Source organism: Pelagicoccus sp. SDUM812005, assembly GCF_031127875.1.
Taxonomy (GTDB): domain Bacteria; phylum Verrucomicrobiota; class Verrucomicrobiia; order Opitutales; family Opitutaceae; genus Pelagicoccus.
In genome coordinates this window covers 57,672-173,014 of the sequence record NZ_JARXIA010000013.1, presented here as the reverse complement: position 1 = coordinate 173,014, position 115,343 = coordinate 57,672, and the positions used below count along the sequence as shown (strand labels likewise).

Below are 115,343 nucleotides of genomic sequence, written 5' to 3'. Positions count from 1 at the left end.
TTTGATCCAATTGCATCGCTGAAATATTCGTAGGCGAAGCCGACGAATTCAATGGCGTGGCCTGGATTGAAAATGTCTTGCTCGGCTACGTCCCGAATCGTACCTGAATCGCTGGTGTGCCTTTGGATTATATGTTCGATAAAACGTTCTCCGAATTGCGCTTCGTCGTGCATGCCTAATCGCTTCAGCAGCGCCGCGGTTCCGAGCATTATCATTCGTGGGGCGTAATCGTCCTTTTGCGTTTCTATAACAGAAGGGGCGAGGCGTTGTTGTTCGTTCAGGATGAAGCGGTTTTGTTCTATGGACTCAACCAGCTTTCGTAGCGCTGTGCGGTATTTGATTGTAGCCTTTGAATCATAGAGCTGCGAGGCACTGAGAAGACCTTTTAGTATGAAGATATCGGAGTAGGTGTAGAGACCGCTGTCTAGGGCCTGCGATTGAGCTCTATCGTCTGCGTTGCGATAAACCGGAACAAGATTTCGATCGTAGCTAAAGTAACCGTGTCCGTACCGGTCGTAGAGAGGTGCCAGTGAATGATACAGCTCTTTCGCTCGCCTCGAAAGTCGCGCGGAAAAGCTTGGCTCTTCCCGTTCGAAAAAGGATGCATGAGCGAGCAGAGCCTCCAGTCCTCTGCCTTGAATCCAGCCGTAGAGCACCTCTGGCCCCCGCCAATAGTCCTTTCTGCCGTAGTTCTCTAGAGTGATGCTGTTCAGTTTGCTATCGAGAAATCCTCCGTGTAGAGAAGGCCGGGCTAGAAGCCATTCAAGGGAGCGTTTGTTCGCCCGAAGGTAGCGCTCCCTAGCCTGGGATAGGAATCCGCGCTCGTTCACTTTGAAACTCCGATCTGCTTAGATAGTGAGTGGGCGAGTGAAACGAGCCGTTCGGCCGAACCGGGCGCGAAGGTAGCGGGCATGCCGTAGTAGCGGTGGGCCTCGTTCACTTCGTATCCACCGTACTGATACTCAGGTCTTGGCGGGATGTATCCAGGGCATCCGTTGCAAAAGCAGAGGACGAAGGCGGAGTGGGTGCCTAGGCCGCTGCGGATATCCAACGCAGTCTCAGCGAAGATCTCGCCAGGGAGGGCGACTATGGGAATGCCTCCCCAATTGAGGACCGTAACCTGGGCTTTCCAAGGGGACAGTGGAAGCTGGGCAGCGATTTCGGTCCATTTGACCCAACTCTGCAGCAAGGCTCTTCGAGATGGAAATGCAGCCGATTCAGCTGCCCATTTCTCCGCCAGCTGTTGGAGCGGAGCTAGCTCCCTTCGTTCCAGCTCAAGATCGACGCTTCCAGCTGCGCAGCTCACGTTTGCGTTTGGCGTTCGCTCAAGCTTCGCAGCTAGGGCGCTGGCGGCCACGAGGGCGCCGACGCGCTCGGCTTCTTCGAAGGTGCGCCTTGCGGAGGGACCAACCTCGAACGAGTCGCTTGCTCGATGGCCTGTATTCGTATCGCCGGCGCAGCCTGGTAGAAACAATCCAATCGCTCCCGGGTAGGCTGCTTCCAGTTTCTGTCGCACGAACCCTGGGTAATCGGCTGTCCAAAGCGTATTGTCAGCACCTAAGGCCACAGGGTGGCATGCGTAGGATGCGATGAAGGCGAGCCAGTTCCCGTTTTCAGCCTTTATTCCCAGCACGGGTAGGTTGGGGTCGACCCGCCCCTTGGCATGCCTGCGGTTTTGCGCGACCTCAGGATCTGTCCCCAGACCGCTGTATAGCTGGGCAGGTCGGCGGCTTTCAATCGCCGTTTCGATCGCTTCGACGCAAGCGTCCTCCAGCCTCGAGAGATAGCGAACGTCGCATTTGTCGCCAAGGCGACCTGGCATCGTGACGGGCCCGCCATGCGTGTGTAGCGAAGAGACGACGACCTTATCGTCCTGCAGGGAGCAGCGTTCTCTTATTCTACGGCAACTGACCTCGTGGAGTCCAATGACATCCGCGCAGACGATTGCAGTGTCACCTACAGCGACCGCTCGTACTGTCAAAGGATCGTGCATGCCGGTCGCTGCTGCGGTGCGGGCGGCAAAGCCGGACATCGCAAATCCTTCGGAAGGCGTCACGTCAACCAGAGCGACTCCCGCTAGGATTGTTGGACGGCAGGGCTCTGGCACGAGGATCTTCAGGTGGGATGTTCGCTCAAGGATGCCCTAGAGTCCGCGAACGCGGTTTCGGAACTTGTCAATGAAGCGGGCGTTTGCTGCGTCGCCTCCCGGGGCGTTTGCGCTTCGCCATACGGGTGGCGTTATGCCGCGGTCCACGAGTTTGGCGATCGTACGCAAGGCGAGACAGTTCATGGCAAATCCGTTTGCGAAGGTGGAGATAGCTCCCACGGGCTCGTCGAACCCCGGGATCTGCACGACGGCGTCTCCAATGGGTACTTTGCAGTCGACCGCGATATCGACTAGCTCGAAAATATTGTGGCCGCTCGGATGACGAGCAGGATGATCCGGAGCGGTGCCCTCTGCGTGCGCTCTCGAGCTTACTCCGATTAGGAAGACGCCGCGCCGTTTGGCTTCCAAGGCCGCGTCGATCAGGGCGGAATTGATTCCGTATGCGTTCACGAGGATGAGCAAGTCTCCTTCTTTCAGGCCCTGATCCTCGATCACGATCTTGCCGTAGCCGGGCGTGCGTTCGATCGCCATGGAGCGAAGCGCTCCGTTCGAGATCAAGGTTCCTTCATCGAGGATTGCCGATACGTGCATCAGACCGCCTGCCCGGAAGAACACTTCCTGGGCGGATAGGTTAGAGTGGCCTCCGGGGCCGTAGATGTAGACGAGACGATCCTTCTCGATTTGATCGGCCATGCGTGCTGCTGCCGCGTCGAGAGAGGCAGCCTCGGTGGCCTGGATGTCCTGCGTTATTTTCTGGATGCGCTCGGCGAAGGAAGAGCAAAGCGCAGCGGCGTCGATTTTAGACATAGGGAAGCGGAGCTTGTGTTGGTGTTTAGGAAAGGAGATGCTCAGATCGCGGCGGTTGCATGTTCAGGGAGCAGCGCGACGCCACGGTGTCCTTCGTGTAGGAGGGAGCTTGAGAGCGCCGTTAGAGCGTGAACGGATTGAGAAGGATCGGTTAGGAGCGGAACGGCGCTCGATTCTAGCGTGCTGGTCGCTCACTACGGCTCATACTCCACCGCTGTGACCTGCGTTCGAGAAGTATCTGCTTTTACGGAAAACCACGGTCTGTCTCCAGAGCGGATCATTGGGCTGGCGGGCGATAGAAGGATGAGCCCTTCTCGGGGTAGATACGGCAATTTGATTGGTCTAGATCTCTCAAGTCACTTCGCGAGGGCCTGCTGCTGACTGTACGGTGATTTAGAAATCGGGCGGCAAAGAGTCGATGGTCGTTAGGGGTGTCGTTGTATAATGGATACGTTGAAGCGACGGTCGTGCTGGCGGTTGACGGCTTCGACGAAAGTGAGCTGGTCGGTCTAGAAGCCTTTGGTCGGCTTTGAAATCGGGGCAGTGCCTTCACTGATGACCAACGACCTAGGCCTGCTGGGGCCGGTTGTATGGAGCGGTGTTTTCAGCTAGGGAACGCTTTGGTACACGTTCCTTAGTGTTGGGGTCGATGTAGGGTAGACCTTTGGCTTTGCGCGCTGAGATGAGTGTTGCTCCCAGCTGATTGAGGTCGTCGATCGCATCGAGCTTTTCGGAAAGAGGCTTTCATCAGATTCGCGTATTCGAACCGCGAAGCAGTTTGTCGGCAATGGTGAACTGGTAGAAGGCGGATGTGAGGACTGTGGCGGACGGGCGTAAAGCCCGGCCCTACATTCTAGAAGCCGAGGATCTGGATCTTGGCTTTGGCGGCCTTTTCCAGGATCTTTGGTCGTGTCGCTTTGCTCGGTACCTTTTCGACCATGATGACGTCGCCGGCTTTGAGGACGGCGGTGCCGATGTTGTGCTCGGCCATGATCTCTAAGGTGCGTAGTCCGAAAACGGGTACGTCGAAGCGGTAGTCTAAATCGTAATCTCAACCGGAGTCGGAACACCTATCTGGTTAGTGATCGGGATGTATAAGTCTATTTCCTCATTCGGAGTTGAGATCGAAACGAGGAATGAGTATCGGCAACGACTCTCTCCCTTTTGGAGCCACTGTCTTTGTGCCCACCATCCTTTTATTGGATACACAGCGAGAATGTTAGAATTAGCCAAGTCCTGTGGTGTACCCTTCCAGATGTCGGAATGGATCGATCCCTTGTGTCGATATGTGCTCCCAAGAGTCCAGTAATCTCCAGCTCCGCCCCGATCTACTTCAATGTCCGAGTCGGATTCTGTCGCTTCACTGATGCGTCGTTTGAAATTAGTTTCTGATTCTCCGGGTTTCTTTATTCCGAATCTCAATCCATGAGACGGGTATTTGTATCTGTCTCTCCACCCCACTTCTCCAGGACCAGGCTCGATGAAGTATGACAAGGTGACTCTCATGGAAACCTCAGTTTCTGGTGGTAGATTTAGGAGCGTTTCCTTCGGCCACGGCAACGAATATAGATGCCAGTCTTTGGTTTTGTATCCAGTGCTGCCAGGTTGGTAGGGTTGCAACGTAGCTTCAGATATTAGTGTGAGTGAATTTGAAGCGCTGTGAAGGGCCTTATTGAGATTGGGAATGCCCCAGCCGCAGATTCTTGCGAGATAAGCTATGTCGCCTTTCGATGGGGCCTCGGGATTGCGAAGGAATTGTTGCTTTAGTGCAGACGTCCATTCCGCAGAGTGGACAATAATTGCTCTGATGGTTTCAGGCCATAGCTCTGGGTATCGCGATTGTATTTGTGCGGCGAACCATGTTGCTTTTGCACAGGCCGCACTCGTCATGGAGAATCCTTCAAAGAGCCGTTCGCTAATTCTGTGATGAGTGGACAATAGGCAGAGCTCATCGCAATAATCTACGACTTCGCCATTCCCCACTGCTAGGTTGCCCCCCTCAAAAACAATATCGGGTTTTATAGGCCAAATCTTCTCCCATTCCGTCGAGCACGACGAGTGAGGCGATAGGCCACCTTGTGGAGCGAGAGGCGTGTGGTTACGATAGTCTTCGTGCTTGATCACGACCAAGTCTGTGTAAGCTCCAACGGTTAATGCGTTCCAAGCTTGGGCAGGGTCTTGTATCGACTCCAAAACCTGCTCGGTTGGATATTTATCAGGCGTGTACCCCAAGGGGGTGTTTCCCGCGCTGATGACAAAGAGCTTTTCCAATCCGTCGTCCGCTCCAAACGCTGATTGATCGATGAAGCCTGACCAGGAACTCGGTCTTCCCCGATCCCTATCATCAGTTGCCGTAACTGCTAGGCAGAAGATTCGTTTGCGGTCTTCCGCCTGAATTGTCGCCAGACTGATAGCTTGGCTAGTCACATGACCATAAAGTCGTTTTGGGTTCGAACCTCGCGGAGGCAGTATCTTTACGGACTCAAGAAGATGCGAAATCTGAATTTCACTTCCTGCCTCCAAGGCTGCCTTGAGATCGCCAAATCCAGCAAGACCTGCCATAAGAGTTCCGTGCCCATCGTGATCATGTGAGCCCCAATCTGAATCGTATGCCTGGCAATCTTCGTTTGACAGGAGTGGCTCAATTAGTGGGTGCCCGTTGTTTACTCCCGTATCCAAAATACAAATAGAAATTTTGGAGGCCTCATCGACCTTCATTCTATCGCGTAAATTCTGAGCCCATTCGACTTGTTCAGAGGGCTCAAGTTGTAACCAAAACGCTGCAGTCTCTTTGGCGAGCCGGTACTCTGCTACAAAAGCAGAGCTTTGATAGAGTACCTCTAATTGGTTGCGAGAAGCTTTGCCGACGAAGACACGTCTTTCAGGAAAAGTTACTTGGCCTTGGAGTAGCTCGATGCCGAGCTCGCGGCAGATAGCCTCGAAATTTTCCTGTGCTTCGTCCGAATCTAGATTAATCCAAATTTCAACGAACTCTGGCTCATCGCTAGGCATCGGAGCAGAGTCCGTCCAAAATGAGTCGAGCAATGCGGCCTTTATGTCTCCTATGCTATTGACCAGTGGGCCGTTTTTAGGGGCTCCGCTAGACGTATTGCTCACAAGGTATGCGTCCAACTTGTTTGAAAGCACGCGTCGTTTATCATTTGATACATAAACGGTTGCATAAGTTCTTTCAACTGTGTCGTCGCTTTCTTGCTTCTTTCGGACATTTACGACGCGAATCTTTTTCGACGCCATGTCTTCAAGGCTCTGATACACAAGTTCCGTGCCGGGCTCACTAACGAATTCCAAGTAGACGCCATCTCTCGTTACTTGGCCAACTGCTGTTTGCTTTCCAGCATTGGCCCAAGCCTCGTCAAACTTTCTGCGAATTTTCTGTCCGTGTTGTACGCGTCTCTCCTGAGTGGGAGCCGGAATGATTACGCGCTTTGTGTAGGTGAGTGAAGTTCGGAAATTCTCGTTGAGTTGGATGTGTGGGTAACGTTCTCCGGCCATTCGGGATTTATTTCAGGTAGGCGTGTTGCCTTTCATGTAAGAAGTTAAGGAGGGATTCACTTTCGACGGTTTCGTTTCCGGCTAAAATGGCGTTCTTGATGGCGTCGCGAGCAGCGCTCGCGATCTCTGCCTGACTTAGTCCTTCTGCTGCTATGGCGGCTTTTGCGAAGGGGAACCGCGGAGCCTTGAAGTTCGCGAGCAAGTTCTTTAGCAGTTTCTGGCGCTCAGCCTTGTCGGGTAGACCGTATCGAAGAATGTCGTCGAATCTCCGGAAGAGAGCACGGTCTAGCAGGTTCTGATTGTTGGTGGCCGCAACGATTATGTTATCTGAGTGGTCTGCATCGATGAATTGGAGAAAGGCGTTCAGTACCCGCCGCATTTCGCCTACGTCATTGTCTCGTCCGCGGTCGCCGCCGATGGCGTCAAATTCGTCAAAAAGGAAGACTCCCTTTGAGCTTTCAATGACGTCGAAGATTTGACGGAGCTTTGCGGAAGTTTCGCCCATGAATTTCGTCACGAGCCGATCCACTTGGATTGTACGCAGCGGCAGGTTGAGTTCTGAAGCAAGGATTCTAGCAGTCAGGGTCTTTCCTGTACCAGGAGGGCCGGAGAGCAAGACCTTGCGGCGATGATCTAGGCCGTGATTCTTAAGAGCTTCTCGCTGGCGGTATTCACTGAGAATGCGCTCAATGCGCTCGCGTTGGTCTTCTTCAAGAACGAGTGACGCAAGACGCTCCTTGGGCTCTTCCGAAAGGATTAGCCCCTCTAGCTCGTTTGGAAAACGAACTAGAGCTTGCTTGCGGGTCTGCCGCGATTTGTCGACGAGACTTTTGATTTCGTGCGCTAGTGAAGAGTGTCCTTGCCTCGCTTCGTGAGCGGCGAGCTGGAGTGCGACTGTGTAGAATCGTTCCCCATCTTCCTCGAGATGGGAACTGATCAATGATTTGATCTGCTCAGCGGTCGCCATAAGTGAGAAGTGTGGTGGTTTGTAGAAGAACTGCAATCCTCCAGTATCGTCCTACTCGACTAGGGCGTAAAGTCCGCTCCCTACATTTTAAAAGCCGATGATCTGGATCTTGGCTTTGGCGGCCTTTTCCAGGATCTTTTCCTTTTCGACCATGATGACGTCGCCGGCTTTGAGGACGGCGGTGCCGATGTGGTGCTCCGCCATGATCTCTAAGGTGCGTAGTCCGAAAACGGGGACGTCGAAGCGGTAGTCCTGCTGGCGCTTGACGGTTTTGACGAAGATGAGCTGGTCGGTCTTGAAGCTTCCAGCTCGCTTTAGCATGGGGTCGGTGCCTTCGAAGGCTTCGACCGCTAGGACCGTTCCTTTGCGCACGACGACGCCTTGGCCGACATCGAGGCGGGCCATCTCTTGGGCGATCTCGATGCCGTGCTGAATGTAGGTGTCCTCAATTTTCTCGTACGCCTTGGTCATGTGGCCGAGGTCGGCCATCTGGTCGTCTAGGAAGCTGCGGGCGTCGAGGGCGGTTTGGCCGTTGGCGGCGAGCTCGTTGGCGATGGCGCCGAAGATGGTGTGGGCGTTCTTGCGCTTGAGCTTCATGAGAAGCGCGGCGGCCTTGAGGTCGGGCTTGAGGTCGCGAAAGAGCTTGCCGGGCTTAACTTGGCCGGCGGCGATGGTGTAGCGGCAGTCGAACTTGCGCAGGGCTTTGAGCCAGGCTCCGACTTTGCCGACATTGATGACGGCTCGCTTATCCTCGGGGAAGAGGTCGATTGTTTCGGGGGCGGCTTCGCCGTCGAAGGCGATGAGCCGCATGTCGATGCCAGCGGCGAGGGCTTTCTCCGCGATCAGACGGGGATAGACGCCCCGCCCGGCGATAAGGCCGACGGGGGCGGTGCGGTCGAAGTCTGTTGGGAGGTATTTGGACATGGTGTTTCGCCCACGAAGAGCACTAAGGTGCACGAATAGAATAGGTTGTGTTTATCGCGACCAAGGTCGCTCCTACTTTTTTTCTTCGTGAATCTTCGTGTACTTTGTGGGCAGATTTCTAGTTGGCGACGATGTTTAGGATGCGGCCGGGGACGTAGATGACTTTGCGGATGGTCTTGCCTTCTAGGTGGGCTGCTACCTTGGGATCTTGTTTGGCGATCTCTAGGACTTCGTCTTGTGTTGCCGTTTTGGATACGGTGGCTTGTCCACGGGTTTTGCCCATGACTTGGAAGGCTATGTTGACCTCGTCGCTGACGAGCTTCTTTTCGTCAAACTCGGGCCAGGGACCGAAGCCGACGGAGTTTTTCTCGCCGAGGCGGGACCAAAGCTCCTCGCCGATGTGCGGAGCCATAGGCGCGATCATTTGCACGAAGGCCTTGGCGGTGGCGAGGGAGACGGTCTCTTGGCTTTGCAGGTGGTTGATGAGGATCATCAACTGGGAGATGGCGGTGTTGAAGCTGAGGGCGTCGAGGTCCTCGGAAACCTTCTTGATGGTTTCGTGGAGGAGTTTTTCGGTTTCCTTGCTGTCCTGGTGGCCGTCCTTGATTTTCGGATTCAGCTCGCCGTCCTTGCCGACGATCTCGCGCCAGACTTTGTTGAGGAAGCGGCTGATGCCGCCGATGCCCTTGGAGTTCCAGGGCTTCCGGGCTTCCAGCGGGCCGAGGAACATGAGGTACATGCGCATGGTGTCGGCGCCGTATTCGTTTACTACGGACACGGGATCGACGCCGTTGCCGGCTGACTTGGAAATCTTCTTGCCGTCTTCGCCGAGCAGCATGCCTTGGTGGAAGAGCTTGCGGAACGGCTCCTTGTTTTTCACGACGCCAGCATCGTAGAGCACTTTGTGCCAGAAGCGGGCGTAGAGGAGGTGGAGTACGGCGTGCTCGGCGCCGCCGACGTACATGTCGGGAGTTTCCCAATACTCGAGGGCTTCGGGCGAGGCGAGGGCTTCCTCGTTGTGGGGATCCATGTAGCGCAGGTAGTACCAGCAGGAGCCGGCCCATTGCGGCATGGTGTTGGTCTCGCGGGAAGCGCGGACCCATTCTTCGCCTTCGGGCTTTTCGCCGGAAGCGGGCACGAAGGCGCCGGTGGCGTAGTTGTACCAGATCTCCATCCAGTCGTCGGCTTTCTTGAGCGGGCTTTCGCCGGTGCCGGCGGGCTCGTAGGATTCGACGTAGGGGAGCTCGAGCGGAAGAGCGGATGGCGGTACTGGCAAAGCGAATACAGTGCCGGTCTCGTCGGTGTAGGTGACGGGTTGGTCGGGGAGCCAATCGGCGAGCACGCCGCTAGCGACTGCTTTGACGTAGTCTTCTTCGGATACCCATGCGATGGGGAAGGGCTCGCCCCAGTAGCGTTGGCGGGAGAAGAGCCAGTCGCGCAGCTTGTACTGGGTGGACTCTTCGCCGGTCTTTTCGGCTTTGAGCTTGGCGGTGATCTTTTCCTTGGCTTCTTGCCAGGGGAGGCCGTCGAATTTGCCGGAGTTGACGAGGACGCCGTCGCCGGTGTAAGGGAGGACGTCTTCGTCGCTGCCTTTGATGACTTGGGTGATGGGCAAGTTGAATTGCTGGGCGAACTCGAAGTCGCGGGTGTCGTGGGCGGGCACGGCCATGATGGCGCCGGTGCCGTAGGAGATGAGCACGTAGTCGGCGACCCAGACGGGGATCTTGTCTCCAGTTATTGGATGCACGGCGTAGGAGCCGGTGAAGACGCCGGACTTTTCCTTGGCGAGGTCGGTGCGTTCGAGGTCGGACTTGGCGGCGGCTGCGGTGACGTAGGCGGCGACTTCGTCCTTTTTCTCGGCGACGGTGAGCTTGTCGAGCAGCGGGTGCTCGGGAGAGACCACCATGTAAGTGACGCCCATGAGGGTGTCGGGGCGGGTGGTGTAGATTTCGAGGGACTCGTCGAGGCCTTCGAGAGCGAAGCGGGCGGTGGCGCCGGTGGACTTGCCGATCCACTCCTGCTGCATCTTTTTGGTGGATGCGGGCCAGTCGACGAGGTCGAGGTCTTCGATGAGGCGGTCGGCGTACTCGGTGATCTTGAGCACGACTTGCCGGAGGTTGCGGCGCACGACGGGGTGGTTGCCGCGCTCGGATTTGCCGTCGATGACTTCTTCGTTGGCGAGTACAGTTTTAAGTTCGTCGCACCACCAGACGGGGCGCATGTCGACGTAGGCGAGGCCGCGCTTGAAGAGTTGGAGGAAGATCCACTGGGTCCAGCGGTAGTACTTGGGATCGGTGGTGTCGACTTCGCGGTCGTAGTCGAAGGAGAAGCCGATGGTCTTGAGCTGCTTGCGGAAGTGGCCGATGCGCTCGACGGAAGTGGTGCGCGGGTGCTTGCCGGTCTTGATGGCGTACTGCTCGGTGGCGAGGCCGAAGGCGTCCCAGCCGATGGGGTGGAGCACGTTCTTGCCCTGGGCGCGCTTGTAGCGGGCGAGGATGTCGGAGCCGGTGTAGCCGAGCGGGTGGCCGATGTGGAGGCCGGCGCCGGACGGGTAGGGGAACATGTCCAGGACGAAGTACTTCTCCTTGTCGGACTCGTTGGAGGCCGCGAAGGTTTTGTTCTCTTCCCAGTATTGCTGCCAGGTCGATTCGATTTCGCTGAAGTTATAGTCGGCTGATTTTGTGGACATGGTTGAAAGTTGTTTTTGGGCCCGCTGGGTTCGCAGCTGGGCTCGGTTGGTTTTGAAATGGTTTGGACGAAGGTCTTGGGAAGCTTTTCGGCTGTGCTTGCCGTCGGAAAAAGAGGAGGGATGTTGGGGAAAAGGGGGGTGGCGTCAAGGTCGGGGGCGGCGGAGGGGCGGCGCAATATGTTCATCAACGTTGATGAGGAAAGCGCGCAGCTTTGGGCGGGGAGGTTTTGGGGTGGGGGCGAGCATCTTTTTGCGAGCGAGGGGCGGGCGTATGGCTCCGTTGGCTACAGCTCTTGGGCGGCTTGGCGGGCGATTTGGCGTTGCAGCCAGTCGATGGTTTCGCGGCCGGTGCGGCGGGCGTCGGGGCTGAATTGGCGGGTGGTTTGGCGGAGGGTGAATTGGGTGGCTTGGTAGCCGGAGGGAGATTCGGAGAGGGTGAGGCTGAGGGCGATGGCGGCGTGTCCGGCCGCTCCGTTGGTTTTGATGCGGAGGGGGAGGTTGCCTTTTTGGTAGGTAGTGATGGCGCCGGTGAGGACGAGGGCGGGTTGGGTGGGAACGGAGCGTAGCACTTGGTGGAATTCTCCTTTGCGGATGAGCTCGGAGGCGATTTGGTCGGCTAGGATGCGGCCGTGGCTGGGGTCTGGGCTTTTGAAGTCGAGCACCACTATGGTGTCGTGCTCGGCTCGGTCGACGAAGGGATTCCATTCGCGGGTGCTGCTGCAGGCCGCGAGGAGAAGGAGCGACGAGACTATGAATTTGTGGAGGGGATTCATGTTCAGGGGGCATCTGAAAACGAAAATGCCGCTTGGCGCAAAGCCAAGCGGCACGAGAATTCGGTCAGTTGGGGAGGTTGCCTAGTTGGAGGGCAGAGGTCCTAGGTTGATGAATTGGGTTTCGCCGCTGCTGTCTTCAACGCCGTCATTGTCGGTGACGATGATGGCGTCGCCGTTGGCGAGAACGGCGAGACCTTCGACTTTCTCTATGACCATACCGTTGGGAGCTTCGAGGTTGGGGAGTATGTCGAGGACGAGGCTCTTTGAGATGGTTTCGAGACTGTCGGACATGGAGTCGTCCTTGAAGGCGAGGCCAGCGGTTGAGAACTGGTAGATCTTCTTGATCGCTGCGTCGACGTTGGCTTGGTTGTCGCGTTCGAGGGCGAGGAAGGTGGTGTCGTCGAGGGCCACGATTTCGGAGAGGCCTACCCATCCGCCGGCTGCGGATTCGGGAGCGTCGAGCGGATAGAGAGCGAAGGTCCACTCTCCGGTGGCAGTGTCGTAACGGCCGATGCGTGGCTCGGCGTCGCCTGCCCATTTGCGTTGGATGGCAACGTAGAGGATTTCGTTGTCGCCGGATCCGGTGACAGCTACGCCTTCGTAGCCGAAGCGGACTTGCTTGGCATTGACGGAGTCGGGAAGGCTGACGACTTCTTCGATGGTTCCGTCTTCGGCGACCTTGAAGAGCCAATTGAGGGATTCGATCGGGTTGCTCTCGTCGCCGATGGAGCCGGCTCCCTCGGATGCCAGCCAGAATCCGCCATTGGCGCGGCGAGCGAGACCTTCTGGGTCTAGGTTGACGGTGCCGTCCTCGTTGATGAGGTCGTCGACGTTGAGTTGGAAGAGATCGAGCCCGGCCGCTTCGATGGCGTCGTGGTAAGGATTGCCGGGAGTGGTTGCGGCGAGGATGGCGTTTTCGATAGCGATCTTGAAAACATCGTTGGTGTCTTTGAGTACGATTTCGGCGTCGATAAGAGCGGGGGAATCGGATGTATCCACGCTAAAGATACGGCTTTTCTTGTAGTAGCTATCGTAGACGGTCCACGCTTGGCCAGCGTCGCTGGGATCGGCTGCGAGCGCGGAAAGGGCTGCCCAGGGGATGGGGGTTCCGTCGGGGCCGTCCTCAGATGCGATGGTCGGATAGTTGGGTTCCTTCGCGTTGCGCTTGTAGAGGGTGATGGTGGCTCGGAACTTATCGTCTCGACTGTCCTCCTCGGACGCGGTGACGAATAGGTTGCGGTTGGGGATGGCAAGGAGGCCTTCTGGGCCCATGCCGCCGGCGAGCACTTGGAGGAATTCCGGTTCGTTAGAGTTCTTTGGTAGTTTATAGACGGATACGATGCTGGAGCGTTCGGAACCGATGAAGATAAGCTGGTCGTCGCCGTATTTGGCTACGGTTACTCCTTCCGGTTCGTTACCCTTGTTTTCGGATCGGCTTTCGGGGTAATGGCCGACCATGGCCGTAATGTGGTCGTCCATGCTGCCCGAGGTGAAGAGCACCTTTCCGTTCTTGCGGTAGATGGTGAAACCTCGGCTACCACCGTCGAGGTCGCCTTCGTCTGCGGTGACGAAGCGCTTGTTGTCGATCCAAGCGACCGCATCTGCCTCGCGTGGAAGGTTTGTTAGGGAGCTGTTTAGCTCTATGAGGTCGTTTTCGTTGGTGTCGACTTGAGCGAGGTCAACGGTGCCGGCCGAAAAGTCGTTGACGATCCTGCCGTTTCGGAGGTTTACGATAACGATGTGGTTGTTTTCCTGGAGGGTGACGACGGCGAGGTTGTTCTCGTTGATGTCGACAAACTCCGGCTCTGGATCTTCGGGGAAAAGCGTTGGGATGCCTTCGAGATTGACCGATCGGACATTCCAGTTACTTGGCTTGCCGACGAGGTCGACGATGGCGAGGAAACCGGCTGGGGCTTGCGGTGGAGCACCGTCGCCGAGGTCTTCGTCGCGCTCGTTTTCGATAGCGATAGCGGTGTAGCGTTCGTCGGGGCTGATCGCGATGGCGTCGGGCTGTCCGCCGAGCTCGAGGCTGGCGACGATCTTTTGCTTTGCGATGTTAACGACTACGAGTTGGCCGCTTGTGTTCACATAGTCTTCACTGGTGTTGATGCAAACGAGGGCGTACTTGCCGAGAACTTTGACTGAGGTGGGTTCGCCCTCGAGTTCGACGGTCCCGAGTGGTACGGGGTTGTGGGCGTCGGAGATGTCGACGAAACCGATCGCTTCGAGCGCTGCGTCGGTATAGACGAGAGTCTTGCCGTTTTTCGTAGCGGCGATGATTTCGGATACGGTTTCGTTATCGATGTCCGAGTTGAGGAAAACCGGGAAGCTGGCGATACGGGTGAAGTAGTCTTTTTTCTTTTTGCCGGGCTGGCTGGGTTGGTCCGGGTTTTCGCCCTGTCCGGGGGTGTCGCCGCCGTTTCCGTTCCCTTGATCCGGGTCGGTTGGTGGAAAGGGCGATTTGGGAGAGAGGAATAGAAGCAGAGCAATTGCTGCAAGCAGGAGCGCGGCTCCGAATTTAAAGGCGGCGCCGAGTCCGAAGGCGCTGCCAGAATTTGCGTTGGATTTGAAGATCATGGTAAGGTCAACTTAGGATTTAAGGGATGCGGCGAGAGAGGACGTCGCATCTAGGTTATCCAGTGTTCACTCTGGTTTGAGCGCTTCAATTCGGTGATTGTTAATTTCTGCTGCCGCACGTTACAGAATCGCGACTCCTCGTATCAATAATTTGGTTACGAAGGATTAGGCGTAGGGGCATACCCGCGGATTTCATTTAAAAAGCGCGCTGAGTTCATCAAGGCTTCATTTAGGCGCTTCAAGGTGGAGGGGTGTTGAATGAGGTGAAATGTCTGTCCCGCGTGCTTTTGGCGGGGAATCCGGAGCTTATTTATCGCTTGTTGCGCGGGCAGGGATGGAGGCTGTGGAGTGGCTTGTCGTTGATCGTGCTATTGGGAGCGGGCGTTTACGGGGCGACGATCGGACTGTGGCGCAATCCGCTGCAGGCGCTGTTCGCTGGGGCCAAGTTTCCGGCGGTGGTGTTTTTGACCTGTCTGGGAAATGCGGCTCTAAACGGGATCCTTGCGCAGCTGTACGCGAGCGGCTTGAGTTTTCGCCAGACGACCTTGGCAATTCTGATGAGCTTTTCGGTGGCTTCTTTAGTTTTGCTGGCGATGTCTCCCTTGACCTTGTTTTTGATGTGGAACACGCCTCCGTTGGACTCGGGTGGAGCTCGGACGGGACACAGCGTGACCTTGTTGTCACACGTCGGGATTATCGTTTTTGCAGGTTGGTGCGGCACGTGGCGTTTGTATCGATTGCTTAACTACGTGTCTCCCTCCCGAAGCAATGCGCGCTCGACGTTGGTCGCTTGGCTAGCGGGCAACCTCCTGCTTGGCAGCCAGGTTTCTTGGATTTTACGTCCGTTTATCGGAAACCCGAATCTGCCCGTCGAATTTCTACGGGATAACCCATTTTACGGCGGGTTTTACCAGCAGGTCTGGAAGTCGCTAGTGCAGCTAATTTTCTGAAGTGTATTCAAATTTTATGACAAACGATAATATGGAAAATGAAAACGACGAAGTCTTGGGCGCTGCGAAGGCGATGGCGCCGGGAAGGGACCCGTATTGGGAGGAACCGTTGCAGGGGAGCGGCTTGCTGGTGTCGCTGGAGTCCTTGCTGAAGCGCCCTGGCAGGTTGCTGCATGCGGTGCGTGGGGAGGGGACGAAGGGAGTGGTGGCGCCCTTGTGCGTGGTAGCGGGTGTTTGTCTCGCGCTGTACGGCGCGGTGGTGGGCGGGCTGTCGGGAGGCGAGCAGTTGTGGCAAGCTCCGGCCAAGGTGGTGTTGGGTACGCTTTTCAGCGCTTTGATCTGCTTGCCGAGCTTGTACGTGTTTTTGTGCTTGGGCGGGGTAGACGCTCGGTTTCGGGAAGTGGTGGGATCGATGGTAGCGATGGTGGCTTTGTCGGCGGTGATGCTGATTGGGCTGGCCCCGGTGGCCTGGGTGTTTTCGCAATCGACGGATTCGGTGGCTTTGGTGAGCGTGATGCACCTTGGGTTTTGGGCGATCGCGACTGCGATGGGGGCGCGGTTGTTGGGGCGTTTTCTGGGGAGGCCCGGCTCTCAGGCTCGTCTGAAGGGTTGGATGGCGATCTATCTGTTGGTGTGCGTGCAGATGATGACCTCGCTGCGTCCGATCGTGGGCAGGGCGGATACGGTTCTGCCTACGGAGAAGCGTTTCTTCCTGCAGCATTTCATCGAGGTGCTGGACGGCGGCGAGGCGAGCGGGACTGGCGAATCGAGAAGGGGCGGAAGGTCGTGAGGATGGGGTACGAAAAAGCCCTGCTCGTGGGGAGCAGGGCGGAAGTTGGTTGGGCTGCGCGATGGTGGGGCTTGCCCTTTCGCCAAGGCTTTGGCGGAGGCGCATGCAGCCGCGCTGTGGAAGCCTAGAGTTCGCGGATACGGACGTTGCGGTACCAGACCTTGTCGGCGTGGTCCTGCAGGTGTACGGGGCCGGTCCAGGTGCCGAAGCCTTCGTGCTTGGCGTATTTGCTGGCGGCGAAGGCTTTGTCCCACTCCTTGCTGCCGATCTTGACGTCGAGGATTTTCTTTCCGTTGAGCCAATGCTGGATGTGATTGCCTTTGGCGACGATGCGGCCGGAATTCCATTCGCCGACTGGGTTTATGGGCTTGTCGTCGGGCGCGGCGAAGAGGTCGTAGAGGGAGGCGGCTCGGTGGCTGGGGAGCTTGCCGTCCTTGTGCTTTTGGTCGTCGAGGATTTGGTACTCGAGGCCGAGGCTGCCGCGTACGCGGTACTTGACCCCGCTGTTGCCGGCTTCGGAGATCTTCCATTCGAATCGGAGGTCGAAGTCGTCGTAGCTTTTGCGGGAGTTGATGTTGCCTGGCTTGACGCCGTCGCGGAAGACGATGCCGTTCTTGATGCTCCATCCGTCGCCGATGGGGCCGCCGTTGGCGTTGGTCCAGGCGGAGAAGTCTCCTTTTTCGAAGAGGTCGGTGAAGCCGTCGTTTGCGGGGGAGAGTTCCTTGACCTTGATGTTGCGGAAATGGACTTCGCCTTCCTTGCCGGAGTGGACTTGCAGGCCGAAGAAGCCTTGGAAGTAGGTGTCGGTGTCGTAGTTGGCGGCGGGGATGCCGTTGACCCAAGTCTTCATGTTCTTGCCGATGGCTTGGATGGTGATGCGGTTCCACTCGCCTTCCTTGAGGGCGGAGCGGACTTCCTTATGGGCGTCGAGCCAGAGCGGATAGAGCCAGCCGCCTGCGGCTTCGCCGTAGATCCCGCCGGACCAGCCGCGATCGTTTTTTAGCCCTTCCATCTCGGCTTGGGGGCCGTAGACGCGGCCGTTTTCGCCTTCCTTGGTGCGGCCGCGGAAGATGACGCCGCTGTTGCTGTCGACGACCCACTTGAGTTCGGCGGTGAAGATGAAGTCGGTATAGTCGTCGCGGACGGTGCTGAGGAAGGTATTGGGGGAGCCGGGCACGCAGGTGCCGACGATGGTGTCGCCCTTGGGCTCGAAGGTGCAGGTGCCGCCGCGGGAGACCCAGCCGTCGAGGTTCTTGCCGTTGTAGAGGTCGACGAAGCCTTTCTTGAGGTTGGGTTCCTTCTCGGTGTTGATGAGGGCGTCTTCGGGCGCGACCTTGAGGGTCTGCTTCTCGTAGCGGGCGATGTATTGCTGCTGGCTTTCGGAGATCTGGCCCGCGGTCGCGAGCGAGATGAGGGAAAGGGCGGTGGTAAGGATGAGGGCTTTTTTCATTCGTGAGTGTATGGCGGGGTGCTGGTTTGGTGTTTAGAGACGGTAGTATTGTTCCCAGCCTTTTCGTGGGGCGGGGTCGAGCAGCGCGTTGGCGAGCTTGTTGTTGGTGATCCTCTTGTCGGTCCGGCTGAACTTGAGGGTGCCGCCGAGTCGCTGGGCGATGCAGCCGAGGTTGAAGACTTGGGTGAGCGGCCCGCTGACGCTGAAGGGGGAGCGGGATTGCTCCTCGCCTTTGCAGGCGCGGAGGAAGTTGAGGTAGTGGTTGGAGTTCTTCTGCGGGAAGCGCGGGAGATGGCGGCGCATGTCCATGTACTTCTCGTAGGGGAGGATCTTGAGGTAGTCCTCGTGGGAGCCGCCTTGGAAGACGAGGTCCTTGGAGTAGATGATCTTGCCCGGTTTCTTGATTTCGACGGGGGCGCGGGAGGTCTTGCCGGTGGCAGGGTCCTTCTCCAGCTTGCCGTACTCCGCTTCGACTTCGGGGATGTTTTCGGTGCCGTCGTACCAGGTAATGTCGCACTTGGGCATGTCGCCCCGTTTGGGGAAGGCGAACTTGATGGTGGAGGCTTGGGGGAAGACGAATTCGTTGGCTCCTTCGCGTTTGACGGCGCTGATCTTTTGCGGGAGGCCGAGGTGGAGGAATTCGTGGCAGGTATCGAGGATGTGGGGACCCCAGTCGCCGAAGGCGCCGCTTCCGTAGTCGAACCAGCTGCGCCATTCGGCGGGGTGCAGCTTGTCGCTGAAGGGGTGCTCGGGGGCGTAGTCCATCCAGAGGTCCCAGTCCATGCCGGCGGGCACGGGGTGTTGGGGGTAGGCGGTGACGTCCTGGCCCCAGCCGTGCCAGCGGCGCTTGTTGTTCATGTGGGCGGTGATGCGGGTGACGTCCTTGATGAAGCCCGCCTCGGTCCAGGCTTTGAACTGGAAGTAGTTGGCGCCGGAGTGGCCTTGGTTGCCCATTTGGGTGACTACTCCGCTGCGTTGGGCGAGGTCCATGAGGCGCTCGACTTGGCCGAAGGTGTGGGCGAGCGGCTTCTCCACGTAGACGTGCTTGCCGAGCGACATGGCCAGCATGGTGATGCTGAAGTGGGAGTGGTCGGGGGTGGAGATGAGGACGGCGTCGATCTGGTCGGCCATCTCGTCGAAGAGCTTGCGGAAGTCGCTGAACTTCCGGGCCTTGGGGAAGTTTTTCTGGATTTCGGCGGTGTGCTCGCCCTGGAGGTCGACGTCGCAGAGGGCCACGATCTCGCAGATCTCGTTTTGGGCGATGTTGTTGATGTTGGCCTTGCCCCGGTTGCCGATGCCGATGCAGGCCAGCCTGACTTTTTCGTTGGGGGTGCCGGCTCCCCACAGCATGCGGGAGGGGAGGAAGGCGAAGGCGCCGAAGGCGGCGGAAGCTTTTAGGAAGTTGCGACGCGATACGTCCGCAGGGGGGGCTGCTGGGGTGGGTTTCATGTTTTGGACCTTGGGCGCTTTGGCGCTTGAAATCAATAGTTTATTAACTAAACAAACTAATTATAAGAACGAATGCAGGCGAAGTACGACAGAGGTGATATCAGACGGCTCAACGCGGTGAGCGCCCTAAAGCAGCTGCGCGAGAGCGGCCCTCTGTCCCGGGCCCAGATTGCGGATCGGCTGGGGCTGACGCGGGCCACGGTGTCGGCGATCGTGGCGGATCTCATCGCTGCGTCGCTGGTGAGCGAGAGCGAGTTCGAGGAAGGCGGAGTGGGGCGACGCGGCATGTTGCTGGACTTGAATCCGTCCTGCGGCTCCATGGTCGCGGTGGAGCTGGACATTGACCGGGTGCAAGTGGTGCTGGCCAACCTTGGCATGGAATTTCTGTGGCGCGGGGAGGCGAGCCTTTCGGCGCCGGTTACCGCGGAGGAGGGCTTGCAGCGGGCGGGAGAGCTGGTGGAGCAGGCTTTGGGGCGCGGAGCGGAGCTGGGCTTGCCATGCTTTGGGATTGGGGTGGCGTGGGCTGGCTTGGTGAAGCGGGCAACGGGCGAGTTGGCCTACGGTCCGATTTCCGGATGGCAGAGCGTGCCGATCAAGGAGGACTGGGAGGCTCGTTTCGGGACGCCGGTCTACGTGGAGAACGAGGCCCATGCGGGGGCGATCGCTGCCCACCATTTGGGCGAGCCGCGTGGAGTGCGGGACTTGATCTATCTCAGCTTGGGGGTGGGCTTGAGCGCCGGCGTGTTCGTGGACGGAGGCCTGCTGCGCGGCAGCGAGGGCTATGCGGGGCAGGTGGGGCACACGCCTTTTGTGGCGGAAGGGCATCGCTGCGGCTGCGGTCGCCAGGGGTGTTGGGTGACGGAGATCGGCGCTTCCGGCGTGCTGCGCAAGTTGCGTGCGGAAGGGGTGGAGCTGCCGGAGGATGCGGATGCGAACCTGGATTGGGTTCCGGGCGTTTGCGAGCTAGGCCGGGCGCAGGATCCGCGGGTTCTGCGGGCCCTTGCGGAAGAGGGGCGGCAGATTGGCGAGGGGTTGGCCCAATTGATACAGGTTTTCAACCCGTCTCGGGTGGTGATCGGCGGGCATCTGCGCGATTTGTTGGCGCTGTGCGAGGCGGAGGTGCAGGCGACTCTCGAGGAGAAGGTTTTGTATCCGATGGGCAAGGACCTGAGCGTGGTGGTAAGCGCGTCGCCGGAGGACCAGCTCTTGGGCTGTCTGGCGACGGTGTTCGAGGCAGTGATGCAAAATCCGCTGCTGGTCTCGGCGAGCTAGCGGGATTCTCGCCGTAGCGCGATTGGAGCGAGAAGCTAGCTGGAGGGCTGGAGGGGCGTCGCCAGCGATTCTCAGGGCCGGCGGGCGGCTTTGGCCAAGGCGAGGGCGCCTTCCTTGGCAAGCTGAGCGGCGGCGGGGTCCCTGAAGGTATGGGCGCGAATGATGGCTCCCTCGGCAAGGAGGTAGATCTGAGTGGCTAGCGATTTGGGATCGTCGGTGGGAAGCTTGCGGGCGAGGGATTCGAGTTGGTCGATCAGGATCTGCTTTTGTTGGCGGACGGCTTGGTTGACCGGAGAGGCTTGGTCGGGGTATTCGGCGATGGCGCGAATGAAGGCGCAGCCGTTGAAGTCCGGGGTCTTGAACCAGCCTTCGTAGGCGTCGAAGAGGGCGGAGAGCTGATCGAGCGGGTCGTCGCTGGCGGCGGAAAGAGTGGCCTCGCGGGCGGAGAGAATTTCGTCAGCGCGGCGCTGGAGGGCGGCGACGATGAGTTCATCCTTGGACTTGAAGTGATTGTACAGGGTCATCTTGGCCACGCCCGCTTCGGCCAGGATGGTATCGATGCCGACTGCGTGGTAGCCGCTCAGGTAGAAGAGCCGAAAGGCGGTTTCGAGCAGGAGGTCTCGTTTGGGTGACTTGCGGCTGCGCGCGGCGGAGGTGCTGGACATGGGGATGCAGGCTGGAGCGAAAGCGGCTGGAAATCAAGATTAGACAGGTCTGTCTATTTTTAGTTGACTTAAGGTAGACAGACCTGTCTATTTAGCGAATCTAACCTGATGAAAGGAACTATGAAAACTGCGATTGTAATTCTAACTGATCCGAAGAGCGCCGCCCAGGAGGCCTTGACCCGCATGCTCAATGCCTTGGGCATGGCGAGCGAGTGCAAGCAGGCGGGAGACGAGCTGGAGATCGTGTTCGCTGGGACGGGAACGCGTTGGCCGGCGGAGCTGAGCCAGCTGGGGCACCCTGGGAACCCTTGGTACGAAGCGTTGAGGGAGCATGTGGTGGGAGCGTCGCGTGGCTGCGCGGTCCGCAACGGGGCGACGGAAGGCTTGGAGAAGGCGGGAGTACCGTTGCTCGGAGACAATCCGCTCGAAGGAACGCCGGGAATTCTAAGTATCCGGCGTTACTATGCGGAGGGTTGGAACGTGGCCCTCTTCTGAAGCGGGTAGGGAGACGTTTTCCAATGAGGGACGAGTACCTGAGGATTTTGCAGACGCCTGCGGTGGCGCGGGTCCAGCGGGCTGCCTATGGCCGCGCGGGTAGCGTGTCCGGAGCTTCGTCTCTCCCGCGAGCTTTAGGGGTTGAAGAGCGGGCCTACATCGAGGCCCGCGACAGCTTCTATATGGCAAGCTTGAGCGAAAGCGGCTGGCCCTACCTGCAGCACCGCGGCGGGCCGGCCGGTTTCCTGAAAGTCATAGACGAACGGCGGTTGGCGTTTTTGGACCAGGAGGGAAACCGGCAGCTGATCAGCGCGGGAAACGTGGCGACGGACGATCGGGTGTCGCTTTTTTTGATGGATTACCGGGCCCGGGAGCGGTTGAAGCTGCTCTGTCGGGCGCGCTGCGTGGAGCTCGCCGATGAGCCGGAGGTGGCGAGCCTTTTTTCGGATGCGGAGCGTTTGCGGGCGAGGCGGCTTTTTGTATTGGAGGTGGTCGGATTCGACTGGAATTGCCCGAAGTTCATAACGCAGCGGTTTACGCGAGCGGAGGTGGAGGAGGCTTTGGGGGCGTTGCGAAGCCGTATCGAGGAACTGGAGACGGAGTTGGAGGGCCGCGGCGAGTAGGTCGGGGATGCTTGACCGGTGAACCCGGGCTTGAGGAAGGCCGCCCCAGACTTTTCCAGAATGCGTGCAGGTTGGGTGGTCAGACCAGTGAGGCGAGTGGTCAGACCAATGGTAGTGGTGGTCAGACCACTGGGGTTCGGCTGAGGCTTGGAGGGGGGTGAGGGGATGATGTGTTGGTTGGGCGAAGGGGAGGGGGACTCGGTTTTTTTTGGGGGGAGGCTTGGTGCGGAGCTCGGGGGCTGAGTGGCTTGCTTTTCTATTGTTGGATTGCCTTGGAGTACAGGGGATTGCAACGATGTCGATAGTTGGAATGCTAACTTCGCCAACCCTCCCGCATGCTTCCCTCCGATCCAAATTCCCCGCAACTGATTCCGAGCTGGATCTTCGAGCAGGACTTTCTCGTCTTCCTTTCGTTTTTCGGGTGGATGCTGGTCGGATTGCTGGCGCTTTCGAAGCCCTTGTCGAAAAATGGCGGGGTGCGGCTGCCGTGGCTGTGGATCGGGTTCTACGCCTTTTCGCAAGCGGTGTCGGATTTCTTGCGCACGCTGTCGTTTTCGGACGAGTTTTTCCGGACCTTCAACTTGGAGGTGGGCTTCGAGATGCTGGGTTACGGCTTGCTGGTGGAGACGGCGATCCGCTACGCGAAGAAGGACGAGGAGCGTAACTTTTTTCCGTACTCGGCCCTCGGCGGCTTGTTTTTGGGTCTTTCGATCGAGATCGGGGATTTGCTCTACACCTTGATCGTGTCGCTGCTGGTGTCGGCGGGGGCAGTGGTTTGGGCGTGTCGCGTTTTTGCGCGGGCGGCCAAGGAGGAGAAGCGTCGTGAGCTGTACGCGATCGTAGCGGGGCTGATCCTGCTGTTCCCAACTTGGTTGTTGGCTCCGGGACGTTTGGACGTGGCCCTTCCGGTCAGCACCGTGGCGTATGAAGATTTTCCCTACTACGGCTTCGACTTGCTGTTGTTGAGAATCGTGGCGGGGTGGACGATCTTGGCAGGCTTTTGGTACTACCGCTTGCAGCGTCGCATCGAAGACGTGGTTCCGCAGATCGGCAACCAATTGAGGCTGTGGGGGCATCGCGTGCTGCCGGTGGCCTTGGCGGTGGTCGTGGGAGCGAGCTTTTTGGTTACGAGCTGGAACGGGCAGCGGATGAAGGACCGCATGGCTCAGGACTACCTTTCGCGCGTGCAGACGGCGGCGGTGCCGATGGACGTGGCGGAGATCGGCACCTTTGAGGAGATCTTGGCCGATGGACGTCGCCTCGACGGCGCCGTTGCGGGGCAATTGCTGGGGATCAAGCGGGTGGGCTCGGATGTGCGCAGCGTCTATCTTTGGAGCGGCGGGGGAACGGGGATTCGCACGGCGGCTTTCGAGACGGAGCAGAGTGAGCAGCCGTTTCTGGCGAAGTCTCACTTGGATTTGGCGGGGCTGGATGGATACGAGTCGGGCGAGGCCTTTCTAGCGGGACCCTTCGCGGCCGGAGGAGAGTCCTTGCTGCACTTGAGCGCGCCGCTTCGGGATCGGGCCACGGGCGAGATCGCATATTGGCTGGGGATCGACGTTTCCGGCGCCTCCTGGTTTCGCAATGTATCCCTTTCGCGCTTACAGACGATCATCATCGCGGGATTGATCATGGCTTTGGTGATCTTCTTCCTGTATTACCAGATCGAGCACGAGAGCGAGGCCGACTTGATCCTTGCGAAGGAGAGGGCGGAAGCGGGCGATCGGGCGAAGAGCGAGTTCCTGGCGGTGATCAGCCATGAAATTCGTACGCCGCTGCAGAGCGTGCTGGGGTATAGCGACCTGTTGAAGGGGACGCGCTTGGACGAGAAGCAGCGAGCTTGTCTGGATACGATCCAGTCGGAGGGGAAGATCTTGCTGCGGATCGTGCAGGACATCTTGGACTTCAGCAACCTGCGCAAGGCGAACTTCCAGCTCGAGTACGGACCGGTACGGCTGCGTCGCTTGATCGAGGAAACGTTTCGCACGATCAGGCCGATGGCGGATCGCAAGGGCTTGAAGGCGCATTTGGAGATAGCGGACGAAGTGCCGGAGCTGGTGCAGGCCGATGGGGTCAGGCTGCGGCAAGTGCTGCTGAACTTGTTTGGTAATTCCGTGAAGTACACGGAAGAGGGGGAGGTCTTCCTGAAGGCGTTCGTGGATGCGAAGTCGGCTGAGGACGCGCTTCCGTTGAAGTTTGAGATTTTGGATACAGGGGTGGGAATCAAGGAGGCGGACCTGGTCCGCTTGTTCGAACCGTTTATCCAGCTGGAGCATTCCAGCAAGTTTCCTCGAGAAGGCGCCGGGTTGGGCTTGGCGATCGTGAACCGAATCGTGGAGTTGATGGGCGGCCGCATCGATGTGCAGAGCGAAGTGGGCAAGTGGTCTTGCTTTACCGCGTCGTTCGATTTCGAAGCCTTGCAGCTCGAGGATACGGAGGATGCGATCGCTTCGCCAAGCGAGTTGGAAGCGGAGGAGGAGGTTCCGATGGGGCAGCTTTACCCGCTTAAGATCCTAGTGGTGGATGACAATCCAATGGTGCGGCGCCTGATTTTGCAGTACTTGGAAGCGCTGGGCTACGAGGCGGACGAGTTCGATGGCGGGCAGGCCGCGGCGGATCACGGGCTTGAGTACGATCTATTGATCATGGACTTGCGCATGCCGGTGGTGGACGGGCCGACGGCGGCGAGCATGATACGCGAAAAGGGCGATGCGGCGGAGCGGCCGTGGATCATCGCCGTGTCCGCGTCCCTGCAGGAGGACGAAGTCAAGCGAGCTCGCGACGCGGGCGTGAACGATTTCTTGGGCAAGCCCTTCTACGCGGGGCAGTTGGGGGAGAAGATCGAGGCAATTTCCTGGATCGAGGAAAAGCGGGTGGATCCCGCTACCTTGAAGCGCGAGGTGAAGACGCCAGAGCCGGAGCCCGAGCATGTGCCGCTCTTCATTGGGCCGGCAATCGAGGAGGAGGCGGAAGAGGACAAGGTCGAAAGCGAAGTCGCAGCGAAGCCCGCGGTGCCGCAAACGGTTTTTGGTGGGATCGACAGCTATCCGGCGGAGGCGGTGAAGGCCGCGATCGCGGAAGTGTATTCGAAACACCGCGACATGGAAGCGAGCTTCGAGAAGCAGGATTGGTTCATGGTGAAGGAGGATGCCCACTACTTAGCCAACACGGCCATGGCGTTGGGAATCGACCAATTGTATTTAGATTCCAAGGACGTGGAAAACGCGGCCTTGGCTAAAGATGGCGATAAGGTGGAGAAGGGCTTGCGGGAGTTGAAACTCAACTTCGAGGCTTGGGAGAGCGAGGAGTGAGGGGCGAGGTGAGCTCAGCGACGGAAGTGGTGCTCCGCTACAACGCTGCGTGTTCGCGGGACTTTTTTCGCGGGAAGTAGATACAAGAAAGCCGCAGAGCCCTGAGCTGCTGCGGCTTTGGGAATTTGAGGGAGGTGGCGATTACTTATTGAGTCGCTTGCGGAGGCCGACGAGGGACGCGATGCCTACCAACGTTAGAAGCGCTGTGCTGCCTGAATCCGGTACGCCTTGAGTATCGCGATATCCGTGTATTTGGAATTCTCCTACGGAATAGTAATTGTCTCCGCCAGTTGCTTGTATGGCTAGGTATTGGGCGTTCACGGAGGAGAAGTCTATCCCGGCGACATATTCTGGATGAGTGCTGTCGCTGCTCATCGTGTCCATTCCCCATCCTGTTTCGCCATGGCCAGAAAGGATAGTGGTAAGTGATAGCCAGTTTATGTTGTCCGCGGAATAGGTAATGGCGTAGTTGTCGTTGTTATCGACCGATACGAGGATGTCGGTGACGGTGTACAGGGCGCCAAGGTCTACCGTGAGCTTTACGGCCGTACCAGTCCAATAGACGTTAGTACTGGCGGTCCAAGCGGTACCTTCGCTGGGAATCACACCATCCGAGATGAGTCCGATTGAATTGTTATAGGAACCGGTTCCGTTAGCTGAAACAGGGTTAATCACCACTGCTTGGGAGAGGCTGGCGAATCCAATTGCGGCGACGAGCGTCAATAGTGTCTTTTTCATGTGCGTCAGTATTTGTTTAAAGGTTTTGCGAACCTTTAGCACATGGTTTGCCGGATTTGGGATTTGAGCGTATAGGTTTTGTAAGTTGTTTCCTATCAGGATCTAAAAACGCAATGAGTAATTGCGTTCATAAGCAAAAATCTACCGTGATCTGTAAAGGATTTGAACGGGTTTACACCTAGCGCGAATCGTTTCGCCTTCGCTCGTCGGGAATCTTGTCTCGCATCAGTTCACGCTCCTTTGGGGCGGAAGGCTTTCATGGTGGTTTGGTTGGTTTCGAGGCGGGCTCCGCCGATGAGGTCGATGCAATAGGGGATGGCGGGGAAGACGGCTTCGAGGTTCTCGCGGATGGCTTTGGGCTTGCCGGGGAGGTTGACGATGAGGCTTTTTCCGCGGGTGCCGGCGGTTTGGCGGGAGAGGATGGCGGTAGGCACGTACTTGAGCGAGGCGGAGCGCATGAGTTCGCCGAAGCCGGGAAACATGCGTTCGCAGACGGCTTCCGTGGCTTCGGGGGTGATATCGCGAGGAGCGGGCCCCGTGCCGCCGGTAGTGACGATTAGACTACAGCCGTCTTCGTCGGCGAATTTTTTCAGGGTGGCTTCGATTTGGTCCTGCTCGTCCGGCACGACAGCGTAGGAAACCTCGAATTCGGTGGTGAGCCATTCTTTGAGGAGCTCTAGGCAGGCTTTGCCTGGGATGTCTTCGTAGATGCCTTGGGAGGCTCGGTCCGAGATGTTGATGACGCCGATACGTGCGGTGGAAGATTGTGACATGGTCTAATGGTCGCCCGCAGGTTACGCGGGTGGGCAAATGGTGGTTAGTCTCGTTTGAGTCGGAAGCGACGCTTAATGTTGTCCTCGCAGGCGAGTAGTGAGGGAGTCAATACAAGCGTGAGGATGGTTGCGAAGGCGAGTCCGAAGGCGACGGAGGTGGCGAGTTGGGACCACCATTGGGTGGATGGGGCTCCGATGGCTACGTGTGGCGTGAAAAAGTCGAGGTTGATGCCGAAGACCATAGGGATGAGGCCGAGGATGGTGGTGACGGTGGTGAGCAGCACGGGCCGGAGGCGTTGGGCGGCGGTGAGTAGAGCGGCGTCGTAGGACCCCATGTTTTTTCGGTGCGTATTGAAGGTATCGATGAGAACGATGTTATTGTTCACTACGATACCGGCGAGAGCGATGACGCCGATGCCGTTCATGACGATGCCGAACGGTTGGTCCATGACCAGCAGGCCGATGAAGACGCCGAAGGTGGAGAAGAGCACGGCAGTGAGGATGAGTCCGCTTTGGTAGATGCTATTGAATTGGGTGACTAGGATCACGGCGATGGCGAATACTGCGACGAGGAAGGCTTTGCCTAGGAAGGCTTCGGCTTCCCTTTGCTCTTCGTCTTCGCCGCGGTAGTCCACTTTGACCTGGTTGAAGTCGATGCCGGACTCCGGAAGCCATTGGCGTAGTTGCTCGAATATGACGGTGGGTTGGACGCCTTCCTTGACTTCTGCGGCTACGCTGTAGACGCGACGTTGTTCGACGCGGTTGATGGATTGGACGCGAGGGGCGGCCTTTTGTGTTATGAAGTTGGATACGGGTGCGAGGCCGGCCTCGGTGACTATCTTTAGTTCGTTGAGCTGGTCGAGGTTTCGTTCGTCGAAGGGGTAGCGGGCTCGGATTTCGACTTCGTCATCGGCGTCGAGCGGTCGGTATTCGCCGATTTCCACGCCGTTGGTGAGCATCTGGATTTCGTTTCCGATGAGGGTGATGTCGGCGCCGTAGCGAGCGGCTTCGGTGCGGTCCACTTCGACGACCCATTCGAATCCTTCTACGCCGCGGGTGTCGGTGATGTCGATGAGCCCTTCGGTCGACTCGAATTTCTTCACGACGATTTCGGTAGCCTTGTTGAGGGCGTCGGGGAAGGCGGAGCTGATTTGGAGCTGGACGGGTTTGCCGACCGGAGGCCCGGCGTCCGGCTTTGCGAATTCGATGTGGATTCCGGCGAGGTCGGCGGTGCGTTCGCGTATGGTGTCGAAGATTTGGTTGGCGGAGGGGCGGCTTTCCCAGTGGGTGAACTCGAATTGGATGATTCCGATGGCGTCCTCGGGGACGTTTTGGGCGCGGAGCTCGGGGTCGGCCCGGGAGTAGAGGAACTTGATTCCATCGATGTCGTGGATGCGGCTTTCCACTTGGCGGACTAGCTTGTCGGCTTCGTCGACGGAGAGATTGCCTCTTGCCCGGATGTTCATGCTGGCGAATTCCGGTTCGACGTCGGGGAAGAACTCGATGCCGTGGCCGAACTTCGCGTAGGTGGCGATGACGCCGACGAAGAGGACGATGAGGGCGAGAAGCTGGAGGACGGGGTGGCGAATGACTTTGTTGAGGAAACGAGCGTAGGCTCCGGTGAAGCCCTTTATTTTCGTGAGGTCGGCGTGCTTTCTACCGTCGAGGGCTTCGAGGGCGTCGTTGTCGGCGTTGTTGGCCTTGCCGAAGATGCCGCCGAGGGCGGGCACGAAGATGAGGGCCATGAAGAGGGAGGCGGTGAGGGTGGCGATCAGGGTGATCGGCAGGTACTTCATGAACTCTCCGGTGATGCCGGGCCAGAAGAGCAGGGGAGCGAAGGCGGCGAGGGTGGTGAGGGTGGAAGCGATGATGGGCAGGGCCATGCGTTTGGAGGCTTCCGCGTAGGCGGGGCCTTTGGGCATGCCTTCGGCCATCTTGCGGTCGGCGAACTCGGTAACGACGATGGCTCCGTCGACCAGCATGCCGACAGCCATGATAAGGGAGAAGAGCACGACGATGTTTACGGTGAAGCCGATGGCGTAGAGGAAGAGCACGCCGGCGAGGAAGGAGCCGGGGATGGCGATGCCGACGAGCAGGGCGGAGCGCACGCCCATGGCGATGATGACCACGATCATCACGAGCAGGATGGCGCTGATGACGTTGTTTTGCAGGTCGAGCAGCATGTCGCGGATGCCGGTGGACTTGTCTTGGGAGTAGGTGACGGAGAGGTTTTCAGGCCAGAGGGGGCGGGTGCTTTCGACGAGCTCCTTGACGGCGGCGATGGTGTCGAGGACGTTTTCGCCGGCCCGCTTGGAGACCTCGATGCCGATGGAGGGCTCGCCGTTTAGGCGGGCGTAGGCGGAGCGGTCCTTGAAGGTGCGGCGCACGGTGGCGACGTCGGCGAGGCGGATGACCTTGTCGCCGTCCCGCTTGACGGGGATGTCCATGACTTCCTGGGCGGTCTTGAAGAGGCCGGGGACTTTGACGGCGAAACGGCCTTCGCCTTTGTCCATGTTGCCGGCGGCGACGATCTTGTTGTTGCGGGAGATGAAGGTGATGATCTCGCCTTGGGAAAGGTTGTAGGAGCGCAGGACGGTGGGGTCGATGATGACTTCGACGACCTCTTCGCGGTCTCCGATGACGCGGGCTTCGAGGACTTGGCCGATGCTTTCGATTTCGTCGCCGAGGTCCTTGGCTATTTTGGTGAGGGCGCGTTCGGGGACGTCGCCGGAGAGGGTGATGACGATGACGGGAAACTGGGAGAAGTTGATCTCGTGTACGGTGGGCTCCTCGGCGGCTTGGGGGAGCTCGGCGCTGGCGAGGTCGACTTTTTCGCGTACGTCGGCGAGGGCGGTGTCGGGGTCGAAGCCGGCGTCGAACTCGAGGGTGACGGAAGCGGAGTTTTGGGAGGCGGTGGCGGTCATCTCCTTGACGCCTTCTACGCTGGATAGCTCCTGCTCCATGGGGCGCACCAGGAGGCGCTCGGCGTCTTCCGGGGAGATGCCTTCCATGTACATGGAGACGTAGATGGTCGGGATGGTGATGTCCGGGTCCGACTCCTTGGGGATCTGGATGTAGGCGAAGAGGCCGGCGGCGAGGATGAAGAAGAGCGCGAGGTTGACGGTGCGCTTGCGGCTGAGGATGAGTTCGATCACGTTCGAGCGGTGATTGGGGGCTGGGACCTAGGAGTGGGTAGCTAGGCGGTTGGAAGGGATGGGTTGGATAGCAGAGCGGGAGGCCGCTACTGGATGCTGCTTTCGGGCACGGCGTTCACGGTGGCTCCGGGGACGACGAATCCTTGGCCGACGGTGATGAGGGTTACCTTTTCGGGCAGGCCGCTGACCCAGACGCCGTCGGGGGCGGTGCCGACGATTTGGGTTTTGTGGAAGCTGACGACGTTCTCGTCGTCGACGGTCTTGAGTCCGAGTTCGCCTTGGGTGTCGGCGCTGAGGAAGAGGATGGCGGGGGTGACCTTATGGGCCATTTGGGTGGCGGTGGTGGCCACGATGTCGGCAGTCATGCCTGCTTCGAGCGATAGGTCCGGATTGGCGAATTCGAGCTCGACGGTGTAGGTGCGCACGGCGGAGTTGGCGGCTTTGGAAAGGTAGCGGATGCGCCCGTCGAGGGTGCGGTCGCCGATCTTGGCTACGGCGGGGGATCCGGCGTGAATCTTTTGAATCTCCTTTTCGGTGGCTTCGGCGGTGACGATCATGGGATCGAGGGCGAGGAAGTGGGCCATGGGGTCGCCGACGGCGACGAATTCCCCCGCTTCGACGAGGCGTTCGTTGAAGATGCCGTCGTAGGGGGCGGCAACGACGGTGTTTTCCAGGGCGATGCGGATGGCGGCGAGGTCGCTTTTGGCGTTGGCGAGGGCGGCGGCCGCTTCGGCGAGCCGGGTCTCGGACTGGTAGCCGCTGGAGCGGAGCTTTTGGGCCGCGTCGAATTCCAGCTCCCGCTGCTTGAGGACGGCCTGGGCGGCCTCGAGTTGCTCGGGAAGGTTCTTGGGGTCGATGCGGATGAGCGGGTCGCCGGCTTTGACGGGGGCGCCGCGCTGGGCCACGATTTCGAGGATCTGGCCGCCGATTTCCGCTTTAAGGGTGCTTTCTCGGGAGGGGAGGGTTTTGCCGCGGAGGGTGATCTTGGCGGCGAAGGCTTCGGCTACGGACTCGCGGACGCGAACGCTGGGGAGCGGCTCCTCGGCGGTTTGCTCCGCTTGGGCGGCTTTCGCTTTTTCCTCGGCCTCTCCGTTGGCGCTGATGGATCCGAACACCATCCAGGCGGTCAGAATTACTACGATGAGGGTCGCGATGGTGAGGTTGGTTTTCATCCAGGTAGGTCGTTCGATGCGAATTTCGATGCAGGCGTTTCGATAGCGTGAGCCCCATGATACGCGCAGTTGATTCGAATGGTTACGGAAATTGACTGCAGTATTTGGGGGCTCAACTTTCTTTTTGCGAGATTGACAGTCTAACCCGCTGCAAGTGGGGTTCTCTTCAGAAAAGTTGGCTTACCAATCTGGGGGGCTAGTGAACACTAATGAAAGAGCACGATTTTACGGAAGTTGTTAGCCTCATCGTCAAAGAGGATCCGCGTTACGCGAAGAATGGTTACCTCTTTTTGCAGAAGGCCTTGAACTTCACCATCGACCGGGAGCGCAAGCGCCAGGGCAAGGTGGTCACCAAGACTGCGAAGCGGCACGTCTCGGGCCAGGAGTTGCTCGACGGGATTCGCGAGTATGCGCTCGATCAATACGGGCCGATGACCTACTACATCCTCACTTCCTGGGGGATTGAGAAGTGCGAGGATTTCGGGGAGATGGTTTTCAACCTGATCGAGTACGGCGTTTTCAGCAAGAACGAGAACGACGCTCGCGAGGACTTCGCCGCGACCTATACTTTCAAGGAAGCCTTCGAGCAGCCGTTCAAGCCGAAGAAGCGGTTCCTGAAGCGCCCGAGCTACCGCTCGATCGAGTCGCTGTAGGTCGGATGGGAGACGCGGGCGAAGGAAAGGGCTCCGAGGTTTTTGGCTCGCTGGCTTTGCGTGGTAGCGAAGCTCCGGCCGGGCCCAGGTTTGGCTTCCCGAAATGCCGCAGCTCGCTAGTTAGTTTGCAAATGGGTAGGGCGAGCAAGCCGTACCTCCAGTTTTTATCGATATGATTGATTCACCGAATAATCGCTCGCTGGACGCGAGTCAGGCCATGATCGCTCCGCTGATGAAGGAGCCCGTCGACCGCTACGTGCTGGACAACGGGCTGACCGTTTTGCTGAAGCCGGATCGTTCCTCGCCGGTTTGCTCGGTGCAGGTTTGGGTGAAGACGGGCAGCATGCACGAGGACCGTCACCTCGGGTCGGGCATTTCCCATTTCGTGGAGCACATGTTGTTCAAGGGCACCGACAAGCGTCCCGGCAAGGAGATCGCCCGCGTGGTGCACGAATCCGGCGGCTATATCAATGCGTACACGACCTTCGACCGTACGGTTTACTACATCGACATGCCCGCCGAGAACGCTGCGGTGGCCTTGGATGTTTTGAGCGATTCGGTTTTCGCATCCGTCTTTCCGGCGGAGGAAGTCGACAAGGAGCGGGAGGTCATCAATCGCGAGATCGCGATGGGCGAGGACGATCCCGACAGCAAGGTCATGCACTCCCTTTTCGAGACGGCCTTCAACAAGCATCCCTATCGTTATCCGATTATTGGATACAAGGACGTCTTCAACCGGATCACCCGGGACGATCTGGTAGGCTACTATCAGGAACGCTACGTGCCGAATAACGCGGTTTTGGTGGTGGCGGGAGACTTTTCCGTTTCGGACATGCGAGTCGCAGTGGAAAAGCATTTTGGCGAGTACCAGCGCCGCTCGCTGGCTCCGGTTTTTCTTCCGGACGAGCCCTTGCAGCTTTCGGCGCGCCGCCAGGACCTGTACGAAGACGTGCAAATCTCTCGGGTGGCGATGGGCTTCCAGGTGCCCGGCTTGACGCATGCGGACACGCCGGCTCTCGATGCTCTGGCGCTTGCCTTGGGCAGTGGGGACAGCGCCTTGCTTTACCAGCGCCTTCGCGAGGAGACGCAGCTGGTTCATCACGTGGACGTGTCCAATTGGACTCCGGGCAACGTGGGCGTGTTCTATGTTTCGATGTTGTGCGATGCCGACAAGCTGGAGCCCGCGCTTGCGGAGATGCGATCCTATCTGGAGTCTTTGCAGGAGTCGGATTTTCCGGAGAAGATCGTGGAGAAGGTGCGTCGCCAGCTATTGGTGAACGAGGTGAATTCCCGCAAGACTGCTTCCGGCCAAGCGTCCCGCCTCGGCACGGCGGAAGTGGTGGTCGGCGACATCGGCTACGCTCGCAATTACCTGAAGCGGATTTCCGAGGTGACGAGTTCAGATTTGAAGCGTGTGCTTGATACGTGGATACGTTGGGATCGCCTGACTACGGTGACCTTGAATCCGAAGGAGGAACTCGGCAAGGGCGAGGCTGCGGCCGATCAGGAAAAGGCCTCGCTCGATTTCGAGGAAACGGTGTTGCCCAACGGCTGCAAGATTTTGCTGCGCGAGAACAATCGTCTTCCGAACTTGCATTTCCGGGTGGCGCTGCAGGCCGGTTCCTTGTTCGAGCCGGAGGGCAAGCAAGGTTTGACCGCTTTGCTGTCGACGATGATGACCAAGGACACGGAGAAGCGTAGCGCTTTGGAGGTCGCGGAAGCGATCGAAGGCGTCGGAGGCAGCTTCTACGAATTCTCTGGAAACAACAGTTTGGGCTTTGCCTTGGAAGTATTGCCGAGCGATACGGACTTGGCGATCGACCTGCTGGAGGAAGCTTTGCTGCGGCCCGTGTTCAAGGAAGAGGTTTTCGAGCTCGAGAAGGAGTCGCACCTAGCTGGGATTAAGGAACATCTCGACGATATCGTGACGGCCGGCCGGCGTACCCTCCGCAAGAAGTTCTTCGGTTCGCATCCTTTCGGAATTAGCGGTAGTGGAGATTTGGAGACGGTGGAGTCGATCACTTTAGATGACGTCAAGGCCTTCTGGAAGCGCATGGTCGTGGGCGGAAACCTGACGATTGGCGTATCCGGCCAGTTCGAGGCTGCTGCCTTGAAGGCGAAGCTGCAGACGCTCTTCGAAAAGTTCGAGCCGTCGGAATTGCAGCAGCGGGACGTTTCCTTCGACAATCCGGCCGAGCCGGGCGTGCACCGCGAAAAGATGGAGCGCCAGCAGGCGATCGTCTTTCACGCCTATCCTTCGCCAGGATTGAAGGGGGAGGATTATTTCGTGTCCGAAGTCGCGGACGAGCTGTTCTCCGGCATGTCGAGCGAGCTGTTCGACCGGGTGCGCGAGAAGTTGAGCTTGGCTTACTTCGTTCGCTCTTCCCGTATCGTCGGGCTCGATACCTCGATGTTCTACTTCTACGCGGGCACTTCTCCGGAGAGATTCGAAGAGGTGATCGTCGAGCTGGATCGGGAGACGCGTCGCGTGATGGACGGAGTGGCGGAAGATGAGCTTGCCCGTTGCAAGAAGCGACTGAAGGCCGCCAAGCGGATGAGCATGCAGACCAATTCCAGTTGCGCCAGCCAAGCGGTGCTGGATGCGACCTATGGCTTGCCGGCGAATGGTTGGCGGACTTACGACCAGTCGATCGATGCGGTATCCGTAGATTCGCTACGGGCCTTCGCTAAGAAGTATTTTTCGGAAGCGAATCGGGTGGAGTTGGTAATCGGTCCGGTCGAGTAGCGGGCTTTCCGTTTTTTCCTGGCGCCGAGATTAGTTGTCTCGGCGCCGCGGATTCCTTATTGCACGACAGCTTCGCTCGGGGCGACAGGCGGTTGGGCGGCATTGGCGTAGGCGGCAGGATCGTCGACCTTGGTTTGCCAGGAGGCGACGCCGTTCTTGAGTTCGCTCGCTTTGACTTCGAGAGTGGGGAAGACGCTTTCGCCGAATACGTTGATCACGTCGTAGGCGAAGCTTGGGTCGTCGCCGGTCATGTCGAAGCTAAGCAACCCGAAGTTCATAGTAGTCGCGTAGGGCTCGTGGATGTTGATGGTGGAAGCTTCCTGTTCGTCGTAGGTGGCGACTGGGTCTTGGGCGAGAGGGCTGCTGACGAGCTCGTAGAAGTCGTATCCACCTTTCTGGGACATGGGGATGGCTTTGACCTCTGCTTGGTCGTTGTCGCCGGAGACGAGAATGACGCCGGGGATGTCGTTGGTGGTGATATGGCTGAGCAAGGCGTCGCGTTCGTGCGAGAAAGCGGTCCAGGTGGAGTCGTTGTTCTCCTTGATATCGGTCCAGCTGCTCGAGCTGAGCAGAACCTTGAAGGGGGCGGCGCTGGCGTCGAGTTCCGCTTTGAGCCATTCGACTTGGGCGTTTCCTAGCAGAGTTGATTTTTCCTGGGTGTCGCGGAAGCTGTAGGTGTCGAGGACGAAGAAGTCTACTCCGCCGTAGTTGTATTTGAAATACGACCCAGGATTTTCTTGGGTGCCGTAGCTGGGGTTGGCCCAGTAGCGCTGGAAGACGTCGAAGGACTTGGCGGTGTCTTGCTTAGGGCCGTCCCAGGTGGCCATTTGCGGGATGGAGCGCAGGAGGGGCTGAAGGAAGGGGATGTTGCGTTGCTTGCGGTACTGCTCGGCTTGGAAGGCTGGCGGGAGGCCTTCCGCGGATTCGTTGTCGCCCAACCAGAAGAAGGCATGGGGACGGGCGTTTTGAACCTGCAGCCAAATGGCTTGCATGCCGTCGATCTCGCTTTTGGCGCCGGCCCCGAAGGCGATGGTGAACTGGACTTCCATGTCGGAGGGCGGGGCGGTTAGCAGCGGGTAGCCTTCCTGCTCGCGAACGGCGTCGAGCGGTTCGCCGTCCACGAGCACTTGGTAGTAGTAGAAGGAGCCAGCTTCGAGCCCGTCGATAGTCGCTCGAACGCAGTAGTCGTTTTCGGCTAGGGCACGCACGGGTGGGGTTTCGCGGGCGTCGGTGAAGCGAGGACTCTCGGAGTACAGGATGGAAAGGTTGGCTTCTCCGGCCACGCGGGCCCAGATCTGGGCGGAGCTCTGGTCGACGTGGCCGAGCATGGGGCCTTGCATGAGCTTTGGCGCGGCGGTGGCGGAGAGAGCGGTCAGGGCGGCGCAGCTGGCGAGGAGGGCGAGGCGGATGGACGGGATGCGCATGTGTGTGTTGGGGAGTTGATGTTAGCCGGCTGTTTGTAAAACTGCCGTAAATTTAAAAACAGTGTTAAATCCGCGGCCTGAATTGGGAAGCTCCAAAGCGATCGGGGGGCAATGAACGGAGGCTGGGGGATTGGCTTAGGGTCGGCTCGCGTTGGGGCGCAATTTTGGGGTGACGAAACGTTCGTCGCTATTGCTTTGCGTGGCCGGTATTGTAGTGTCGAGCTATGGAACGTACCTTTGATAAAGACTTGCTTGAGCGGCAGTTGGACCGTGTTGCCGACGCGAACCTCTTCCTCAGGACCATTGGCGAGATCGATCTTCTCAACGACGACGATCCCAAGCGGGTGGCGCTCGGGAAGTGTAACGTCGGGTACGAGCTTTATTTCGCGACGCAGTTGACCCGTTGGGTTCTGGACTTGGCTCCGGCAGCTTCGGAGGCCTTGATGCTGGCGGCCCGCGGGCAGCACATTTGCCGGTGGATGATTCCTCGCGAGGACTATCCCCGCGATCGGGCCGGCTACTTGGCCTGGCGGGCGGACTTGAAGAAGTTCCACGCCCACAAGATGATGAACGTCTTGCAGATGATGGGCTACGACGAGGCCATGCAGGCTCGGGTGGCGGATCTCAACTTGAAGAAGGGGATCAAGAAGGATCCCGAGTGCCAAACCTTGGAGGACGCGCTTTGCCTGGTTTTCTTGGAGAAGCAGTTTGCCGATTTCAGCGAGAAGACGGACGAGGAGAAGATGGTCGGCATCCTGCAGAAGAGCTGGGCCAAGATGAGCGAGGCCGGCCGCGAGGCAGCCCTGTCCCTCGAGCTCAACGAGCCGTGCCGGAAACTCGTGGAAAAGGCCCTGGCGAGCTAGCGGATCCGGTGCAGTGGTTTCCGATTGCGTACGCTAAATCTCAAATGAATTAAGTTCTGGAGCATTTCAATTATTTGCGCTCTGGTGTGGGCTCGAACTGAGTTTCTGTAACCTACCCTCGAATACAAATGATTGAAACGCTTTCTCTTGATGGAACTTGGACGCTTGCGGGGCCCAAGAAGATTAACATCCCAGCGGTGGTGCCCGGCTGCGTGCATGCGGACTTGCATCGGGAGAAGCTGATTCCGGACCCGTACTTTCGCGACAACGAGAAGCTTGTCCAGTGGGTGGGCGAGGAGAGCTGGACCTACTCTCGCCGTTTCGAGGCGAGCGAGAGCTTGCTGGAGCGGGATCGCGTGTTGTTGCGATTCGACGGCTTGGACACCTTGGCCAAGATTACGCTCAATGGTAAGGTGTTGGCGGAGACGAACAACATGTTCCGCGAGTGGGAGTTCGACGTGAAAGACCTGCTGAAAGCGGGCGAGAACAAGATCTCAATCGTATTTTCCTCGGCCTTGGCCTACGGGCTGGCGAAGCAGAAGGAGCGTTTTCTTTGGCAAACCGGTATCGACCACCATCGCCTGGAAGGCGGCCAATGGGTTCGCAAGGAACAGTCGAACTTCGGCTGGGACTGGGGTCCTATGATCGTGACGATGGGGATCTGGCGCTCGGTGCGTATCGAAGCTTTCGATACGGCGGAGATCTCGGACTTGCTGGTGAAGCAGAGCTTAGGCAAGGGCTTCAAGCGAGCGGAGCTGGAAGTGGAGGCGTCGGTGTCGTCGGTGAGTCGGGTGCGGTTGAGCGCTTTCGTGACAGTCTCCTTGGACGGAGCGGTGGTGGCTAGCGGCGAAGCGCCGGTAGCTCGCGGCAAAGCCAGGACAACGCTGAAGGTGGATTTTCCGGAGCTTTGGTGGCCGAACGGTTTGGGCGAACAGCCATTGTACGTGGTGGCGGTTTCGCTGCTGGATAGCGAAGGGGAAGTCATCAGCCAGACCAGCAAGCGGATCGGCATTCGGGAATTGAAGCTGGTGCGGGAAAAGGATCAGTGGGGCGAGTCCTTCTGTTTCGAAGCGAATGGGAACCGGTTCTTTGCGAAAGGCGCGAATTGGATTCCTTCGGACCAGTTCGACGTTTGGGGAACCGATGAGCGCAATCGCGATTTGCTGAAGTCCTCGGTGGAGGCGAACATGAACATGATTCGCGTGTGGGGTGGCGGCAAGTACGAGCGCGACGACTTCTACGATGCTTGCGACGAATTGGGGATCTGCATTTGGCAAGACTTCATGTTTGCCTGCGCGGCGTATCCAGGATTCGACGACGAGTGGGTTGATAACGTCAAGGTCGAGATCGAGCAGCAGGTTAAGCGTATCCGCCATCACGCTTGTTTGGCGATCTGGTGTGGCAATAACGAGATGGAGCATATCCCGCCGATCCTTGGCGACGAGCCGGGGCAGATGCCATGGGATGAGTATATCGAGCTCTTCGACAAGGTGATCGGAAGGATAGTGAAGAAGAACGATCCCCAGCGCGACTATTGGCCATCGAGCGAGCACTCGCCGGTGGGGGATCGGAAGTTCTCCCAGAATCCAGATTGTGGAGACGCTCACTTGTGGAAGGTATGGCATGGGCGCGAGCCCTTCGAGTGGTATCGAACGGCGTACCACCGTTTCTGCAGCGAGTTCGGCTTTCAGAGCTTCCCGGAGCCCAGCACGATCGAAACGTATACGAACAAGGAAGAGCGCAATGTGACGTCTTACGTGATGGAGCAGCACCAGCGGAGTCCGATCGGAAACAGCGCTATCATCGACTACATGTTGAGTTGGTTCCGGCTTCCGGTGGGCTTCGACAATACGATTTGGCTGACGCAGATCCTTCAAGGTCTGGCGATCAAGTACGCGGTGGAGCACTGGCGCATGAACAAGCCTCGTTGCATGGGGGCCTTGTATTGGCAGCTTAATGACTGCTGGCAGGTGGCCAGTTGGTCGTCGCTCGATTTCTTCGGCAAGTGGAAGGCCTTGCACTATGCGGCTCGCGATTTCTACAATCCGCTCTTGGTTTGCGGTGTCGAGGATTTGGATACGGACACGGTAGCCATCCATGTCGTGAACGATTTGCTGGAAGCGAAGCGATTGACGATCGGCTGGACGGTGGTGGACGTGGAAGGCAAGGAGCTGGAATCCGATTCCAAGTCGATCCGCTCTGGAGCGAATTCGACGGGCGTCTTCAAGACCTTGAAGCTCAAGAAGCTCGTAGCCCAGCACGGCCAGCGGGGCTTGTTGATAAAGCTTTCGCTGAAGGACGGTCGCACGGTGGTGAGCGATAACCTGGTGACCTTTGCCCGGCCGAAGCACTTGAGCTTGGGAGATCCGCAGCTGTCGGTGAAGGTGAAGGCGGCGGCTCGCGGTTCCTTCGATGTCACGGTGACGGCGAAAAAGCCGGCGCTTTGGACGTGGTTGGAGCTGAAGGGGATCGATGCCCGGTATAGCGACAACTTCGTGCATTTGCTGGCGGGCGAGTCGCAGACGATTCGGGTGACGCCGCAGATCAAGACCACGGCGATCGCGGTAAAGGCGGCGTTGAGAGCGCGGTCGGTTTACGATACGTATCAGGAACTTTAGTACGAGGAAGGGCGGCCGCGGAGGTCGCCCTTTTTTTGGGGCATCACGAGTGTGCGGCATGCTGCGTTTACCTCGCTCTACGCTGGACTATACGGTGCCGCGGCGTTGTTCGAGTTGGGCGCGGATTTCTTTCATCTTTTCGGCGGTGAGGGGGAAGCGGGCGATAAAGACGAGGGAGGTGATCAGGCCGGCGATGGGTACGGCGGCTAGGAGGAAGCGTATCCAGAAAAGGGCTCTTTCGGGCTGGTCGCCACCGAGCTCGGCGTCGAAGCCGGTGCTTTCGAGGGCGAGGCCGGTGATGAAGGTGCCGAGGATCATGCCGATTTTCATGATGTAGCTGCCGCAGGCGGAGAAGGCGCCTTCGCGGCGGACTCCGTTTTCGAGTTCGTCGTAGTCGATGACGTCGGCCCCGATGGATCCGTACATCATCCAGAAGCCGGCTTGGGTGAGGGCGATGAAGCCGGTGGCCAGCACTTGCAGCATCTTGATCTCGGGCGTGTAGAGCCACCAGGTGGCGAGGAAGACGGCGATGCCGAAGAATTGGATGACGAGGATGACGCGTTTCTTGTCGAACTTGGAGGCGAGCACTCCCCAGATCATAGGTCCGATGAAGCCGAAGAGCATGCCGACGATGCCCATCTTGAGGTTGAAGAGGTTGCCTTCGGTGCGGTTGCCGCCGCTGACGAAGTAGACGGTGGTGTAGAAGCCGAGGGTGCCGACCATGCTGAGGCCGAGGGAGTAGGCGAGCCCCATGGAGAGCTGCACGCGGAAGGGGCGACAGCGCAGGGCTCCCCAGATGGAGGCCACGATCTTGGTCTTGGCTTGGCGCTTGTTGACGGTTTCGTAGTAGCGTTCCTTGAGGCCGAAGAAGAGGATGAGGCCGATGCCGATCATGGCGGCTCCGAGCAGGGTGGCGTAGACGCGGGCGGAGAGCACGATGTTGATCTCTTCGGTGCCGTCCCCGGTTTTCAGGCCGAAGGGCGTCTCGAGGGCGGCCCAGGCTGCGGCGAAGTCGAGGGTGAGCAGGTTGCCGAGGAGGTCGCCGGTCCAGGTGGAGGCGGTGCCGAGCAGTTGGCCGACGATTTGCGGAGCGTCGGAGGCGGTAGCGTTTTCCCAATTGAGGGCGGTGACGAAGGCGCCAGCTCCGAAGGAGGCGACTTCCATGACCTTTTGGATGCTGCCTTTGTACTTGAATATGGAATTTCGTTCGGAGTAGTCGGGGGAGAGCTCGGCCCCGAGGCTGTTGTAGGGCATGTTGAAGCAGCTCACGAAGGTCATGAAGACGATGGAGGTGAGGAGCATCCACCAGAAGTAATCCGTGTCGCTGGCTCCGACTTCGACCATGAAGAGCACGGGGAGGAAGAGGCCGCTGAGGATGGAGCCGACCAGGATGAAGGGGCGGCGGCGGCCGAAGCGGGTGCGGGTATTGTCGGACCACCAGCCGAAGACGGGGTCGGTGATGGCGTCCCAGAGCAGGCGCAGGCTGAGCGCGGTGCTGATGAGGGAGGGGGACATGCCGAGGTACTGGTTGAAGAAGAGCCAGACGAAGGAAACGTAGAACCAGTTTCCCCACATGTCGTTCCCGGATCCGAGTCCGTAGATGATCTTGGTGCGAGTGGAGACGGGGGCGGAATTCGCGGAAGAATCGTGAGCCTGGGACATGGGTTGGAAGGGTGGCAGGTGGCGTGAAGGGGTAGTGGGATACCGGCAACGGGGGGCAGGGGAGTCAAATGCGAAAGGCGCTTGGCAGGCAGAGAGTTAGGGGAGCGGAGATGGGGATTGCGGGATCTGAGAATGCCATCCGGAATTTGAGAAAATTGGGCATGAAAAAGCCTCCCTTCCGCGAGGAAGGGAGGCTGTGGAAATGCTTTTTTGCGGGCTCCGCTTAGATGTGAGCTTCGATCTTGGCCTTGAGGTCGTCCTTGCCGATCATGCCGACGATGGTTTCGACCTGCTCGCCACCCTTGAAGAGGATGAGGGTAGGGATGGCGCGGACGTTGAACTTTGCGGCGATGGCGTTGTTTTCGTCTACGTTGACCTTGGTGATGGCGGCTTTGCCGTCGAGTTCGCCAGCGATCTCTTCGAGGAGAGGAGCGATAGCCTTGCAAGGGCCGCACCAAGGCGCCCAGAAATCCACGAGGACCGGTCCGCTTGCGGTGGATATTGCTTCGTCGAAGCTTTGTTCGTTCAGGTTGATAATGTCTGCCATGATTAGTGCGTGTTAAAGTAGATGAGAGCGGCGAATGCAAGAGAAGCCGTCGCGCAGATGAAGCTAAGAGCGAATTCGAGCGGGCCGACGCGGCTGTTTTTGCGTCGAGCGTACTCTTCGAGGAGCGTCAACGAATTCCCCTGCGAGTCGGTTGCAAGCACGATTTGATCTGGGTCCTCGGCTCCGGCTTTGAGCACCTCCTTGCCGTTCCCGTCCTCGATGGAGAGGGAGCTGTCGGCCTTGGGGCCGGATGGCGTGGGTTTCAGCGGGTGAATGACGAGTTGGGTTGTCGTTTTCGCGCGAGCGGGAGGCGGAATGGGCGCTTAGTCCGCGGGTCGATTTTTTTCGATGAGTTCGGCGAGGTGCTGCTTCTCGATGGATTCGAGCTGCTTGCCGGCCTTTTTCATGTCTTCGAAGGTTTTGACTACCGTCTCGGTCATGCGCTCGTGGGTTTCCTGGGATCCGCCGACGATGGAGAATTTTTCGGCCTGGGTGATCCGCTTGTGTCCGTCCTGGTTGTCCAGGCCGATACCGATCAGGTGTGATTGCTTGTTCGCTAGGCTTTCGTCTCGCACGCCGTTTAGGTTGGGCTAAGGGATGGGCTGTTCAAGCTCGTTTTCTTCTTCGAAGGAGAGGCTTTCGCCGCCTTCGAGTCCGGTGACGACGAAATCGCAGAAGGCTTCGTTTTGCTCGACCTTGAGGCGGCGCAAGCGGGTGAGCTCCAGGATGGCGATGAAAGTGGTGACGAGGGTACGCAGCCCGATATGGCCGTCGAAGAGGGAGGAAAAGTTGAAGACGGGCTCGGTGCGGATCTTTTTGATGAGCATTTCCATCTGGTCGACCACGGTGACGGAGTCGTCCTGGATTTCGCCGACGACCAGCTTTTCGGTGAGGCGGCGCAGGACGATGTTGTAGGAATTCCAGATGGAGATCTTGTCTTCGGGCTTGAGGGGGCGCTGGGGCGTCTCGGCCTTGTTGACGGAGTTGTAGTCGCGCTCCTTGAGGAGGGCGGCCCGGTCGGAGAGCTTGTCGAGGGAGTCGGCGGCTTCCTTGAACTTCTTGTATTCGAGGAGCTGGTGGACGAGTTCCCAGCGGGGGTCGATGTCGCCGTCCTCGTCTTCCTCGTCGTCGGAGACGCTGCGCTTTTGCTTGGGCAGCAGGAGGCGGCTCTTGATTTCCATGAGGGTGGCGGCCATGACGAAGAAGTCGCCGGCGACTTCGAGGCTGAACTCTTTCATGGCGTTGAGGACGGCGAGGTACTGGTCGAGCACCAGCTCGATGGGGATATCGTAGATGTCGATCTCATGCTTGCGTATGAGAAAGAGCAGAAGGTCCATGGGACCTTCAAATACGGATAGCTTTATTCTGGGATCGTTCTCCTCTGCCACGGGGTGAATTCACGTGTGGGCGAGGGCGGCTGGCAAGCGCGAAGTTGGCCATCCGGCGAGGGGTGGGGCGAAGGGGAGATCTCGTTTCGAAGCCAGCGGGTTTCTGCGCGCAAATTAACTATAACGTTGGTCTCGTTTTGCGTAACGGGGGACGTAAGGGGGGTGGGGAGGTGGTCTTGCGGCTAGTTGGTCTTGCGGAAGGTGGCGACGTAGAGGCCGTCGCCGTTGTGGTCTTCGGGATAGACGGTGATGCCGCGGCCTTTGTCCTCGTAGCCGAAGCGGGGGGAGAGGGGCTGGTGGCGGAAGTCTGGGTAGTCGGCGAGGAATTTTTCCTGGACGGCCTCGTTCTCGTGGCGGGAGAGGGAGCAGGTGCTGTAGACGAGGATGCCGCCGTCGGCGACGAGGGGAGCGTAGCTCTTGAGGATGGCGAGCTGGGTCTTGGCGTAGTCGAAGATGGTTTCTTCGCTGGTCTGGCGCATGAGGTAGGGGTGGCGTCGCCAGGTGCCGGAGCCGCTGCAAGGGGCGTCGACGAGCACGCCATCGTAGGCGCCGGTGGTGGGGCGTTGGTCGAGGACGGAGATGTTGGGGAGTCCGGAGCGTTTGGCTCGGGACTGGAGCTCGCGCAGGGCGGAGCTGCGCTTGTCGTAGGCGGTGACCTTGCCGTAGGGCTTGAGGAGGTTGGCTAGCTGGAGGGTTTTGCCTCCGGCGCCGGCGCAGGCGTCGAGCCAATGGCCCTTGGGGGCGTCCTTGAGGAGGTGAAGGAGGATTTGGGAGGAGATGTCTTGGATTTCGACGTCGCCGGCGAGGAAGCTGGGGTGGTTGGCGAGCGGGAAGTCGGCGGGGGCGTGGATACAGTCGGGAACGAGCGGGTGCCGGGCGATCTGGGCGGCTTGGGCGGGGGTGGCGTTGGCTTTGAGGCGCTCGAGGAGGTCTTCCTTGGGATCCTTCTGGATGCGTAGCCAGAGGGGCGGGCGGGTAACGAGGGTGAGGAGGGACTTGGCCGTGGGGGCGCGTTCGGTGTGGCTGGAGAACCAGGGCGGGAGCAATAGCTCGAGGTCGGCGACGTCGCGGTCGAGGGAGAGGAAGCGTTGATCGGCGGGGATTTCGAGCGGTTTCCTGTCCTGGAGGGTTGGATACAGGCTTTGGATCTCGTCGGTGGGGGCGGACAGGCAGATGAGCTTGTCCATGAAGGCGTCTTGGTTGGCGTAGCTGCTCTCTAGCCAGGGTTGGTAGCGCAAGTAGGTGTAGATGAGCTCGCGGTAGAGTCGCCGGTCCTTGGAGCCGAATTTTCCTTGCTTGCGGAAGAGCTCGTGCAGTTCGCGGGTGAAGGCGGAGCCGGGCTTGAGCAGGGTGCGGGATCGCTCGATGAGGGAGTAGGCGATGCGGCGCTGGTTTTGCAGGCGGTGGATCTTGAGTCCCGCGTTGAGGAGTGGCTTAGGCACGGTAGGTGAGTGTGGATTTGGACTGAGAGTAAGTTGGGGGGATGTTTACTCGTCGAAGAGGTCGATGCCGATGGAGATGCCGAAGTCGTCTTCGCGGCGGTCGCCGTCGTAGATGCGGAGCTCGTACTTGAGGCCGTAGGCGTCGAGGGCTCGCTGCATGATGCCGATGCGTTGCTCGTAGAAAACGCCGGTTTGGTCGTCGTAGCGGGTGGTGGCGTAGAGCTTGAGATTTTCTGAGAACTGGTATTCGAGATGGGCGTAGTACTGCTCGAGGCGGAGGTTGGTGTACTCGGGCCAGCTGCGGCCGTAGTTGGGCCAGGTTTGCCAGGAGTAGAGAGGATTGAGGCTGTTGAGGTTGGCGGTGGCTAGGTTGGAGGTGCCGTCGAGGAAGTGGGAGCCGAAGGTAACTTTCCAGTAGCCTTCGTCTTGGATGGAGACGCGCGGGTTGAATTCTTGGACGGAGAGGCCGTCTTCCGGGTCGAGGCGGGTGAAGAGGCCGAGCTCGAGCCAAGGGGCGGGGGTGAGTTCGATGTCGAAGTTCAGCAGGGAGTAATATTCTTCGGCGTATTCGGAGCCTGGCAGGTAGTAGTCGGCGGAGAGGTCGAAGCGGGCGAGGTCGCGGGAACCGCCGTTTTTCTGGCGAGTTTGTATCCGGTTTCTCACTTCGAAGCGCAACTTGTGGTCTTCGCGGATGTTGTCGGAGTCGCGGCGATCGAGCAGGTCGATGTTGGGGAGGTAACTAGCGAAGGCTCCGTTGTCGGCGTAGAGCATGCTTTGGCCGAGGGGCGGGCCGTAGATGGCGTAGAGGGGCTGGTCCGGGATGGCTAGGCTGCTGTCGTAGCTGAGCTCGGGGACGTAGCGGTAGGAGATGCGGGGTTCGATGATGTGGCGGATGCCGTCGATGTTCCAAGTCTCGTTCTTGAAGTCGAAGGTGGCGCTTGCCTTGAAGTTGAGGTCGGCTCCGATTTCGCCGTAGGCCTTGGAGCCGCTGGTTTTTCCCCATGCGGCTACGGTGTTGTCGGTGTCGTTGAGCTCGTGGCGGACGTAGTAGGTTTCGGCGTCTTCGTAGCGGAGGCCGCGGGCTCCGGCGGTGAGGCGAAGCTGGACGCCGTCGGCTAGGGTGTGGTTCCAGTCGAGGCTGTAGGCGGCGTCGAGCTTGGTGCTGTTGAGGGTGAGGTCGTTGTCGTCGGTTTTTTGCAGGGCGGCGGCGGAGAGAAATCCGCGGTGGCTGAAGCCGTGGCCGAGGTTGGTGGGGAAGTAGGTGAAGCGAACTTCGGGGAGGCGTTCGACTTGGCTCTGGAATTCGCCGAGGGCGGCGCGGGCGAAGAGGGAGAGTTGCCAGTTGTCCGCGTTGTAGTTGGCTTCCAGATACGAGTCTGGGTCTTGCATGCGGTCGAAGGAGTCTTCGTAGAAGTCGCGGGTGACTTCGGAGTCGGACCAGTAGCGGGCGTAGGCGGAGATGTTGGCTCGGTTGTCGGCCCACATTTGCTGGTGGCGCCATTCGGCGAAGTAGCGGTCCGAATCGATGAGCTCGCCGTTGACGTCGAGGCCAGGTTCGCCCTGGTCGTTGATGTATCCAGAAATCAAGGCGCCGTTGGCGGTGTAGCTTTCGCTTTCGAAGGAGTAGGAGGCGGCGGGGCCGGCGAGGATGCCGCGTTTGGAGCTGAGGGCGACGTTTCCGCCGAGGCGGATATGGTCGGTGACGGGTACGAGGGCTTCGGCTCCCACGAGGGCGCCGATGTGGCCGCTGTAGTCGAGGGTGGGCTTGAAGAGGTTGGTTTCGGCGTCGAGCGGCTGGGTGATATTGGGAATGAGCAGGAAGGGTACGGCGCCGACTTTGAAGAAGAGGCGTTTGCCGCGGATCTCGTTTTGGTCGACGATGGCGAGTTCGCCGGCGCGGGCCACGAAGAGGAAGGTGCCCGGCTCGCCGGGGTAGAAGTTGATGTCCTCGAAGCGGAAGTTGTCGGGGTTGCCTTCGAGGAGGGAGCCGTCGACGTAGTAGAGTCCGTTTCCGGCCCGGAAGTTTTGGGCGCGGGCGAACTCTTCCTTCGGCTTGTAGGTGAGGGCGTCGGCGACGAGGCGGAGGTCGGTACGGGAGAAGACGACGTTTCCGGAGGCGGAGGCGTCGCCGGATTCCTGGTTGAAGCGGATGGTGTCGGCGGAGAGCAGCCATTCGCCGTACTGGATCTGGGCGCCGTCGGTGGCCACGACTTCGCCGGTCTTCTGGTCGTAGGTGAGCGGCCCGCTCGGAATGAGCTCGATGTCTTGGGCGCGCAGCGAGGTGGCGAAGGCGGCCAGGGTGGCGGCGGCCAAGGTGAGGCGTGGGAGGTGGCGAATGAGCTCGATCATCGTATCAGGTTTGAAGGCTGTCTAATAAGGGAGGAGGAGTGGTGGCTGGCAAGGTCCAAGACGAGGAGCTTTGGGACGGCGGGGAGGGGAATCGGTTCCGTCATTGGACAAGCGGGAGATAGGCGGCTATGTTGGCGGACAGCTTGCTGATTATCACAAGCTTGGACCGGTTTTGCCTTGTCTATTCGAGACAGGGCTGGCATCGGGTTCGAGAGTCAATCGCCACATTCTTTGGCCAGTTTTATGTACACTTCGAAGCAGGATCTAAAACGGTTTGTCGACGCGAAGGTCGGCACGCCTCACGATATTTTAGGGATGCACCCTTTCCAAAAGGGCAAGAAGCGCGGCATCTTGGTGCGGGCGTTTCTCAGTGGGGTAGATAAGTGCGAAGTCGTCGACGCCGGTACCGAGGCGGGGCCGCGCTACCCGATGGAGAAGGTCGACGAGAGCGGTTTCTTCGAGGTGTTGATCGAGGATCGCGACATGGTTTTCCCGTATCGCTTGCGGGCGGAGCAACGCAATCGCGAGATCCGCCAGTTCTACGATCCGTATTCGTTTTTGCCGACGGTGGGCGATTCGGACCTGTACCTTTTCAACCAAGGAAACGAGCACCGCATCTACGAAAAGCTGGGGGCCCATCCGAAGACGGTGAACGGGATTCCCGGGGTGTCGTTCGCGGTGTGGGCGCCGAATGCGGAACGGGTTTCGCTGGTAGGCGTATTCAACGATTGGGACGGTCGCTACCATCCGATGCGTTCCTTGGGGGCGAGCGGCGTTTGGGAGCTCTTCGTTCCCGGTCTGGAGCCGGGCGAGGTCTACAAGTTCGAGCTGCGGGCCAAGAATGGCGACGTCTTCTTGAAGACCGATCCGTATGGCTGCTACTTCGAAGCGCCGCCCAACAATGCCTCCATCGTTTTCGATCATTCTTCCTATGCTTGGAACGACCAGGCTTGGATGGCCAAGCGGGTCAACCATCAGGCGCTCGAGCAGCCGATGAGCATCTACGAGGTGCACCTTGCCTCTTGGAAGCGCCGCTGGGAGGAGGACAATCGTCCGTTGACCTACAAGGAGCTTGCGGTCGAGCTGGCGGACTACGTGATCGAGCACGGCTTCACGCACATCGAGCTGATGCCGGTGGCGGAGCATCCTTTCGACGGATCCTGGGGGTATCAAGTAACCGGATACTACGCGCCGACTCATCGCTTCGGCACGCCGGACGACTTCAAGGCTTTCGTCGACTACATGCACCAGCGGGAGATCGGGGTAATCCTCGACTGGGTACCGGCCCACTTCCCGCGCGACACCTTTGCCTTGCCCGGCTTCGATGGGACCTGTCTCTACGAGCACGAGGATCCGCGCCTGGGCGCTCACATGGACTGGGGGACTTTGATCTTCAACTTCGGTCGCCATGAGGTGAAGAGCTTCCTGGTCGCCAACGCTTTGAGCTGGCTGGACCGCTATCACATCGACGGTCTGCGCGTGGACGCGGTCGCTTCCATGCTCTATCTCGACTACTCTCGCGAGGAAGGGCAGTGGATTCCCAACCAGTACGGCGGCAACGAGAATTTGGAGGCGATCGCCTTCTTGCGGGAAACCAACGATCTCGTGCACAAGTATTACCCGGGCACGCTGATGATCGCGGAAGAGTCGACTTCGTTTGGCGGTGTGACCAAGTCGCCGGCGGAAGGCGGGCTCGGTTTTGACCTGAAGTGGAACATGGGCTGGATGCACGACAACATGTCCTACTTCGAGAAGGACCCGATCTACCGCAAGCATCACCAGAACAACCTGACTTTTGGCATGCTTTACCAGTATGCGGAGAAGTTCGTGACGGTTTTCTCCCATGACGAAGTGACTCATGGGAAGGGCTCGATGCTCATGAAGATGGGAGCGGGCTCGATCACGGACAAGTCGCGTACGCTGCGTTCCCTCTACGGTCACATGTGGGGCTACCCAGGCAAGAAGCTGCTCTTCATGGGAAGCGAGTTCGGCCAATCCGAGGAGTGGAACTACGACAAGAGCTTGCAGTGGCACCTCAACGAGTTCTCCGACCACCACGGGATCGCATCGCTGGTGCGGGACCTGAACCGAGTCTACAAGTCCGAGCCGGCCTTGGCGTTGACTGACTTCGACGACAAGAGCTTCCGTTGGATCGCCTGTTGGGATGCGGATTCGAGCATGATCAGCTACGTGCGCACCTCTCCGGATGGTCGCAGCAAGATCTTGGTGATCGGCCACTTCACCCCGATGACGCGGGAGAAGTATCGCATCGGCCTGCCGTCCGCAGGACACTGGCGTGAGATTTTGAATACGGATTCGTCCTTCTATGGCGGTTCCAATATCGGCAACGTGAACGGAGTGAATTCGGAACCGGTGGAGTACGATAGCTTCCCTCAATCCGGCGAGTTCACGATTCCGCCGCTTTCTACCTTGTTTTTCAAGTGGGAGGGGTAGGTTCTCAAGGATCCGGCCCTGTCGCGTATTTCGTGATGGGGATCTGCGGCAGCGGCAAGTCGACGATCGCGATCGAGATCGCGAAGGCGAAGCATATCGAGATGTTGGATGCGGACGATTTCCATCCGCAAAGCAACGTCGACAAGATGAGCGCCGGCATTCCTTTGACCGACGAGGACCGGGCTGGCTGGCTGGAGGTCTTGAACGCCGAGCTCCGCTCTCGTCTGGAGAAGGGCGATTCGGTGGTGCTGGCTTGCAGCGCCCTGAAGCAGCGGTATCGCGATGCGTTGGAGGCGGGCTTGCCGGGCGCGAGTTGGCTCTACCTGAAGGGGGATCGGGACACGATACTCGAGCGGGTGGGGCAGCGGAAGGACCATTTCATGCCGACGAGCTTGGTGGATTCGCAGCTCGAGGCTTTGGAAGAGCCGGAGGACGCGGTCGTAGTGGATATTCGACTACCGATCGAAGAGATCGTAGCGAAAGCCTTGGCGGAACTTTAGAAAATTTCTAGGGGGCGGTTTCGCATTGCTAGCGCTTCGTAATCGTCCAGAACGGAAGGAATGAGAAAGTTCTTCCTCGTCGTTTTTTCCGTTTTTTCCCTGCTTTTCGTTGCCGCCATCGTGCTCGGTTTTTTCCTTTCGAAGGAGTTTACGGTTTCGCGCTCGATCGTGGTGCAGGCTTCTCCTGAGAAAGTGTATTCGCTGGTCGGCGACTTGGAGCAGTGGCCGGTTTGGGGACCGTGGAAGGATGCGGACGAGGCCTTGCAAGTGACGCTTGGCGAACAGACCAAGGGTGTGGGCGCTTCGCAGAGTTGGGTCGGAACGGATGGGGACGGACGCTTGGTGTTTACGGAAGCGGATCCGGAGAGGGGAGTTACCTTCGATCTTTTGTTCAACGAGGACGCCTTTGCGAATACCTCGTCGATCACCTATGACAAGAGCCCGAACGGGCTGGTGGTGACCTGGCAGATGGCGGGCGAGGTGCCGGCTCCGGTAGTGGGCGGTTACTTGGCTTGGATGATGCCGGACATGATCGCTCCGATGTTCGACCACGGCTTGGCTAAGCTGAAAGCTGCGGCGGAAGCGGCGGAAGGGTAGCCTAGGCGTAGGAGAGCCAGTAGCTGATCCCTGCGTGCGCGACCAGCAGGGCGGGCACGCCGTAGCGGAACTTCGGCTTGGAGGTCTTGTGGTTGAAGACGACCATGCCGAGCAGGGCTCCGGGCGATGCTGCCAGGGCGGAGGAGACCAGCAGGGCTTTTTCCGAGATGCGGCTGCGGCTCGCCTTGGCAAAGAGCTTGTCGATTCCGAAGAGGAGGAAAGCGAGCAGGTTCAGCGCGGCGAAGAGGATAATCAGTTGGTTCGGGTTGGGCATGGTTGCTTCTTGAGGGTAACTTGGCGGAGTGGTTGTGGTTTTGGAAGAGCGATTTTATTATGGAGTCGCAAGGGGGATTTGTTTTTTCTCCGCCCCTTTTCCCCAGAAAACGATCATGCAAACGAATACAATTCAGACCATTTGGCACAGCGAATCCTGGAACGGTGAACCGATCGCCCTCGCCGGAGATATTGGCGGCACGAACGCGAATATGGCGCTGGTCAAGGTGGCTGAGGGGAAGTTCGAGATTTTGCTGGAGACGGTGGTTCCTAGCGCGGAGGTGGATTCCATCCTGCCGTCGATTCGACTGCTTCTGGAAACTGCGGCGAAGAAGTTTCCCGAGATCAAGGTTTCGGTTGCCGGCATCAGCGGCGCGGGGCCGATCTCGAAAAACCGCTGCGACCTTTCGAACTTGGACTGGGACCTGGACGGGACCGAGATCGAGATGGCTTTCGGTTTTCCTACCAAGATTATCAACGATTTCGAGGCGATCAGCTATGGCGTGCCTTTGCTGGACCTGAACAATCCCGAGGAGGTCACGCACTTGCCGCACACGGATGGCGGCGATCCGGAGCCGATCGGATCGGTGAGCTTGATAGTCGGGGCGGGCACGGGGCTCGGCGTGGGAATGCTGGTGAAGGACGGGGATCGCTATCGCGCCCTCCCGTCCGAAGGCGGCCACGCCTGTTTCGCGGCCTTCGACTTGGAGACGGAGGAGTTGCGGACCCATGCCCAGGGCGCGGCGAATACGATCGTGGAGATTGAAGACCTGCTTTCCGGGCGCGGGCTGAATACGATCCTCGATTACTTCATCGTGAGGCGGGGCATGAAGGTGGACGAAACGCTGGCCAAGATCTTGGATGCGGAGCCCTTGCAGCGTCCGGCCTTGATTTCCCGCCACGCGGAAAACCATCCGGTTTGCCGCGACGTGATTCGCCTGTTCGTGAAGGTATACGGCCGAGTGGCTGCGGATTTCTCGGCGACGGTGCTGCCGCGACGCGGGCTTTTCCTGGCCGGGGGCATTGTGGGCAAGAACGAGCGTCACTTCTTGGACGGCAGCCAGTTCATCTATTTTTTCGAGCAGAATGCCCGCGAGCAGGTGAAGCAGGTGCTGCGAAAGATCCCGGTTTACATCGTTAAGGACTACTCGATTTCCCTGGTCGGCGCTGCCCATGCGGCTTGGTTGCTCAAGGACGAGTTGGCGTAGGCGACTGGGGGCCGAGCGCGAATGGCGCCGGGTGAACTGGCGTATGGATCCTAGGGGTCGAGGAAGGGCCCCATCAAGGAAACCCTGATCTCGCGTAAAGCGAAAAGGGGCAGATTGACTCGCCTGCTGGAAGGCGTTCACATCTTTTTTACGAGTTGGAATCTACCGCTCGCAAGAGAGACCGAACGAAATGAGCATCTTCCTATACGCATACACATTGGCTGACGCTCCTCATGATCTTGAGGACCTGACGGGCGTGGAGGGGCGCAACCTCTTCATGGTGACCGTGGGGAAGGTTTCGGCGGTGGTGAGCGCCTACGGTCAGAAGACCTTGACGCTTTGCGGGGACGATATTTTTGCCCACCAGCACGTGCAGCGCTTGTTGATGTCGCAGGCTTCGATCATCCCGCTGCAGTACGGCCTGACGCTCTCGAGCTTGGCTCAGGTGGAGCGGGTGCTTTCCAACAACGAAGCGATCCTCGAGAAGGAGCTGACTCGCATCTACCGCAAGGTGGAGATGGAAGTGACGATGCGTTTCGACGTGCCCGACCTGCTTGATCACTTGATCGAGAAGTATCCATACCTTCGCGACGAGAAGGGCAAGGTGCTGAACGGGCGCTTGCTTTACTTCCTCGGCGACCGGGCCAAGAAGGGGGAAAAATTCACTCGGACCTTGGCCAAGGAGAAGGAAATCTACAAGAGCCAGCTACAGGAGATGATCGGTCCTTGGTGCGCGGAAATCCGCGAGAGCCGCTTGCCTTGCTCGGAGGAAGACGTGGTCACGTTTAACTGCTTGGTTAATCGGGAACGCCTACGGGTATTCGAAAAGTCGATCTACGATGCCGGGGATCACTTCGCTCCGCATTTCAGCTTTTCGTACAATGGACCTTGGGCGCCGCAGAATTTCTGCAGCCAAACCATGATATCCTACAAGTAAGGGACTGCGTCCCGCTGCGGGGCGATCCAGTTTGGGTTGTGGGATTCGGACCCTCGTTCATTCCTCGAGGGTAATGAAGGACGCCTGCCGCTAGCGCTTCAGGGCGAGCGCGGAGCGATGTCGAGAAACTGCGCTTTTCGGTATAGGGTATTTCTTAGGTGAAACCTAGGGTCGCTAAAATGTAACATAGATAGCTCTCAAGAGGGTGGCCGTGGGAGTCGAGGTGTGGGGCTCCAGCGGATTGCTAGGCTCGTAGGGCTAGGTCCGTTCGGAAGAACAGCAACCGATAAGCAAACCCATACGATGAGTTTAAAGTTCAGAATTTTCCTAGGTTTCCTAGGGTGTGTCCTTTTAGTTTTGGTCCTCTCCGCTTTTGCGGTGGTGACCATTGGCCGACTATCTGGCGAGATGGAGCTAGGAAAGGACCGGGTGGTCGCGAATCTTCGCAAGGATGCGGCTTTGGTGGGGAAGGCGAACCAGATCGTTTCGATTTCCCGTAGGATCCAGACGATGAAATCGTTTTCCGCCTTGGAGCGCTTCGATTCCGAAGCGGAGTTGGCAAGAGTCTTAGGGGAGGAAGCGGGGCCAGAGAATGGTTTGCCGGAGAATATTCGAGTCCAGGTCGGCCAGTTGCACCTTGCGAGAAGGAACTATTTGGAGTTGATGGAGGCGCTTCCGAGGGAGTTGGACGAGATCGATGCGACTTGCTCCCAGCTTTATGGCAGCTTCCGTGGCCGCTTGGCGGCTATGCCGGATTCCAGCTTGGACGTTTCGAAGCGGGCCCTCGCGAGCGGTGCTCTCACGCGCTTGGCCTACGCGGGGGCGAAAATCGTCTCCGAGGCGCAGCGTACGGTAGCCCTGTCGCATGACGACGGGGCCTTTGGCCGATTCGAGGAGCGAGTGATGGCAGCGATCGTGGAAGCGCAAGATGGCTTTTCGGTTTTGGAGGAAAGCTTGGCCGGCAGCACTGCGGGAGAAGCGATCGCGGAAGACGCGTTTGAGAAGTTCGGAGGGATCTTTCTTGGATTTGTGGACGAGGAAGGGCTATCGCAGCTTCTCGAGCAGTTGTCGATCAAGGCGAATTCTGTCGATGCAGCGTCGCAGAATCTGCATGCATCCATTTCGCTGATACAAGAAGGCTCGATCGATCGATCTCAGGAGATGGTCTTTGACTTGGAAGCGCAATTGGAAGGAATCGTTGCTCGGGCTTGGTCGGGCCGCTCCACCATCCTTTGGATCTGCGGGGTTGCGGTGGTTTTGTCTATTGTGATGGGAGTTTGGATACCGAGATCGATCAATCGACGTTTGCTCTCCGCCTCGGGAAAGATGTCAGAAGTGACGGCGGCGTTGAGCGCTTCTTCGGTGCAAGTGCAGTCGGCCAGCGGCGTCTTTGCGGCAGGGGCCGAACAGCAGGCCGCCAGCTTGGAGGAAACGTTTAGCTTTTTGCAGGACATTTCCAATCGTTCGACCGAGAACATCGGCAATGCGGACAAGACCGTGTCGGCCACTCGCTTAGCTCGCGAAACGGCCGAGGATGGAGTGGCCGAGATTTCTGAATTGGAAAGCGCCATGGGGCGCATCCAGCAGAGCAGCGCGGAGACCGCTGACATAATTGGAACGATCGAGAACATCGCCTTCCAGACCAACTTGCTCGCCCTGAATGCGGCGGTCGAGGCGGCCCGAGCGGGAAATGCGGGGGCGGGCTTTGCAGTCGTCGCCGACGAGGTCAGGAGCTTGGCCCAGCGCGTGTCGAAAGCGGCTCAGGAAACGGGGACCAAGATCGAGCAAGCGATCGAGAACTCGGAGCGCGGGGCTCGGATATCGGTGCGGGCTCGGGAACGGTTGGAGGAGATCGTGTCGAGGATCAGGGAGGCGGACAGCTACGTGGAGGTTATTGCGGAAGCGACTTCGCAGCAGTCTGCAGGCATCGCCCAGACCACGGAGTCGATGCGGCAGATGGATGACGTGGGGCGTAGCACGGCTCACAGCGCCCAGCAAACGGCCGAGGCGGCGGATTCGCTCGACAGGCAGTCCTTGCGATTGCGAAACGCGGTGGACGAGTTGAACGCTTTGCTGAGCGGAGGGAAAGCGAAGGACGAAAGCGTCGCGCTAAGCGGTCCCTTCGATCGGCCGCAGCTTGCCGCGGGCGGGCGGACGACTCGCGCAGGCGCGGACTGGAGCGTTCACGCGGTATCGCGCAACTAGGAGCTCGGCGTTTCGCTTTCTTCGCGCCAGCGTCGGTGGTACCAGAAGTATTGCTCGGGGCGTTCCGCGACGACTTTTCCTAGCTCTTCGTTGTAGGTTTTGACCACCGCGATCTTCTGTTCGTTGGTCGAGTCGCATGCGGGGACGGGGAGCTCGGAGATGTTTACGGTGTGGGAACCATCCGCTTCGCGGTGTCCTGACATCATGAATACAGGAACCTTGTACTTGACGGAAAACGATCCGGGGAGCGGGAGGGTGGAGGCGTTTTTGCCGAGAAAGGGGACGACGATGCCGCCGGCTCCGGCGTGTTGGTCTGCAACCATGACGACGGCCCGTCCAGCCTGCAGCTTTTCGAGGATGGATTTGATGGCGGTGCGTCCTTTGGTGATGAACTCCACGCGGTCGCCTGGTATCTTGTGGATGAATTCGTCGACCTTGGCGTTGTGTTGCTTGCCGACGAGCAGGGAGAGGGGCACGTCGCGCATGGCGATGGCGGCGAAGTAGATGGCCCAAGCTCCGAAGTGTCCGGTGAGCAGGATGGCTCCGTTTCCGCGGTTGAGCGCGTCGCTCAGGAGTTCGAGGTTTTTGATGGAGACGAGTTGGGGCAGCCTATCGCGGTCCTTGATGCCGTAGCGGATGAATTCGGCGATGGTGCGTCCGAAGTTCTTGGCCGCTTGCTTGCCGATTCGCTTTAGTTCGGCCTGGCTTGCGGTGGGGCGGGCGTTGGCGATGTTCGAGAGTACGAGCTCGCGGCGCATGCCGATGGTCCAGCCGAACCAACCGACACTGGCTCCCAGGCTGAGGGCCCAAGACCGGGGAAGGATGCAGATGAAGCGAGCGAGGCAGACGAGGGCCAGGTACTGTATCTTGTGGGAAAGTCGCATTGGGAATTTCCGGCAACAATGCTCCTAATGCGGCGCTGGGCAAGCGACTAAGCGTCGTAGAGGGCAGTCGGCCCCGAACTCGACCTTTGGAAGGTAAAGCGTCCGATGGAGTCGGCTATATCGCTGATGAGGGCTGGCTTGGCGAGGTAGTCGTCCATGCCGGCCTTTTCGATTTCCAGCAGCGCTTCCGGCTCGGTGTTCGCGGTGAAGCCGACGATCCAGGGTTGTTGGCGTTGGCTGGGCAAGGTGTCGCGGATTTCGCGAGCGGCGGTAAGCCCGTCCTTGAGCGGCATGCGCACGTCCATGAAGACGATGTCGAAGTCGTTGTTTTTCACGAGCTCGCAGGCGATCTTTCCGTTGGAGGCGGTCTCGATATCGAGGCCGATGAGCTCCATGTGATGGATGAAGACGTTGCGGCTAAGTTCATTGTCCTCGGCGAGGAGGATTTTGAGCTTCCGCCACTTTTCGGTGGGATAGGAGGCGACGGGGCTTGTCGGATCGTAGTGAGGGGGCTCGCTGCTGTCCGCGTGCTTGAGGACTATGTTTCGCAGGTCTCGATGGCGTATTGGCAAAGTCAGTACTGCCGCTGCGGTCGTCTTGCGAATGAGGATGGAATGGTCGGCGTGGGCTACGAGTACGACGCGTTCGTAGCTGTCGAGGCGAGTGGCTTTCTCGACGGCTCGAAATTCGTCTTCGGAGAGAGCGGACGCAAGGGTCAGGTCTGCTGGGATGCTCTTGGCTTCCGCTTCGCTGAGCACGCGGCAGTTCCAGGCGCCGAGGGTTTCGGCGAGGGATTCCTCCAGGGCGAAGGGGAGATCCTTGAGCCGTACGGTGACGGGGCTCGCGACGTCGAGCGGTTTGGAAACGGGGGCGTTGAGGCTCTCGATACGGCGGATCGGGAGGGTGAGGTGGAAGGTGGCGCCTTTTCTCGGTTCGCTCTCGACCGTGATGTCCCCGCCCATGGCGAGGGCCAGCCGGTAGCTAATGGTGAGGCCAAGTCCGGTGCCGCCGAACTGGCGCGAGGTGCTGCGGTTGGCTTGGGTGAAGGACTCGAAAATGCTTTGGTGCTGGTGCTTGGGAATACCGATGCCGGTATCCTTGACGCTGATACGGATGCGTTCGCCACGGCTTCTGTCGGCGGGGATGTGTTCGGCTCGCAGGGTGACGGAGCCGCGTTCGGTGAACTTGAAAGCGTTGCTGAGGAGGTTGACCAGAATTTGGCGCAGGCGGGTGACGTCGCCTGAAATGTGGGAAGGAAGGGCGGGGTCGAAGTTGGTGCTGTAGACGAGGCGGTTGTTCTTCTTGGCCGCTGCGGAGATGTCCATGGCTTCCTCGATGCAGGAGACGAGGTCGAAGGGGGCGCTTTCCAATTCGAGGCGGTTGGCTTCGATCTTGGAGAAGTCCAGGATGTCGTTGATGAGGTCGAGCAGGTTGACGGCGCTTTTTTGGATGATCTCGATCTGTCGCGCTCGGTTGGGGTCGAGGTCCTCGGTTTGCAGGACGGAGCTCATGCCGATGATGGCGTTCATGGGGGTGCGGAGCTCGTGGCTCATGGTTGCTAGGAAGTCGCTCTTCGCTTCCAGGGCGTTCTCCGCTTTTTCGCGGGCGGTTACGAGCTTGGCGGTTCGGTCGGCCACGAGCTGCTCGAGGTTGCGGTTGGTCTCGTTGATGGCTTGGTCGCGCTGGCGGACGGTGGAGAGCATGAAGTTGATGCTGTCCACCAGCATGCCTATCTCGTCGTAGCCCTGCTTTTTGGCCCGAAGCTGGTAGTTGCGTTCTTCGGAGACGCGATGGGCGAGGTTGGCGAGGTCTTCGATAGGGCGGGTGATGAGAGGGAGGAGCCGTTTGGCGAGGAGGAGGGAGACTCCGAGGGATGCGAACAGGATGATGCTGTTGATGAGAAGGCTGGTCCCCAGTTGGCCGACGAGTTCCGAGGTGTCCGACTTCAGGTAGATGGATCCGATGACGACTCCGTTCAGCTCGATCTCTTGGAAATGGGAAAGGGAGGCGAGGGTGGCTTGCGTGCCGAATTGATCGCCGTAGGGAGGGATCTGGGAGTCGGGGTCTCGCTTGTATTGGGCGAAGACTTGGCCGTCGGTGGTGTAGACGGCAGCGGCGGTGATGTTTGGCTCGCTGCGGAGGGTGGAGAGGTGCTCTTGGGCGGTGATCTCGTCTTCGAAGCGCAGAGCCGCTACGGAGTTTCCGCTTAGGATGCCGGCGATGGATTTGAGCTTGTCGCTCTCGCGCTGCGAAACGAGCTGGAATTCCCGCAGGACGCTGGATCCGGTTATCAGTCCGAGAGAGAGTAGGCTGCTGGCGAGTACGATGAGCAGGATCTTGTTGGAGATCGATGCCTGCCAGAAGCGGCGTTTGAGGGATTTGGCGAGGCGGGTCATGGCAGCAAAAAGGCTACGCCAATGCCGCCAAGCGGGCGCGGTAAGCCTAGCTCCTTGAGAGCGCTGTTATTGGAGCTAGGCGTCCGAAATGAAATGGGTGATGGATTTAGCATTCTATTGCACTGAAGTGCATTGAATGGAGGAAGGGTGGGCTTGGGTCGAGAGATGGATTTCAATGAAGAACGTTTTGGGGTTAACCACTAGGACTGTCTCGTTGGGAACCCTTGAGGAAAAAGGCGCCTGCGAGTCGGGAGAGGTTTAGCCGCAGCCAAAAAAAGCCTGACTTTCAGGATATACTGAAAGTCAGGCTGAAAAGGTACCGTATAAGCGCGGACTATGCAAGCACTAGGAACTTGGCCTCGTGCCAACACGCGCCGTCGATCTTCGAGATGCCCGCCTTGGCGTTAGCGGCCATGTGGAGGGCGATCTTGTAGACGAGCTCGGTGGACTCGGGCTTGCCGAGCTTTTCGGCGATGGCGGGGGCGTCGAGGGCTTCGCCCTTGTTGGCCTCGAGGGTTTCGACGATGGCTTTACCGAGCTCGATGGCGATGCCGGCGGCCTTCTTGCCCGCTTCCACGCCTGGCTGGTGGTAGGCGTTGATGTTGGTGAGGGTGGCGTAGTAGCCGACGGCCCGCTCGTAGAGAGCGATGAGGTTGGCGACGGTGGTTTCGTTGATGTCGGCCACGGTGATGGTGATGGACTGGCGGTCCTTTTCGGCGAGCGCCTCGCGGGTGCCGAGGAGGAAGCCTTGCAGGTAGTCGCCTGCGGTGACGCCTGGCTCGACTTCGATGGAGGGGCCGTTGCGGTCCTTCAGCACTTCGATGAGGGTGGCGAAGAAGTTGGGCACGCCTTCGCGGAGCTGCTGCACGTAAGCGTGCTGGTCGGTGGAGCCTTTGTTCCCGTAAACGGCGATGCCTTGGTTGACGACATTGCCGTCGAGGTCGAACTCTTTGCCGAGCGACTCCATGATGAGCTGCTGCAGGTAGCGGGAGAAGAGGAGGAGGCGGTCCTTGTAGGGGAGGATGACCATGTCCTTCTCGCCTTTTCCGTTGGTTGCGAAGTACCAGGAGAGGGCGAGCAGGGCGGCTGGGTTTTCTTCGATCTCCTTGGCGCGGGTAACCTTGTCCATGGCGGCGGCGCCGTCGAGGAGGGCTTGGATGTCGATGCCTTGGAGGGCAGCGGCTACGAGGCCAACGGCGCAGAGCACGGAGGTGCGTCCGCCGACCCAGTCCCACATTTCGAAGCGTTCGAGCCAGCCTTCGGATACGGCGACCTTGTCGAGCTTGGAGTCGACGCCGGTGATGGCTACGGCGTGCTTGGCGAAATCGAGCCCCATGTCGGCGTAGGCCTTTTGGGCCTCCAGCATGCCGTTACGGGTTTCCGCGGTGCCGCCGGACTTGGAGATGACGAGGGAGAGGGTGTTGCCGAGTCGGTCGCCGATGGCGTTGAGGGCGAGGTCCATGCCGTCGGGATCGGTGTTATCGAAGAAATGGACCTGGGCCTTGTCTTCGCTAGGCACGCCGAGGGCGTGGGCGATGAATTGGGGGCCGAGGGCGGAGCCGCCGATGCCGATTACGAGAACGTCGGTGAAGGTGCCATTGGCGCCTTTGATCTCGCCGGAGTGTACCTTGGCGGCGAAGGCTTTGATCTGGGCGACGCTGGAGTTGATGGTGTTCTTCAGCTCGTCGGTGGGGGCGAGGTCGGCGTCGCGCAGCCAGTAGTGCCCGACCATGCGCTTTTCGTCGGGGTTGGCGATGGCGCCTTTTTCGAGGGCGTCCATGTCGGCGAAGGCCTTGGAGAAGGCTCCGCGTTGGCTGTCGATGTAGCCAGCTGGGAGGCCCAGGCGGCTGAGATCAAGAGAGAGCGACACTTCGGGAAAATCGAAGGTCAGTGCTTTGTAGGTGTCCCAAGACATAGTATGTGTGGTTTTCTCGTTTGAGATGAATGAAATTTCTGGCGTTTAAAAAGGAAAAGCCCGGGACGGCGCCCGGGCTCTACCTGAAAAAAACTGGCAGCGTCCGGGCGCCGGCCCGAACGAGTTAGCTCTATAGGTTCTTGTCGGTTACGCCGCCTTCGGAGGCGGAGGAGGCGAGGGCGGCGTACTTGCCGAGAACGCCGCGTCGTTCGCCCGGTCCCTTGGGAACGTAGGCGGCCATGCGGGCGTCGTACTCTTCCTGGGGGATGTTGAGCGAGATGGTGTTCTTGACGGCGTCGATTTCGATCTCGTCGCCGCTTTTGACGATGCCGATCGGTCCGCCGCAAGCGGCTTCGGGAGTGATGTGGCCGACGTCGAAACCGTGGGAGCCTCCGGAGAAGCGGCCGTCGGTGATGAGGGCGACTTCCTTGATGAGGCCGCGGCCTGCGACGGCCGAGGTGGGAGAGAGCATTTCGCGCATGCCGGGTCCGCCGACGGGGCCTTCGTTGCGGATCACGACTACGTCGCCCGCTACCACGTCGCCGCGGAGGATGCCCTGGAGGGAGTCTTCCTCGTTTTCGTACACCTTAGCGGTGCCCTTGAAGTAGAGGCCTTCCTTGCCGGTGATCTTGCCGACGGCGCCGGTGGGGGCGAGGTTTCCGCGAAGGACGCGCAGGTGGGAGGTTTCCTTGATGGGGTTGTCCCAGTCGCGGATGATGTCCTGGTCCTTCGGATACGGTTGCACGTCCTTGAGGTTTTCGGCGATGGTCTTGCCGGTGACGGTGATGCAGGATCCGTCGAGCAGTCCGCGGTCGAGCAGGATTTTCATCATCGGTTGGATGCCGCCGATGCGGATGAGGTGCGACATGTTGTACTTGCCGAAGGGCTTCACGTCGGCGAGGAGCGGGATCTGTTCGCCGAGGCGCGCGAAGTCGTCGATGCTGAGGTCGACGTCGGCTGCGTGGGCGATGGCCAGCAGGTGGAGAATGATGTTGGTGGAGCCGCCGAGGGCGATGCAGGTCTTGATCGCGTTTTCGAAGGCGGCCTTGGTCATGATGTCGCGCGGCTTGAGGTCGAGCTCGAGGAGCTTGGCGACTTGCTTGCCGGCGTTGAAGCAGTCGTCGCGCTTGTCCTTGCTGACCGCGAGCTGGGCGGAGGAGCCGGGGAGGGACATGCCGAGGGCTTCGATGGCGGTGGCCATGGAATTGGCCGTGTACATGCCGCCGCAGGAGCCGGCGCCGGGGATGGCCTTGCACTCGATTTCCTTGAGCTCTTCGCCGTCGATCTCGCCCTTGGCGTGGCGGCCGACCGCTTCGAAGATGGAGACGATGTCGATGGGCTTGTCCTTGTGGAGGCCGGGGAGGATGGATCCGCCGTAGACGAAAATGGAGGGGCGGTTGAGGCGGGCGAGGGCGATCATGCAGCCTGGCATGTTCTTGTCGCAGCCGCCGATGGCGACGACGCCGTCGATGCTTTCGCCCGCGACGACGGTTTCGATGGAGTCGGCGATGACTTCGCGGGAAACGAGGCTGTAGCGCATGCCCTTGGTTCCCATGGAGATGCCGTCGGAGATGGTGATGGTGGAGAAGTTGACGGGCTTAGCTCCGCCGGCGTCGGCGCCTTTGGTGGCGTGGGTGGCGAGCTCGTTGATGTGCATGTTGCACGGAGTGAGGTCGCTGCCGGTGGAGGCGATGCCGATCTGCGGCTTCTTGAAATCCTCGTCCGTGAAGCCCACGGCGCGGAGCATGGAGCGGGCGGGGGCGCGGTCGTTGCCGTCGACAAGCGCGGATGAGTGAGGGCGGTTTGTTTTTGGTTGGTCGCTCAAGGGGAGTTTTGGTTGAGAAAGTTTGATTTGCCTTCTTCCGCGTAGCCCGTAGCGGTCTCTGCAGAAAAAAGAGAACCTTTACATCAGAGGGCTGGATTGCGATCAAGTTATACTTTGGCCCAAATTCAGCGACGATTTTTCCTCCTTCCTTTCACCCATGGCATTCAGCTTAGACAGAGTTTTAAAAGCCCTCCTTTTTGGCGCGTCCGGACCTTTGAGCGTCAAGGACATCCAAGGCGTGTTCACGAAGTACCATGCGGCCCGGGAAGCTCCGGAAGGCGAGGAAGAGGAGGAGAACCCTGACTACGAAGAGCCCGAGCAGCCCTTTTTGCCAGGAGACGGGATGCCGACCACGGAAGTGCCGGACTTGGTGACCGCGACGCAGATTCGCGAATCGATGGACCGGATCGCGGCGGAGATGATCGAGAAGGACGAGGTTTATCGCCTGATCGAGCGCCCAAGCGGATTTTTGATGGTGACCTCTCCCACGGTGGGCGAATGGATCAGCCTACTGCGCGACGAGCCGCGGCCGATCAAGCTCAACCAGTCGGCTCTCGAGACCTTGGCGGTGATCGCCTACCGTCAGCCGGTGGTGCGGGCGGAGATCGAGAAGATCCGCGGCGTTTCGATCGACTCGCCTTTGAGCAAGCTGCTCGAGCGGGAGTTCGTGCAAGTGGTAGGCCGGGCGGATTTGCCGGGCCGTCCGATTCAATATGGAACCACGGAAGCGTTTCTGGAGTTCGTCGGGATCCGATCGATCGAAGAGCTGCCCGCTTCGGACGTTTTGTCGCCGGGGCAGTTGGACGAATGGTTGCACGAGGTCTCGAACCAGCAAGAGATGACCGAGAAGGAAATGGGCTTGCCGGAGGGAGACAAGAAGGACGAGGCCGGCGCTCAAGCGGAGTCTGAAGAGGACGAGGAATCCTCGGAGGCTACCGAAGCGGTTTCGAAAGAGTCGGACGCGGACGCTGTAGACGAGGTGGAAGCGGAGGAGGCCGTTCCCGAGGAGGACGCAGCGGCAGAAGCAGTCGAAGGTGCGTCCGCTGAAGAAGCCGACGAAGAATTGAAAGCGTCTGAAGAAGACGACGTTGAGGAAGAAGAATCGCCAACCGATTTGGAAGAAGAGTCCGAAGCGGCTGAAAAGCCTGCCGAGTAATATGGATCTGGATACGCTAAGAAAGAAGATCGACGAGATCGATCAAGAGGTTCTCAAGCTGCTCAACGAGCGGGTTCGCACAGCTGCTGAAATCGGGCACGTCAAGCGCCTGGAAGGTTCGCCGATTTATGTGGCGAGTCGCGAGGAGCAGGTGTTGCGCAAGCTTGGCAAGCTAAACCAGGGTCCGCTTAGCGACGAGGCGATCCGCGCCATCTACCGCGAGATCATGTCGGCGGCGATCGCTTTGGAGAAGCCGATGCGGATCGCGTATCTCGGTCCGGAGGCGACCTATACGCATCAAGCGGCGATCAAGAAGTTTGGAGCCAGCATCGACTACATCGCGGCTCCGGCGATTCCGGATGTGTTTCATTTGGTGGCGAAGGGCGAAGCGGATCACGGCGTGATCCCGATCGAAAATTCTACGGAAGGCGCGGTCTCGCATTCGATGGACATGTTTTTCGAGTCGGAGCTGAAGATCTGCGCCCAGATTTTCACGCCGATTTCGCATAGCTTGATCTCGCAGTCGCAGCCCAAGGACATCGAGCGCGTCTATTCGAAGGATCAGGCGATCGGGCAGTGTCGCAAGTGGTTGCATGCCCATCTTCCGAACGCGTCCTTGCAAGCTTGCGACAGTACGACGAAGGCGGTGCAGATCGCTAAGGAGGACCCGAAGGCGGCGGCGATCGCGTCGATCTTGGCGTCCGATCTTTATGGCGTTCCTGTAGTTGCGGAAGGAATACAGGATCGCCTGGACAATACGACTCGGTTTCTGGTGATCGGCAAGGAGTCGAGCGGATACGTGTCCGGCGTCGAGTTCAAGTCGAGCTTCCTGATTTCGGTGGACCACACGGTGGGCGCTTTGGAGAAGGCGCTTCGGGTGTTCTCGTCGCGCGGCTTGAACCTGAGCAAGATCGAGTCGCGTCCGAGCGGCAAGACGGCTTGGGAGTACTGTTTCTTCCTCGATGTGCTGGGTCATTTCGAAGAGGAGCCGGTGGCGGAAGCGGTCAAGGAGCTCAAGGAGTTTTGCCCCTTCGTCAAGTGGCTGGGAAGCTACCCGAACGCGAAGTAGGCGTCCGGATTTCGCAGGGGCAGGCTAGTTCGATGTTGTAGTCCCCTGCGGAATACACCATTTTCGAGCGCATGAAACAGCTCAGGGTTGGTGTTATTGGTGCCGGATCGAACACGCGCTTGCGTCATATCCCAGGATTTAAGGAGATCGAAGGCGTAAGCGTCGACGTGGTTTGCAACCGGAGCGAAGCGTCTTCGCGTTCGGTGGCGGATGCGTTCAATATCCCGCGCATCGCGTCGCACTGGAAGGAAGTGGTCGCGGACCCTGAGATCGACGCCATCTGCATCGGCACTTGGCCGTACCTGCACGCGGAGATCAGCATCGCCGCCTTGGAGGCGGGCAAGCATGTGCTGACGGAGGCTCGCATGGCCATGAATACGCAGGAAGGAGAGGCAATGGTGGAGGCTTCCTTGAATCGGCCGGATTTGGTGGCGCAGATCGTGCCGTCTCCGTTTACCCTGAAGTGGGATGCTACGATCAAGAAGATCTTGGCCTCCGGCGAGCTGGGCGACTTGCGGGAGATTTCCTTCAGTAAGGCCTTGGGCTTGAACGTGGACAGCGACGCACCGTTGAACTGGAGGCAGGATCGAAGCTTGAGCGGCAACAATACCTTGATGCTGGGAATTTACTACGAGGTGGTGCAGCGCTGGCTTGGCGAGGAGCCGGACCGTTTGCTGGCGAATGGCGCTGTATTCACCAAGCAACGACGCAAGGGAGCGGCTGGCGAACTCGTGGACGTAGAGATTCCGGAGACGATCGACGTGATCGCGGAATACGAGAGCGGCTTGCGTTTGCTGGGTCGCATGACGGGGCTCGAGTTGGGTTCCGGCAGCGACGGCTACGTGATCGCGGGCAGCAAGGGGACCTTGCGCCTGGATTTGAAGGCGGGGACTTTGAGCAAGACGTTGCTGGGCGGGAAGGAATCGGTGGTCGAACCGGCTGCGGAGGACGTCGCGGACTGGAACGTGGAAGCCGATTTCGTGAAGAGCATTCGCGAAGGGGCGCCGATCGAGCTTACGAATTTCGAGGACGGGCTGGCTTACATGCGCTTTACCGACGCGGCGATCAAGTCGCTGGCGGAAGACTCCGCTTGGGTAAGCCTCTAGGATCGTCGCGACTAGCGGTCGCTGTCGCCGTTTGAAAAGCAGCTCGGGGACGTTCTTGTTGAGCGGAGACGAGCTAGTTCTCCTCTTTCTCGCCGCTTAGTTCGGGAATGAGGTAGGGGTTGTCCACGTCTTCGGCGACTCCCATGTTTTCGGGAGTGGCATTGAAGTCGAAGCGTATGATGTCCACCGTGCTGCTGCTCAGCGATGGCTTCTTCAGGACGACGGAAAGTCGGATTTCTTCCAGCAGCTTCTTTTGGCGGCGGGCGTAGGTGAGGTCTTCGATCGGGCCGTAGAGGTAGGTGAGCAGCTCGTGCTTGTAGCGAATGTACCAGCCTTCGTCGGAGAGCCCGTATTGGGTGACGTCGATCCCGGGGTAGGTTTCCATGAACTTTTGCTTGGAGAAGCGGGCTCCGTCCGCGATGGCTTCGACGGGGTATACGATGACGCGTTCTTGCTGGGCTTGGGCGAAGCAGGAGGCTAGGAGCGCGATGCCGATTGCGAGAAGGGTTTTCATGCGTGGGAGATTCTTATTCTTCTATAGGTTGGAGGGAACGGCGACGTCGTCGATGGTGCCTTTTCCGCGTTTGCTGCCGGAGGAGCCGCCGATGTTTTCCGGCATGGCTTGGCCGTCGCCTTCGGTGGCTTCGTCTTGCTGGCCGCCGGAATTCTGGCGACCCTTGCGGCTGGCTTGCTGTTCACCGCTTTCGCCGGCTTCGCCGCCTTCGCTCTGGGATGCGAGTTCGCCATTGGGGTCGATTTGTTCGCCCTCGCTTCCGATGGCTTGTTCCTCGGGAGGAGGCGGCATTTGGCTAGAAATAGAGGACTGGCTGCCGGCTTGTCCCTGCTGGCCTTGCTGGCCTTGTTGACCCTGCTGCCCTTGTTGTCCCTGCTGTCCCTGTTGCCCTTGTTGTCCTTGCTGACCCTGTTGCCCTTGCTGACCCTGTTGACCTTGTTGACCTTGTTGCCCTTGCTGGCCCTGCTGTCCTTGCTGACCCTGTTGACCTTGCTGGCCTTGTTGTCCTTGCTGACCCTGTTGCCCTTGTTGACCCTGCTGACCTTGGCTTTGACCTTGGGAGGAGGGCATGGGGAAGGGGCTTTGTTGCCCTCCGCTTTGGCCGCCGCCTCCACCGCCGCCCATGATAGGAGGCATGCCGGAGCTTCCACCTCCTGCTGCTTGGGCGATGGCTCCGGGGAGGCCACCTGGCATGTTGATGGGATTTCCGTTGATGCCGGGAATGTTGGTTTGGATATCGATGGGCGGGAGTTGCGATTCGTTGACGGGCGTAATGCTGCCGCCGAGCGGGGAATTGTTGGCCTTGATTTTTCCGCCGTTGGAACTGGCTCCGTTTTGTACTGCGTCGTAGATCGAGGGATCGGGATCGATCTGCGCTTCGACCGCGGCGGCTACGCTCAAGCCCAGCGCGACAGAGAAAAGTTCTAGGCGACTAAGGAATTTGTGCGAATTGGCCATGGTTTTAGTGGTTAGCGGTTTCAGGCGGTGGGGCTGACTAGTAGTCGTTTTTGACGTTTGCGGATACGGTTATGGGGTCTTGGGCCATGCCGCCGCGGATTTGAATGCCGAAGCGTACGTCCTGGTATCCTTTCTTGCGGCCGATGATAAAGTACTTGCCGGGTAGGAGGTCGACGGTGGTGCTGTCGAACTTTTCAGGCTTGCGCATGGTGGGGCCTTGCACGCTGACCCAGGTGGAGCCGTCGGAGATGAGGGTGACGCGGACCGGCTGGCTTTGCAGCTGGAGGAACTTGCGGAGCCGTTCGCCTTCTTCGGTGAGGGGGAGGTACTCGGGCTTGGACTTCATGGCTTCGTCGAAGGTGCGGATGGCGAGCTGGAACTCGGTGCGCTGGGCTTCGCCCTTGGCGACTTCGATCAAGGTTTCGTAGCGCAGGATGCTGCGGATCATGCGACCGGTCCGGAGCAGGCCGTCCTTCGCTTCCTTGAGGTCGGGCTCCATTTGTACGAGCTCCTGGTAGAGGTTGCGGGCGCTTTCCCAGTCGTAGACGCGCTCGTACTCGTAGGCTTGGGTGATGCGGGTGACGATGTCGTTCTGGCGCTTTTCGGCAGCCGCTTTTTCGATAGCGGCCTCGATGTCGGTGCGCTCGGGAAAGATCTTGAGGGCGGCCTGGTAGTTGACGATGGCGTCTTGGAAACGGGATTCCGCGATAGCGGTTTGCGCGGCGGTGTAGGCGGCGGCGAAGTCGCGTTCCGCGATCTTGCGGTTCACGCGGGAGACGCCGGACTGGGCCTTGGCGGAGCCGGCGTCGATGGAGGCGGCTTGGCGGTAGAATTTCAGGGCGGTTTCGTACTGGAGGGCGTCCTCGTTTTCCTTGGCCGACTGGAGGGCGGCGAAAACCTTGTCCGCGACGCGGGAGCGTTCGAGCTGCTTGAGGGCCTCTTCGTTGGCGGGATCGAGCTCGAGAACCTTGGTGAAGGCGGCGATGGCTTCCTCGCTCTTGCCTTGGGCGATGAAGCGGTTGCCTTCGGCGGCGTTGCTGCGGATGTAGTCCTGCTTGGCCTTTTGTACGGCGTTGAGCGAGTTGGAGGCTTCTTCCATGCGCTGGAGGGCGAGGGTGAAGCTGCCGGAGTCGAGGAACTTCTTGCCTTCGGAGGCGAGCCCGAAAGCGGCTTCGAAGCTTTCTTCGTTGAGGTGCTTGGCGTTTTCGAGTTCGCCGGAGCGGACGAGGAAGTCGTCGTAGAGGCCGCGGGCCTTTTGCTTGTTTTCGACTTCTTGGGTGAAATTCTCGATCAAGGCGTCGACGCTGTTGTACTGGGCGATGGCCCGGGCGAAGCGGTTCTTCGACATCAGGTCGTCGGCTTCGATCTTTTCCTTCTCGATGTTGATGAGCTTTTGGCGGAGGACCTCGTTGCCGGTGATGGGCATTTGGCGGGCGGCCTCGAGCTTGCGGTCTACCGAGTCCTTGACGCCTTGGGCGCGGGAAACGCTTTCGAAGGCGCGGCGGGGGTCCGCCTCGGCGGCGGCTCCGGCGGCGGCTATGGCTTCGGCGTTGGAGCTGGGAGGCGTGTAGTAGAACAGGAAGTAGCTGATCACGCCGATCCCGACGATTACGAGCGCCACGATGGCGCCGCCCAAGTAGGCTTTAACGGCAGGCTTCGCATTTGATCCGAGGTCGTCTTCTTCGGGGTTCCAGTGGATAACCTTGTGTTTCTTGGGCGTTTGTTGTGAGGGATCTTGGAGATCTGCCATAGTCTAAAAACTCCTTTGTGAGGTCGCTTCTTGCGCGGGGTCAGGTTGCTTGGTTAGAGAGATAACGAACGAATGATTCACACACTATGCTAATTGCGCGTACAAGTGAAGCGTCGTCGAAGGAAATTACGAAAAGCTTAAGGTTCTGGATTCAGCTTAAGTAGCTGGGACCGTGATTCGCGGGATTTGTTTGCATGGTTTGGAAGCTAGGGAGCGGTGAGGACATGCCTAGGGGTTAGGGCGTACGCATGGGAAGACGGGGACTTGGGCTTATCTATTGCAAAACGGGTCGCATGAGGCGAGGGTCTTTGAAACCAAATTTGATTTCTGGACGTATTCGTTTTTTGTACCGTGTAGACTCGATCGCTCCAACCATGAAGACTTCTAAATATTGCCTCCCCGTTCTGCTGAGTTCAGCTCTTCTTTTTAGCGCTTGTAGTACTGCTCCGGTTACAGGGCGCAAGCAGATGAACCTGACTTCGGAAACGGAGGTCGCCAAGATGTCGATCGCGACCTTCGAGCAGATGAAGGCGCAGATGCCGATCTCTACGCACGCGGTCTACAACGAGATGCTGCAGAACGTGGGCGAACGCATTTCCCAGCAGGTCTTTTGGGACATGCCGATGGCGGAGTGGGAATTCGTGGTGTTCGACCAGCCGGAGGTGAACGCGTTTGCGATGCCGGGCGGCAAGGTTGGCGTTTTCGTTGGCTTGTTCCAGATCGTAAAGACGGAAGACGAGCTCGCTTCGGTGGTGGCCCACGAGATCGCCCACGTCACGGCGCGGCACACCCACGAAAGGATTTCCCAGCAGATGGTCCTAGGAGCGGGAAGCTCCCTGATCGGAGTGGCTGCGGCCTTGGGGGGCACGGCGGCGATCGGCAGCGGTGGATACATCAACGCGGCCCCGATGATCATGGGTATTTACGGAATGGGCGCCGGACAAGTGGCGGCGGCCTGGGACCAGGGCAAGGAGGCGGAGGCCGACCATATTGGAATTATATACATGGCCAAGGCTGGCTATGATCCGAATGCTGCGATCACCGTGATGGAGCGCATGGTAGAGCTGGAAGGCGGAATGGGCGGCAACAACTACAACTCGACACATCCGTCTTCCATGGACCGTTTGAACGCTTTGCACAGCTACCTTGAAGACGCTTTGGCCGAGTACGAGAAGGCCAAGGATTTCTTTTATTGAGGCAGCTTGGGGCCGAGGCGTTTTGTATCAGTCAGGTTAATGGCAGGTGACGCCGGCGTTAAAAGGGGAGCTGGTTCGTGTGGCGCTATTGACTCGCATGTCTCCTAGTAGATGATTCCCAGCCTAGGTGGACGAGAGGTTTAGCTCACCACCTCACTACCTTACAGCCATGCCCATCAGTGCCAACGATAGGAGAAAGCGCGTCGAGCGATTCATACCTCCGTCACCGACTTCTGCATACAAGGTTCGCATCTCCGATAGCGATGCCGATGTAGCCAAAGCTCAACGCCTTCGCTATCGCGTATTCAACGTGGAGTTGGGCGAGGGCTTGGTGGAGTCGGAAGCGACGGGCAAGGACGCGGACCCGTTCGACGTCGTTTGCGACCATCTTTTGATAGAGCATGTTATTTCGGGCGAGATCATCGGGACCTATCGTCTGCAGACGGGCGAGTCGGCCTTGGCTAATATAGGTTACTATAGCGAACAGGAGTTCGACTTTTCGCCCTTCGAATCCATCCGTTCGCAGACCATCGAGCTCGGGCGGGCGTGCATCGCCAAGGAGCATCGCAACATGGTGGTGCTGGGGTTGCTGTGGAAGGGGATCGCCCAGTACGCGAAGCTGTGCGAGGCTCGCTACTTGATTGGCTGCAGCTCGATCACTTCGACCGATCCCTTGGAGGGGCAGGCTGCTTTCCGTAAGTTGTCCCGCTACCTTGCGGCGGAGCCGTTTTTGACCAAGCCGACGGAACGGTACGATTGCAGCGCCGCGGGCGCGGACGAGTCGGAGATCATCGCTCTTTCGCGTACGGTGGACATCCCGCGTTTGATGCGCGCCTACCTGACCTTGGGCGCCCGCATCTGCGGCGAGCCGGCCTTGGACCAAGACTTTAAGACGATCGATTTCCTGACCTTGCTCGACCTCCGTTCGCTGGGGCCGCGGGCCATGGCTAAGTTTTTGGGCTGAAGGCAGCGCTGCGGGCAAGCTGGGAGCGAAGCTCGGAGCTTGAAAAGAGAAGGGGAGTCCGCATTGAAAGGTGGATGCGGTTCCTCGTCCTCAAACTCCGTCAAGTCCGTCGCCTAGGCGCCTTGGCCGGTGTATTCATTATTGCAGGACTGGATTTCCTGTTCCGGGTAGGGAGAAACGCGAGCCGCAAGGAACGCTCCGCTTGGCTGCAGCGCAACGCGGCTTTGATGCTGCGGGCGGTCGGGTTTCGCGTGACGGTTCGGGGCGAGGTTCCGAGCGGCGGTTTCATTGCCCCGAACCATCTGAGCTATATGGATATCATCGTGCTCGCGTCGGTGGCGCCTCAGGTTTTCTTGTCGAAGGTGGAGGTCGATTCCTGGCCGGTGGTGGGCGCCTATTGTCGCATGGCAGGGACTCTCTATATCGATCGCCGTCGCCGTTCCGACGTGGCTACCAAGGAAGCTGCCTTCGCCGAGGTGATTGCCTCTGGTTTGAACATGACGTTTTTCTTGGAGGGCACCTCAACCGACGGACGGGCAGTGCTGCCGTTTCGGGCTTCCTTGCTGCAGCCTTTGGTGGCGAACGGTTGGCCGATCACGCCAGCGTATTTGAAATATGAATGCGAGGAAGGGGATGTTGCGCAAGACGTATGCTGGTGGGGCGACATGGGCTTCGCGGAGCACCTGCTGCGAATGAGCAAGGTGAAGCGTGTGGAGGCCAGCGTGGTATTCGGTCAGCAACGACAGCCGGGAGAGGATCGGAAGCTGCTCGCGAACGAACTGTATCAAGACGTGTTGGCCCTGAGCGAATCTGGAGCGCGGCTTTAGGCGGCGGCTATTAGTTTTTTGACTGGATGGGCTCCATCAGGTCGTTGCGGTAGGCGGCGATGTCCGAGGTGCCGGAGTAGAGGTGCTTGATGAAACTGTTTCGTTCGTGCCAGATGACCTCGAGGTCCCAAAGGCAGAACGAAAATCGATTCGGATCGGAAAGCCATTGGCCGTCGAATTCAACGGATACGGAATTGAACAGTTCGTTATCGTTGCCCCACCAGGCGAGGACGAGATAGCGAAGGTTCGCGCCTTCGTGGAAGATCGCGAAGGAGGGAGTCTGGGGCCAATCTACCTCATGCGCTTGTTTCAGTTCCGCTAGTCGAGGGAGAAAGGTCGCAGGATCGATGGCGGCATTCTCGGCATTGATCGCGTACAGTTTCGTGGAATCGGGATCTTGTACGTTTCTGATCGGGTAGCTTAGTCGTGGGGCGAACATCTTTGTTTTGAAAGGGAAGGGCTGAAACGGATCAAGGTGGAGGTGGAGTCTGTTATTCCGTTCGTTTTCTGAGGCATAGATAGAAACTGGGAATGTTTTTGTATGCAAAGAAAACGCCGCTTGGCGAGCGGAGTTGTGAGTGACTTTATTGAGCGTAGGGTGGGGGGGAGAACGAAAGGCGACGGGCTCGCTGGGAGCCCGTCGCTTGGTTTTCCAATCTCCAAGATGGAAAGTTTACAGGTGCGGCTGCCTTTAGTTCCAGTCGTCGAGCTTGTGGCGGAAGCCCTTGCCCTGAGCCAGCAGCGTCTGCCAATTGCGTTCGACGTAGGAGGCGGCGAGGATGACGGCCACGCCGGTGGCGGCGAGCGAGAGCCAAAGGTTGCTGCGGTAGAGTTCGGCCGCAAAGCTGACGTGGAAGGCGAGGCTGAGGGCGGTTCCGCAAAGCCCCATGAAGAGTATGATCTTTTCTCGAATGGCGTAGGAATAGATAGTGCAGCCTATGGCAACGAGAAGGGCGGTCAAGGCGGTCACGAATCCGTCGGAATCGGCCATCGTTAAGGTCGTCGCTGTCAAGGCGGCCGCGATAGCGATGAAGCGGAAGGAACGTCCGGATGCGGCGCTACGATGCGAGAGGAAAAGGACGAGCAAGGCGCTCGGCAGGACGAGCAAGGGAACGAAAGGATCTGTACCGAAGAAGCTGATACGTTTGATGAGGGGGAGGCCGATGCTGATGCAGGCAATGGCGAGCGGCGGGAGGCTGAGGTGCTGGAAGATGCGTTTCCAGCCTATGCTATCCGAGGCTTGAGGAAGCCCGAAGAAGAAAAGGGTAGCGATCGAGGCTGAGAATAGTCCGACCAACAGGTTCGAGGTTTGGTACAGGAGAACGCTGCGCAAAAGGAGTAGGGCGAAGGGAACGAAGAGAAGCGAACGCATGGCACGGCCATCCCATGTCCTGAGGGCTGATATCTTTGAGAGATCTTTGCGATCGATGACTGCGAGGGCGGCGAGCAGGACGAATCCGATGCTGGCGATGGCAACGTCTTCGCGCAAGGGGATGAGCAAGCATGCGTTGGCTGCGATATAGAGCGCGGTCAGCTTTTTGGCGACGGGTCGCGCCATGGCGGAGAAGCCAAAGAAGGCGTAGGCGCTCAGCAGGATCAGAGCGATGGTGACGGTAAGGGCTAGAAGCGGAATGCCGATAGGAGAAAACTGGAAGATCTCGAAGTATTCAGAAAATTGGGACGTAGTTCCTTTTAGCTGAGCGTAGACGATGGCTCCGAGTTGGCAGAACAGGACCGGGATAAAGGCCGTTCCCAAGGATAGGAAGGTGCGAGCCCCTTTGTCCTCCTTGAGTTTCAGGCCGCAGAATACGCCGGCCAGGGAAAGGGCGCTGGTGAGGGCGAAGAAGCTGTAGTAGCGAATGAGCGGTTCCGCCTCCATCCAGCCGCCGAGCAAGAAGGTGATGGCCGAGCCCGCGAGAGAGATGCCGCCGATCCAGCGCAGAAGCTGCGGCAGGCGGCTCCAGATGCGGCGGTCTTCAGCGGCTTGTGGGTCGGTTTCTTCGGCCTGCGCCGGCTCTTCGTCTGGAATTGAATAGGTATCGTGATTCATTTTGGAGATTGGATCTGAAGGTTAGTCTTGAGGGGCTGCGCTCGATTTTTCCGCCTTGTTCAGGAGGGCGAGCTCCTCCTCGAGTTCAGCGAACTCCTCCTCGCGGGCGAATTCGTCTTCGAGGGAGTCGGTGGAGACGTGGGAGGAAATCTCGGTCTCGGCCAGCTTAAGTTCCCAGCGTTCGAAGGTGTCTTCCAAGTCGTCGCCGGCGATGCCCGTAGTTTGTCCGCAAACTTTCATGGCTTGGGCGCGGCTGGCTCGGGTGCTGAAGGCGCGTTTGCGCAGCTTGAGGTCGTCGATCTTGCTTTGGAGCTTTCGCACGTCCGCTTCGATGGTGTCGGCGAGGGTCGTGTGGCTTGGAAGTTCGTTCTCCAGATGGGCGATTTCCGACTCCACGCTTTTGCGTCTTCTCAGGCACTCGATGGCTTTGCTTTTGTCGCTGTCGCGCAGGCTGAGGGCCCGCTCGTTCCAGCGTTCCCGGCTCTGCTTAAGGTCTAGCAGCTTGGACTGCATGCGCTTGATGTCCTGTTGCAGGCGGCCGAGCTTGACCTTGGCGTGCGCGGCAGCGGTTTGCAGTTCCTGTATCGAGTTTGCGACTACGGACTCGTGATTCTCTACCTTGCTGATGACGGAGTCGAATCCAGAGACGATGCTTGCTGTCCAGTATTTCAGTTTCTTCATTTTCGTGCGGTTGTGTGTTTTCGAAGGGCGTGATTGCCGATTTTCGATCACAAGTTTTGCACGGGCGATGCCAACGGAAGGGGACGCTGGGTTTTGCTTTTGTAAGGTGTTATGATTCAGTGGGTAGTGTGCTTTCTCTTGTTTGAGGGATGAACGAAGAGGTGATGCATTTGGCAAAAAATGTACGACATGTTTTGTGAGAAAAGGGACAGATATTGTGGATTCAGGAGTGCAAGGGATTAAGGCACCGATGCCTTCTTGCTTCTGGAGCGAGGGCTTGAGAGCGTGCGGTGTGTCAGTTCAAAATCCGCGAGACGTGCTTTCTTCTGTGTTTGGTTTCGATTCCTTCCGCCCAGGGCAGGAGGCGATCGTGCAGCAGGTTCTTAAGGGGAACTCTGCTTTGGCTGTGTTTCCGACGGGGAGCGGGAAGAGCCTTTGCTATCAGCTGCCGGCTTTGATGCTCGATGGGCTGACCATTGTGATCTCGCCTTTGATCGCCTTGATGAAGGATCAGGTGGATTTCTTGCAGGCGAAGGGGGTTAAGGTAGCCCGGCTGGACTCGAGCTTGTCGGGCGAGGAAGCGCGGCAAGTGTACAGCGACGTGCGGTCGGGGGCCTTGAAGTTGTTGTATGTGGCGCCGGAGCGGATTTCCAACGAGCGCTTTTTCGCAGCCATCGAGGGGAACGCGATTTCGCTGATGGTGATCGACGAGGCTCACTGTATTTCGGAATGGGGGCATAACTTTCGGCCGGAGTACCTGAAGCTTTCCATCGCGGCGAAGGCCCTGAAGGTGGAGCGGGTGTTGGCTTTGACGGCTACGGCGACTCCGGCTGTCGTTGAAGATATAATACGGGAGTTCGAGATTAAGCCGGAGGCGTACGTGAACACGGGATTCCATCGGCCGAATCTCTTTCTTTCGTTTTCGCCGACGCCCGCAGCCCAGCGCCTGCAGGTCTTGAAGAAGCGACTGGACGAGTTGCCTGCTGGGCCGACGGTGGTCTACGTGACTTTGCAGAAGGCTGCGGAGACGGTGGCTGCGTCGCTCGTGGCGGACGGTTATCCGGCCAAGGCATACCATGCGGGCATGAAGAGCGAGCAACGTTCGGAGATCCAGGATTGGTTTATGGCGTCGGCGGACGGGATCGTAGTGGCGACTATCGCGTTTGGCATGGGTATCGACAAATCGGATATACGCCGCGTCTTTCACTTTAACTTGCCTAAGACTTTGGAGAACTACTCGCAGGAGGTGGGCCGCGCCGGACGGGACGGGACGGAATCTCACTGCGAGGTTTTAGGGGCGGCGGACGATCTGGTAGTGCTGGAGAATTTCGTGTTCGGCGATACGCCGACGGAAGAGGCTATCGGCGAATTCGTGGCGTTTATCCTTTCGCTCGAGGACGAGTTCGACATTTCGATGTATCACTTGTCGCAGCAGACTGATATTCGTCCGCTGGTCCTAGGGACCTTGCTTACCTATTTGGAGCTGGAAGGCGTGATCAAGTTTACCGCCCCTTTCTACAGCGAATATAAGTTCAAGTACTTGCGAGCAAAGGCGAGCGTCTTGGGGGCCTTCAAGGGCGAGCCCGGCGAATTCCTGCGGAGCTTGCTGGCTCAGGTGGACGAGAAGAAAACGTGGAGCTACTTGAATTTGGATACGGCGGCCGAAGCTCTTGGCGCGGATCGGAATCGGATCGTGAAAGCGTTCAACCATTTGGAAGAGGTGGGCATGCTGGAAGTCGGGGTGACGGGCTTGCGGCAAGGCATGCGCATGGTATCGCGTCCCAGTCCGGAGAGCGTTACGCTCGGGCTTGTCGAAAAGGTGAGGCGAAACGAGGAAGGGAATTTGCAGCGGATCGGTCAGGTGGTGGATTTGCTCAACCACGAGGGCTGCAAGACGCAGCGCTTGCTAGCGTACTTTGGCGAGGTTTTGGAGCAGCCCTGCGGTCACTGCAGCTATTGCGAGAGCGGCACCGTAAAGGCGATCGAGGGGATCGATCGCTGGTTGAGCGAAGCGGAGCAGTCGCTGGTCGACCGCTTTTTGCAGGAGCGGCCGATTGGGTTTAAGTCGGCCCGCGAAGGGGCGCGCTTCCTGTGCGGAATCGCGAGCCCGAAGACGAGCCGGATGCGTGGAAGCAAGGGCCCGTTGTTCGGCGCCTTGGAGACAGCGCCGTTTCAGGCCGTGATGGCTGCTCTCGCTGATTGAGGATCGTTTAGATGACGCGGTTGTCGAGGGGCTGGCCGGCGTCGTAGCGGGCGAGGTTTTTTAGGAAGTGGTCGATGCAGGCGGTGGTTTCGCCCGAGAAGCCGCCGGCGGTGTGGGGAGTGATGAAGCAGTTGGGCTGTTGCCAGAGGGCGTGTTCGTCGGGCAGGGGTTCGGGGTCGGTGACGTCGAGCCAGGCTTCGCGGAGGGGGCCGTTCTGGAGGGCGTGGACGAGGGCGTCTTGGTCGACGGTGGTTCCGCGGCCGATGTTGTAGAAGACGCTGCCGGGCTTGAGTTGGGCGAAGCGTTCGGCGTTGAAGAAATGTTGGGTGGCGGCGCTGTCGGGGAGGATGTTGACGACGTGGTCGGCGGCGGCAAGGGCTTCGTGTAGGTTGGATTCGGATACGACTGGCATGCCTTCGTCGCCCCGTGGCGAGCGGCGGTAGGCGGTGAGCTGCATATCGAAGGGGGCGAGCAGTTCGGCGAGGCGGCGGCCGATGGCACCGAAGCCGAGGATGAGCACGCTTTGTCCGCGCAGGGGGATGCCGCAGCGCCGGATGGCGAGCCATTCTTCCGAGCCGTTGGGGGCTCGGGAGGCGAGGGCTTGGGGGAGCTGGCGGGATTGGGCGAGCATGAAGCTGAGAGCGTGGTCGGCGCAGGCTTCGTTGTAGACGTGGGCGGAGTTGCTGACTTGCACTCCACGTTCCTCCATGAGCTGGCGGAAGGCGGGGGTGTCGTAGCGGGTGATGCCGGAGGAGCTGACTTGTATCCACTTTAGGGATGCGGACTTTTCGACGGCGTCGGTTTGCGGTTGGCCAAAGACGATGTCGCAGTCGTAGAACGCGGGTTCGATTTCGCCGAGGGAGAGAACGGATGCGGGCTTGGCGGGGATGACGAGCTCGTGCCCGGTAGTTCCTTTTTGGAGACGGTCGAGGAGTTCGGGGTTGAGGGCGAAGTCGATGTAGATCTTGTGTGGCATTGTATGTGTTGGATGGATGGTCCCCGTTCGTTCCGGCGGGTTAGTTGCGAAAGAAGGCGCTGAGCCAAGTGAAGGCGACGCCGGTGAGGATGGCGATGGAGGCGAGGCCGTCGGCTTTGTCGGGATTGCCGCCGAGGTAGATCGCGAAGGCTCCGATGGCGCAGAGGGATTGGGCGACGATGATGGCGCCGAGCAGCTTCAGTTTGCCCGGGGTGGTCGTGTGTTCGGCGGCGGCGACCGGGAGGGAGCAGGTGGCGAAGGCGAGCGCGCTGAGCAGCAGGCCGTCGAGCTGGGTGGTGAAGTGGACGCCGAGGGAAACGAGGATCATGAGGACGCAGGCGCCGACGCCGGCGGCGACTTTGCGTTGGCGACCGGAGAGGGCGAAGCGACCCATGGGGTGGATGAAGAGCAGCAGGTTGAAGAGGCTGCTAGCGGTCCAGGTGAAGAAAGCGAAGACTCCGTAGAGAATGCGCACGGCGTTGGCGGCGGCGTGCTGGCCGGAGGAATCGAGGCTGTCGGAGAGGAAGCGTTGGGCGAAGTAGCCTCCGAATACGATCGCCATCTGCACGCCTGGCTTGAGGCGTGACATGAAGAAGATGTACTTGAGGAAAAGGGAGTAGACGAAGTGCTTGGCTTTGAGGGCTTCGACGAGGCCTTCTTTGGCTTCTTCGAAGTCGGGGGCGAGGCGGAGGGCTTCGCAAAAGTGCTTGGCGGCTTCGTCGTACTTGCCGGCTTCCAGGAGGGTGTTGCCTTTTTGGAAATGGGTGTAGGGATTTTCTGGATCGCGCTTGAGGGCGTAGTCGAGGGAGTCTTGGGCGTCGTCGGCTCGCTTGAGTTTGGTGAGGGCGTTGGCTCGAGCGTTGGTGCAGAGCACGTGGTCGGAGTCGAAGCGGAGTCCGGTCTCGGCGAGTTCGAGGGACTTTTCCCAATCGGCCTTGCGGGCGGCGAGGTAGGCGAGGAGTCCGAACATGTCGGAATCTTCTGGATACATTTGCAGGGCTTGCTGGGCGGAGGCTTCGGCCTTTTTCCAATCCTGGCAATGGTAGTGCACGCGGGCGAGGTGGGCGTGGATGTGGGGATTGTCGGGCTCGAGGCTGAGGGCGCGTTGGGCCGGGTCGAGGGCGTCGCGGTCCTTGTCTTGCTGGATGAGGGCGGAGGAAAGGAAGAGGTAGCCGAGGGCGGCGTCTGGATTTTCCTGGATGGCGAGGCGTGCGTATTCTTCGGCGTCCTTGCCGCGGTTTTGCTCGAGCAGGAGCTGAGCGCGTTCAATGTTGGGGCTGCTCATCGCTTGATCTTGAGGTAGTCGAGGATTTCGTCGTAGAGGCCGGATTGGTTGGCGTAGAGGGCGTGGTTTTTGGCGGAGGAGAACCAGTCCTTGGAGCTCGGCTTGGTTTTGGCGGCGGCTTTGAGCAGGGCCTTGGTGCGGAGCGGGACGATGTTGCCGGTCTTCATGGCTTCGTCGAGGGTGTCCTCCACGGCGACGTCGACGATGGACTTGAGGTCGGCGCCGGTGAGGCCTTCGGTCTTCTTGGCCAGCTTGGCGAAGTCGATGTCTTCGGTCGGCTTTTCCGCGAGCATGAGCTGGAGGATGGAGGTGCGGGCTTCGAGGTCGGGGGGCGGGACGAAGACGATTTGGTCGAAGCGGCCGGGGCGGCGGAAGGCGGGGTCGAGGTGCCAGGGGGCGTTGGTGGCGGCCAGCACGAGCACGCCTTCGTTGGAGTAGTCGATGCCGTCGAGCTCGGAGAGGAATTGGTTGATGAGTTGGCGTCCGGCGCTTTGGCGCATGTCGGAGCGGTTGGCGGCGACGGCGTCGACTTCGTCGATGAAGAGGACGGAGGGGGCGTTGCGGCGGGCTTGCTCGAAGAGGTCGTGCAGGTTGTTTTCGCTTTGGCCGATCCACATGCTGAGGATTTCGTGCAGGCCGATGCTGATGAAGTTGGCTTTGACTTCGCCGGCGGTGGCGCGGGCGATATGGGTTTTTCCGCAGCCTGGAGGTCCGTAGAGCAGCACGCCGCCGCCGATCTTTTTGCCGTAGGCTTTGAAGAGGTCGGCGTTTTTGAGCGGGTGGATTATCTTCATGCGGATCTGCTCCTTGACCGCGTCCATGCCGCCGACGTCGGCGAAGGTGACCTTGGGCTTTTGCACGTCGGTCTCGAACTCGCCCGGATGGTCGCCGGCGGGGAGCTTGTTGGGGTGGTGGTGGGGATCGGAGCTTTCGATGAGGAAGGGGGCGAGCTCGGCGGCGACTTCCTCGTCCTCGCACTTGGGGTCGAGGGCGATGGCTTTCTTGTAGTGTTCGGCGGCGAGCACCAGCTCGGTGGTGTTGCTGAGGAGCTTGGCGAAAAGGAGGTGGCCGGGGGCGCCGAGCTCGTCTTTTTTCTCGAGGCTTTCGAGCACGACGAGGGCTTCGGAACGCTTGTCCTGCTGGCTGTAGGCCTGGGCGAGGGCGAGCTGGAGGTCGCGGTTGCCGGGGTCTTGGGAGAGTCCGGACTTGAGCTCGCGTTCGGCGGCGGCGAAGTGGCCGTACTTGATGAGGGCGTTGGCGAGGTGGCCGATCAGCGGGATGTTGTCCGGGCTGAAGGCGAGGGCTTGGCGGAGGGCTTGGATTTCCTGTGGTTCGTCGCTCATGGCTTATTTTAGTGGGGCGGATATTGGGAGGGTGGGGCGGCGGGTAGCAATTGTTTTTGCTCGGGGAGTGGTAGGGGGCGTGACCGTAATGGAAGGAAGGATACGTGGATGCGGGTGGAAGGAGAGCGTGTCCTTGCCAAAGTCGGCGTTGCGGAGATGGTGTTTGCTACGAATGTTTTTGTCGGTTCTTAGAGGGTTTCGAGTTGGGCGGCCTCTCGCGTCCGTTCGCTTGCTGGCGTGGGCGTGCTTGCTTGTGGCTTGTTCGCTGGAAGGGGCGGTGTGGCAGGCGACGCTTCGTTTCGGGGAGGGCGAGCGGTGGGAGCTGCTAGCCTTGGAAAGGGCGCCTGACGCGAAGCCCGGATCGGTCACGTCCGGCGGGCACGCGACGAGATTCGCGTGGAGCTGGCTGGGCGAGGATGGGGCGACGCTGCAGGAGTCGGAGATTTTTCTGCCGTTGCAGGTGAGCGTGCCGATCGCGGTTGCCGGGGAGGAGCGGCAGGGGTGGGTGCTTCCGCAGGAGACAACGGTTACGGCTCGCGTGGTGGGGCCGGAAAGCCAGTCGGGAATCGGCGGGGTTCGGCTGGAGTCTGGAGAGGCGTCGGCGCTGGGCGCAGGATGGGGGGAGAGCGTGGAGCTGGAGTTGCCGGAGGAGCGGGTGTCCCTGTTCGCTTCGGATGGAACGGGGCCGGTGGGGAGCTACTTGCTGAGGAGCACGGGCGAGGATTCGCAGCGCTTTGTGATGGTGATTTTGGGCGATGGCTATCTGCGCGAGGACATTGATAGCGGCTTGTACCGGGATCACGCGAAGCGGACCTTAGCAGCCTTTGCGGAGGTGGAGCCTTGGGGTGTCTTGTTGCAAGGTACCAACGTGCACGTGGTGGAGGTGGCGAGCGCGGAACGTGGAGCGTCGCGGGAGGACGGAGCGAATGGAACGATCAAGGACACCTATTTCCAGACGGCCTTCTACCAAGGGGGGATCGAACGGCTGCTGTATCCGCAGGGAGACGGGATTGCCTTGGCCCGCCAGGCGGCGGACGATGCGGTGGGGGTGGGGGCCTGGGACCAGATCGTTATGATGGTGAATTCCACGAAGTATGGCGGTTCGGGCGGTTCGGTGGCGGTGCACTCCATGAACGTGCGGGGGCCGCGGGTATCGGTGCACGAGGTGGGGCATTCCTATGCCGGATTGGCGGACGAGTACGATTACGGTAATGGCGAGTCGTGGCTGGGAGCGCGGCCGCGTGAGGTAAATGTGGATACGGATTTGGAAAATTTGAAGTGGGCGGTTTGGCTGGACGGAGGCGTGCCGCTGCCGACGCCGGATTCGCTCGAATGGCAGGGGCGGGTCGGGGCTTTCGAAGGCGCGAGGTACAAGGAGTTTGGAGTTTACCGACCGGAGCGGAATTGCATGATGAGGGAGCTTGACTATCCGTTTTGCCGAGTGTGCGTGGAGCGTCACCTGCAGCGCTATTTCGAGCTCTTGCCATTTTCCGATACGGCAAGCCCGTTTGATCCGGAGGGGACGAAGCTGGTCGATCGATTGAGATTCAAGGTCGAGATGCCGGCGATCGAGGGGGTGACCTTGCAGTGGTATTTGGATGGGCAGGCCATCGAGGGCGCGACGGAGGCGTGGTGGGAGCTGGGGCGTGCGGACTTGGTGGACGGGGCGGGCGAGCTTCGGGTGGAGATTCGCTATGACGAATCGAAGGTGCGCTCGGAGCTCGCGAACGGGGAATTCAGCTGGAGCGTATCCCTTTTTGAACTACCGATCGCTTGGTTGGAGGAGCATGGTTTGCCGACCGATGACCGGAGCGGGATGGTGGACCATGACGGCGACGGGGTTTCGACTGTGGAAGAGTATATCGCGGGTACGGATCCCGTGGATGAGAGTTCGCGTCTGGGTCTGATTCGTTTGAGGTCGAACGAGGCGGGAGAAGTCTGGCGCTTGATTTGGTGGGTGAAGCCGGGTCGCGCCTACCGTTTGGAGCGCTCGGAGGACCTGTCGGCGTGGCATACGGTGGCATCCGAAGCCAATGGCAAGGCTGGCTCGAGCGTGGAGTGGCTGGGCAGCTATCCGGTGAAAAAGGGCGATGGCGATGGCTTTTTTCGGCTCAAGGTTGAGTTGCTGGAGTGAGCAATCGGTTGCGGTCGGGTGGATCGTTTTTTCGTGAATCCGCTTCTTGGATACGAAAAGGCCGAACTCCGGTGAGTTCGGCCTTTGCTTTTAGGAAAGTGATTTTTGGCGCTGCAGCGGGGTCTCGCTTGAGCGAAGAGGTTTTAGTTGAAGTGGACTTCGGTTTTGGAGCGGTCTGAATCGAGGTCGAAGTTGTCCCAGTCGGAGTTTGCGGGGGAGCTTTTTTTGCGGGCGGCCTTGGCGAAGGTGGCGCTGGGTTGATGGCTTTGGCCGCTGAGGATGCGTTGCAGGTCGAGCACGGTTTGCTGGAGCATCTCGGCTTGGGAGGAGAGCTCCTCGGAGGTGCTGGCAGTTTCTTCGGCGGTCGCGGAGTTGGCTTGGATGTCTCGGTCGAGTTCGCTGACGGCTGTATTGATTTGGGAAATACTGTTGGTTTGCTCTTGGCTGGCGGTGGAAATCTCTTCGACGATTTCGTTCACGTTGCGGGCTTTGCCGAGGATGTTCTCGAAGCTTTCGCCGACGCGGTTGGAAATTTCCACTCCGCGCTCCGAGCGCTGGATGGAGTCTTCGATTTGGGAAGCGGTGTCCTTGGCGGCTGCGGCGCAGCGTTGGGCGAGGTTGCGCACTTCGTCGGCGACGACTGCGAAGCCGGCTCCGGCTTCGCCGGCGCGGGCGGCTTCGACGGCGGCGTTGAGGGCGAGGATGTTGGTTTGGAATGCGATTTCGTCGATGGCCTTGATGATGTTGGCGATATTGTCGCTGGAGGCCTTGATGGCGTTCATGGCTTCGAACATTTCGTGCATGCCTTCGGATCCGTCTTCGGCGGCGGCGCGGGTTTCGTTGGCCATGGTGCGAGCCTTGGCGGCGTTGTCGGCATTGCGCGAGGTGGTGCTGGAAAGTTCGGATAGGGCAGCGGAAGTTTGCTGGATGGAGGAGGCTTGGCGGCTGGAACCGTCGGCGAGGCCTTGGCTGGAAGCGGACACCTGGGCGGCGGCTCCGCCGGTCTGCTGGGACATGGCGAGCAGGGTGGTCTCGACTTCGTTGAGCGGCTTGGTGATGGCTCCGATAGCGGTGAAGGCGAAGAAGGCTCCGGAGGCGAGGCCGAGGGCGAGGAGGGCGATGGAAGCGGTCGAATAGCTGCCGGCGGAGGCGGCGAGTTCGGCGACGCGGGCTTGGGCTTGCTCGAGGGTTTGGGCGGCTTGGACCTTTTCGGCGGCGGCGGCGATATTGGACGAACCGTTTATGCTCACGACGCTGGTAGCGAGGATGAAGAGGCTGAGAGTGCCGATCAGGATGAAGAGTCGGGCGCTGATGGAGACGTTTTTGAGCATGGGAGCGGGGATTTCGTTTGGGTTCGCGGTTTGGCGATTCGGTTTGGGTTCAGCCTTTTGTCTAGGATAGCGGGCCTCGCGTATAGATCGGCGCCGGAGGCTAGGTCTTTATGCGGAAAGCGCTCATAATTTTCGGAGATCAGCAAGGGGAAGGTCCCTAGTCGCTTCTGGGGTGAGGAATTCGGAGGGGACGAGGGATGGCTGGGGCGCTTGTTTAGCAATCAAGCTTTCCTCGAAATCGTGCTTGATTTGCATAAACATGCATAAGATAACCAATTTACTAAAGATAAGACAATGAGTGCCGCAACTGAGACCATGGACTTGAAGGATATCGACCTCGAAGGGGCGTCGGCCGAGGAGCGCGTGCGCTGGGCTGCCGAGACGTTTGGCGACGAGCTCATCATGACGACGAGCTTCGGCACGCATTCGGCGGTGATGTTGCACCTGGTGACTTCGGTGGTGCCGGACATCCCGGTGGTGTTCATCGACACGGGCTACCTTTTCCCGGAAACCTATCGATTCGCGGCTGAGCTGACGGAGCGTTTGAATCTGAACATCAAGAAATACCAGGCCAAGATTTCGGCGGCGGAGCAGGAAGCCCTTTACGGGAAGCTTTGGGAAAACGGGGAGGAGGGCCTGAAGAAGTACGGCTTGATCAACAAGGTTGAGCCGATGGATCGGGCGGTTCGCGAGCTTGGCGCCAAGGCGTGGTTGGCTGGCTTGCGCCGATCGCAGGGGGCGACTCGCAGCGAGCGTCCGGCGGTGCAGGTTCAGAACAAGATGACGAAGGTGTACCCGATCATCGACTGGGACAACCGCAAGATGCACCAGTATTTGACTGCCAACGACTTACCCTACCATCCGCTTTGGGACGAGGGCTATGTTTCCTTGGGCGACTGGCACAGCACTTCGAAGCTGATGCCCGGCATGACGGAGGCGGATACCCGTTTCGGCGGCGTGAAGCGCGAGTGTGGCTTGCACGAGCTTTCGGGGCAATCGGACTTCCAGATCTAGGCGCGGAGCCGCAGGCTGGCGGCGCGTTTAGGCTTTCTTCGAAGGCGAGCGGAAGCTCGGCCCTCGTCTGGAATTTTGTTTGGGCCAAAGGGCATCTTCCGAGGTGCGGCTGAAGTTTTTTCAAATTCCTTCGGGTCTGCTGACATAGGGTTGTCAGTGGGAGGCGCTAGAGTGGTGGGGTTATGAAAAATCGCACTGTAACTATCACTGTTTCCGCTTCGGTTGACGAAGCGTTTTCTTTCCTCGCCAATCCTGAAACCTTGCCGCTTTGGGCGGTGAGTTTCTGCCAGTCGATCCGCAAGGAGGACGAGCGCTGGTTGGTGACGACGCCTCAGGGCGCGGAGCTGGCCTTCGCGATCGATGCGGATCGCTCGAGCGGTTGCATCGAGATGCTAGCGGGACCGACCTTGGAATTGATGGAGAGTTTTCCGATTCGGGTTTTCAAGGCGGACAATGGGCAGACGGTGGCGTCGTTCACGATGTTCAAGTCGCAGCGACCGGGGATGACGGATGCGCTTTTCGAGCTTCACTTTCGCAGCTTGGTGCGGGAGGTGGCTAGCTTGGTTGAGCGATTTGGCGGCGGCGAGGTGAGCTCAGGCTTGCCGGAAGAGAGCGCTCTCTGCATGGGGATCGTGAGCGAGAAGCTGGAAGCGACGCGTGAGTTCTATTGCGGCTACTTCGGTTTCCAGGCCGTGTTCGACTCTCCCTTCTACCTGCATTTGAGCGGACCGAAGGGGGAGCAAATCGGAGTGATGGCGGCTTCGGCGGAGGCGGGGCAGCGGGAGTTTGAGGCGGCGACCTCGGGCGCGGGCGTTTGGCTGTCGCTGACGATCGACGACGTGGACGCGGCCTTCGCGCGTTTGAAGGGCGAGGGGCTGTTGTTTCGCGAGGAGCCGGTAGATCAGCCATGGGGCGAACGCACCTGCGTGACGGTCGACCCCAATGGGATCTTGATCTATTTGAGCGAGCCGAACGGCAAGATGGACGAGTCGCTCAAGCAGTTCGTTCGCGAGCCCGGCGCCGAGCTGGTCGGCTAGTTGAGAATCGTAAGCGCGATCTGGATACTCGACTTGGGAAGTCGGGTATCCGGAGAGACGTCCTTGAGCAGGTGGGTGGCGTTGAGGCCGAGGCTGAGTTGCTCGTTGAGCTTGCGCTCGATCTTGGCGGAGAGGATGGCGGTTTGCTGGTGGGAGCTGGCGATGGTGTTGCGCCCGGGCGAGCCGTCGCGGTTGAGGGAAGCGTACTGCGCCTTCCAGGTGAGGGAGTTGGCGGCGCCGATCTCGTGGAAGCCGCCGAAGGTGAGCATTCGGGAATCGTTGTCAGTGGAGGCGCCAAGCACGTTGCCCCGGTAGCGGTAGCCGCTCAGGTACTGGCTGTGGTTGTAGGTGCCGTTGGCGAAGCGGTCGTCGAGGAAGTCCATGGTCGTGTCGCTGGCTTCGAGGAAGACGCGGCCATTGCTCCAGTCGTTGGCGACGGTTGTTTCAATGCCGAAGAGAGCGATCTTGCGGGAGGGCAGGCCGCCGGATTCGTCTTCGCCGATGAGCTGGCCGTAGAAGGTGACGGGTTGCTCGGCGATGCGGGTGGTCCAGCGCAGGTCGATACCTCCCAGCTGGTTGCCCGGCTCGTTGGATCCGTCGAGCTCGATGCCGTCGTCGCCCACGTTGTCGTTGCCGAGGATCAAGTCGACTAGACTATCGAACGACTCGGGTCGCCCTTCGCCGCCCCATTGGGCGGTACGGGTGAGCCCGACCTCCAGGGAGGCGATGGGCTTGAAGGTGAAGCGGGCGCCCAGGAGCTTGGCGTGCGGAACGTGGCGGTCGCTTTCCAGTTGGTTGGCGAAGGCGCTGAAGGACCAGGGGCCGAGCTTGCGCAGCACGGGGAAGTCGAAGGCCTGGGTGGTGTTGCGGTTGAGGAAGATGCCGGGGCTGGGGCGAGCGTTGTTGGAGAGGATGAGGCTGCTCTGCCAACCGGGACCCCACCAGTGGTCTACGGCGCCGGCCCCGAGTTGCCAGTTTTCCCAATCGATGGAAACGTAGCTGCCGTCGAGGCGGAACTCCTTGTCGTCGAGCGGCTTGTCGACGGCGGAGGCCTCGAGGTGGAAGGTGAAGAGGCCGACCTGTTCGGAGGCTTTGAAGCGCAGTTCGCCTTGTTCGCGGAAGTCGTCGGCGAAGCCGCGCAGCTCCTGTCGGTCGTTGCCGTATTGGACGACGATGGATGAGGTGGCGGCGTTGGCGAGGCGCTGCTGGAGGGCTTGGAGCGAATGGGATTGCGCCGGATTCAGTTCGTCCGCGTTGACGCTGGCGATGCTGAAAGCGATTTCCTTGTCGGAGAGGGGCCAGGTGGTGCCGAGGGTATCGATGATGCCTTCGTCCGCCAGCAGCTGGAGGTGATGGCGAAGGGCTTCGTCGCCTGGGGCGATCGAATTTTGAGCCAGAGCGGGCGCGGCTGCCAGAAGGCAGGCGGCGGCGATGGAGGCGAATTGGGTTCGGGCGCTCGATGGAATTGTATCGGCTGTGGAAATCATAGGAGGTCGGTTAAAGAGTACTCGGCGGCTCAGTGGAAGCGCGTTTTTTCAGCTGATGGTTTCCTGTACACGATCGCGAGGGGAGAACGGTTTCAAGTTTAGGATGAAATCTCGACTTTTTGGAGCTTGGAGCTATCCCGCCAGCATGAGTACGGAAAAGTCACTGGTCGTCGCTTACTACAAGTTCGTTGATCTGCCCGATTTCGAAGCCCGCAAGCAGCCGCTGCTGGAGGTTTGCGAGCGCAACGGGGTGAAGGGTACGATCCTGCTCGCTCATGAGGGAATCAATTCGACGATGGCGGGACCGGAAGCGGGAGTGGAAGCGGTGCTCGATTACTTGCAAAACGATCCGGCGATCGGCGCGCTTACCGTGAAGCGTTCGTGGGCGGACGAATGCCCCTTCTATCGTATGAAGGTTCGCCTTAAGAAAGAGATCGTGCGGCTTGGCCTGCCGGAGGTGAATCCCAACGATCAGGTGGGCGAGTACGTGCCGCCCGAAAAGTGGAACGAGCTCATCTCGGATCCGGACGTGATCCTGATCGATACCCGCAACGACTACGAGTACGAGATCGGGACTTTCAAGGGGGCTCTGGATCCGAACACGAAGTCGTTTCGCGAATTTCCGGAATACGTGAAGAAGGAGCTGGCCGACAAGAAGGACAAGAAGGTGGCGATGTTCTGTACGGGTGGCATCCGCTGCGAGAAGTCGACCTCCTACCTTTTGAAGGAGGGATTCGAGAAGGTTTACCACCTCGAAGGCGGCATCCTGAACTACCTCGAAAAGGTTGATCCCAAGGAGAGCTTATGGGAGGGCGATTGTTTCGTTTTCGACAACCGGGTTGCGGTGGATCACTCGCTGCAGAAGGGCGACTACGAAATGTGCCGGGCCTGCCGTCATGCCCTGACGGAAGAGGAGACCCAGTCGGAAAAGTACGTGGAGGGGATTAGCTGTCCCCATTGTTTCGATACGCTGACGGAGGAGCAACGGATCCGCGCTGCGGAGCGCCAGAAGCAGGTGGAAATTAGCAAGGCGCTTGGGCGCAAGCACATCGGCGCGACTGTGCTCGAGCGCGAGCAATGGCGCGAGATGAAGCTGGAGGAGCGCAAAAAGGCGAACGAGAAGCGCGGCGAGGAGTAGCAAGCGATGCAGCGGACTGCGCTTCCTGCTCTTTAGTTCTGGCGTGCCTGATTTTGCTGTTCTGGCGTTTCGAATGACATGCCGTTGTCTTTGAAGACGTTGCGCATGCCACGAGTGATTATGGGGCTCTCCTCGGCGACTTTTGTGAAGCTTGTGGTCCAGCACTCTGATCTCGGCCATGTTGGAGCGTCCCGAAACGAGGTGGAAAGCGATGGTGGCGCCGCCGAGGTCTAGGATGGCGGATCGCGCGTCTCGAGCGATAGGGAAGGTCGAACACGGAAGGAATAGTAGTTCTCGGCTCCGAGAGCGTCCACTGTTTAAGCCTTTCCGGATAACGAAATGGTTGGCCTTCTGTTAGAGGCTCCGATTCGGAAGGGAGGCCTCGCGATTTGAAGACAATTGCTTATGCATATGTATATGGGCTTTAAGAAACTAGTAGAAGAAGGAGATCCTGATGATGACTAGTAGAATTTTGGTTGCCTTGGCTTTGTTCGCGTCCCTCGCGTATTGCTCGTCGGCGTACGAGGCCCGTTCGACGACTACGACAGTGAGGGTTGTTGATGAGAATGGAGAAGGTATCCAAGGAGCGATGGTTGGTGTGACCTATTCTCCGCTTCGTGGAGACAAATATGTTACGGGAGAAGGTCTGACTGATTCGGAAGGTCTATTTCGCTTCACGGGAATTGCTTATTACGAGGTTTTTGTGTCTGCGGAGAAGGACGGATACTATAAGAGCCGTGAGGAGGCTTTGGCCTACGCACACGTCGATGGCCAGAAGATGTCGCCAAACGACCCGCAGGTCGAGTTGGTCCTCAAGGAGATCGAGGATCCAGTCGCTATGTACGTACGAGCAAATTTTGAAGTTACTCTGCTTGAAATGGAAGCGCGCGTTGGCTTCGACTTGATGCTTATGGACTGGGTGGCACCTTATGGCGGTGGAAAGTCTGCCGACGTGTTCTTCGAGATGCGGGGACACTACGAAGGTCCCGATGACCGAAGCGCGCTGCTTATTATGTCTTTTCCGAATGAAGGCGACGGTGTTTGGGAGTTCCAAGCCGATCAGGGTTCCGGCAGTTTTCTTCGTTCACCGCAGTTGGCCCCTACGGAGGGCTATATTCGAGAAAAGAGTTGGAGCAGTTCACGTATCAAGACCGTGGACGATGAGTTCAACGAGGCCTGGAGCACCAGCGGAGAAAAGAGAAGTGATGCAAACTATGTACTCAGAATCCGTACTGAACTGGACGAAGAGGGTCGCGTGGAGAAGGCGAACTACGCAAAAATTTATGGAGACATCGGATTCTACGGCTACCATCCCGATGGTAGTTACCTGTACTTTGATGGGCTGTACTTCAATCCGGAGGTTAACGACCGTCGTCTTGAGTTCGATATGAAGAAGAATCTGTTAGATAGCATACCCACCCTCGAGAGGCCGAAACTGCCGTAAGAGTTGAACAGGGTATGTCCTCGGATCATACCCAAGTGGGCGAGTATGTGCCGCCCGAAAAGTGTAACGAGCTCATCCCGGATCCGGACGTGATCCTGATCGATACCCGCAACGACTACGAGTACGAGATCGGGACCTTCAAGGGGGCTCTGGATCCGAACACGAAGTCGTTTCGCGAGTTTCCGGAATACGTGAGGAAGGAGCTAGCCGTCATGCCCTGACGGAGGAGGAGACCCAGTCGGAAAAGTACGTGGAGGGGATTAGCTGTCCCCATTGTTTCGATACGCAGACGGAGGAGCAACGGATCCGCGCTGCGGAGCGCCAGAAGCAGGTGGAAATCAGCAAAGCGCTCGGACGCAAGCACATCGGTGCGACTGTGCTCGAGCGCGAGCAGTGGCGCGAGATGAATCTGGAGGAACGCGAAGAAGCCAATCGCAAGAAAGGCGAATAGATTGGCGTCGATATTTTTTGGATACCGAATTGGGGTTTCAATTCGGTACCGTTTCGGCGCTTAGGAAGAGCTTGTCTCGAGCTTGCGGGCAAGGGTGGCGATGTACATGGGGGAGTATTTGTTGAGCGGGCTCGCTTGGTCGTTCCAATTGTCCTCGTAGAGGTCGGCTATGAGGAAACCAGCGTTGGTTTGGCCGCCGATTTGCTCTTCTAAGCTGTGGCTGAATTCGTAGGCGTATCCTTTGGCTTGGATGTCGGCGAGCTTGGCTGGCGGGAGGCTGTGCAGGTCGGCGAAGGGCAGTTTGTACTTAACCTCAAGCTTGCCGTCGCGAGCGGCGTCTTCGTGGTCGAAGAGGAAGAATACGGGATTCATGAAGCCGGCGAGCAGGCGGCCTCCGTGGCGCAGGACGCGATAGCATTCATTCCAGACGGGGCGTATTTCTGAGACGAATACGTTGGAGACGGGGTGGAAGATGAGGTCGAAGGAATTGTCGGCGAATGCGGATAGGTCGGCCATGTCGCCTTGCAGGGTGCGGATTGCGATTCCGTCGCGTTCTGCCACGAACGCGTCCTTGGCGAGTTGTTCGTCGGAGTTGTCGAAGCTGGTAACCCGCGCTCCAGCGGCGGCGAGGATGGGCGCTTGTTGGCCTCCGCCGGAGGCGAGGCAGAGAACGTCTTTGTCGGCGAGCTCGCCGAACCACTTGGCGGGCACCTTCTTGTTAGGCGTGAGGATGACGCTCCAGTCGCCGACTTGGGCGGCCGCTATTTGTTCGCTGCTCACTGGCTGGCACCAAGGACTGCCTGTTTTGGATTGCCGGTTCCAGGCTTCGCGTTGGTAGGAGAGGAGGTCTTGCATGGGGGCTGGATCGCGCAAGCGGACCGGGTGGTACCGAGTGAACGACAGGTTCACCGGTCCCTCCTGAACGGTTTACTGGTACTTGGGGTTGCGGGTGCCGCCGTAGAGTTCGTACTCGAGGAGTCGGCACTCGATGGGGCCGTTGTAGAACTCTATCTTGCGTTTGGTCTTGAGGCCGACGCGTTTGCCGAGGGTCTTGTTGCCGGTGAAGATGTAGCCCCAGTAGCCGGGGCACTTTTGTTTGAAGAGGTCGCCGATGGCCTTGTAGGTGGCTTCGAGCTGGCGTTGCTCTCCGAGTCGTTCGCCGTATTCAGGATTCAATACGATAGTACCGGATTCTTCGGGGATGGGGGCTTCGCGGAAGTCGCAGACGCGGAAGTCGATGAGGTGGGCGACGCCGGCTTTCTTGGCGTTGGTCTCGGCGGCGCGGATGGCTTGGCGGTCGATGTCGGAGGCGATGATGGGGAAAGGGAGGGAGTCGGGCACGCGTTTGCGGACTTCGGCTCGGATTTCCTGGTAGCGCGCGTTGTCGAAGGGCTTAAAGTGTTGGAAGGCGAATTCGTGGCGTAGTTGTTGTCCGGGTACGCCGGATGCGAGGAGGGCGGCTTCGATGGCGAGGGTGCCGGATCCGCACATGGGGTTGAGGAAGGGGGAGGCCTTGTCCCAACGGGTAGCGGCGATGACGGATGCGGCGAGGTTTTCGCGCATGGGGGCGGCTCCGGGCATGGCGCGGTAGGCGCGGTTGGAGATGGGGATGCCGGAGGTGTCGAGGTAGATGCAGACTTCTTCTTCGTGCCAGTAGAGGAAGATGACGCCGCGGTCGCGCTCGTTGCCGGAGTTGGGGCGGTCGCCGGTGACTTCGCGCATGCGGTCCACGATGGCGTCCTTGAGGCGGAGGTTGGGGAAGTTGGTATTGACGACGGTTTCGTTGCGAACGGAGGAGACGATGGAGATATAGGCGTCCTCGGCGGGGATCCATTCTTCCCAGGGCATGCGCACGGCTTGGTGGTAGAGGTCCTCGCCGTCGCGGGCGGTGAAGTTGTCGACTTCCCAGAGCACGCGCAGGCCGGTGCGCAGGGTGAGGTTTAGGCGGATGCAGTCTTCGTAGGTGCCGGAGATGAAAACGCCGTTGGAGACGAGGGAAGTGGGCTCGTAGCCGAGGGACTTTAGCTCTTCGGCTAAGTATTCGGCGCAAGCTTTAGGACAGGTGACGAGGATGGTGCGTTTGTACATGGAATCGGGGGAAGATTCCAGATCGGGAGGGGCTTGTCGAAGAGAAAGCGGGCCGTCTGTCTCGGAAAATGGGGGCCGCGCGGGCGTCGCTCTGTTGCGAGCTTAGTTTTTGTCGAGGAAGGCGAGCTCGGTTTCGATCGCTTGCTTTAGGGTGTCGAGTTTGATGGGTTTGCTGACGAATCCGTTCATGCCGGAGTCGTTGCATTTCTTGCGATCGAGTTCGGTTGCGCCTGCGGTCATGGCGATGATGCGCGGCTGTCGATGGAGGGGGAAGTCTTCGCGGATGCGTCGCGTGGCCTCGAATCCGTCCATTTCCGGCATCTGGGCGTCCATGAGAATGATGTCGTAGTTGGCCTTTTGCATCGCTTCGAGGGCTTCGATTCCGTTGCAGGCGGTGTCGCCGGTGTACCCAATTTTCTTGAGGGCGTGCTTGGCGACCTTGATGTTGATGGGATTGTCGTCGACGAGGAGGATGCGGATCTGGTGGTTCGCTTCTGGCGTCTTGGATTGCGACTTTTGGGGAACTGGGGTTTCGACGTGCGCTTGTATCGAGTTGTGGCTGGCCTTGAGAAGCAGGCTTTGGCGTATGGGGATCTGGATACAGTCGTTGCGTTTGGTTTTTCGAAATGCGATGAGTGGGTCGGAGCCGGTTTCGTGCGCGAAGAGGATGACGGGAGTGTGGGCGGAGAGGGGGTGGGTCCGGACTTTCTCCGCGAGGGTGGGGCCGTCGGTGTTGCCCATGGGATGGAGGGCCCAGATGAAGTCGAAGGGAAGGGCGCGTTTCTCGAGGATATGCAGGGCGTCTTCGAGGGTGCTGGCGGAACGAAGCTGAATGTTGTTCGCCCGGGCGAGTTCGGCCAGGATCTCGGTTTCGGAGGCGGAGGGATGGATGAGCAGGGCTTCGGTGCTGGCGGGAAAGCTGGGGAGCGGCTGGCTCGGGCTGTTGGCGGGCGCGGGCGGGCAGTGGATGGTGAAGTGGAAGCAGCTTCCTTTGCCCTCTTCGCTTTCGGCTCCAATTTCTCCGCCCATGCGCTGGACGAGGCTTTTCGAGATGGAGAGTCCGAGTCCGGTACCTCCGTAGCGGCGGGCGGTGGAAGCGTCGACTTGGGTGAAGGCCTTGAAGAGGTTTCCGAGCTTTTCTTTGGGAATCCCGATGCCGGTGTCGGTGATGCGGAAGCGGATGAGGTCGTCGCCAGCGGAGTCGAGGTCGATGCGGACGGAGCCTTTTTCGGTGAACTTGATCGCGTTGCCGGAGAGGTTTACGAGAATTTGGCGGATGCGGGTGGGGTCGCCGATGCGCGTGGTGTCGATGTCGGGATGGATGCGGTATTGGAGCTCGATGCCTTTTTCGCGGGTGGAGTGGCTGAGCAGTTCGACGATTTCCTCGACGCAGTTTCGGAGGCAGAAGGGGAGTTCCTCGATCTCAAGTTTTCCGGCCTCGATTTTCGAGTAGTCGAGGATGTCGTTGATGATGGTGAGCAGGGACTCGCTGGAATTTTGGATGGTGTTGAGGAAGGAGCTTTGGTCGTCGTCGAGCTGGGTATCCTGCAGCATGCTGCACATGCCGAGGATGCCATTCATAGGGGTTCGGATCTCGTGCGACATGTTCGCGAGGAACTCGGACTTGGCGTTGTCGGCTGCTTGGGCTTGGCGGGCGAGGGTGACGGATTCGTTGAGGGATTCCTCGAGCATCCGGTTTTTCTGGCTTAGGTCCTTGGCCTGCTTTTCGACCTCGGCGGTTCTGGCTTCGACGATGCGGGCGAGCTCGAGGTTGCTTTCGCGCAGCTTGCGGCTGCGTAGCCGGAAGAGCATGGAGACGGCGAAACCGAGGCTAGCGAGGTAGAGGGCGTAGGCGTAGGCGTTGGCGTAGAGTGGGGGAGAGATGCTGAACGCGAAGGACTCTATTTCGCCGCTTTCGCCGTAGTCGTTCATGCCGACGACTTTGAAGGTGTAGTTGCCCGGCGGAAGGTTTGGATACTCTTTGTAGTTGGCCCGCGTGAATTTTCCCCAGTCGTTTTGGTAGCCTTCCAGGTGAACTTGGTACTGGTTCAGGTGGGGCGTCTCGTAGTTTTCCAGCGTGAACTCGAAGCGGAGCGAGCGGCTTTGGTAGGGGAGCTTCAGGGGGGAGTCAGCGTTCGCGTTCCTTTTCGCGTCGGCCACAATTTTGGAGCCTGTATCCAAGTTTAGGATATTGGTAATGCGGGTATCGACTTCGCGGATTTCAGGCGGGTCGTAGGAGATGTTGGTCAGGATGGCGCCGGAGGGGTTGGCGATCCACAGCTCTTGTTCGTCCACTGCGAAGGTGGTGGCTTTGTAGTGGGAGCCGTGGGCGAGGTTCTTGAGTCCTTTGAAGTATTCTCCGGGAGGCAATGGGGCTAGGGTTCCGGAAACGGCGTCTTTGTTGACCCAGAGGTTGTAGTCGGAGTCCGCTACGAGGGTTGTGAAGGATGAGAGGAAGGCGCTGTCGGAGAGGAGGTCCCAGTCGTCCTTGGGCTGGAAGGTCTTGGTTTCCGAATCGAAGGCTTTGAAGGTGTTTTGGGAATTGAGCAGGACGACTTCGGCTCCGACGATGAGGAGCCGAGTCTCTTGTTCGACGGTGGTGTAGTAGTGGACCGGATACGCGGGGTCGCTCGTTTCGATCCGTCCCACGCGTCTTTGGTCGTCGATGAACCAGAGGTTATCGAACTTGTCCTGCTCCAGCGTAGTGAAGCGGAGGGTTTGGAGCTCGGTTATCGGGGCGTGGAGAAAGGAACCTTTGTTGGCTTTTTGCAGGAGCCAGAGGTGGCTTTGGGAGAGTGTGTATATGCGTTCCGGATCGCTTTGGGAAGGGATGAGGCGTTGGGTAGGAGTGGCGCTTAGGGGAGCGCTTCGCTTGCTCTTGACGAGGCGGATGCCTGCCTTCCCGGCGACGATCAGGCCGTCGGGAACGGGGAGGAGCTGGTGGATTCGTTCGATGGAGCCTACCAGCTCGAAGGTATTGCTGATGTTGGCGGAGTTCGAGTGGTATTGGTAGAGTCCGGATTGGGTTCCGAAGTAGGTGCTGCCTTGGTGCTTTTCGATCTGGATAGGGGCTCCTTCGAGTCCGTGGCGATGGTCGAACAAGGAGAGCTTGGAGTTGAGGTCGACCCGGAAGAGGCCTGAGCTATGGGCAACCCAAAGGGAACTGTCGTTGGCCAGGTAGATGCGCTGGATGCTTTTGCTTTGGATGTTGGCGAGTTCGGTGACGGCGTATTCGAAGTGTCCTTCCGTAGTGAATACGGCTAATCCGTTGTTGCGGGTGATGGCCGCGATCCGGTTGGCATCGATCCGGGTGACATTTTTCACCTCGTGGGCAATGTCCTTGAGGAGGGAATTGACGGGGAAGGCCCTAAGGTCCTGGGCGTCCCAGCGATAGAGGCCGGCGTGGGGAACGGATAGGAGCAGGTCGCCGTCGGGAAGGTGAAGCTGCGAATCGATGGCGTAGGGCAGACCTTCGCAAGCTAGCCATTCGAGGGTGCCGTCGCTGCTCAATTCCGCAATTTTCTCGTCAGCGGTGAACGCGTAGAGGCGCTCTTGGAAGGTGATCAGGCTATGGATCTGCTTGCCGTCGGTTGGCCAAATTTCGAGCGAATCGTCCGTTCCCAAGCGGGCGACTTCGCCGGTGGAGGCCAGAGCGACGATGCGTCCGCTCTCATCTACGAGCTGGGGCGACCAGCCGGCGGCGTCCGGTGCATGAGCAGCGAACAGGGGCGCGAGCGATTGGTACTGGAAGGCGTTGTCCGGGTGGGTGTCGATTCTGCCGAAGTCGTCATCGGTGCCAATGTAGAGGAGGTGGGGATCGACGAAGAGGGTGCCGCTTATCTTGCCGGGAGGTACGCTTCCGACGGGGTGCCATTTCTCGCCGTTGGAGAATACGACCGCGTCTTCGAATATGGCGTAGAGGCGACCGGCGGTGTCTTCCTCGAGAGCGAGGTACTCGTTGGTTCCGTAGATGCTTTCGGCTGGGATGCGGGCGACGATCGGCTTCCCAACTCCGTTGAACGCCCAGCTGGAATGCGGGGTGAACAGGAGTAGGATCAGAGTGGGAACGATTCTGAGTCTCTTGGCGATCTGCACGGATGTGATAAAGGAGATCTTATTTATCGTCCCACTTTATCTAATTTTTACCCTGAATATTACAAATCGCGTATTTAGAGCGGGTTTCCCTTACTTCTTTTTGAAAGAGGAATAAAAGATTCGCTTCATTTTCGGTGGAGGAGACCGATAGCAGAACTGCCTTACCTTCGAGTTTACTATCGATTGATCCGTAAAATGAACTTTAAAAAAGCTACCTTACCAGCAATCAGCTTGCTCCTTGCGTCCAGTGTTTGGTCGAGCGGTCTGAAGTCAGATCTCCGCTTGAGCGGCTTCGTGAGTACGGGGTACTTGGAAAGCTCCCACTACAACTACCCTGCTGACACCGAGGGTGGAACGACCGCTTTTTCCGAACTCGGCCTCAATGCGTCCTGGACGCCGAAAGACCGTCTAACGGTGAACGGTCAGATTTTCGCGTTCGAGCTCGGTCCGTACGGGAACTACGATCCCATGGTGGATTACCTGTTCCTGGACTATAACGTGAAGCGCGAGTTTGGCGTACGTTTCGGAAGGGTGAAGCGCGAGCAGGGGATCTACACCCATGTGCAGGATATCGACCTGTCGCGCACGAGCATCCTGCTGCCTATCGGCATGTACGACCAAAGATTCCGTGATATCAGCGCGGCACTGGACGGCGCCTCCCTTTACGGCAATATAGATCTTTGGAACGACGCTTACCTGGACTATGTGGTCTATGGGGGCGTGGTCGAGCTCGAGCCGGATGGCGGCGTGGGCGGAGTGGCCTTGACGGCGATGTCGCAGGCTGCGGATAACCTTGCGGTCGAGTATATCGAGGCAGCGGACAATCGAGGAGCCCAGCTTTGGTTGAGCCCTGGAATTGACGGCCTGCGAATCGGCTTTGGCGTGACGGAAATGTCAGAAGTCGAAGCGGCGATCACGGGTTCCATTTCGGCGTACCATCCGAACCCCTACTTTGCAGGCTTGCCGCTGAGAAGCGAGTTCAGCGACTTCACCTTGAAGATCGAGCAGCTGTCTTTGGAATACTTCGTGGGCGAGTGGAATTTAACCAGCGAATACGCGGAATCGACGACGAGTTACGACGCCGTTAGCTCGATAGCCGGTACCGTGGTATCCGGTGGGCCGGGCAAGTCCAAGGCGAGAACTTGGTACGCCAGCCTGGCGCGGCGACTCGGCCGTTTCGAAGCGGCTGTTACCTATTCGGAAGAGAACGGCGGCGGTTTGTTGTCGTCGGGCGGGCCCGATTCCGTGACCGAGGACATGCAGCTGTCGCTAAGGTACGACGTGACCGATTTCTGGACCTTGAAAACGGAGGTCCACTCCCTTTTCGGGACGAGCCGGCTCTTCAACGAGTTCAACCAGAACCCGATCCGGTCAGAACGAAACTGGACCTTGTTCGCGGCGAAGAGCACCTTTTTCTTTTAAACTGAAACCTTTAGAACGGACATGAAATTACGAAACTTTCTAAGCGTTCTCGCCTGTGCGGCACTGGGTTGCAGCTTCGCGTCGAACGCAGTCGCCACCGAAGTTGTGGCGAATCCTCGCAACGATGAGCAGATCGACAAGGAGTCGCTCAAGCTGATGTTGATCGGGAAGGAGAAATTTTGGAGCTCGGGCTCTGAGGTAGTGATCGCTATCTTGAAGTCTGACCCGAGCGTGGACGACGCGCTGTCCCGCTATTCTGGAATGACGACCAACAAGTTCAAGAACCACTGGCAGCGGATCGCTTTCAGTGGCAGAGGCAAGATGCCTAAGATGTTTTCCAGCATGGAAGACCTGGTTAAGTTCATCGAAACCAATGAAGGCGCGATCGGCATCGTCTCTTCGACCAACAATGTGGAAACGCTGCGTAGGATAGAGTTGGGCCTCGTGGGCCGCTCCCAGTTCACGGTCAATCTCGCCTCGCTGTAGGCAGGCGAAACGCCGGCTTCCAGGCTAATTCTTTTCACTAGTCGAAGCGCCCAGCTTATGAGAGCCGGGCGCTTTTTCGTGTAGTGAGAGGGCGACTACGTTTAACGGAACGGGCTGTGGGATATCGGGCTAACGTTGGCAGTCTCTTCACCCGCCGGTTTGTCCCTAGGCGAGCGGGGAATGCTGTCGAAAGCTGGAGCGAATTCAGGTCCAGTCCCAGGCGATCGCATAAAATTTGGCGAGCCTAACTCTCGGATAATGAGGAACCTGCATGCGTAGAAGCCTAAACTGAACGAAAATATGATTGCATTAAAGTGCACCTAATGGTTTCGTATATTCCCTAGCTCGCTACGGGAGTGGTTCTCGCGGCGGGAACCCTCGGAGACCCAAGACTATGCAGTTAGATTACCCCGTATCGAAGGCGCGTAAGCGCGAAGGAACGCAGGGAGCCGCGGAGGAGAGCGGTTTCGTTGTCATCGAAGGAGAACCGTTTTACCGGATTGCGGAGGTGGATCGCATGGATCCGTTTCTGATGAATGTGGTAAGCGGTACGAACCACTGGATGTTCGCCGCCAGCAACGGCGCTCTCACGGCGGGCCGTCGGAACGCGGACCACGCGCTTTTCCCTTATTGCACGCAGGACAAGTTGTTCGAGTCCTTCCGGACGGTCGGGAGCTGTACCTTGCTTTGGGTCGATATTGGGGTGGGGGCGGTCTTATGGGAACCGTTTCGTAGTGAAATTCGTGGTACGGCGCGATGCCGCAACCTCTACAAGAGCATCGACGGCAATCGGGTGGTCTTCGAGGAGGAGGATTCGGAGCTGGGCCTGCGTTTTCGCTATTCTTGGATGATGGGGGAGCAGTACGGGTTCATTCGCCAGGCGTCGCTGGAGCGACTTTCGGAGGAGCCGGTCACGGTGCGCGTTCTCGATGGTATCCAAAATTTGGTACCTTATGGCCTCGACCAGAATTTCGTTAGCCACTTCAGCAATCTGGCCGACGCGTACAAGAAGAACGAATTGCTGCCGGAAGAAGGGCTGGGAATTTATTATCTCAGCTCGATTCCTACCGATAGAGCGGAGCCGAGCGAGGGGCTGAAGGCCAGCGTGGCGTGGTCAACGGGAATTGACCGTGACTGCGTGTTGCTTTGCTCGAGGCAGTTGGAGGCGTTTCGCAAAGGGGAGGCGCTCGTAGCCGAGGAGGAGACGCGAGGAGAGCGCTGTTCCTACTTCGTGGAATCCTCCTTCCAGTTGGCTGGAAACGAAGAGAGGCAATGGTGGATGGCTGCGGAAATCGAGCAGGATGCCGGGCAGATCGAGCGCTTGCGCGAAACCTTGAACGGCGCCCCGAGCCTGGCTGAGGAACTGAGGAAGGATTTTCTCGAAAACCAGCGACTCTTGCGTTCGAAGGTGGGCGCCAGCGACGGACTGCAGCTTACGGCCAATCCCATTCGAGACGCCCGGCACCGTTCCAACACCTTGTTCAACGTTATGAGAGGCGGAGTCTTCAACGACGGCTACAGGATTTCGGTTGCTGACTTCTGTCGGTACCTCGGGTCTTGGAACAAGCCGTTGGGAGAGAAGTACGCGTCCCTAGAAACGGTGCTCGGAGCCAGCGTTAGCCGCGGCGATCTTGTGGAGTGGGCCGAGGGGCGGCAAGATCCAGACTTGTTTCGCTTGGCCTGCGAGTACCTTCCGCTTTCGTTCAGCAGGCGTCACGGCGATCCAAGCCGCCCTTGGAACAAGTTTTCCATCGAGACGCAGGACGAGGAAGGAAATCCAGTCTTGGCCTATCAGGGTAACTGGCGCGATATCTTCCAAAACTGGGAACCCTTGGGGTATGCGTATCCAGAATACCTGACAGGAATGATCTTCCGTTTCCTGAATGCGACTACGGCTGACGGCTACAATCCCTACCGGGTGACGAGGGATGGGTTCGATTGGGAAACCTTGGATCCGAATGAGCCGTGGTCGAATATCGGGTATTGGGGAGACCATCAGGTCATCTACCTTCTCAAACTGCTCGAAGCGTTGCACCGGCACGCTCCTGCGGCACTGGTGGAACTTTGCGATAAGGAACTCTTTGTCTATGCTCACGTGCCGTATCGCATTCGTGGCTTTGCTTCGATCTGGAAGGATCCTCGCCAAACCGTTTTCTACGACGATGCAGCCTCCGAAGTCTTAGGCGAGCGAGAGGGAAAGATCGGAGCGGACGGCAAGCTCTTGCGAAACGACGAAGGGGAAATCGTGCGGGCGAATTTGATGGAGAAACTGCTTTCTCCGCTGTTGGCGAAGCTGTCGAATTTCGTCCTCGACGGTGGTATTTGGATGAATACGCAGCGGCCGGAGTGGAATGATGCGAACAATGCGCTGGTGGGCTACGGAGTTTCGGTGGTGACGCTTTGTTATGTGAATCGTTACCTCGAGTTTTTGGCGCCCCTCGTGGATGCGATCCCTGCTGAGCGAGAGCTGAACGTCGATGAAAAGGTGGCGACCTTTTTGGTGGAGCTGGATGGGATCTTCGAGCGTTTCGAACCGGTTCTGGAAAAGGGGACGGATGCCGAGACGCGTTACCAATTGTTGGAGGCTCTCGGGGAGTCCGGCGAAGCGTATCGGGAATCTGTATACGGAGGTCGGCTAGGCGTTTCGCGGGTAGAATTGAAGCTAGACGTTTTGCGCGGCTTCTTGAAGCGAGCGGAACGGTTCGTCGGGCATTCGATCGATTCGAATCGCCGTTCCGACGCGATGTACCATTCCTACAATTTGTTGCGTCCCAGCGGAGCGGAGGCTGTCGAGATTGGCCGCTTGCCAGAGATGCTGGAAGGGCAGGTGGCTGCGTTGAGCTCCAATCGATTGGCGCCTGAAGCGGCTGTGGAATTGCTGGATGGCTTGCGGCGGAGCCGACTCTACCGAGAGGACGTGCAGAGCTACATGCTGTATCCAGACAAGGATCTGCCGCGATTCCTGGAAAAGAATCGAGTGTCTTCCGAGAAGGTGGAGCGCTGCGCGGCGCTGCAGGCGATGTTGGCTAGCGGTGACGAGAGGATTATCGCCCAGGATAGTCGCGGCGTCTTTCGCTTCAATGGCTCGTTCAAGAACGCGGGCGATGTCGAGTTGGCCCTAGGGCGCTTGGCTGCGGACTACGAAATCTTGGGGAACGAGGAAAGGGTACGCGAGGTTTTGGAGTTGTTCGAGGAGACTTTCGACCATCGAAGCTTTACCGGTCGCTCCGGTACCTTCTTCGCGTACGAAGGTCTGGGCAGCGTCTATTGGCACATGGTCTCGAAGCTGGTGTTGGCGATTCAGGAGAATTGCCTGAAGGCGGAGGGGAAGGCGGCCTACGAGTCCTTGGTCGGCCACTACTTCGAGTGTTTGAGTGGCTTAGGTTTCGACAAGTCGCCGGCGGCCTACGGAGCGTTCCCAATCGATGCCTACTCGCATACGCCGAAGCATATGGGCGCTCAGCAACCGGGGATGACGGGACAGGTGAAGGAAGATATCCTTTCGCGCTGGGGTGAGCTTGGCGTTCGAGTATCGGAAGGGCGGATACGTTTCGATCCTAAGTTGCTGAAGGAGTCCGAGTTTATTCAGGATGTGGATACGTTTGAGTATATCGATGTCGCTGGAGGCGTTCAGTCTGTCGAATTGGAGGCAGGTACCTTGGCGTTCACCTATTGCCAGACGCCCTTTGTCTTTCGGATCGCGGAGGAGGCGGGAGTGAGCCTGACGCTCTCGGATGGCCGCGTGACGCAGCGTTCGAAGCTGGAGCTCAGCGTGGAAGAGTCTGCGAGCCTCTTTTCTCGAACCGGAGCCGTTGCGCAGGTGCTGGTGTCGATTCCCTCAAAAACCCTATGCCAAACACAATGACTATTCTACGAGCAAATAGAAGCCGGCTGTTGCTGGCGCTTGCGAGCGCAGCCTTCGCTTTGGGATCGGTTCGAGCCGATGCTGCGGACCGCTCCTTGGAAATCTACCAGACGTCTCGAGCGGGCGACAGCATGACTTTGCGTTCCGCCGAAAGCCTGCGCAGCGATGCGCCGGCCGCGTTGGAGATCCGTCTCGATCCCGAAGCCCGCTATCAACGCATGCGGGGCTTCGGCGGGGCGTTTACGGAGAGCGCCGCCTTTGCTCTGTCTCAGCTTCCGGCTGAAAAGCGGGCGGAAGTATTGTCCGCCTACTTCAGTCCTGAGGGAGCGGGGTATTCCTTGATGCGGACGCACATCGGAAGCTGCGACTTTTCCTTGGGCAGCTACAGCTACGCTCCCGTTGCGGGCGATGTCGATCTGGAGCATTTTACGATCGAGCATGACCGGAAGCTGCTGTTGCCCTTGATCAAGGATGCCCAGGCGGTGGGGGGAGCTCAGTTCGAGTTGCTTGCCTCCCCGTGGACGGCGCCGCCTTGGATGAAGGACAACGAGACTTGGTTTGGCGGATCGTTGAAGCCGGAGCACGAAAGGACTTTTGCGCGCTACATCGCGAAGTATCTGAAAGCCTACGAGGCGGAAGGGGTGAAGATCTGGGGGCTGACGCCGGTGAACGAACCCGAGGGCAACGATGCGAACTGGGAAAGCTTGCACTTTGGTCCAGAGGAGATGGGCAGTTTTATCAAGAACCACCTCGGTCCCGTTTTGCGTGACGAAGAATTGGATACGAAGGTGTATATCTTCGACCAGAATCGCAATCACGTGCAGGAGTGGACCGATGAGATTCTGGGCGATGAGGAGGCATCCCAGTATGTGGCCGGAACGGCGGTGCACTGGTATTCCAGCACGGTGGACTACTATGGGGAAACTCTGGACGCGGTGCATGCGAAGTTTCCCGACTTCGAGATCATCCAGTCCGAGGGCTGTATCGATGCTCTAGGCGATGACGAGCCGCTGGGCGTTTGGTTGGAGAGCGACTGGTATTGGAGAAAGGAAGCGACCGATTGGGGCCCTATGTGGGCGGCTGAGGAGCAGAAGGCGGATCACCCGGTGTATGTCCCGGTTAACCGTTATGTTCGCGACATGATCGGTTGCATGAACCATTGGGTGAATGGTTGGATCGACTGGAACATGGTTCTCGATTTTCGCGGAGGTCCGAACCACGTGGGGAACTATTGCGGAGCTCCGGTTCTCGTCGATGGGGAAACCCAGACGGTTTTTTACACGCCGCTCTATTACGCGATGGCTCATTTCTCCCGTTACATTCGCCCTGGGGCGGAGCGTATCGGGATCGAGACGACCAGCGAGGAGCTGATGAGCACGGCTGCGATCAACGAAGACGGTAGCGTGGTGGCGGTGGTCTTCAACTCCGGCGATCGCCCGGTTTCCTACGAGCTAGGCCTGGAAGGGGAGCGGCATAGGCTTACGATCCCTAGCCAAGCGATCCAGACCTTGGTCTTTCGTTAAACGATACGGGCCCTCGAAGATCGAGGGCCTTTTCTTTGCGTAGCTTGCCAACGAAAAACGCCCGGCTCGTGAGAGCCGGGCGTTTGCTTTGAAAGCTTTGTATCGAAGCGGTGACTACTTCTTCTTGGCCTCTTCGCGCTCGAGGGCAGCCTTGATGACTTCCTCGGAAACGTTGCGTGGGCAAGGAGCGTAGTGCGAGAACTCCATGGAGAACTGACCGCGACCGGAGGTCATGGTGCGGAGCGATCCGATGTAACCGAACATTTCGGAAAGCGGAGCGTCTGCCTTGATCTGTACGCCGGTTGGAGTGGAGTCCTGTTCCTTGATCATGCCGCGGCGGCGGTTGAGGTCGCCGATAACGTCGCCGATGTTCTCTTCTTGGACGAAGACGTCGACCTTCATGATTGGCTCGAGGATCTGCGGGCTCGCCTTCGGCATGGACTGGCGGTACGCGGCCTTGGCTGCGATTTCGAAAGCCACTGCCGAGGAGTCGACTGGGTGGTAGCCACCGTCGGTGAGGGCAACCTTGACGTCGACCACTGGGTAGCCGGCGAGGACACCGCGATCGACGGACTGCTTGAAGCCCTTTTCAACGGCTGGCCAGAATTCCTTAGGAACGTTACCGCCCACAACCTGGGATTCGAACTGGAAGCCGGAACCTGGCTCGCCTGGCTCGATGGTGTACTCGATCTTACCGTACTGACCGGAACCGCCGGACTGCTTCTTGTGCGTGTAGCTGTCGGAGATCGGGGTCGTGATCGATTCGCGGTAGGCAACCTGTGGCTTGCCGACGAGCACTTCGGCTCCGTAGGTGCGCTTGAGGATGTCGACCTTGATGTCGAGGTGAAGCTCGCCCATGCCCTTGAGGATGGTTTCGCCGGAGTCTTCGTCGGTTTCGACGCGGAAGGACGGGTCTTCTGCAACCATCTTTCCGAGGGCGACGCCGAGCTTTTCAGCGTTGGCCTTGTCCTTTGGAGTGATGGCGATCGAGATAACGGGGTCTGGGAAGACCATTGGCTCGAGCGTGGCAGGATCGTTTTCGTCGGCGAGGGTGTGACCGGTCTGGACGGTCTTCATGCCGAGGAAGGCTACGATGTCGCCCGCTTGGCAGGAATCGACTTCGTTACGGCTGTCCGCGTGCATCTCGACGATACGGCCGATACGCTCGGTCTTGCCGGTGAAAGTGTTGAGCAGGGAGGAGCCCTTGGAGATCGTTCCGGAGTAGATGCGGAAGAAGGTCAGGGCGCCGTACTTGTCGTCCATGATCTTGAACGCGAGGGCGCGGACGGGACGCTTAGGATCGACCACGCAGACCTTGCCGGTTTCATTACCTTCGACGTCCACTTCTGGCTGTGGCTTAACTTCGGTCGGGTTGGGGAGGTAGTCGACGACGCCGTCGAGCACGTTCTGTACGCCCTTGTTCTTGAAGGAAGAGCCGCAGTAGGTGGGGAAGAAGTCGAGGTTGATCGTACCCTTGCGGATGCACTTCTTGAGCTGTTCGACGGTCGGCTCGTTACCTTCGAGGTAGCCTTCCATGAGCTCGTCGTCCTGCTCGACGGCAGTTTCGATGAGCTTTTCGCGCCACTCTTCGACGGCGTCCACCATGTCGGCGGGTACGTCTTCGATGGTGTAGCTCAATGGGTCGCCGGATTCGTCCCAAACCCATGCCTTGCGGGTGAGGAGGTCGACGACTCCCTTGAGTTCGCTTTCGCGGCCGATGGGGAGAACCATGACGAGCGGACGAGCGCCGAGGCGGTTCTCGACTTGCTTGACGACGCGGAAGAAGTCGGCGCCGATACGGTCGAGCTTGTTGACGTAGATGATACGGGCAACTTCGGACTCGTTGGCGTAGCGCCAGTTGGTTTCGGACTGTGGCTCAACGCCGCCGGATCCGCAGAATACGCCGATGCCGCCGTCGAGGACCTTGAGGGAACGGTAAACTTCGATGGTGAAGTCAACGTGACCTGGGGTGTCGATGATGTTGAAGCGGTGTGGCTCGTACTGCTGGGTGCTGCCTGGCCAGAAACATGTGGTCGCCGCGGACTGGATCGTGATACCGCGCTCGGCTTCCTGCTCCATGAAGTCCATGGTTGATTCACCTTCGTGAACTTCGCCCAACTTGTGGATCTTGCCAGTGAGCTTGAGAATACGCTCAGTTGTGGTGGTCTTACCCGCGTCAACGTGGGCGAAGATACCGATGTTTCTGTACTTGGATAGGTCTGTTGCCATGGTCTTATTCCTTAAAATTTGGCGGCGAAAGCGCTCGCGGAAAGGAAGTCGCGTATGGATTCTTCGCCCTGTGGCAATGCTATAATAGAATCAGGGGGAAAAAGACGGCGCCGAACGGGGGATTTTTAAGCGAATCCCGAGGCCGCGGAACGACTTGCAAAAAGGAAGGCCAAAGGTCCGGTGGAGGACGTTTGGCCTGCGTGGCTAGGGGGCTCGTCGCAGCGCGGCTGCCTACTTCCAGCTTCGCATGTTGGAGGGGTCGCGCAGGGCGACGGGGTCCACGGAGGAATTTATGCGCATGTAGGCGATAATTTCGGAGACCCACTTGCTGACGGTGGGCGCGTAGTAGGAGACTTTGGGAGTGACGTCGATGACTCCGGTTTCGGAGCTTCCGCCAAAAACGGTCAAGTCTCGCCCGATGCCGCGGACCTCGATGGTTTCGTAGTAGGAGCGGGTTTGGTTGAGCTTGGAGATGAGGGTCTTTTCGCTGAAGGCGTAGCCGTTGGAGTCGGGGTTGCGAATCAGCATGATGGGGGTGTTGATGCGGCTGAACACCTGTTCGTAGACGAATTCGCGGGTCGGGTCGGTGCTTCTCCAGATTTCTTCGGAGCTGAGCCGTTCCGACTTCTTGATGACGTCCTCGTGGGTCTTGTTGGAGAATAGCAGGTAGCCGGGCTCCTCGAGGATGAAGCCGGAGAAGTTGTAGCGGGAGGTGAGGTAGACGGAGAGGTTGGCATACTCGCGGGTGGAGAAGAGGAAGACGTTGTTCCCGTCGACGGCCTTGAGGTCGCGCACGCGGTCGAATATGCCGATCCAGTCGGGGGTCCGGGCGGAGCGTAGGGTTTCGAGGTCGTCCGCCACGATGTAGGCGACCGCGAAGCCGTTGCCGAGCATGTTGCTGCCGAAGGGGGAGCGGAGCAGGTAGGAGGCTTCCAGGTAGTCGCGCTGCTGCTTCTTGGTCATCGCGAAGCTGCGAATGCTGGAGGCGTTGGCGAGCGCGTTGGTTTCGACGTCCAGGACGAAGACGGCAGGCACGTTTTTCGCTTTCTTCGGTATGCCGTAGACGAGGCGGACCTTCTTGCCGGAACCTAGGCGCAGGGTCTTGCTGCGAATGGTGACGTCCTCGCGCATGATGCGGCGGCGGAAAGGCACGTTTTCAACGGCGGCTGAGACCGCGCTGGGGGATTCGTATTCGGCCGATGGGGAGACGGTCTCCACGGAAGCGTCGAACTCCGACCATTCGCCATCCTCCTCCTGGGCGAACGAGAACGCCGTGAGCGCCAAGCTTAAGGTGAAGCATAGGAGGCGGCGCGGGGAGAGGGGGAGTAAGGGCATGGTACGGTGTTTTCCTTTCTAAAAGAGAAACGGCTGTTCGTTTCGTCTGATTGTACCATTTTAATCGGAGATTTGCATAGATCCTGCTGCTTTTTGCTGAGATTTTTATGGGAGGGCCGCCGGTTGTCGCGAAATTCCTTAAATTGGAGGGGGATTGGGAACGTAGTCTGGGCGTGTCGGGTCGCAGCAGGGTCCTGAGAGTCTCGGATTTGATGGTTGCATTAGGCCAATCCCGTGGGATCTTACGCATTACTGCGAACTTCGTCTTGTGAGAAAATTTCGTTTTATGAAGCCCCTTTTGACCTTGGTTGCTCTCGCGACTGCCGCTGTGGCGTCGGCTAGCGTATTCCCCGGATGGCAAGGCTTTCGCGTTATCAAATCGGATAACGGAGCCTACAAAATGATGCCGATTCGGGAAAAGAAGGACGGAGCCCACTCCCTCCTGGTAGTGGAGACCCGTCAGTCTCGCCTCGATTTCTATCGTTACGTCGGCAAGGGGGATGGCTTGGATCTATCCAGCGTAGAGAACCCCAACTACCTGCCCATGGCGGAGGACTTCGAGAAGGTGGAAGTGCCGCTCTCGCGCTTGCCGCAAGTGGCGACGGTCTACGACATCGAGGGAGATGGCGTGGACGAGATCTTTTTGGTGCAGACGGATCCGCGCAAGCTCATCGTGCTGAAGAAGAACAAGGCGGAGGAGTGGAAGCCGATCAAGGAGTGGGAGATCGCCGATTCCGAGCTCAGCACCCATCAGCCGGTGATCGTGCGCAAGTTCAAGAAGGACCTGCAGATCCTGGTCAGCATGAGCGACGGGATCCAGATGATCGACTACGGCAAGCCGGACGAAGTGGTGTGGATGCAGCCGCGCGAGCGCGACATCGAGCGCAACCGCTGGTGGTTCCTCGATTTGGACGGAGACGACGATTTGGACATCGTGGAGGCGCGAAATACGGTGACGGCCCCGATTCGTTGGTACGAAGCGGAAGGGGAGCTGTTTCGCCCTGCGGTCAGCATCTCCGAGGAGATTACCAACACCAACGTGGCCCGGACCTTGCGGACGAGCTCGGGGCCCAAGATCGCATTCCTGGGGGCGAACCAAGCTAACACGATCAGCTTCTACGAGCTCGGCCTAGGCGAGGAGTCGCCGTTCGGGAAGCGTAACTTGCTGCCGCTATCCCAGCCGGATGCGGGAGGTTGGGCCTCGATCAAGCTCGAAGGCAAGAAGAGCATCGTGGAGCTGGGTCGCAGCAAGCCGATCCTGAACGTCTATTTCGAGAAGGACGGGTTTTGGAGCTTCGACAAGTCGTATCCGGTTTTGCAGAACATCAAGAGGATCCGTTCCGTTGGGGACAAGGCGAAGACCTTGCTTTTCCAGGTCGAGGACGAAGGGCAGATTTATAGCAGCCATTGGGACGGGGCCCGTTTCACGTTCCCCAAGCGTCTCGGCGACGCTGGCATCGAGGCGGGCGACTGGAAGCTCCTTTCCTTCGACCAGTTCGGGGCCGATACCTGGTGGGTGACGCAGAAGGGCAAGTCACTGGTGCTCTCCATTTGGAACAGCAAGGAGAAGGAGCCTCGCGAGATCGTTTTCGAGGGAATCGACGGCGACTACGAAAACGCGGTTTGGCTGGGCGGCGAGCGCCTGCTGGTGAAGAAGAAGTTCTCCAAGACCACCTCGTTCTGCACCTTGGGCGAGGATGGCAAGGCAGTGTTGTCCACGTCGCGATTCAAGGGTTCTGAGATCGGGCGCATTCGCCTGCACGAGGATACGCTTTACCTCTCCGAAGGGGGAGTGGTGCAGAAGCTGGACGAGAAGCTGGAGGTGATCGACCAGATCATGCTGGAGGGGGATTACTCGATTCGTTCCTTTGCTCCGGTTTCGAAGCGCGAGGCCTACGCCTTGGAGGCGGACGGCGAGCACATCCACCACCTGAAGATGGATAAGTCCGGCATTTTCCAAACGGTTAGCCGAGAGATGGTGCCGTACTCCATGAGCCTTTCGATGGACTCTGTGCTAGGATTGACGCTGATCAGCTCCAACGCGATCAACGTTCCCAGCCCCGGCCGCTCCCGTCAGCTGGTGCTCAGTTCCGCGGTCGACCCGAACGAGCACGCGGGTCGCGACTATGAGAAGAAGACGCTCGGCACGCTTTTCGACGTGGATATCGATGGAGACGGCATCGACGAAATCGCAACCGTGGACTACGCCCAGCGCGATATCATCGTGTATGGAGAAAGTGGCGACGGTTACGAGGAGGTCATTTCCTGGAAGGTGTACGACGACGACAAGTATCCGTACGGCCAAGACGCTGGAAATCGCAACAGCGTGAATCCTTACCGCATGATCGCGGCGGATTTGGACGGCGATTCCATTCAGGACTTAGTTTTAGCGAGCCACGACCGAATATTAATCTACCTAGCAAGGGATCCCAAACCATGATTAAACGCCTAGCCGTCGCCACGGCATCATTCCTTTTGTCAGCTCACCTTTGCGCGGTCGGCTTCGACCGTCTCACGTTCCAGAACGGCACGGAGATCGTTGCGGAGGTGCTCAAGAAAGACGACAACTTCGTAGTGCTGGATCTCGGTTTCGAGGTCTTGAAGATCCCGGCGGACCAAGTGCTGACCATCGAGAAGGCGGACGAGGATCCGGCGGAATCGACGGACTTGGGCAATGGTCTCTACACGACGGGACGCCTGAAGGCTGCTCCGGTCAACGAGCTCGTCAAGCGTTACGGAGATTCGGTGGTTATGGTCAAGACGCCCAGTGGATTGGGGAGCGGCTTCTTTATCAGCGAGTCCGGGTATTTGATTACTAACTACCATGTGGTGGAGCGCGAGACGGCGATCACAGTAAGCATTTTCAATAAGACGGAGTCCGGCTACGAGCGCAAGGAGCTCAAGAAGGTTCGCATCGTGGCCCTGCATCCGGTGCGCGATCTGGCTTTGCTGCAGATCGACGAGGAGGAGGCCAAGGGGGTCGCCATCGAGCCGGTGGTCCTGGCGGAAGGGGACGGCGTGGACGTAGGTTCGCTGGTTTTCGCGATCGGCAATCCGCTCGGACTCGAGCGTTCCGTAAGCCAAGGCATCGTATCTTCGCGCACGCGTTCCATCGGCTACTTGCGCTTTATCCAGACCGACGCGGCGATCAACCCCGGTAATTCCGGCGGCCCGCTTTTCAACTCGCGCGGCGAGGTTATCGGCGTGGCCTGCGCGGGGCATGCCATGTTCGCGGGGCTGGCCTTCGGCATTCCGGTGCAGGAGCTGATCAGCTTCCTGGAGAACAAGGAAACCTACCTTTACGATTCGTCCTTCCCGCAAAACGGGGTCAAGTACTTGGCTCCGCCTTACCGCAAGTCATTGGAAGACGATTCAGATTCAACCCAACCTAACCCTAGTGAAAATACAAAGTAAGCTCTTCTGCGGAATCGTTTCCGTAGCCGCCACGGCAGCGCTCGACGCGGCCGATCTCCGCTCCCCCTTCGAATCGCTGCCGGCCGAGACCGTTGCGGCGTTCCGTTTCGACAACTCTCCCGAGACGCTCGACCAATACGTGGAAAACACGAAGCTCGGACGGCTCCTGTTTTCCGACGCGAAGATCGCCGAGTACAAGGACTTCATCGAAGACTTGATCGAGGCGGAGGACGAGGAGGGGAACTTCCTGAGCAAGCTCGGAGAAGTTGGCTTGGAGCTGGACGACCTTTACGAGATGGTCGGGAGCCACTTCGGCGCCGCGGTGGTGCAGCAGGAAGTGCCCGACCACATGGCGATGCCGACTTTCCTGGTTTGGGCTGAGATGCGGGACGGAGTCGCGGAACGCGCCTTTTCTGCGGTCTTGGAAGGCTCTACGGAAAACGAGAACATCGAGCGTACGGATCTCGAGCTTCCCGGCGGTCCCGGAGCCCGTATCAAGAACCTTACCGACGGATCGTCCTTTTTGGTGGCCCAGTTGGAGAACCGCTTCTTCTTCGCGATCGGAAACGTGATGGAGCCGATTACCTCCATGGAGGAGGCTAAGGTTTTCGAGAATGCCGAGCTCGAGGCGCTCGGTCGCTTTCTGGCGGCCCAGCAAGAGGGCGGTGGCGACTTCCTGAGCACCTTCTACGCCGATTCAGGAGTGAGCGCCGTAAGGCCGGACTATCCGACCCGCCTCGAGGTACTGGGAGACGTGAAGACTTTGTTTGGATTCCTGCCGCCGCAAAACCGCCAAGCCTTCGAGATGATGGAGTTCGACGCGTTCACCAAGCTTGGCATCTGGAGCGGCTTCGTGGATATGCAGGAGCGATCCACTATTTTCCTAGGGGCGCCGGCTCCGCGCTCGGGCATCGCTACGCTGCTGGAAAACGAGTTCTTCGAGTTCCAGCCGCCGATGTGGGTGCCGAGCAATGTGAACGCTTACACGGTCGCTTCCTTCGACATGAACAAGCTCTACGCCTTCGCGATCGACATGGCTAAGAAGTTCATGCCTCCCGAGCAGGTCGAGCAGCAGGTGGCGATGGCAAACGGTCAGCTGCAGATGATGCTGCAGGCGGATATCCCGACTTTGATGTCGGCCTTCGGCAAGCGTATCCATGTTTTGGAGTATCCGATGGAAGTGGTGACCATGGACAATCCCGACGGGATCAGCGTGGATTTGCCCCGAGCTTCCCAAGCCATGGTGATGGACTTCACGCGCCCCGAAATCTTGCAGGCCGGCATGGCGATGATGGCGGGCATGGCGCAGAATCCCGAATCGGGCATGGAGCTCGTGGACGAGCAAGGCTTCTCTGGGATTCGCACGTCGGACCCGACCCAAGGCGTTATCACCATCGCCCACGGCAAGGGGAAACTTGTTTTCGCAGTCGGTTCCGAGGAAACCTCCAGCCGGATCTTCTCAACCTTGACGAATTTGCCGGAAGGCGAGGCTGCCTTGGCCAACAGCAGCGAGTTCCGCTCGTTCATCGCCGAGGCGAACGTGAAGCCAGGTACGCTGTTCAGCTACTCGCGGGGCGAGGAGATCCTCAAGAGCTTGGTGCCCGTCTTCAAGTCGCTCGCCAACACCATGCGCATGACGGCAGGCGAGGACGCAGCCGAGTTGATGGAGCGGGCGATCGGCCTCTTCCCGAGCGAAGAGGAGCTCGACGGCTTGCTCGGAGTGACCTTCAGCCGCATGTACCACAACGAAAGCGGTATCATCCTCGAAGGGTCGAACCAGTACAAGTAAGCGCTTCGACCTAACCTTTTACTCACGCCGTTTCTCTTTTCGGGGGAACGGCGTTTTTGTCATTGTGGCTGGACGGGATTCGTCGATGAGATTCGAGGAACTAAACCGATTCTGCCGTTTTCTCAGTTTCCACCTCTGTATGTTGCCGTTCCGAATTTTTGCCCTGATTGCCTCCTTGCTCCTTGGTGGCGTCGCTTCCTTGGCTAGCGTCCGGGAGCCGACGGAAGGACCGCCGATCCTTTTCGCTCGGGACGTGGCGCCCCAGGTGAAGCTGCGAACGGAGGCGTACACGGTTTCGCCGATGGTGGAAGTGCGGGAGTTCGCCTATACCTTCCGAGTGACTTCGACCTATGGGAACTTTCAAGTGCGGGGGGTGCCGCAGCTGGAAACGCTGCTGCATGAGCTGGAAGTGATCCGGAAGCTGGCGGAAGTGAGCCAGAGCGAGGCTTTTGCCAGTTCGCTTTCAAGCAGTTTGACCAGTCCGGTAGCCACTACGGTAGGGGTTGCCAAGCGTCCGGTGGCGGCGGTCACCGGCTTGCCGGGCGGGGTGGTGCGCTACCTTGGAGGGAAGCTCTACCAGGTGCGCCGCGGTTCGGACAAGGCTTTGGAAAGCTACCGCGAGTACCGTAGCAAGGACGACAAGGAAGAGCCGGAGCCGACCGTCGAGGAGCCCAAGGGGAAGAAGAAGAAGCTCGTCAGCTCCGCGGGGAAGCTCAGCCGCAAGCACCTCGGGCACGATTCGGCCAAGCGTCGCTGGGCTCGCCAGCTCGGAGTGGATCCGTATTCCAAGAACGAAGTTTTGCAAGAGGCCCTCGGGCGCATCGCCTGGGCCTCCTCCTTGGGCGGTTTCGCGGGTGACTTTGCAGTGCCTTCCAGCGAGGTGTTTTCCTATGCGGGCAAGGCGAGGGAGCTCGTTTGGGATAGGCCTGCCCACCAGCTGGAGCGCGAGATCGTGGATACCTTGAAGGACCTGGGCTTGGAGAAGGGCTTGATCCACGAGTTTCGCGATACGCCGATCTATTCGCTTACGGAAAAGATGGAGCTATGCTTCGGTTTCAAGAGCCTCAAGGACTCGGGCGATATCGCGTTTTTGGTGGACTTCGCCTTGCGGGCGGAAAACGACGAGGATGCGGAGCTGATGATCCGTACCTTGGAAGTGCTGGTTTCCTATAGCGAACGGGTGGCCCGGATCGCGACCATTGGCGAGCGTCGGGGCATGCTGTACGCGTGTTCGGATCGTGGATACGATATCTATCCGCTCGCGGTGGACTACTTGCACTGGACGCCGCTGGTGTACGAGGCGCTCTTGTCCGAGGAGCTGATGGCGGAGAAGCGCGAGATCTGGGTTTCCGGACAAGTTTCGCCCATTGCCAAGCTGCAGCTCCGCGAGCACGGTTGGCTCGTCTTCGAGCAAGTGGACCGCTACGGCAAGTCGAGCAACGCGGCCACGGCGAAGCGGTAGCCGTCGGTGCCAAGTCCGGTAATCACGCCGCGGGAAACCTCCGCGGTGTAGGAGTGGTGGCGGAAGGCTTCGCGGGAGTGGATGTTGCTGATGTGGACTTCGATCACTGGAAGGCCCGCTCCGCTGATGGCGTCGCGCAGGGCGACGCTGGTGTGGGAGTAGGCTGCGGGATTGAAGACGACGCCGTGCGTGTCGGATTCCGCCAGTTCGCTGAACTTGTCGACGAGGGCGCCTTCGTGGTTGGACTGGAAGAATTCGAACTCGGTATCCGGAAAGGCGCTACGAAGCTCGGTCGCGATATCGTCGAGCGTCTTCGAACCGTAGATTTCCGGCTCGCGTTTTCCGAGGCGGTTGAGGTTGGGTCCGTTGAGTACAGCGATCTTCTTCATGGTGAAGGGTTTTGCTAGAGTTCTGCCTATTTGTACATGCCGAAATGCAGGGGGGCGCTGGCTATGGAGCGGCCCGGCGCTTTAGCGGCTTACAGCGGGCAGTCGGTTTTGATGAACTCCCACTTGAGGCTGAATTTCTTGGCGGCTTCGGCGGCGAGGGCCGAGATGCCGAAGGTCTCGGTGGCGTAGTGGCCGCAGGCATACACGTTGAGGCCTTCTTCCTGGGCGTAGTTGAAGTGGTGCTGGCGGAGTTCGCCGGTGATGAAGGTGTCGGCCCCGGTGGCCTTGACGTGTTCGATGGCGCTGGCGCCGCTGCCCGAAAGCACGCAGATCTTCTTGGGGGAGCGGGAGCCGAACTCCATGGCGGAGAACTTTGGTCCGAAGAGGCCTTTGAGGGCGGCCCGCAGGTCGGCGCGGCTGCTGGTCCAGCTGCCGATGAAGCCGATGTCGGTGCCTTCGTAGGGGAGGAAGCTGCCGGCGGGGGCGATGCCCAGCTTTTTGGCGAGGATGGCGTTGTTGCCGATTTCGGTATGGGCGTCGAGCGGGAGGTGGCAGGAGTAGACGGCGAGGTTTCCGTCGACCAGGGCTCGGATCTTTTCGTACTCGGAGCCGACGACCCGCTTGGCTCCGCTCCAGAACATGCCGTGGTGCACGATGAGGAAGTCGATCTTCGCTTCAACCGCTTTCTGGAAAGGCACGAGGCCGGCGTCCACGGCGGCTCCGACTTTGGTGACGACTCCGTCGTTGGCGAACTGCAGGCCGTTGAGGGCTCCGCTGAAGTCTTTGACTTGGTGGGTCTGGGCGCGTTGGTCGCAGAAGGAGACGATATCCGAGAGCGGGATCATGTGGTGTGCTTCTTTTATATATTGAAGGAAGTTTCTTGGGGAGAGAAGGGAAGCGATTGGCGGGGAGGAGGGCAAGGTCAGCCTGCGGGCGGCCTAACTTTTTGGTCGCCATTGCAAGCGCTTCGTTCGAGATTGGAAGGGTCAGGACGACGACCCATGTACGACGAGACTCAGGATGATTCACCACAGCTAGCCGGTTCGC

General features: G+C 59.1%; 86 protein-coding genes and 1 pseudogene (2 of these 87 cut by a window edge). 40 read left to right on the top strand and 47 right to left on the bottom strand.

What is annotated here, in order from left to right; all coding sequences use genetic code 11:
- The 10 genes and pseudogenes from QEH57_RS15760 to QEH57_RS15715 all read right to left on the bottom strand — a co-directional run.
- Positions 1–830 carry the 5' portion of an AGE family epimerase/isomerase gene (locus QEH57_RS15760; RefSeq protein WP_309007721.1) on the bottom strand. It extends 433 nt beyond the left edge of the window, so 830 of the gene's 1,263 nt are visible here — the first part of the coding sequence; the start codon lies at positions 828–830; its stop codon lies off the left edge, out of view.
- A complete protein-coding gene (locus QEH57_RS15755) occupies positions 827–2,107 on the bottom strand; it encodes a neutral/alkaline non-lysosomal ceramidase N-terminal domain-containing protein (RefSeq protein ID WP_309007720.1) in 1,281 nt (426 codons plus the stop codon). Before QEH57_RS15755 ends, QEH57_RS15760 begins: the two co-directional genes overlap by 4 nt.
- A 36-nt stretch (positions 2,108–2,143) precedes the next feature.
- Entirely contained in the window at positions 2,144–2,914 is a 771-nt protein-coding gene (locus QEH57_RS15750; protein ID WP_309007719.1) for a sugar isomerase domain-containing protein, read from the bottom strand.
- Between the two features lie 853 nt (positions 2,915–3,767).
- A pseudogene (locus tag QEH57_RS15745) lies at positions 3,768–3,941 on the bottom strand (hypothetical protein); the annotation flags it as partial.
- Between the two features lie 11 nt (positions 3,942–3,952).
- The gene (locus QEH57_RS15740) at positions 3,953–6,427 is read right to left on the bottom strand and encodes a S8 family peptidase (protein ID WP_309007718.1); all 2,475 of its coding nucleotides are present in this window, start codon (positions 6,425–6,427) and stop codon (positions 3,953–3,955) included.
- 7 nt (positions 6,428–6,434) lie between these two features.
- Entirely contained in the window at positions 6,435–7,394 is a 960-nt protein-coding gene (locus QEH57_RS15735; protein ID WP_309007717.1) for an AAA family ATPase, read from the bottom strand.
- An 87-nt stretch (positions 7,395–7,481) separates the two neighbouring features.
- Positions 7,482–8,318: a UDP-2,3-diacylglucosamine diphosphatase LpxI gene (lpxI, locus tag QEH57_RS15730; RefSeq protein WP_309007716.1), complete on the bottom strand. Its 837-nt coding sequence runs from the start codon at positions 8,316–8,318 to the stop codon at positions 7,482–7,484.
- A 118-nt stretch (positions 8,319–8,436) separates the two neighbouring features.
- On the bottom strand, positions 8,437–11,007 hold the full coding sequence (gene leuS, locus QEH57_RS15725) for a leucine--tRNA ligase (protein ID WP_309007715.1): 2,571 nt from the start codon (positions 11,005–11,007) through the stop codon (positions 8,437–8,439).
- Between the two features lie 284 nt (positions 11,008–11,291).
- Positions 11,292–11,780: a hypothetical protein gene (locus QEH57_RS15720; RefSeq protein ID WP_309007714.1), complete on the bottom strand. Its 489-nt coding sequence runs from the start codon at positions 11,778–11,780 to the stop codon at positions 11,292–11,294.
- 81 nt (positions 11,781–11,861) lie between these two features.
- Entirely contained in the window at positions 11,862–14,357 is a 2,496-nt protein-coding gene (locus tag QEH57_RS15715) for an esterase-like activity of phytase family protein (protein WP_309007713.1), read from the bottom strand.
- Positions 14,358–14,611: 254 nt separating this feature from the next.
- Here QEH57_RS15715 and QEH57_RS15710 point away from each other — a divergent pair, with 254 nt between their 5' ends.
- Positions 14,612–15,307 (top strand): hypothetical protein, encoded by a 696-nt coding sequence (locus QEH57_RS15710; protein WP_309007712.1) that lies wholly within the window; start codon positions 14,612–14,614, stop codon positions 15,305–15,307.
- A gap of 31 nt (positions 15,308–15,338) precedes the next feature.
- A complete protein-coding gene (locus QEH57_RS15705; protein WP_309007711.1) occupies positions 15,339–16,097 on the top strand; it encodes a hypothetical protein in 759 nt (252 codons plus the stop codon).
- Between the two features lie 124 nt (positions 16,098–16,221).
- Here QEH57_RS15705 and QEH57_RS15700 read toward each other — a convergent pair whose 3' ends face one another.
- A complete protein-coding gene (locus tag QEH57_RS15700) occupies positions 16,222–17,547 on the bottom strand; it encodes a DUF1080 domain-containing protein (protein WP_309007710.1) in 1,326 nt (441 codons plus the stop codon).
- A gap of 33 nt (positions 17,548–17,580) precedes the next feature.
- The gene (locus QEH57_RS15695; protein WP_309007709.1) at positions 17,581–18,996 is read right to left on the bottom strand and encodes a Gfo/Idh/MocA family oxidoreductase; all 1,416 of its coding nucleotides are present in this window, start codon (positions 18,994–18,996) and stop codon (positions 17,581–17,583) included.
- A gap of 72 nt (positions 18,997–19,068) precedes the next feature.
- Here QEH57_RS15695 and QEH57_RS15690 point away from each other — a divergent pair, with 72 nt between their 5' ends.
- Entirely contained in the window at positions 19,069–20,268 is a 1,200-nt protein-coding gene (locus tag QEH57_RS15690) for an ROK family transcriptional regulator (protein WP_309007708.1), read from the top strand.
- Positions 20,269–20,339: 71 nt separating this feature from the next.
- Here QEH57_RS15690 and QEH57_RS15685 read toward each other — a convergent pair whose 3' ends face one another.
- Complete coding sequence (locus QEH57_RS15685; RefSeq protein ID WP_309007707.1) at positions 20,340–20,933, bottom strand: TetR/AcrR family transcriptional regulator; 594 nt, start codon at positions 20,931–20,933, stop codon at positions 20,340–20,342.
- A gap of 120 nt (positions 20,934–21,053) precedes the next feature.
- Between QEH57_RS15685 and QEH57_RS15680 the strand changes: the two genes are divergently transcribed.
- From QEH57_RS15680 to QEH57_RS15670, 3 genes are all read left to right on the top strand, one after another.
- Positions 21,054–21,428 (top strand): hypothetical protein, encoded by a 375-nt coding sequence (locus QEH57_RS15680; protein WP_309007706.1) that lies wholly within the window; start codon positions 21,054–21,056, stop codon positions 21,426–21,428.
- Between the two features lie 23 nt (positions 21,429–21,451).
- Complete coding sequence (locus QEH57_RS15675; protein WP_309007705.1) at positions 21,452–22,051, top strand: pyridoxamine 5'-phosphate oxidase family protein; 600 nt, start codon at positions 21,452–21,454, stop codon at positions 22,049–22,051.
- Between the two features lie 335 nt (positions 22,052–22,386).
- Positions 22,387–25,362, top strand: coding sequence for an ATP-binding protein (locus QEH57_RS15670; protein WP_309007704.1), 2,976 nt, complete (start codon positions 22,387–22,389; stop codon positions 25,360–25,362).
- A 141-nt stretch (positions 25,363–25,503) separates the two neighbouring features.
- Here QEH57_RS15670 and QEH57_RS15665 read toward each other — a convergent pair whose 3' ends face one another.
- The 4 genes from QEH57_RS15665 to QEH57_RS15650 form a co-directional block, all read right to left on the bottom strand.
- Positions 25,504–26,100 (bottom strand): VPDSG-CTERM sorting domain-containing protein, encoded by a 597-nt coding sequence (locus QEH57_RS15665; protein ID WP_309007703.1) that lies wholly within the window; start codon positions 26,098–26,100, stop codon positions 25,504–25,506.
- Between the two features lie 230 nt (positions 26,101–26,330).
- Positions 26,331–26,873, bottom strand: coding sequence for a molybdopterin adenylyltransferase (gene mog / locus QEH57_RS15660; protein WP_309007702.1), 543 nt, complete (start codon positions 26,871–26,873; stop codon positions 26,331–26,333).
- A gap of 44 nt (positions 26,874–26,917) precedes the next feature.
- Positions 26,918–30,028 carry an efflux RND transporter permease subunit gene (locus QEH57_RS15655; protein ID WP_309007701.1) on the bottom strand — a complete coding sequence of 1,037 codons (3,111 nt, stop codon included), beginning with the start codon at positions 30,026–30,028 and terminating at the stop codon, positions 26,918–26,920.
- 86 nt (positions 30,029–30,114) lie between these two features.
- Positions 30,115–31,200, bottom strand: coding sequence for an efflux RND transporter periplasmic adaptor subunit (locus tag QEH57_RS15650; protein WP_309007700.1), 1,086 nt, complete (start codon positions 31,198–31,200; stop codon positions 30,115–30,117).
- A gap of 209 nt (positions 31,201–31,409) precedes the next feature.
- Here QEH57_RS15650 and QEH57_RS15645 point away from each other — a divergent pair, with 209 nt between their 5' ends.
- Both QEH57_RS15645 and QEH57_RS15640 read left to right on the top strand, forming a co-directional pair.
- Positions 31,410–31,853, top strand: coding sequence for a Minf_1886 family protein (locus QEH57_RS15645; RefSeq protein WP_309007699.1), 444 nt, complete (start codon positions 31,410–31,412; stop codon positions 31,851–31,853).
- A gap of 172 nt (positions 31,854–32,025) precedes the next feature.
- Entirely contained in the window at positions 32,026–34,599 is a 2,574-nt protein-coding gene (locus QEH57_RS15640; protein ID WP_309007698.1) for a pitrilysin family protein, read from the top strand.
- A gap of 56 nt (positions 34,600–34,655) precedes the next feature.
- Here QEH57_RS15640 and QEH57_RS15635 read toward each other — a convergent pair whose 3' ends face one another.
- Complete coding sequence (locus tag QEH57_RS15635; RefSeq protein ID WP_309007697.1) at positions 34,656–36,023, bottom strand: alkaline phosphatase D family protein; 1,368 nt, start codon at positions 36,021–36,023, stop codon at positions 34,656–34,658.
- 224 nt (positions 36,024–36,247) lie between these two features.
- On the opposite strand from QEH57_RS15635, the gene QEH57_RS15630 reads away from it, so the two are divergent.
- Positions 36,248–36,886, top strand: a complete 639-nt coding sequence (locus QEH57_RS15630) for a DUF4202 domain-containing protein (RefSeq protein ID WP_309007696.1) — start codon at positions 36,248–36,250, stop codon at positions 36,884–36,886.
- A gap of 128 nt (positions 36,887–37,014) precedes the next feature.
- Complete coding sequence (locus tag QEH57_RS15625; RefSeq protein ID WP_309007695.1) at positions 37,015–39,504, top strand: glycoside hydrolase family 2 protein; 2,490 nt, start codon at positions 37,015–37,017, stop codon at positions 39,502–39,504.
- 87 nt (positions 39,505–39,591) lie between these two features.
- Here the strand turns inward: QEH57_RS15625 and QEH57_RS15620 are convergent, their stop codons facing one another.
- From QEH57_RS15620 to QEH57_RS15595, 6 genes are all read right to left on the bottom strand, one after another.
- On the bottom strand, positions 39,592–41,166 hold the full coding sequence (locus QEH57_RS15620) for an MFS transporter (RefSeq protein ID WP_309007694.1): 1,575 nt from the start codon (positions 41,164–41,166) through the stop codon (positions 39,592–39,594).
- 223 nt (positions 41,167–41,389) lie between these two features.
- On the bottom strand, positions 41,390–41,713 hold the full coding sequence (gene trxA, locus QEH57_RS15615) for a thioredoxin (protein ID WP_309007693.1): 324 nt from the start codon (positions 41,711–41,713) through the stop codon (positions 41,390–41,392).
- 323 nt (positions 41,714–42,036) lie between these two features.
- Entirely contained in the window at positions 42,037–42,288 is a 252-nt protein-coding gene (locus QEH57_RS15610; protein ID WP_309007692.1) for a hypothetical protein, read from the bottom strand.
- Between the two features lie 15 nt (positions 42,289–42,303).
- Positions 42,304–43,050: a segregation/condensation protein A gene (locus tag QEH57_RS15605; RefSeq protein ID WP_309007691.1), complete on the bottom strand. Its 747-nt coding sequence runs from the start codon at positions 43,048–43,050 to the stop codon at positions 42,304–42,306.
- A 233-nt stretch (positions 43,051–43,283) separates the two neighbouring features.
- Positions 43,284–44,543, bottom strand: coding sequence for an RsmB/NOP family class I SAM-dependent RNA methyltransferase (locus tag QEH57_RS15600; RefSeq protein WP_309007690.1), 1,260 nt, complete (start codon positions 44,541–44,543; stop codon positions 43,284–43,286).
- 45 nt (positions 44,544–44,588) lie between these two features.
- Positions 44,589–46,892, bottom strand: a complete 2,304-nt coding sequence (locus tag QEH57_RS15595; RefSeq protein WP_309007689.1) for a hypothetical protein — start codon at positions 46,890–46,892, stop codon at positions 44,589–44,591.
- A gap of 243 nt (positions 46,893–47,135) precedes the next feature.
- Between QEH57_RS15595 and glgB the strand changes: the two genes are divergently transcribed.
- Genes glgB through QEH57_RS15580 form a run of 3 tightly spaced genes read left to right on the top strand, consistent with a single transcriptional unit; the run spans position 47,136 to position 50,443 of the window.
- Positions 47,136–49,346, top strand: coding sequence for a 1,4-alpha-glucan branching protein GlgB (gene glgB / locus QEH57_RS15590; protein WP_309007688.1), 2,211 nt, complete (start codon positions 47,136–47,138; stop codon positions 49,344–49,346).
- A 35-nt stretch (positions 49,347–49,381) separates the two neighbouring features.
- Positions 49,382–49,846 (top strand): gluconokinase, encoded by a 465-nt coding sequence (locus QEH57_RS15585; RefSeq protein WP_309007732.1) that lies wholly within the window; start codon positions 49,382–49,384, stop codon positions 49,844–49,846.
- A gap of 60 nt (positions 49,847–49,906) precedes the next feature.
- Entirely contained in the window at positions 49,907–50,443 is a 537-nt protein-coding gene (locus tag QEH57_RS15580; RefSeq protein ID WP_309007687.1) for an SRPBCC family protein, read from the top strand.
- Between the two features lies 1 nt (position 50,444).
- Here the strand turns inward: QEH57_RS15580 and QEH57_RS15575 are convergent, their stop codons facing one another.
- Positions 50,445–50,717, bottom strand: a complete 273-nt coding sequence (locus QEH57_RS15575) for a DUF1294 domain-containing protein (RefSeq protein WP_309007686.1) — start codon at positions 50,715–50,717, stop codon at positions 50,445–50,447.
- Between the two features lie 115 nt (positions 50,718–50,832).
- Here QEH57_RS15575 and QEH57_RS15570 point away from each other — a divergent pair, with 115 nt between their 5' ends.
- From QEH57_RS15570 to QEH57_RS15560, 3 genes are all read left to right on the top strand, one after another.
- On the top strand, positions 50,833–51,924 hold the full coding sequence (locus tag QEH57_RS15570; RefSeq protein WP_309007685.1) for a glucokinase: 1,092 nt from the start codon (positions 50,833–50,835) through the stop codon (positions 51,922–51,924).
- Positions 51,925–52,114: 190 nt separating this feature from the next.
- Positions 52,115–52,861: a GvpL/GvpF family gas vesicle protein gene (locus QEH57_RS15565; RefSeq protein ID WP_309007684.1), complete on the top strand. Its 747-nt coding sequence runs from the start codon at positions 52,115–52,117 to the stop codon at positions 52,859–52,861.
- A gap of 408 nt (positions 52,862–53,269) precedes the next feature.
- Complete coding sequence (locus tag QEH57_RS15560) at positions 53,270–55,066, top strand: methyl-accepting chemotaxis protein (RefSeq protein WP_309007683.1); 1,797 nt, start codon at positions 53,270–53,272, stop codon at positions 55,064–55,066.
- Here QEH57_RS15560 and QEH57_RS15555 read toward each other — a convergent pair.
- From QEH57_RS15555 to ilvD, 4 genes are all read right to left on the bottom strand, one after another.
- Entirely contained in the window at positions 55,063–55,950 is an 888-nt protein-coding gene (locus QEH57_RS15555; protein ID WP_309007682.1) for a hypothetical protein, read from the bottom strand. The genes QEH57_RS15560 and QEH57_RS15555 overlap by 4 nt on opposite strands.
- A gap of 47 nt (positions 55,951–55,997) precedes the next feature.
- The gene (locus QEH57_RS15550) at positions 55,998–58,346 is read right to left on the bottom strand and encodes an ATP-binding protein (RefSeq protein ID WP_309007681.1); all 2,349 of its coding nucleotides are present in this window, start codon (positions 58,344–58,346) and stop codon (positions 55,998–56,000) included.
- Between the two features lie 334 nt (positions 58,347–58,680).
- Positions 58,681–60,261 carry a glucose-6-phosphate isomerase gene (locus QEH57_RS15545; RefSeq protein WP_309007680.1) on the bottom strand — a complete coding sequence of 527 codons (1,581 nt, stop codon included), beginning with the start codon at positions 60,259–60,261 and terminating at the stop codon, positions 58,681–58,683.
- Between the two features lie 130 nt (positions 60,262–60,391).
- A complete protein-coding gene (gene ilvD, locus QEH57_RS15540) occupies positions 60,392–62,086 on the bottom strand; it encodes a dihydroxy-acid dehydratase (RefSeq protein ID WP_309007678.1) in 1,695 nt (564 codons plus the stop codon).
- Between the two features lie 157 nt (positions 62,087–62,243).
- Between ilvD and scpB the strand changes: the two genes are divergently transcribed.
- The 3 genes from scpB to QEH57_RS15525 all read left to right on the top strand — a co-directional run bounded on the left by scpB (position 62,244) and on the right by QEH57_RS15525 (position 65,417).
- Positions 62,244–63,242 (top strand): SMC-Scp complex subunit ScpB, encoded by a 999-nt coding sequence (gene scpB, locus QEH57_RS15535; protein WP_309007677.1) that lies wholly within the window; start codon positions 62,244–62,246, stop codon positions 63,240–63,242.
- A 1-nt stretch (position 63,243) separates the two neighbouring features.
- The gene (pheA, locus tag QEH57_RS15530; RefSeq protein ID WP_309007676.1) at positions 63,244–64,311 is read left to right on the top strand and encodes a prephenate dehydratase; all 1,068 of its coding nucleotides are present in this window, start codon (positions 63,244–63,246) and stop codon (positions 64,309–64,311) included.
- Between the two features lie 71 nt (positions 64,312–64,382).
- Positions 64,383–65,417 carry a Gfo/Idh/MocA family oxidoreductase gene (locus QEH57_RS15525; RefSeq protein ID WP_309007675.1) on the top strand — a complete coding sequence of 345 codons (1,035 nt, stop codon included), beginning with the start codon at positions 64,383–64,385 and terminating at the stop codon, positions 65,415–65,417.
- A 73-nt stretch (positions 65,418–65,490) separates the two neighbouring features.
- On the opposite strand, the gene QEH57_RS15520 is transcribed toward QEH57_RS15525, so the two are convergent.
- Complete coding sequence (locus QEH57_RS15520; protein ID WP_309007674.1) at positions 65,491–65,931, bottom strand: hypothetical protein; 441 nt, start codon at positions 65,929–65,931, stop codon at positions 65,491–65,493.
- Between the two features lie 21 nt (positions 65,932–65,952).
- Positions 65,953–66,222, bottom strand: a complete 270-nt coding sequence (locus QEH57_RS15515) for a hypothetical protein (protein ID WP_309007673.1) — start codon at positions 66,220–66,222, stop codon at positions 65,953–65,955.
- Between QEH57_RS15515 and QEH57_RS15510 the strand changes: the two genes are divergently transcribed.
- Positions 66,223–66,858 carry a hypothetical protein gene (locus QEH57_RS15510; protein ID WP_309007672.1) on the top strand — a complete coding sequence of 212 codons (636 nt, stop codon included), beginning with the start codon at positions 66,223–66,225 and terminating at the stop codon, positions 66,856–66,858. It begins immediately after the preceding gene.
- A gap of 67 nt (positions 66,859–66,925) precedes the next feature.
- Here QEH57_RS15510 and QEH57_RS15505 read toward each other — a convergent pair whose 3' ends face one another.
- Complete coding sequence (locus QEH57_RS15505; RefSeq protein ID WP_309007671.1) at positions 66,926–68,638, bottom strand: hypothetical protein; 1,713 nt, start codon at positions 68,636–68,638, stop codon at positions 66,926–66,928.
- A gap of 467 nt (positions 68,639–69,105) precedes the next feature.
- On the opposite strand from QEH57_RS15505, the gene QEH57_RS15500 reads away from it, so the two are divergent.
- From QEH57_RS15500 to QEH57_RS15490, 3 genes are all read left to right on the top strand, one after another.
- Positions 69,106–69,834, top strand: a complete 729-nt coding sequence (locus QEH57_RS15500; RefSeq protein ID WP_309007670.1) for a M48 family metallopeptidase — start codon at positions 69,106–69,108, stop codon at positions 69,832–69,834.
- 169 nt (positions 69,835–70,003) lie between these two features.
- A complete protein-coding gene (locus tag QEH57_RS15495) occupies positions 70,004–70,798 on the top strand; it encodes a GNAT family N-acyltransferase (protein ID WP_309007669.1) in 795 nt (264 codons plus the stop codon).
- A gap of 74 nt (positions 70,799–70,872) precedes the next feature.
- Positions 70,873–71,625 carry a lysophospholipid acyltransferase family protein gene (locus QEH57_RS15490; protein ID WP_309007668.1) on the top strand — a complete coding sequence of 251 codons (753 nt, stop codon included), beginning with the start codon at positions 70,873–70,875 and terminating at the stop codon, positions 71,623–71,625.
- 10 nt (positions 71,626–71,635) lie between these two features.
- Here QEH57_RS15490 and QEH57_RS15485 read toward each other — a convergent pair whose 3' ends face one another.
- The 3 genes from QEH57_RS15485 to QEH57_RS15475 form a co-directional block, all read right to left on the bottom strand.
- Positions 71,636–72,064, bottom strand: a complete 429-nt coding sequence (locus tag QEH57_RS15485; RefSeq protein ID WP_309007667.1) for a hypothetical protein — start codon at positions 72,062–72,064, stop codon at positions 71,636–71,638.
- 252 nt (positions 72,065–72,316) lie between these two features.
- The gene (locus tag QEH57_RS15480) at positions 72,317–73,675 is read right to left on the bottom strand and encodes a hypothetical protein (protein ID WP_309007666.1); all 1,359 of its coding nucleotides are present in this window, start codon (positions 73,673–73,675) and stop codon (positions 72,317–72,319) included.
- A gap of 21 nt (positions 73,676–73,696) precedes the next feature.
- The gene (locus QEH57_RS15475) at positions 73,697–74,356 is read right to left on the bottom strand and encodes a PspA/IM30 family protein (protein WP_309007665.1); all 660 of its coding nucleotides are present in this window, start codon (positions 74,354–74,356) and stop codon (positions 73,697–73,699) included.
- A gap of 316 nt (positions 74,357–74,672) precedes the next feature.
- Here QEH57_RS15475 and QEH57_RS15470 point away from each other — a divergent pair, with 316 nt between their 5' ends.
- Positions 74,673–76,559, top strand: coding sequence for a RecQ family ATP-dependent DNA helicase (locus QEH57_RS15470; RefSeq protein ID WP_309007664.1), 1,887 nt, complete (start codon positions 74,673–74,675; stop codon positions 76,557–76,559).
- 7 nt (positions 76,560–76,566) lie between these two features.
- On the opposite strand, the gene QEH57_RS15465 is transcribed toward QEH57_RS15470, so the two are convergent.
- Genes QEH57_RS15465 through QEH57_RS15455 form a run of 3 tightly spaced genes read right to left on the bottom strand, consistent with a single transcriptional unit; the run spans position 76,567 to position 80,163 of the window.
- The gene (locus tag QEH57_RS15465; protein ID WP_309007663.1) at positions 76,567–77,535 is read right to left on the bottom strand and encodes a D-2-hydroxyacid dehydrogenase; all 969 of its coding nucleotides are present in this window, start codon (positions 77,533–77,535) and stop codon (positions 76,567–76,569) included.
- Positions 77,536–77,575: 40 nt separating this feature from the next.
- Positions 77,576–78,820: a tetratricopeptide repeat protein gene (locus tag QEH57_RS15460; protein ID WP_309007662.1), complete on the bottom strand. Its 1,245-nt coding sequence runs from the start codon at positions 78,818–78,820 to the stop codon at positions 77,576–77,578.
- The gene (locus tag QEH57_RS15455) at positions 78,817–80,163 is read right to left on the bottom strand and encodes an AAA family ATPase (protein WP_309007661.1); all 1,347 of its coding nucleotides are present in this window, start codon (positions 80,161–80,163) and stop codon (positions 78,817–78,819) included. The genes QEH57_RS15460 and QEH57_RS15455 overlap by 4 nt, the downstream gene beginning before the upstream one ends.
- Before the next feature lie 253 nt (positions 80,164–80,416).
- Between QEH57_RS15455 and QEH57_RS15450 the strand changes: the two genes are divergently transcribed.
- Positions 80,417–82,297 (top strand): M64 family metallopeptidase, encoded by a 1,881-nt coding sequence (locus tag QEH57_RS15450; protein WP_309007660.1) that lies wholly within the window; start codon positions 80,417–80,419, stop codon positions 82,295–82,297.
- Between the two features lie 143 nt (positions 82,298–82,440).
- On the opposite strand, the gene QEH57_RS15445 is transcribed toward QEH57_RS15450, so the two are convergent.
- A complete protein-coding gene (locus QEH57_RS15445; RefSeq protein ID WP_309007659.1) occupies positions 82,441–83,628 on the bottom strand; it encodes a methyl-accepting chemotaxis protein in 1,188 nt (395 codons plus the stop codon).
- Positions 83,629–83,922: 294 nt separating this feature from the next.
- Here QEH57_RS15445 and QEH57_RS15440 point away from each other — a divergent pair, with 294 nt between their 5' ends.
- Both QEH57_RS15440 and QEH57_RS15435 read left to right on the top strand, forming a co-directional pair.
- Entirely contained in the window at positions 83,923–84,642 is a 720-nt protein-coding gene (locus QEH57_RS15440; protein ID WP_309007658.1) for a phosphoadenylyl-sulfate reductase, read from the top strand.
- 182 nt (positions 84,643–84,824) lie between these two features.
- Positions 84,825–85,679 (top strand): VOC family protein, encoded by an 855-nt coding sequence (locus QEH57_RS15435; RefSeq protein ID WP_309007657.1) that lies wholly within the window; start codon positions 84,825–84,827, stop codon positions 85,677–85,679.
- On the opposite strand, the gene QEH57_RS15430 is transcribed toward QEH57_RS15435, so the two are convergent.
- On the bottom strand, positions 85,676–87,166 hold the full coding sequence (locus QEH57_RS15430) for a capsule assembly Wzi family protein (protein WP_309007656.1): 1,491 nt from the start codon (positions 87,164–87,166) through the stop codon (positions 85,676–85,678). The genes QEH57_RS15435 and QEH57_RS15430 overlap by 4 nt on opposite strands.
- Before the next feature lie 145 nt (positions 87,167–87,311).
- On the opposite strand from QEH57_RS15430, the gene QEH57_RS15425 reads away from it, so the two are divergent.
- From QEH57_RS15425 to QEH57_RS15410, 4 genes are all read left to right on the top strand, one after another.
- Positions 87,312–88,304, top strand: coding sequence for a rhodanese-related sulfurtransferase (locus QEH57_RS15425; protein WP_309007655.1), 993 nt, complete (start codon positions 87,312–87,314; stop codon positions 88,302–88,304).
- A 454-nt stretch (positions 88,305–88,758) separates the two neighbouring features.
- The gene (locus QEH57_RS15420) at positions 88,759–89,748 is read left to right on the top strand and encodes a carboxypeptidase-like regulatory domain-containing protein (protein ID WP_309007654.1); all 990 of its coding nucleotides are present in this window, start codon (positions 88,759–88,761) and stop codon (positions 89,746–89,748) included.
- Between the two features lie 14 nt (positions 89,749–89,762).
- Positions 89,763–89,969 (top strand): hypothetical protein, encoded by a 207-nt coding sequence (locus tag QEH57_RS15415; protein WP_309007653.1) that lies wholly within the window; start codon positions 89,763–89,765, stop codon positions 89,967–89,969.
- Between the two features lie 29 nt (positions 89,970–89,998).
- Entirely contained in the window at positions 89,999–90,199 is a 201-nt protein-coding gene (locus tag QEH57_RS15410) for a hypothetical protein (protein ID WP_309007652.1), read from the top strand.
- A gap of 60 nt (positions 90,200–90,259) precedes the next feature.
- Here QEH57_RS15410 and QEH57_RS15405 read toward each other — a convergent pair whose 3' ends face one another.
- From QEH57_RS15405 to QEH57_RS15395, 3 genes are all read right to left on the bottom strand, one after another.
- Positions 90,260–91,054, bottom strand: coding sequence for a class I SAM-dependent methyltransferase (locus tag QEH57_RS15405; protein WP_309007651.1), 795 nt, complete (start codon positions 91,052–91,054; stop codon positions 90,260–90,262).
- A 72-nt stretch (positions 91,055–91,126) separates the two neighbouring features.
- Complete coding sequence (locus QEH57_RS15400; protein WP_309007650.1) at positions 91,127–92,287, bottom strand: hypothetical protein; 1,161 nt, start codon at positions 92,285–92,287, stop codon at positions 91,127–91,129.
- A 102-nt stretch (positions 92,288–92,389) separates the two neighbouring features.
- Positions 92,390–96,382, bottom strand: coding sequence for a response regulator (locus QEH57_RS15395; RefSeq protein WP_309007649.1), 3,993 nt, complete (start codon positions 96,380–96,382; stop codon positions 92,390–92,392).
- Between the two features lie 195 nt (positions 96,383–96,577).
- Between QEH57_RS15395 and QEH57_RS15390 the strand changes: the two genes are divergently transcribed.
- The 4 genes from QEH57_RS15390 (at position 96,578) to QEH57_RS15375 (ending at position 103,678) form a co-directional block, all read left to right on the top strand.
- On the top strand, positions 96,578–97,804 hold the full coding sequence (locus tag QEH57_RS15390; protein WP_309007648.1) for a hypothetical protein: 1,227 nt from the start codon (positions 96,578–96,580) through the stop codon (positions 97,802–97,804).
- A gap of 21 nt (positions 97,805–97,825) precedes the next feature.
- Positions 97,826–98,290 (top strand): hypothetical protein, encoded by a 465-nt coding sequence (locus QEH57_RS15385; RefSeq protein ID WP_309007647.1) that lies wholly within the window; start codon positions 97,826–97,828, stop codon positions 98,288–98,290.
- A 394-nt stretch (positions 98,291–98,684) separates the two neighbouring features.
- Positions 98,685–102,155, top strand: a complete 3,471-nt coding sequence (locus QEH57_RS15380) for a hypothetical protein (RefSeq protein ID WP_309007646.1) — start codon at positions 98,685–98,687, stop codon at positions 102,153–102,155.
- Positions 102,152–103,678 (top strand): glycoside hydrolase family 30 protein, encoded by a 1,527-nt coding sequence (locus QEH57_RS15375; RefSeq protein WP_309007645.1) that lies wholly within the window; start codon positions 102,152–102,154, stop codon positions 103,676–103,678. The genes QEH57_RS15380 and QEH57_RS15375 overlap by 4 nt, the downstream gene beginning before the upstream one ends.
- A gap of 114 nt (positions 103,679–103,792) precedes the next feature.
- Here the strand turns inward: QEH57_RS15375 and fusA are convergent, their stop codons facing one another.
- Together fusA and QEH57_RS15365 are read right to left on the bottom strand one after the other, a co-directional pair.
- The gene (gene fusA, locus QEH57_RS15370) at positions 103,793–105,907 is read right to left on the bottom strand and encodes an elongation factor G (RefSeq protein WP_309007644.1); all 2,115 of its coding nucleotides are present in this window, start codon (positions 105,905–105,907) and stop codon (positions 103,793–103,795) included.
- Between the two features lie 231 nt (positions 105,908–106,138).
- Complete coding sequence (locus QEH57_RS15365; protein ID WP_309007643.1) at positions 106,139–107,242, bottom strand: hypothetical protein; 1,104 nt, start codon at positions 107,240–107,242, stop codon at positions 106,139–106,141.
- 286 nt (positions 107,243–107,528) lie between these two features.
- Here QEH57_RS15365 and QEH57_RS15360 point away from each other — a divergent pair, with 286 nt between their 5' ends.
- The 4 genes from QEH57_RS15360 (at position 107,529) to QEH57_RS15345 (ending at position 113,907) form a co-directional block, all read left to right on the top strand.
- Positions 107,529–109,682: a hypothetical protein gene (locus QEH57_RS15360; protein ID WP_309007642.1), complete on the top strand. Its 2,154-nt coding sequence runs from the start codon at positions 107,529–107,531 to the stop codon at positions 109,680–109,682.
- Entirely contained in the window at positions 109,679–110,656 is a 978-nt protein-coding gene (locus QEH57_RS15355; protein WP_309007641.1) for a trypsin-like peptidase domain-containing protein, read from the top strand. Before QEH57_RS15360 ends, QEH57_RS15355 begins: the two co-directional genes overlap by 4 nt.
- Positions 110,640–112,445: a hypothetical protein gene (locus tag QEH57_RS15350; RefSeq protein WP_309007640.1), complete on the top strand. Its 1,806-nt coding sequence runs from the start codon at positions 110,640–110,642 to the stop codon at positions 112,443–112,445. The genes QEH57_RS15355 and QEH57_RS15350 overlap by 17 nt, the downstream gene beginning before the upstream one ends.
- Before the next feature lie 139 nt (positions 112,446–112,584).
- The gene (locus tag QEH57_RS15345; RefSeq protein ID WP_309007639.1) at positions 112,585–113,907 is read left to right on the top strand and encodes a hypothetical protein; all 1,323 of its coding nucleotides are present in this window, start codon (positions 112,585–112,587) and stop codon (positions 113,905–113,907) included.
- Here the strand turns inward: QEH57_RS15345 and aroQ are convergent.
- A complete protein-coding gene (aroQ, locus tag QEH57_RS15340) occupies positions 113,868–114,296 on the bottom strand; it encodes a type II 3-dehydroquinate dehydratase (protein ID WP_309007638.1) in 429 nt (142 codons plus the stop codon). The two genes, QEH57_RS15345 and aroQ, sit on opposite strands and share 40 nt — an antisense overlap.
- Positions 114,297–114,385: 89 nt before the next feature.
- Positions 114,386–115,141 carry a Nif3-like dinuclear metal center hexameric protein gene (locus tag QEH57_RS15335; protein WP_309007637.1) on the bottom strand — a complete coding sequence of 252 codons (756 nt, stop codon included), beginning with the start codon at positions 115,139–115,141 and terminating at the stop codon, positions 114,386–114,388.
- Between the two features lie 156 nt (positions 115,142–115,297).
- Between QEH57_RS15335 and QEH57_RS15330 the strand changes: the two genes are divergently transcribed.
- Positions 115,298–115,343, top strand: the 5' portion of a protein-coding gene (locus QEH57_RS15330) for a YqgE/AlgH family protein (protein ID WP_309007636.1). The gene runs 518 nt beyond the window's last position; the window shows 46 of its 564 coding nt (coding positions 1–46); its start codon is at positions 115,298–115,300; the stop codon falls past the right edge of the window.

Bases quoted from the DNA above. Each gene is read 5' to 3' on its own strand.
- QEH57_RS15750 (WP_309007719.1), bottom strand. From the start codon at position 2,914: ATGTCTAAAATCGACGCCGCTGCGCTTTGCTCTTCCTTCGCCGAGCGC.
- QEH57_RS15740 (WP_309007718.1), bottom strand. From the start codon at position 6,427: ATGGCCGGAGAACGTTACCCACACATCCAACTCAACGAGAATTTCCGA.
- QEH57_RS15735 (WP_309007717.1), bottom strand. From the start codon at position 7,394: ATGGCGACCGCTGAGCAGATCAAATCATTGATCAGTTCCCATCTCGAG.
- lpxI (WP_309007716.1), bottom strand. From the start codon at position 8,318: ATGTCCAAATACCTCCCAACAGACTTCGACCGCACCGCCCCCGTCGGC.
- leuS (WP_309007715.1), bottom strand. From the start codon at position 11,007: ATGTCCACAAAATCAGCCGACTATAACTTCAGCGAAATCGAATCGACC.
- QEH57_RS15720 (WP_309007714.1), bottom strand. From the start codon at position 11,780: ATGAATCCCCTCCACAAATTCATAGTCTCGTCGCTCCTTCTCCTCGCG.
- QEH57_RS15715 (WP_309007713.1), bottom strand. From the start codon at position 14,357: ATGATCTTCAAATCCAACGCAAATTCTGGCAGCGCCTTCGGACTCGGC.
- QEH57_RS15705 (WP_309007711.1), top strand. From the start codon at position 15,339: ATGGAAAATGAAAACGACGAAGTCTTGGGCGCTGCGAAGGCGATGGCG.
- QEH57_RS15700 (WP_309007710.1), bottom strand. From the start codon at position 17,547: ATGAAAAAAGCCCTCATCCTTACCACCGCCCTTTCCCTCATCTCGCTC.
- QEH57_RS15695 (WP_309007709.1), bottom strand. From the start codon at position 18,996: ATGAAACCCACCCCAGCAGCCCCCCCTGCGGACGTATCGCGTCGCAAC.
- QEH57_RS15690 (WP_309007708.1), top strand. From the start codon at position 19,069: ATGCAGGCGAAGTACGACAGAGGTGATATCAGACGGCTCAACGCGGTG.
- QEH57_RS15685 (WP_309007707.1), bottom strand. From the start codon at position 20,933: ATGTCCAGCACCTCCGCCGCGCGCAGCCGCAAGTCACCCAAACGAGAC.
- QEH57_RS15680 (WP_309007706.1), top strand. From the start codon at position 21,054: ATGAAAACTGCGATTGTAATTCTAACTGATCCGAAGAGCGCCGCCCAG.
- QEH57_RS15675 (WP_309007705.1), top strand. From the start codon at position 21,452: ATGAGGGACGAGTACCTGAGGATTTTGCAGACGCCTGCGGTGGCGCGG.
- QEH57_RS15670 (WP_309007704.1), top strand. From the start codon at position 22,387: ATGCTTCCCTCCGATCCAAATTCCCCGCAACTGATTCCGAGCTGGATC.
- QEH57_RS15665 (WP_309007703.1), bottom strand. From the start codon at position 26,100: ATGAAAAAGACACTATTGACGCTCGTCGCCGCAATTGGATTCGCCAGC.
- mog (WP_309007702.1), bottom strand. From the start codon at position 26,873: ATGTCACAATCTTCCACCGCACGTATCGGCGTCATCAACATCTCGGAC.
- QEH57_RS15650 (WP_309007700.1), bottom strand. From the start codon at position 31,200: ATGAAAACCAACCTCACCATCGCGACCCTCATCGTAGTAATTCTGACC.
- QEH57_RS15645 (WP_309007699.1), top strand. From the start codon at position 31,410: ATGAAAGAGCACGATTTTACGGAAGTTGTTAGCCTCATCGTCAAAGAG.
- QEH57_RS15640 (WP_309007698.1), top strand. From the start codon at position 32,026: ATGATTGATTCACCGAATAATCGCTCGCTGGACGCGAGTCAGGCCATG.
- QEH57_RS15635 (WP_309007697.1), bottom strand. From the start codon at position 36,023: ATGCGCATCCCGTCCATCCGCCTCGCCCTCCTCGCCAGCTGCGCCGCC.
- QEH57_RS15630 (WP_309007696.1), top strand. From the start codon at position 36,248: ATGGAACGTACCTTTGATAAAGACTTGCTTGAGCGGCAGTTGGACCGT.
- QEH57_RS15625 (WP_309007695.1), top strand. From the start codon at position 37,015: ATGATTGAAACGCTTTCTCTTGATGGAACTTGGACGCTTGCGGGGCCC.
- QEH57_RS15620 (WP_309007694.1), bottom strand. From the start codon at position 41,166: ATGTCCCAGGCTCACGATTCTTCCGCGAATTCCGCCCCCGTCTCCACT.
- trxA (WP_309007693.1), bottom strand. From the start codon at position 41,713: ATGGCAGACATTATCAACCTGAACGAACAAAGCTTCGACGAAGCAATA.
- QEH57_RS15605 (WP_309007691.1), bottom strand. From the start codon at position 43,050: ATGGACCTTCTGCTCTTTCTCATACGCAAGCATGAGATCGACATCTAC.
- QEH57_RS15595 (WP_309007689.1), bottom strand. From the start codon at position 46,892: ATGATCGAGCTCATTCGCCACCTCCCACGCCTCACCTTGGCCGCCGCC.
- glgB (WP_309007688.1), top strand. From the start codon at position 47,136: ATGTACACTTCGAAGCAGGATCTAAAACGGTTTGTCGACGCGAAGGTC.
- QEH57_RS15585 (WP_309007732.1), top strand. From the start codon at position 49,382: ATGGGGATCTGCGGCAGCGGCAAGTCGACGATCGCGATCGAGATCGCG.
- QEH57_RS15580 (WP_309007687.1), top strand. From the start codon at position 49,907: ATGAGAAAGTTCTTCCTCGTCGTTTTTTCCGTTTTTTCCCTGCTTTTC.
- QEH57_RS15575 (WP_309007686.1), bottom strand. From the start codon at position 50,717: ATGCCCAACCCGAACCAACTGATTATCCTCTTCGCCGCGCTGAACCTG.
- QEH57_RS15570 (WP_309007685.1), top strand. From the start codon at position 50,833: ATGCAAACGAATACAATTCAGACCATTTGGCACAGCGAATCCTGGAAC.
- QEH57_RS15565 (WP_309007684.1), top strand. From the start codon at position 52,115: ATGAGCATCTTCCTATACGCATACACATTGGCTGACGCTCCTCATGAT.
- QEH57_RS15560 (WP_309007683.1), top strand. From the start codon at position 53,270: ATGGAGCTAGGAAAGGACCGGGTGGTCGCGAATCTTCGCAAGGATGCG.
- QEH57_RS15555 (WP_309007682.1), bottom strand. From the start codon at position 55,950: ATGCGACTTTCCCACAAGATACAGTACCTGGCCCTCGTCTGCCTCGCT.
- QEH57_RS15550 (WP_309007681.1), bottom strand. From the start codon at position 58,346: ATGACCCGCCTCGCCAAATCCCTCAAACGCCGCTTCTGGCAGGCATCG.
- QEH57_RS15545 (WP_309007680.1), bottom strand. From the start codon at position 60,261: ATGTCTTGGGACACCTACAAAGCACTGACCTTCGATTTTCCCGAAGTG.
- scpB (WP_309007677.1), top strand. From the start codon at position 62,244: ATGGCATTCAGCTTAGACAGAGTTTTAAAAGCCCTCCTTTTTGGCGCG.
- pheA (WP_309007676.1), top strand. From the start codon at position 63,244: ATGGATCTGGATACGCTAAGAAAGAAGATCGACGAGATCGATCAAGAG.
- QEH57_RS15525 (WP_309007675.1), top strand. From the start codon at position 64,383: ATGAAACAGCTCAGGGTTGGTGTTATTGGTGCCGGATCGAACACGCGC.
- QEH57_RS15520 (WP_309007674.1), bottom strand. From the start codon at position 65,931: ATGAAAACCCTTCTCGCAATCGGCATCGCGCTCCTAGCCTCCTGCTTC.
- QEH57_RS15515 (WP_309007673.1), bottom strand. From the start codon at position 66,222: ATGCCGCCTCCTCCCGAGGAACAAGCCATCGGAAGCGAGGGCGAACAA.
- QEH57_RS15505 (WP_309007671.1), bottom strand. From the start codon at position 68,638: ATGGCAGATCTCCAAGATCCCTCACAACAAACGCCCAAGAAACACAAG.
- QEH57_RS15500 (WP_309007670.1), top strand. From the start codon at position 69,106: ATGAACCTGACTTCGGAAACGGAGGTCGCCAAGATGTCGATCGCGACC.
- QEH57_RS15495 (WP_309007669.1), top strand. From the start codon at position 70,004: ATGCCCATCAGTGCCAACGATAGGAGAAAGCGCGTCGAGCGATTCATA.
- QEH57_RS15490 (WP_309007668.1), top strand. From the start codon at position 70,873: ATGCGGTTCCTCGTCCTCAAACTCCGTCAAGTCCGTCGCCTAGGCGCC.
- QEH57_RS15485 (WP_309007667.1), bottom strand. From the start codon at position 72,064: ATGTTCGCCCCACGACTAAGCTACCCGATCAGAAACGTACAAGATCCC.
- QEH57_RS15480 (WP_309007666.1), bottom strand. From the start codon at position 73,675: ATGAATCACGATACCTATTCAATTCCAGACGAAGAGCCGGCGCAGGCC.
- QEH57_RS15475 (WP_309007665.1), bottom strand. From the start codon at position 74,356: ATGAAGAAACTGAAATACTGGACAGCAAGCATCGTCTCTGGATTCGAC.
- QEH57_RS15465 (WP_309007663.1), bottom strand. From the start codon at position 77,535: ATGCCACACAAGATCTACATCGACTTCGCCCTCAACCCCGAACTCCTC.
- QEH57_RS15460 (WP_309007662.1), bottom strand. From the start codon at position 78,820: ATGAGCAGCCCCAACATTGAACGCGCTCAGCTCCTGCTCGAGCAAAAC.
- QEH57_RS15455 (WP_309007661.1), bottom strand. From the start codon at position 80,163: ATGAGCGACGAACCACAGGAAATCCAAGCCCTCCGCCAAGCCCTCGCC.
- QEH57_RS15445 (WP_309007659.1), bottom strand. From the start codon at position 83,628: ATGCTCAAAAACGTCTCCATCAGCGCCCGACTCTTCATCCTGATCGGC.
- QEH57_RS15440 (WP_309007658.1), top strand. From the start codon at position 83,923: ATGAGTGCCGCAACTGAGACCATGGACTTGAAGGATATCGACCTCGAA.
- QEH57_RS15435 (WP_309007657.1), top strand. From the start codon at position 84,825: ATGAAAAATCGCACTGTAACTATCACTGTTTCCGCTTCGGTTGACGAA.
- QEH57_RS15430 (WP_309007656.1), bottom strand. From the start codon at position 87,166: ATGATTTCCACAGCCGATACAATTCCATCGAGCGCCCGAACCCAATTC.
- QEH57_RS15425 (WP_309007655.1), top strand. From the start codon at position 87,312: ATGAGTACGGAAAAGTCACTGGTCGTCGCTTACTACAAGTTCGTTGAT.
- QEH57_RS15420 (WP_309007654.1), top strand. From the start codon at position 88,759: ATGATGACTAGTAGAATTTTGGTTGCCTTGGCTTTGTTCGCGTCCCTC.
- QEH57_RS15415 (WP_309007653.1), top strand. From the start codon at position 89,763: ATGTCCTCGGATCATACCCAAGTGGGCGAGTATGTGCCGCCCGAAAAG.
- QEH57_RS15405 (WP_309007651.1), bottom strand. From the start codon at position 91,054: ATGCAAGACCTCCTCTCCTACCAACGCGAAGCCTGGAACCGGCAATCC.
- QEH57_RS15400 (WP_309007650.1), bottom strand. From the start codon at position 92,287: ATGTACAAACGCACCATCCTCGTCACCTGTCCTAAAGCTTGCGCCGAA.
- QEH57_RS15390 (WP_309007648.1), top strand. From the start codon at position 96,578: ATGAACTTTAAAAAAGCTACCTTACCAGCAATCAGCTTGCTCCTTGCG.
- QEH57_RS15385 (WP_309007647.1), top strand. From the start codon at position 97,826: ATGAAATTACGAAACTTTCTAAGCGTTCTCGCCTGTGCGGCACTGGGT.
- QEH57_RS15380 (WP_309007646.1), top strand. From the start codon at position 98,685: ATGCAGTTAGATTACCCCGTATCGAAGGCGCGTAAGCGCGAAGGAACG.
- QEH57_RS15375 (WP_309007645.1), top strand. From the start codon at position 102,152: ATGACTATTCTACGAGCAAATAGAAGCCGGCTGTTGCTGGCGCTTGCG.
- fusA (WP_309007644.1), bottom strand. From the start codon at position 105,907: ATGGCAACAGACCTATCCAAGTACAGAAACATCGGTATCTTCGCCCAC.
- QEH57_RS15365 (WP_309007643.1), bottom strand. From the start codon at position 107,242: ATGCCCTTACTCCCCCTCTCCCCGCGCCGCCTCCTATGCTTCACCTTA.
- QEH57_RS15360 (WP_309007642.1), top strand. From the start codon at position 107,529: ATGAAGCCCCTTTTGACCTTGGTTGCTCTCGCGACTGCCGCTGTGGCG.
- QEH57_RS15355 (WP_309007641.1), top strand. From the start codon at position 109,679: ATGATTAAACGCCTAGCCGTCGCCACGGCATCATTCCTTTTGTCAGCT.
- QEH57_RS15345 (WP_309007639.1), top strand. From the start codon at position 112,585: ATGTTGCCGTTCCGAATTTTTGCCCTGATTGCCTCCTTGCTCCTTGGT.
- aroQ (WP_309007638.1), bottom strand. From the start codon at position 114,296: ATGAAGAAGATCGCTGTACTCAACGGACCCAACCTCAACCGCCTCGGA.
- QEH57_RS15335 (WP_309007637.1), bottom strand. From the start codon at position 115,141: ATGATCCCGCTCTCGGATATCGTCTCCTTCTGCGACCAACGCGCCCAG.